This is a genomic window from Marinihelvus fidelis (genome assembly GCF_008725655.1).
GTDB lineage: Bacteria > Pseudomonadota > Gammaproteobacteria > Xanthomonadales > SZUA-36 > Marinihelvus > Marinihelvus fidelis.
This window is the reverse complement of sequence record NZ_VYXP01000005.1, coordinates 115,344-226,528: the sequence shown is the minus strand read 5'-3', so window position 1 is coordinate 226,528 and position 111,185 is coordinate 115,344. Positions and strand designations below refer to the sequence as shown.

106 protein-coding genes and 1 tRNA gene (2 of these 107 cut by a window edge) are annotated in these 111,185 nt (G+C 65.7%); 60 read left to right on the top strand and 47 right to left on the bottom strand.

What is annotated here, in order from left to right:
• Together F3N42_RS08995 and F3N42_RS08990 are read right to left on the bottom strand one after the other, a co-directional pair.
• Positions 1 to 300: the 5' portion of a sensor histidine kinase gene (locus F3N42_RS08995; RefSeq protein WP_191621323.1), read on the bottom strand. Its footprint begins 1,182 nt before the window's first position; 300 of the gene's 1,482 nt are visible here — the first part of the coding sequence; its start codon is at positions 298 to 300; its stop codon lies beyond the left edge, outside the window.
• A 13-nt stretch (positions 301 to 313) separates the two neighbouring features.
• Positions 314 to 1,084: a response regulator transcription factor gene (locus tag F3N42_RS08990; protein WP_150864093.1), complete on the bottom strand. Its 771-nt coding sequence runs from the start codon at positions 1,082 to 1,084 to the stop codon at positions 314 to 316.
• A 234-nt stretch (positions 1,085 to 1,318) separates the two neighbouring features.
• Between F3N42_RS08990 and F3N42_RS08985 the strand changes: the two genes are divergently transcribed.
• The 7 genes from F3N42_RS08985 (at position 1,319) to F3N42_RS08955 (ending at position 9,468) form a co-directional block, all read left to right on the top strand.
• The gene (locus F3N42_RS08985; RefSeq protein WP_150864092.1) at positions 1,319 to 1,963 is read left to right on the top strand and encodes a spondin domain-containing protein; all 645 of its coding nucleotides are present in this window, start codon (positions 1,319 to 1,321) and stop codon (positions 1,961 to 1,963) included.
• Positions 1,964 to 2,056: 93 nt separating this feature from the next.
• Entirely contained in the window at positions 2,057 to 3,277 is a 1,221-nt protein-coding gene (locus F3N42_RS08980; RefSeq protein ID WP_150864091.1) for an efflux RND transporter periplasmic adaptor subunit, read from the top strand.
• Positions 3,277 to 3,987, top strand: coding sequence for an ABC transporter ATP-binding protein (locus F3N42_RS08975; RefSeq protein WP_224784831.1), 711 nt, complete (start codon positions 3,277 to 3,279; stop codon positions 3,985 to 3,987). The genes F3N42_RS08980 and F3N42_RS08975 overlap by 1 nt, the downstream gene beginning before the upstream one ends.
• A 15-nt stretch (positions 3,988 to 4,002) precedes the next feature.
• Positions 4,003 to 5,151: an ABC transporter permease gene (locus F3N42_RS08970; RefSeq protein WP_150864090.1), complete on the top strand. Its 1,149-nt coding sequence runs from the start codon at positions 4,003 to 4,005 to the stop codon at positions 5,149 to 5,151.
• A gap of 13 nt (positions 5,152 to 5,164) precedes the next feature.
• A complete protein-coding gene (locus F3N42_RS08965; protein ID WP_150864089.1) occupies positions 5,165 to 6,355 on the top strand; it encodes an ABC transporter permease in 1,191 nt (396 codons plus the stop codon).
• Positions 6,356 to 6,798: 443 nt separating this feature from the next.
• Complete coding sequence (locus F3N42_RS08960) at positions 6,799 to 9,063, top strand: nitric-oxide reductase large subunit (RefSeq protein ID WP_150864088.1); 2,265 nt, start codon at positions 6,799 to 6,801, stop codon at positions 9,061 to 9,063.
• A 9-nt stretch (positions 9,064 to 9,072) separates the two neighbouring features.
• Positions 9,073 to 9,468 (top strand): SirB2 family protein, encoded by a 396-nt coding sequence (locus tag F3N42_RS08955; RefSeq protein ID WP_150864087.1) that lies wholly within the window; start codon positions 9,073 to 9,075, stop codon positions 9,466 to 9,468.
• A 9-nt stretch (positions 9,469 to 9,477) separates the two neighbouring features.
• On the opposite strand, the gene hemN is transcribed toward F3N42_RS08955, so the two are convergent.
• Positions 9,478 to 10,575 (bottom strand): oxygen-independent coproporphyrinogen III oxidase, encoded by a 1,098-nt coding sequence (hemN, locus tag F3N42_RS08950; RefSeq protein ID WP_224784830.1) that lies wholly within the window; start codon positions 10,573 to 10,575, stop codon positions 9,478 to 9,480.
• Positions 10,576 to 10,851: a hypothetical protein gene (locus F3N42_RS15755; protein ID WP_224784829.1), complete on the bottom strand. Its 276-nt coding sequence runs from the start codon at positions 10,849 to 10,851 to the stop codon at positions 10,576 to 10,578. It abuts the gene before it with no gap.
• Positions 10,852 to 10,987: 136 nt separating this feature from the next.
• On the opposite strand from F3N42_RS15755, the gene F3N42_RS08945 reads away from it, so the two are divergent.
• The 3 genes from F3N42_RS08945 (at position 10,988) to F3N42_RS08935 (ending at position 16,661) form a co-directional block, all read left to right on the top strand.
• Positions 10,988 to 13,183 (top strand): TonB-dependent receptor domain-containing protein, encoded by a 2,196-nt coding sequence (locus F3N42_RS08945; protein ID WP_191621322.1) that lies wholly within the window; start codon positions 10,988 to 10,990, stop codon positions 13,181 to 13,183.
• 109 nt (positions 13,184 to 13,292) lie between these two features.
• On the top strand, positions 13,293 to 15,422 hold the full coding sequence (locus F3N42_RS08940; protein ID WP_150864085.1) for a cytochrome D1 domain-containing protein: 2,130 nt from the start codon (positions 13,293 to 13,295) through the stop codon (positions 15,420 to 15,422).
• Between the two features lie 15 nt (positions 15,423 to 15,437).
• Positions 15,438 to 16,661 carry an alginate export family protein gene (locus tag F3N42_RS08935; protein WP_191621321.1) on the top strand — a complete coding sequence of 408 codons (1,224 nt, stop codon included), beginning with the start codon at positions 15,438 to 15,440 and terminating at the stop codon, positions 16,659 to 16,661.
• 9 nt (positions 16,662 to 16,670) lie between these two features.
• On the opposite strand, the gene F3N42_RS08930 is transcribed toward F3N42_RS08935, so the two are convergent.
• On the bottom strand, positions 16,671 to 17,354 hold the full coding sequence (locus F3N42_RS08930) for a Crp/Fnr family transcriptional regulator (protein WP_150864083.1): 684 nt from the start codon (positions 17,352 to 17,354) through the stop codon (positions 16,671 to 16,673).
• A 68-nt stretch (positions 17,355 to 17,422) separates the two neighbouring features.
• Between F3N42_RS08930 and F3N42_RS08925 the strand changes: the two genes are divergently transcribed.
• From F3N42_RS08925 to F3N42_RS08910, 4 genes are all read left to right on the top strand, one after another.
• Positions 17,423 to 17,767, top strand: coding sequence for a hypothetical protein (locus F3N42_RS08925; protein WP_150864082.1), 345 nt, complete (start codon positions 17,423 to 17,425; stop codon positions 17,765 to 17,767).
• On the top strand, positions 17,764 to 18,183 hold the full coding sequence (locus tag F3N42_RS08920; RefSeq protein ID WP_150864081.1) for a hypothetical protein: 420 nt from the start codon (positions 17,764 to 17,766) through the stop codon (positions 18,181 to 18,183). The genes F3N42_RS08925 and F3N42_RS08920 overlap by 4 nt, the downstream gene beginning before the upstream one ends.
• 389 nt (positions 18,184 to 18,572) lie before the next feature.
• Positions 18,573 to 23,072, top strand: a complete 4,500-nt coding sequence (gene gltB, locus F3N42_RS08915) for a glutamate synthase large subunit (protein ID WP_150864080.1) — start codon at positions 18,573 to 18,575, stop codon at positions 23,070 to 23,072.
• 1 nt (position 23,073) lies between these two features.
• Complete coding sequence (locus F3N42_RS08910; protein WP_150864079.1) at positions 23,074 to 24,537, top strand: FAD-dependent oxidoreductase; 1,464 nt, start codon at positions 23,074 to 23,076, stop codon at positions 24,535 to 24,537.
• Here F3N42_RS08910 and F3N42_RS08905 read toward each other — a convergent pair.
• The gene (locus F3N42_RS08905) at positions 24,515 to 25,213 is read right to left on the bottom strand and encodes a DUF2490 domain-containing protein (RefSeq protein ID WP_191621320.1); all 699 of its coding nucleotides are present in this window, start codon (positions 25,211 to 25,213) and stop codon (positions 24,515 to 24,517) included. The two genes, F3N42_RS08910 and F3N42_RS08905, sit on opposite strands and share 23 nt — an antisense overlap.
• 134 nt (positions 25,214 to 25,347) lie before the next feature.
• On the opposite strand from F3N42_RS08905, the gene F3N42_RS08900 reads away from it, so the two are divergent.
• The 4 genes from F3N42_RS08900 (at position 25,348) to F3N42_RS08885 (ending at position 31,112) form a co-directional block, all read left to right on the top strand.
• On the top strand, positions 25,348 to 26,184 hold the full coding sequence (locus F3N42_RS08900; RefSeq protein ID WP_191621319.1) for a DUF3014 domain-containing protein: 837 nt from the start codon (positions 25,348 to 25,350) through the stop codon (positions 26,182 to 26,184).
• 59 nt (positions 26,185 to 26,243) lie between these two features.
• Positions 26,244 to 28,034 (top strand): ABC transporter transmembrane domain-containing protein, encoded by a 1,791-nt coding sequence (locus tag F3N42_RS08895; protein ID WP_150864076.1) that lies wholly within the window; start codon positions 26,244 to 26,246, stop codon positions 28,032 to 28,034.
• Positions 28,035 to 28,689: 655 nt separating this feature from the next.
• Positions 28,690 to 29,331, top strand: a complete 642-nt coding sequence (locus F3N42_RS08890; RefSeq protein ID WP_150864075.1) for a winged helix-turn-helix domain-containing protein — start codon at positions 28,690 to 28,692, stop codon at positions 29,329 to 29,331.
• The gene (locus F3N42_RS08885) at positions 29,328 to 31,112 is read left to right on the top strand and encodes a KAP family P-loop NTPase fold protein (RefSeq protein WP_150864074.1); all 1,785 of its coding nucleotides are present in this window, start codon (positions 29,328 to 29,330) and stop codon (positions 31,110 to 31,112) included. The genes F3N42_RS08890 and F3N42_RS08885 overlap by 4 nt, the downstream gene beginning before the upstream one ends.
• Positions 31,113 to 31,115: 3 nt before the next feature.
• Here F3N42_RS08885 and F3N42_RS08880 read toward each other — a convergent pair whose 3' ends face one another.
• The 4 genes from F3N42_RS08880 to F3N42_RS08865 form a co-directional block, all read right to left on the bottom strand.
• Positions 31,116 to 31,991, bottom strand: coding sequence for a peptidylprolyl isomerase (locus tag F3N42_RS08880; protein ID WP_150864073.1), 876 nt, complete (start codon positions 31,989 to 31,991; stop codon positions 31,116 to 31,118).
• Positions 31,988 to 32,371, bottom strand: coding sequence for a hypothetical protein (locus tag F3N42_RS08875; RefSeq protein ID WP_150864072.1), 384 nt, complete (start codon positions 32,369 to 32,371; stop codon positions 31,988 to 31,990). Before F3N42_RS08875 ends, F3N42_RS08880 begins: the two co-directional genes overlap by 4 nt.
• 396 nt (positions 32,372 to 32,767) lie before the next feature.
• Positions 32,768 to 34,873, bottom strand: coding sequence for a prolyl oligopeptidase family serine peptidase (locus F3N42_RS08870; protein WP_224784828.1), 2,106 nt, complete (start codon positions 34,871 to 34,873; stop codon positions 32,768 to 32,770).
• Between the two features lie 9 nt (positions 34,874 to 34,882).
• A complete protein-coding gene (locus F3N42_RS08865; RefSeq protein WP_150864071.1) occupies positions 34,883 to 36,430 on the bottom strand; it encodes a phospholipase D family protein in 1,548 nt (515 codons plus the stop codon).
• A 102-nt stretch (positions 36,431 to 36,532) separates the two neighbouring features.
• Between F3N42_RS08865 and F3N42_RS08860 the strand changes: the two genes are divergently transcribed.
• Both F3N42_RS08860 and F3N42_RS08855 read left to right on the top strand, forming a co-directional pair.
• Positions 36,533 to 36,958 (top strand): VOC family protein, encoded by a 426-nt coding sequence (locus tag F3N42_RS08860; RefSeq protein WP_150864070.1) that lies wholly within the window; start codon positions 36,533 to 36,535, stop codon positions 36,956 to 36,958.
• 14 nt (positions 36,959 to 36,972) lie between these two features.
• A complete protein-coding gene (locus F3N42_RS08855) occupies positions 36,973 to 37,206 on the top strand; it encodes a SlyX family protein (protein ID WP_150864069.1) in 234 nt (77 codons plus the stop codon).
• A gap of 83 nt (positions 37,207 to 37,289) precedes the next feature.
• Here F3N42_RS08855 and F3N42_RS08850 read toward each other — a convergent pair whose 3' ends face one another.
• Positions 37,290 to 38,285, bottom strand: coding sequence for a serine/threonine protein kinase (locus F3N42_RS08850; protein ID WP_150864068.1), 996 nt, complete (start codon positions 38,283 to 38,285; stop codon positions 37,290 to 37,292).
• Between the two features lie 61 nt (positions 38,286 to 38,346).
• Here F3N42_RS08850 and F3N42_RS08845 point away from each other — a divergent pair, with 61 nt between their 5' ends.
• A complete protein-coding gene (locus F3N42_RS08845; RefSeq protein ID WP_150864067.1) occupies positions 38,347 to 39,183 on the top strand; it encodes an NYN domain-containing protein in 837 nt (278 codons plus the stop codon).
• Between the two features lie 9 nt (positions 39,184 to 39,192).
• A complete protein-coding gene (locus tag F3N42_RS08840) occupies positions 39,193 to 39,762 on the top strand; it encodes a hypothetical protein (RefSeq protein WP_150864066.1) in 570 nt (189 codons plus the stop codon).
• A gap of 674 nt (positions 39,763 to 40,436) precedes the next feature.
• On the opposite strand, the gene F3N42_RS08835 is transcribed toward F3N42_RS08840, so the two are convergent.
• Entirely contained in the window at positions 40,437 to 41,369 is a 933-nt protein-coding gene (locus F3N42_RS08835; RefSeq protein ID WP_150864065.1) for a branched-chain amino acid transaminase, read from the bottom strand.
• A gap of 116 nt (positions 41,370 to 41,485) precedes the next feature.
• Between F3N42_RS08835 and F3N42_RS08830 the strand changes: the two genes are divergently transcribed.
• From F3N42_RS08830 to egtD, 3 genes are read left to right on the top strand one after another with little or no spacing between them, the layout of a single operon-like run.
• A complete protein-coding gene (locus F3N42_RS08830) occupies positions 41,486 to 41,773 on the top strand; it encodes a TMEM165/GDT1 family protein (protein WP_150864064.1) in 288 nt (95 codons plus the stop codon).
• Positions 41,774 to 41,785: 12 nt separating this feature from the next.
• Complete coding sequence (locus tag F3N42_RS08825; protein ID WP_150864063.1) at positions 41,786 to 42,700, top strand: cation diffusion facilitator family transporter; 915 nt, start codon at positions 41,786 to 41,788, stop codon at positions 42,698 to 42,700.
• Positions 42,701 to 42,720: 20 nt separating this feature from the next.
• The gene (gene egtD / locus F3N42_RS08820; protein ID WP_191621318.1) at positions 42,721 to 43,728 is read left to right on the top strand and encodes an L-histidine N(alpha)-methyltransferase; all 1,008 of its coding nucleotides are present in this window, start codon (positions 42,721 to 42,723) and stop codon (positions 43,726 to 43,728) included.
• 13 nt (positions 43,729 to 43,741) lie between these two features.
• Here egtD and F3N42_RS08815 read toward each other — a convergent pair whose 3' ends face one another.
• Together F3N42_RS08815 and F3N42_RS08810 are read right to left on the bottom strand one after the other, a co-directional pair.
• Entirely contained in the window at positions 43,742 to 44,329 is a 588-nt protein-coding gene (locus F3N42_RS08815; protein WP_150864061.1) for an SRPBCC family protein, read from the bottom strand.
• Positions 44,329 to 45,753, bottom strand: coding sequence for a M20 family metallopeptidase (locus F3N42_RS08810; protein ID WP_150864060.1), 1,425 nt, complete (start codon positions 45,751 to 45,753; stop codon positions 44,329 to 44,331). Before F3N42_RS08810 ends, F3N42_RS08815 begins: the two co-directional genes overlap by 1 nt.
• A gap of 159 nt (positions 45,754 to 45,912) precedes the next feature.
• On the opposite strand from F3N42_RS08810, the gene F3N42_RS08805 reads away from it, so the two are divergent.
• Positions 45,913 to 47,427, top strand: coding sequence for a peptide MFS transporter (locus F3N42_RS08805; RefSeq protein ID WP_224784827.1), 1,515 nt, complete (start codon positions 45,913 to 45,915; stop codon positions 47,425 to 47,427).
• Here F3N42_RS08805 and F3N42_RS08800 read toward each other — a convergent pair.
• Complete coding sequence (locus F3N42_RS08800) at positions 47,420 to 48,349, bottom strand: chorismate transformation enzyme, FkbO/Hyg5 family (protein ID WP_150864059.1); 930 nt, start codon at positions 48,347 to 48,349, stop codon at positions 47,420 to 47,422. The genes F3N42_RS08805 and F3N42_RS08800 overlap by 8 nt on opposite strands.
• A gap of 128 nt (positions 48,350 to 48,477) precedes the next feature.
• Between F3N42_RS08800 and F3N42_RS08795 the strand changes: the two genes are divergently transcribed.
• The 5 genes from F3N42_RS08795 to F3N42_RS08775 are packed head-to-tail and all read left to right on the top strand — an operon-like array spanning position 48,478 to position 53,906.
• Positions 48,478 to 48,750 carry a phosphopantetheine-binding protein gene (locus tag F3N42_RS08795; protein WP_150864058.1) on the top strand — a complete coding sequence of 91 codons (273 nt, stop codon included), beginning with the start codon at positions 48,478 to 48,480 and terminating at the stop codon, positions 48,748 to 48,750.
• Positions 48,751 to 48,764: 14 nt separating this feature from the next.
• Positions 48,765 to 50,087 carry an AMP-binding protein gene (locus F3N42_RS08790; RefSeq protein WP_150864057.1) on the top strand — a complete coding sequence of 441 codons (1,323 nt, stop codon included), beginning with the start codon at positions 48,765 to 48,767 and terminating at the stop codon, positions 50,085 to 50,087.
• Positions 50,084 to 50,980, top strand: coding sequence for an LpxL/LpxP family acyltransferase (locus tag F3N42_RS08785; protein WP_150864056.1), 897 nt, complete (start codon positions 50,084 to 50,086; stop codon positions 50,978 to 50,980). The genes F3N42_RS08790 and F3N42_RS08785 overlap by 4 nt, the downstream gene beginning before the upstream one ends.
• Positions 50,977 to 51,633 (top strand): LolA-related protein, encoded by a 657-nt coding sequence (locus F3N42_RS08780; RefSeq protein WP_150864055.1) that lies wholly within the window; start codon positions 50,977 to 50,979, stop codon positions 51,631 to 51,633. Before F3N42_RS08785 ends, F3N42_RS08780 begins: the two co-directional genes overlap by 4 nt.
• On the top strand, positions 51,630 to 53,906 hold the full coding sequence (locus F3N42_RS08775) for an MMPL family transporter (protein WP_150864054.1): 2,277 nt from the start codon (positions 51,630 to 51,632) through the stop codon (positions 53,904 to 53,906). Before F3N42_RS08780 ends, F3N42_RS08775 begins: the two co-directional genes overlap by 4 nt.
• Here F3N42_RS08775 and F3N42_RS08770 read toward each other — a convergent pair.
• Genes F3N42_RS08770 through F3N42_RS08760 form a run of 3 tightly spaced genes read right to left on the bottom strand, consistent with a single transcriptional unit; the run spans position 53,897 to position 57,434 of the window.
• A complete protein-coding gene (locus F3N42_RS08770) occupies positions 53,897 to 55,459 on the bottom strand; it encodes an NAD(P)/FAD-dependent oxidoreductase (protein WP_150864053.1) in 1,563 nt (520 codons plus the stop codon). The genes F3N42_RS08775 and F3N42_RS08770 overlap by 10 nt on opposite strands.
• On the bottom strand, positions 55,456 to 56,241 hold the full coding sequence (locus F3N42_RS08765) for a beta-ketoacyl synthase chain length factor (RefSeq protein WP_150864052.1): 786 nt from the start codon (positions 56,239 to 56,241) through the stop codon (positions 55,456 to 55,458). The genes F3N42_RS08770 and F3N42_RS08765 overlap by 4 nt, the downstream gene beginning before the upstream one ends.
• Positions 56,238 to 57,434 (bottom strand): beta-ketoacyl-ACP synthase, encoded by a 1,197-nt coding sequence (locus F3N42_RS08760; RefSeq protein ID WP_224784826.1) that lies wholly within the window; start codon positions 57,432 to 57,434, stop codon positions 56,238 to 56,240. Before F3N42_RS08760 ends, F3N42_RS08765 begins: the two co-directional genes overlap by 4 nt.
• Positions 57,435 to 57,460: 26 nt before the next feature.
• Here F3N42_RS08760 and F3N42_RS08755 point away from each other — a divergent pair, with 26 nt between their 5' ends.
• The 8 genes from F3N42_RS08755 to F3N42_RS08720 are packed head-to-tail and all read left to right on the top strand — an operon-like array spanning position 57,461 to position 62,677.
• The gene (locus F3N42_RS08755) at positions 57,461 to 58,306 is read left to right on the top strand and encodes a lysophospholipid acyltransferase family protein (RefSeq protein WP_191621317.1); all 846 of its coding nucleotides are present in this window, start codon (positions 57,461 to 57,463) and stop codon (positions 58,304 to 58,306) included.
• Between the two features lie 26 nt (positions 58,307 to 58,332).
• On the top strand, positions 58,333 to 58,587 hold the full coding sequence (locus F3N42_RS08750) for an acyl carrier protein (RefSeq protein ID WP_150864050.1): 255 nt from the start codon (positions 58,333 to 58,335) through the stop codon (positions 58,585 to 58,587).
• A 16-nt stretch (positions 58,588 to 58,603) separates the two neighbouring features.
• Positions 58,604 to 59,176: a COG4648 family protein gene (locus F3N42_RS08745; RefSeq protein ID WP_150864049.1), complete on the top strand. Its 573-nt coding sequence runs from the start codon at positions 58,604 to 58,606 to the stop codon at positions 59,174 to 59,176.
• The gene (locus F3N42_RS08740; protein WP_150864048.1) at positions 59,169 to 59,561 is read left to right on the top strand and encodes a 3-hydroxyacyl-ACP dehydratase FabZ family protein; all 393 of its coding nucleotides are present in this window, start codon (positions 59,169 to 59,171) and stop codon (positions 59,559 to 59,561) included. The genes F3N42_RS08745 and F3N42_RS08740 overlap by 8 nt, the downstream gene beginning before the upstream one ends.
• Positions 59,558 to 60,301 (top strand): glycosyltransferase family 2 protein, encoded by a 744-nt coding sequence (locus tag F3N42_RS08735; protein WP_150864047.1) that lies wholly within the window; start codon positions 59,558 to 59,560, stop codon positions 60,299 to 60,301. The genes F3N42_RS08740 and F3N42_RS08735 overlap by 4 nt, the downstream gene beginning before the upstream one ends.
• Positions 60,298 to 60,720, top strand: coding sequence for an ApeP family dehydratase (locus F3N42_RS08730; protein ID WP_150864046.1), 423 nt, complete (start codon positions 60,298 to 60,300; stop codon positions 60,718 to 60,720). Before F3N42_RS08735 ends, F3N42_RS08730 begins: the two co-directional genes overlap by 4 nt.
• The gene (locus F3N42_RS08725) at positions 60,717 to 61,454 is read left to right on the top strand and encodes a 3-ketoacyl-ACP reductase FabG2 (protein ID WP_150864045.1); all 738 of its coding nucleotides are present in this window, start codon (positions 60,717 to 60,719) and stop codon (positions 61,452 to 61,454) included. Before F3N42_RS08730 ends, F3N42_RS08725 begins: the two co-directional genes overlap by 4 nt.
• Positions 61,454 to 62,677, top strand: a complete 1,224-nt coding sequence (locus F3N42_RS08720) for a beta-ketoacyl-ACP synthase (protein ID WP_150864044.1) — start codon at positions 61,454 to 61,456, stop codon at positions 62,675 to 62,677. The genes F3N42_RS08725 and F3N42_RS08720 overlap by 1 nt, the downstream gene beginning before the upstream one ends.
• Positions 62,678 to 62,683: 6 nt before the next feature.
• Here F3N42_RS08720 and F3N42_RS08715 read toward each other — a convergent pair whose 3' ends face one another.
• Positions 62,684 to 63,364: a 4'-phosphopantetheinyl transferase family protein gene (locus F3N42_RS08715; protein WP_191621316.1), complete on the bottom strand. Its 681-nt coding sequence runs from the start codon at positions 63,362 to 63,364 to the stop codon at positions 62,684 to 62,686.
• Positions 63,365 to 63,423: 59 nt separating this feature from the next.
• On the opposite strand from F3N42_RS08715, the gene F3N42_RS08710 reads away from it, so the two are divergent.
• Entirely contained in the window at positions 63,424 to 65,811 is a 2,388-nt protein-coding gene (locus tag F3N42_RS08710) for a DUF885 family protein (RefSeq protein WP_150864042.1), read from the top strand.
• A gap of 1 nt (position 65,812) precedes the next feature.
• On the opposite strand, the gene F3N42_RS08705 is transcribed toward F3N42_RS08710, so the two are convergent.
• Positions 65,813 to 66,331: a GNAT family N-acetyltransferase gene (locus tag F3N42_RS08705; protein WP_150864041.1), complete on the bottom strand. Its 519-nt coding sequence runs from the start codon at positions 66,329 to 66,331 to the stop codon at positions 65,813 to 65,815.
• Positions 66,332 to 66,438: 107 nt separating this feature from the next.
• Here F3N42_RS08705 and F3N42_RS08700 point away from each other — a divergent pair, with 107 nt between their 5' ends.
• Together F3N42_RS08700 and F3N42_RS08695 are read left to right on the top strand one after the other, a co-directional pair.
• Positions 66,439 to 66,885: a c-type cytochrome gene (locus F3N42_RS08700; protein ID WP_150864040.1), complete on the top strand. Its 447-nt coding sequence runs from the start codon at positions 66,439 to 66,441 to the stop codon at positions 66,883 to 66,885.
• Between the two features lie 15 nt (positions 66,886 to 66,900).
• Positions 66,901 to 67,791, top strand: coding sequence for a c-type cytochrome (locus tag F3N42_RS08695; protein ID WP_150864039.1), 891 nt, complete (start codon positions 66,901 to 66,903; stop codon positions 67,789 to 67,791).
• A 24-nt stretch (positions 67,792 to 67,815) separates the two neighbouring features.
• On the opposite strand, the gene hisIE is transcribed toward F3N42_RS08695, so the two are convergent.
• Genes hisIE through F3N42_RS08650 form a run of 9 tightly spaced genes read right to left on the bottom strand, consistent with a single transcriptional unit; the run spans position 67,816 to position 75,287 of the window.
• On the bottom strand, positions 67,816 to 68,442 hold the full coding sequence (gene hisIE / locus F3N42_RS08690) for a bifunctional phosphoribosyl-AMP cyclohydrolase/phosphoribosyl-ATP diphosphatase HisIE (protein WP_150864038.1): 627 nt from the start codon (positions 68,440 to 68,442) through the stop codon (positions 67,816 to 67,818).
• 8 nt (positions 68,443 to 68,450) lie between these two features.
• On the bottom strand, positions 68,451 to 69,230 hold the full coding sequence (gene hisF / locus F3N42_RS08685; protein ID WP_150864037.1) for an imidazole glycerol phosphate synthase subunit HisF: 780 nt from the start codon (positions 69,228 to 69,230) through the stop codon (positions 68,451 to 68,453).
• The gene (locus F3N42_RS08680) at positions 69,227 to 69,970 is read right to left on the bottom strand and encodes a 1-(5-phosphoribosyl)-5-[(5-phosphoribosylamino)methylideneamino]imidazole-4-carboxamide isomerase (protein ID WP_150864036.1); all 744 of its coding nucleotides are present in this window, start codon (positions 69,968 to 69,970) and stop codon (positions 69,227 to 69,229) included. Before F3N42_RS08680 ends, hisF begins: the two co-directional genes overlap by 4 nt.
• A 16-nt stretch (positions 69,971 to 69,986) precedes the next feature.
• The gene (hisH, locus tag F3N42_RS08675; protein WP_150864035.1) at positions 69,987 to 70,580 is read right to left on the bottom strand and encodes an imidazole glycerol phosphate synthase subunit HisH; all 594 of its coding nucleotides are present in this window, start codon (positions 70,578 to 70,580) and stop codon (positions 69,987 to 69,989) included.
• Complete coding sequence (hisB, locus tag F3N42_RS08670; RefSeq protein ID WP_150864034.1) at positions 70,577 to 71,659, bottom strand: bifunctional histidinol-phosphatase/imidazoleglycerol-phosphate dehydratase HisB; 1,083 nt, start codon at positions 71,657 to 71,659, stop codon at positions 70,577 to 70,579. The genes hisH and hisB overlap by 4 nt, the downstream gene beginning before the upstream one ends.
• Positions 71,656 to 72,777, bottom strand: a complete 1,122-nt coding sequence (gene hisC, locus F3N42_RS08665) for a histidinol-phosphate transaminase (RefSeq protein WP_150864033.1) — start codon at positions 72,775 to 72,777, stop codon at positions 71,656 to 71,658. Before hisC ends, hisB begins: the two co-directional genes overlap by 4 nt.
• Positions 72,774 to 74,084, bottom strand: coding sequence for a histidinol dehydrogenase (hisD, locus tag F3N42_RS08660; protein ID WP_224784825.1), 1,311 nt, complete (start codon positions 74,082 to 74,084; stop codon positions 72,774 to 72,776). Before hisD ends, hisC begins: the two co-directional genes overlap by 4 nt.
• A 4-nt stretch (positions 74,085 to 74,088) precedes the next feature.
• The gene (gene hisG, locus F3N42_RS08655) at positions 74,089 to 74,970 is read right to left on the bottom strand and encodes an ATP phosphoribosyltransferase (protein WP_150864032.1); all 882 of its coding nucleotides are present in this window, start codon (positions 74,968 to 74,970) and stop codon (positions 74,089 to 74,091) included.
• Positions 74,967 to 75,287 (bottom strand): YerC/YecD family TrpR-related protein, encoded by a 321-nt coding sequence (locus F3N42_RS08650; RefSeq protein ID WP_150864031.1) that lies wholly within the window; start codon positions 75,285 to 75,287, stop codon positions 74,967 to 74,969. Before F3N42_RS08650 ends, hisG begins: the two co-directional genes overlap by 4 nt.
• Before the next feature lie 168 nt (positions 75,288 to 75,455).
• Between F3N42_RS08650 and F3N42_RS08645 the strand changes: the two genes are divergently transcribed.
• The 6 genes from F3N42_RS08645 (at position 75,456) to F3N42_RS08620 (ending at position 81,987) form a co-directional block, all read left to right on the top strand.
• Positions 75,456 to 76,217 (top strand): DUF4097 family beta strand repeat-containing protein, encoded by a 762-nt coding sequence (locus F3N42_RS08645; protein ID WP_191621315.1) that lies wholly within the window; start codon positions 75,456 to 75,458, stop codon positions 76,215 to 76,217.
• A gap of 102 nt (positions 76,218 to 76,319) precedes the next feature.
• Positions 76,320 to 77,219 (top strand): dihydrodipicolinate synthase family protein, encoded by a 900-nt coding sequence (locus tag F3N42_RS08640; RefSeq protein WP_150864029.1) that lies wholly within the window; start codon positions 76,320 to 76,322, stop codon positions 77,217 to 77,219.
• A 5-nt stretch (positions 77,220 to 77,224) separates the two neighbouring features.
• Positions 77,225 to 77,869 carry a GntR family transcriptional regulator gene (locus F3N42_RS08635; RefSeq protein WP_191621314.1) on the top strand — a complete coding sequence of 215 codons (645 nt, stop codon included), beginning with the start codon at positions 77,225 to 77,227 and terminating at the stop codon, positions 77,867 to 77,869.
• 2 nt (positions 77,870 to 77,871) lie between these two features.
• Positions 77,872 to 79,122, top strand: a complete 1,251-nt coding sequence (locus F3N42_RS08630; RefSeq protein WP_150864027.1) for an NAD(P)/FAD-dependent oxidoreductase — start codon at positions 77,872 to 77,874, stop codon at positions 79,120 to 79,122.
• Entirely contained in the window at positions 79,119 to 80,147 is a 1,029-nt protein-coding gene (locus F3N42_RS08625) for a 4-hydroxyproline epimerase (RefSeq protein WP_150864026.1), read from the top strand. Before F3N42_RS08630 ends, F3N42_RS08625 begins: the two co-directional genes overlap by 4 nt.
• Before the next feature lie 40 nt (positions 80,148 to 80,187).
• A complete protein-coding gene (locus F3N42_RS08620) occupies positions 80,188 to 81,987 on the top strand; it encodes a DUF885 domain-containing protein (protein ID WP_150864025.1) in 1,800 nt (599 codons plus the stop codon).
• Between the two features lie 88 nt (positions 81,988 to 82,075).
• On the opposite strand, the gene F3N42_RS08615 is transcribed toward F3N42_RS08620, so the two are convergent.
• The 3 genes from F3N42_RS08615 to F3N42_RS08605 all read right to left on the bottom strand — a co-directional run bounded on the left by F3N42_RS08615 (position 82,076) and on the right by F3N42_RS08605 (position 85,025).
• Positions 82,076 to 83,275 (bottom strand): hypothetical protein, encoded by a 1,200-nt coding sequence (locus F3N42_RS08615; protein WP_150864024.1) that lies wholly within the window; start codon positions 83,273 to 83,275, stop codon positions 82,076 to 82,078.
• Between the two features lie 15 nt (positions 83,276 to 83,290).
• Entirely contained in the window at positions 83,291 to 84,670 is a 1,380-nt protein-coding gene (locus F3N42_RS08610) for an MBOAT family O-acyltransferase (protein WP_150864023.1), read from the bottom strand.
• A gap of 97 nt (positions 84,671 to 84,767) precedes the next feature.
• Positions 84,768 to 85,025 (bottom strand): hypothetical protein, encoded by a 258-nt coding sequence (locus tag F3N42_RS08605; RefSeq protein WP_150864022.1) that lies wholly within the window; start codon positions 85,023 to 85,025, stop codon positions 84,768 to 84,770.
• Between the two features lie 125 nt (positions 85,026 to 85,150).
• Here F3N42_RS08605 and F3N42_RS08600 point away from each other — a divergent pair, with 125 nt between their 5' ends.
• Positions 85,151 to 85,549, top strand: coding sequence for a DUF4399 domain-containing protein (locus tag F3N42_RS08600; protein WP_150864021.1), 399 nt, complete (start codon positions 85,151 to 85,153; stop codon positions 85,547 to 85,549).
• Between the two features lie 9 nt (positions 85,550 to 85,558).
• On the opposite strand, the gene F3N42_RS08595 is transcribed toward F3N42_RS08600, so the two are convergent.
• Positions 85,559 to 85,921 carry a VOC family protein gene (locus F3N42_RS08595; protein ID WP_150864020.1) on the bottom strand — a complete coding sequence of 121 codons (363 nt, stop codon included), beginning with the start codon at positions 85,919 to 85,921 and terminating at the stop codon, positions 85,559 to 85,561.
• A gap of 279 nt (positions 85,922 to 86,200) precedes the next feature.
• Positions 86,201 to 87,007 carry a TatD family hydrolase gene (locus tag F3N42_RS08590; RefSeq protein WP_150864019.1) on the bottom strand — a complete coding sequence of 269 codons (807 nt, stop codon included), beginning with the start codon at positions 87,005 to 87,007 and terminating at the stop codon, positions 86,201 to 86,203.
• Between the two features lie 90 nt (positions 87,008 to 87,097).
• On the opposite strand from F3N42_RS08590, the gene ubiA reads away from it, so the two are divergent.
• Entirely contained in the window at positions 87,098 to 87,979 is an 882-nt protein-coding gene (gene ubiA / locus F3N42_RS08585) for a 4-hydroxybenzoate octaprenyltransferase (protein WP_150864018.1), read from the top strand.
• Entirely contained in the window at positions 87,976 to 88,509 is a 534-nt protein-coding gene (locus F3N42_RS08580) for a GNAT family N-acetyltransferase (RefSeq protein WP_150864017.1), read from the top strand. The genes ubiA and F3N42_RS08580 overlap by 4 nt, the downstream gene beginning before the upstream one ends.
• Here F3N42_RS08580 and F3N42_RS08575 read toward each other — a convergent pair.
• A complete protein-coding gene (locus tag F3N42_RS08575) occupies positions 88,479 to 89,342 on the bottom strand; it encodes a ComF family protein (RefSeq protein ID WP_191621313.1) in 864 nt (287 codons plus the stop codon). The genes F3N42_RS08580 and F3N42_RS08575 overlap by 31 nt on opposite strands.
• Before the next feature lie 111 nt (positions 89,343 to 89,453).
• Here F3N42_RS08575 and bioH point away from each other — a divergent pair, with 111 nt between their 5' ends.
• Both bioH and bioC read left to right on the top strand, forming a co-directional pair.
• Positions 89,454 to 90,227 carry a pimeloyl-ACP methyl ester esterase BioH gene (bioH, locus tag F3N42_RS08570; protein ID WP_150864016.1) on the top strand — a complete coding sequence of 258 codons (774 nt, stop codon included), beginning with the start codon at positions 89,454 to 89,456 and terminating at the stop codon, positions 90,225 to 90,227.
• Between the two features lie 8 nt (positions 90,228 to 90,235).
• Positions 90,236 to 91,132, top strand: a complete 897-nt coding sequence (gene bioC, locus F3N42_RS08565) for a malonyl-ACP O-methyltransferase BioC (RefSeq protein ID WP_150864015.1) — start codon at positions 90,236 to 90,238, stop codon at positions 91,130 to 91,132.
• 248 nt (positions 91,133 to 91,380) lie between these two features.
• On the opposite strand, the gene zapE is transcribed toward bioC, so the two are convergent.
• Together zapE and F3N42_RS08555 are read right to left on the bottom strand one after the other, a co-directional pair.
• On the bottom strand, positions 91,381 to 92,469 hold the full coding sequence (gene zapE, locus F3N42_RS08560) for a cell division protein ZapE (protein ID WP_150864014.1): 1,089 nt from the start codon (positions 92,467 to 92,469) through the stop codon (positions 91,381 to 91,383).
• Positions 92,466 to 93,149, bottom strand: a complete 684-nt coding sequence (locus F3N42_RS08555) for an alpha/beta hydrolase (protein ID WP_150864013.1) — start codon at positions 93,147 to 93,149, stop codon at positions 92,466 to 92,468. The genes zapE and F3N42_RS08555 overlap by 4 nt, the downstream gene beginning before the upstream one ends.
• A 110-nt stretch (positions 93,150 to 93,259) precedes the next feature.
• Here F3N42_RS08555 and F3N42_RS08550 point away from each other — a divergent pair, with 110 nt between their 5' ends.
• A complete protein-coding gene (locus tag F3N42_RS08550; RefSeq protein ID WP_150864012.1) occupies positions 93,260 to 93,865 on the top strand; it encodes an acyl carrier protein phosphodiesterase in 606 nt (201 codons plus the stop codon).
• Here the strand turns inward: F3N42_RS08550 and F3N42_RS08545 are convergent.
• Both F3N42_RS08545 and F3N42_RS08540 read right to left on the bottom strand, forming a co-directional pair.
• Entirely contained in the window at positions 93,811 to 95,535 is a 1,725-nt protein-coding gene (locus F3N42_RS08545; RefSeq protein WP_191621312.1) for an ExeM/NucH family extracellular endonuclease, read from the bottom strand. The two genes, F3N42_RS08550 and F3N42_RS08545, sit on opposite strands and share 55 nt — an antisense overlap.
• Before the next feature lie 21 nt (positions 95,536 to 95,556).
• Positions 95,557 to 96,033, bottom strand: a complete 477-nt coding sequence (locus F3N42_RS08540) for a c-type cytochrome (protein ID WP_150864010.1) — start codon at positions 96,031 to 96,033, stop codon at positions 95,557 to 95,559.
• A gap of 146 nt (positions 96,034 to 96,179) precedes the next feature.
• Here F3N42_RS08540 and F3N42_RS08535 point away from each other — a divergent pair.
• Positions 96,180 to 96,256 (top strand) — tRNA-Arg (locus tag F3N42_RS08535).
• A gap of 37 nt (positions 96,257 to 96,293) precedes the next feature.
• On the opposite strand, the gene F3N42_RS08530 is transcribed toward F3N42_RS08535, so the two are convergent.
• Positions 96,294 to 97,460 (bottom strand): integrase core domain-containing protein, encoded by a 1,167-nt coding sequence (locus F3N42_RS08530; RefSeq protein WP_224784824.1) that lies wholly within the window; start codon positions 97,458 to 97,460, stop codon positions 96,294 to 96,296.
• Positions 97,461 to 97,518: 58 nt separating this feature from the next.
• Between F3N42_RS08530 and F3N42_RS08525 the strand changes: the two genes are divergently transcribed.
• The 4 genes from F3N42_RS08525 (at position 97,519) to F3N42_RS08510 (ending at position 100,691) form a co-directional block, all read left to right on the top strand.
• Positions 97,519 to 98,391, top strand: a complete 873-nt coding sequence (locus F3N42_RS08525) for a PHP domain-containing protein (protein WP_150864008.1) — start codon at positions 97,519 to 97,521, stop codon at positions 98,389 to 98,391.
• 71 nt (positions 98,392 to 98,462) lie between these two features.
• Positions 98,463 to 98,861: an energy transducer TonB gene (locus F3N42_RS08520; RefSeq protein WP_150864007.1), complete on the top strand. Its 399-nt coding sequence runs from the start codon at positions 98,463 to 98,465 to the stop codon at positions 98,859 to 98,861.
• Between the two features lie 214 nt (positions 98,862 to 99,075).
• Positions 99,076 to 99,414 (top strand): P-II family nitrogen regulator, encoded by a 339-nt coding sequence (locus F3N42_RS08515; RefSeq protein ID WP_150864006.1) that lies wholly within the window; start codon positions 99,076 to 99,078, stop codon positions 99,412 to 99,414.
• 17 nt (positions 99,415 to 99,431) lie between these two features.
• Positions 99,432 to 100,691, top strand: a complete 1,260-nt coding sequence (locus F3N42_RS08510; RefSeq protein WP_150864005.1) for an ammonium transporter — start codon at positions 99,432 to 99,434, stop codon at positions 100,689 to 100,691.
• A 199-nt stretch (positions 100,692 to 100,890) separates the two neighbouring features.
• Here the strand turns inward: F3N42_RS08510 and F3N42_RS08505 are convergent, their stop codons facing one another.
• The 4 genes from F3N42_RS08505 to F3N42_RS08490 all read right to left on the bottom strand — a co-directional run bounded on the left by F3N42_RS08505 (position 100,891) and on the right by F3N42_RS08490 (position 105,163).
• Positions 100,891 to 102,120 carry a type II toxin-antitoxin system HipA family toxin gene (locus F3N42_RS08505; protein ID WP_150864004.1) on the bottom strand — a complete coding sequence of 410 codons (1,230 nt, stop codon included), beginning with the start codon at positions 102,118 to 102,120 and terminating at the stop codon, positions 100,891 to 100,893.
• A complete protein-coding gene (locus F3N42_RS08500) occupies positions 102,110 to 102,445 on the bottom strand; it encodes a helix-turn-helix domain-containing protein (RefSeq protein ID WP_150864003.1) in 336 nt (111 codons plus the stop codon). The genes F3N42_RS08505 and F3N42_RS08500 overlap by 11 nt, the downstream gene beginning before the upstream one ends.
• A 78-nt stretch (positions 102,446 to 102,523) precedes the next feature.
• The gene (locus tag F3N42_RS08495) at positions 102,524 to 104,170 is read right to left on the bottom strand and encodes an SGNH/GDSL hydrolase family protein (RefSeq protein ID WP_150864002.1); all 1,647 of its coding nucleotides are present in this window, start codon (positions 104,168 to 104,170) and stop codon (positions 102,524 to 102,526) included.
• Positions 104,171 to 104,209: 39 nt separating this feature from the next.
• Positions 104,210 to 105,163 (bottom strand): LysR family transcriptional regulator, encoded by a 954-nt coding sequence (locus F3N42_RS08490; RefSeq protein ID WP_150864001.1) that lies wholly within the window; start codon positions 105,161 to 105,163, stop codon positions 104,210 to 104,212.
• A gap of 122 nt (positions 105,164 to 105,285) precedes the next feature.
• Here F3N42_RS08490 and aceB point away from each other — a divergent pair, with 122 nt between their 5' ends.
• Complete coding sequence (gene aceB / locus F3N42_RS08485; RefSeq protein WP_150864000.1) at positions 105,286 to 106,926, top strand: malate synthase A; 1,641 nt, start codon at positions 105,286 to 105,288, stop codon at positions 106,924 to 106,926.
• Between the two features lie 49 nt (positions 106,927 to 106,975).
• On the opposite strand, the gene F3N42_RS08480 is transcribed toward aceB, so the two are convergent.
• From F3N42_RS08480 to F3N42_RS08470, 3 genes are all read right to left on the bottom strand, one after another.
• Positions 106,976 to 107,377 (bottom strand): hypothetical protein, encoded by a 402-nt coding sequence (locus tag F3N42_RS08480; protein WP_150863999.1) that lies wholly within the window; start codon positions 107,375 to 107,377, stop codon positions 106,976 to 106,978.
• Positions 107,378 to 107,527: 150 nt separating this feature from the next.
• Entirely contained in the window at positions 107,528 to 109,411 is a 1,884-nt protein-coding gene (locus F3N42_RS08475) for a hypothetical protein (protein WP_150863998.1), read from the bottom strand.
• Positions 109,412 to 109,415: 4 nt separating this feature from the next.
• Positions 109,416 to 111,185, bottom strand: partial view of a hypothetical protein gene (locus F3N42_RS08470; protein ID WP_150863997.1) — the 3' portion only. 105 nt of this gene lie beyond the right edge of the window; the window shows 1,770 of its 1,875 coding nt (coding positions 106–1,875); the start codon falls outside the window, past its right edge — the gene reads right to left on this strand; its stop codon occupies positions 109,416 to 109,418.

Below are 111,185 nucleotides of genomic sequence, written 5' to 3'. Positions count from 1 at the left end.
CACCGCGTGATCGATGATGCGCCCGTCCAGGCCCAGCAGGTAGATCTCCACGGTCGGGTTGATCACCATGGCCTGCTGCGACAGCGTTTCCAGGGCCTGGCGGTTCACCTGGCCGTTCTCGATCAGCTGGCGTTCGCCGGTGACGTACATGGCGATCGCCGCGTTCAGTCGCTGGGTGATTTCCTCGTGGTAGTTACGCAGGCTGTACTGCTCGACAATAAAAAAGGCGCCGCCGGCCAGGGCGATGATGGCCAGCAGCGCCAGCGATAAGCGAAAGAACAGGGTGCGGAACGGGTTCATGGGCATCGACCGGTTAACGCGCGTGACCGTGCAGGCGCGTGACGTTACCGCTGGTCGCCGGTGCCGGGTTGGCGCGCGCGTCCAGTTTGTAGCCCACGCCCCAGACCGTCACGATCAGCTCCGGGCTGGACGGGTCGGGTTCGATCTTCGAGCGCAGACGGTTGATGTGCGAGTTGACGGTGTGCTCGTAACCCTCGTGGCCATAGCCCCAGACGCTGTCCAACAGCTGCGCCCTGGAAAATACCTGGCCGGGGTAGCGCGCGAAATGCGCCAGCAGGTCGAACTCGCGCGTGGTCAGCGCAACGGGCTCGCCGTCCAGCGTGACTTCGCGGCAGGGCATGTCGATCACCAGCGGCCCGGCGCTGACCAGCCCCCCGCCCGGCGCGCGCCGTTCCAGTGAGTCCACGCGGCGGAATATGGCCTTCACTCGCGCCATCAGTTCGGACACGCTGAAGGGCTTGGTGACGTAGTCGTCGGCCCCTAGCTCCAGGCCCAGTACACGGTCCAGCTCCGATGACTTGGAGGTGAGCATCAGGATGGGCACATAGCGCTCCTCGCGCCTCAACGCGCGACAGATGCTCAGGCCATCGGGCCCGGGCAGGCGCAGGTCAAGGATCACCAGGTCCCAGTCGCGGGCGAAGGCCTTGCTCAACCCTTCGTGGCCGTCGGCAGCCAGTTCGACGTCGCAGCCGGCATCGCGCAGGTGCAGTTCCAGCAGCCGGGCGATGTCGCCCTCGTCCTCCACCACCAGCACCCGGTGCTCCTTCAGGTCGTGCTCTCGCATATTCGCTCTCCGGCAGGTCTCCCGGAAAACTAGACCCGAAAAGTAACGAAAGTATCACGGCGATTCGGCCGGATATTTTAAAAGTTTCGTTATTTCAGTGTGTTGAGGAATCCCGCGCAGTGCAGATCCGGTTCTCCTGCCGTGACCGGCACGGGAAATCTGCTCACCACAATGGTCCTCGGTTCCGGCGCCTGATGTGCCGGCCGCAAGACACACCAAACTGGAGAACTCACGATGAAAACCCTTCTGAAGACCATGGCCGTGCTGGCCGCGTTCACCGCCGCCTCCGCGCATGCCGGGCCGTACGCGCATTACGAAGTGACGATCACCAACATCACCCCGGGGCAGTACTTCACGCCGGTGCTGGCGACCACGCACGAGGCCGGCCCGACCCTGTTCGAGCTGGGCTCGGCGCCGTCGCAGGCGCTGGCGGACATGGCCGAGGGCGGTGACACGTCCGGGATCGCCGCCGACCTGTACGACGCCGCGTTCGACATGGCGGCCACCGACAACGGGTTGATCGGCCCCGGCCAGTCACGCACGGTCTGGCTGGCGGCGCCGCGCCGCCCAGGCGCACGCCTGAGCCTGGCCGGCATGCTGTTGCCCACCAACGACAGCTTTGTTGCGCTCAACGCCGTCGAACTGCCGCGCACGCATGCCACGATGACCGCCGTCGCCTATGACGCCGGCAGCGAGGACAACGACGAGCTGTGCGCCAGCATTCCCGGCCCGATGTGCGGTGGCGAACCGTTTTCCGATGGCCTGGGCGAGGGTTTCGTGCATGTCAGCCGCGGCATCCAGGGCGCCGGGGACCTGGGCGCTGCCGACCACGACTGGCGCAACCCGGTCGCGCGCATCACCATCCGCAAGGTCGACTGACACCCGTTGAAAGGCGCCGCCCGGCAAGGGCTGGGCGGCGCACCCCGCTTGCGCTTATGATGGAGCCCGTTTCGGGGGAAGCGCCAAGGGTTAATGGAACCATCCAAGCTGGACCAGTTGAAGATTGAACGCGAGCCGGAGAAGCCGCCGGCCCGCGTTGGCTTATGGATCTTCGTGATATTACTGCTGCTGGTCCTGGCGGGCGGGGCGGCCTGGTATTTCCGCCCGCCGCCGCCGCCTGAAGTGCGTGTCGCCAACGTCCAGGCGGTGTCCCGTGCCGCCGCCGGCACAGTGCTGAACGCGTCCGGTTACGTTACCGCACGCCGCGCCGCCACCGTCTCATCCAAACTCACCGCCCAAGTGCTCGAGGTCAATATCGAGGAAGGCATGCGCGTCGAGCAGGGCCAGGTCCTGGCCCGGCTGGACGACGTCAATGTGCGCCGCAGTTTCGAGCTGGCGGAAGCGCAACTGGCCTCGGCCCAGACCCAGCGCGCGGAGACCCAGGCATTGCTCAGCGAAGCCAACGCCCGCTTCGAACGCACCCAAAGCCTGGTCGAGCGCCAGCTGGCCAGTGAGGCCGAGATGGACAGTGCCCGCGCTTCAGCCGAGTCACTGGCGGCAAGGCTCAAGCGTGTCGAAGCCGACATCAAGGTGGCCGAGCGGCAGCTCGATATCTACCGCCAACAACTCGACGACACCATCATCCGTGCGCCGTTCGACGGCGTGATCGTGGCCAAGAACGCGCAACCCGGCGAGATGATCTCGCCGGTCTCGGCCGGCGGCGGGTTCACCCGTACCGGCATCGGCACCCTGGTCGACATGTCCTCGCTGGAAATCGAGATCGACGTCAACGAGGCCTACATCAACCGTGTCCGGCCGGGGCAGGCGGTGGTCGCCACGCTGGATGCCTATCCGGACTGGTCGATTCCCTGCCACGTGATCGCCATCATCCCCACGGCCGACCGCCAGCGCGCGACCGTCGAGGTGCGGGTCGGCTTCGATGAGCTGGATCCGCGCATCCTGCCCGACATGGGCGTGAAGGTGGGCTTCAAGGATGACCAGGCCGGCGCGGCCGAAGATGCCGGCCCGGTGGCCGTGGCACGGGTGCCGGCCAATGCGCTGACCCGCGTGGGCGAACGTGACATTGCCTGGGTGGTGGGCGGTGACGGCGTGATCGAGCGTCGGGCCGTCGCGACTGGCGGGCGCCAGGACGACGAAATTCTAGTGGTATCAGGACTTTCGGGCGGCGAACGGGTTATCCTGAACGCGCCGGCCGGGCTCGAGGACGGTACACAAGTGAAGGTGAGAAACTGATGGCTGAGATGGAGAAAGTCGACGACCGACGGCTGGTCGATGTCCGTGGTGTCGACAAGGTCTTCAAGCGCGGCTCTGAAGAAGTCCACGTGCTGGGTGGCCTGGACCTGCAGATCCCGAAGGGCGAGTTCCTGGCGCTGATGGGGCCGTCCGGCTCCGGCAAATCGACACTGCTGAACCTGGTTGGCGGCCTGGACCGGCCCAGCCAGGGCTCGGTCACCGTGGCCGGGCAGCGCATCGACAACCTCTCCAACCGCCGCCTGGCCGGCTGGCGTGCCCGCCACATCGGCCTGGTGTTCCAGTTCTACAACCTGATGCCGGTGTTGAACGCACGCAAGAACGTCGAGTTGCCGTTGCTGTTGACCAAGCTGTCAGCCGCCGAGCGCAAGAAGCGCGCCCAGATTGCCCTGGAGGTCGTCGGGCTGGGCCACCGCATGGGCCATTTCCCGCGGCAGATGTCCGGTGGCGAACAGCAACGCACCGGCATCGCCCGCGCCATCGTCACCGACCCCACCGTGTTGCTCTGTGACGAACCCACCGGCGACCTGGACCGCAAGTCCGGCGACGAAATCCTGGACCTGCTGACGGCGCTGAACCAGCAGCAGGGCAAGACCATCATCATGGTGACCCATGACCCGCGCGCCGCCGAGCGCGCCAGCCGAACCCTGCACCTGGACAAGGGCCGGCTGGTCACGGACCCCGTGGACTGAGCCGGATATCCGCGCATGAAATTCCTCGGCCTCATCTTCGGCAACCTGAAGCGCAGCAAGACGCGAACGATCCTGACCGTCGGTTCGATTGCCGTGGCGTTCCTGCTGTTCGGTTACCTGGCTGCCATTCGCGTCGCCTTTACGGCGGGCATCGAGGTGGCCGGTGAAGATCGCCTGATCACCCGCGAGAAGGTGTCGTTGATCAACAGCCTGCCGAAGAGCTACGAAGCGGACATGGAGCGCCTCGACGGTGTCGATAACGCCGTGCACCAGTCCTGGTTTGGCGGCATTTACCAGGAACCGCGCAACTTTTTTCCCAGCGTCGCCATGGAGCCGGCGGAGCTCTTCGACATGTTCCCGGAGTTCGTGCTGGGCGACGCCGAAAAACAGGCGTTTATCAACACCCGTACGGGCGCCATCGTCGGCCGCAAGACGGCGGAGCGGTTTGGCTGGAACGTGGGTGACCGGGTGCCGCTGAATTCTCCCATCTGGCCCAACAAGAGTGGCGACAGCTGGGACTTCGAGATCGTCGGCATTTACGACGGCGCGGAAAAGGGCACGGATACCACGCAGCTGTTCTTTCAGTACGATTATCTCGACGAGGCCAGGCAGTACGGCCAGGGCCAGGTGGGCTGGTACACCGTGCGCGTGACCGACCCCGCACGCGCCGGCGAAATTGCCACCGCGGTGGACGCGCTGTTCGCCAACTCTTCTGCAGAGACAAAGACGGAGCCCGAGGGCGCATTTATCCAGGGCTTTGCCAACCAGATTGGCAATATCGGCTTCATCATCATGTGCATTGTCGCTGCGGTGTTCTTCACCATCCTGCTGGTGGCGGCCAACACCATGGCCTACACCGTGCGCGAGCGCACCAACGAACTGGCGGTGCTGAAAGCCATTGGTTTCACCGACGGCGCGGTGCTGGGGCTGGTGCTGGGCGAGGCGCTGGTGCTGACCGCCATCGGCGGCCTGCTGGGGCTGGGCCTGGCCGCGCTGCTGGTGGCTGGCGGTGACCCCACCGGCAATATGCTGCCGATGTTCTACCTGCCAGTGAAAGATGTGATTCTCGGCCTGGTACTGATTGTCGTGCTGGCCGTTGTGGCCGGCATCCTGCCGGCGCGTTCGGCACAGAAGCTGCGCGTCGCCGACGCCTTGAGACGATGAGCGGGGACGCCTGATGTTCAGCTGGTTCACACAGGTCTTCGCCGTCATCCGTTTCAGCCTGGCCTCGTTGCCGCAGCGCCTGGGCTCGTCACTGACGGCGCTGCTGGGCATTGCCGGCGTGGTCGCGGTGATGGTCGGCGTGTTGTCCATCGCCCAGGGCGTGTTGCAGACCATGCGCGCTTCGGCCGACGGGGCCAATGTCATCGTGTTGCGCGCCGGCGCCGACACCGAGATGACCAGCGGCCTGGGTGGCGACGAGGTCCGCGTCATCAAGGAAGGCCCCGGCCTGGCGCGCGACGCCGATGGCGTGGTGGCCTCGGCCGAACTGTTCGTCATCATCAACCTGCCGATGGCCTCCGCCGGCACCGACGCCAACGTGCCGTTGCGCGGCATCGAGATGGCGGCCACCAAGGTTCGCGACGGGTTTGAGATCGTCGACGGCCGCATGTACACGGAAGGCCTGAACGAAGTCGTGGTTGGCCTGGGTGCGGCCGAGGAATTCGCCGGCCTGGCCGTGGGTGACACGATCGAGGTTGGCCAGGAGGACTGGCCCGTGGTCGGCCACTTCAGCACCGGCGGCGGCATCGGCGAATCGGAAATCTGGGTTGACTCGCGGGTGCTGCAAAATGCCTACCGGCGCGGCAACTCCTACCAGGCGGTCTACGCCAGGCTGGCCTCGCCCGAGGCGTTCACGGAACTCAAGGACGAACTGACCACCGACGCGCGCCTGTCAGTACAGGTGCAGCGCGAGACCGAGTATTACGAGGCCCAGTCGACGGCGCTGTACAACATGATTACCGGCCTGGGCACCGTCATCGCCCTGATCATGGGCCTGGGCGCCATCTTCGGCGCGCTGAACACCATGTACACGGCGGTTTCCGCGCGCACACGCGAGATTGCCACGCTGCGCGCGCTGGGTTTTCGTTCCGGCCCGGTCGTGCTTTCGGTGCTTGCAGAATCGCTGCTGCTGGCCCTGGTCGGCGGGGCCATCGGCGGCAGCCTGGCCTGGCTGGCCTTTGACGGCTTCCGCGCAGCCACCCTGAACTGGGCCAGTTTCAGCGCGATTACTTTCTCCTTTGACGTGAACCTGCCACTACTGATCCAGGGCATCGTGTTCGCGGCGATCATCGGGCTCATTGGCGGGTTCTTCCCGGCGATCCGGGCGGCTCGCACGCCCGTGGCACTCGCGCTCCGGGAGCAGTAACGCTCACCAGCTACCGGGTGCGGCGGCGTGGTGGGCTTTGCTGCTAACGCCAGGGGCCGGTTGACGTGCCGGCTTCCCAGGGTGAATGGTTCAGCGGGTTGCACATGCGGCCTTCCCCTGCCCGGCATGGGCAGTGGGGGGCGCAGTCGCCTTTCAGGTCATGGGCCGGGTGTGCCTCGTCGTGGGCGTGGCATTGTTCCAGGCAGCGTTGCACCTGTGGGGCCGCTTTCCGGGTCACTGGCCTTTGGGTTGTCATGAATGTGAGCTCCTTTCTCCGTGTGTTCCAGGGAATACGACAGCTGCGGTAGTGAGAATCATTAACGATAATCATTCTGCGGGTTTCGTATTTGAGCCGACTTGACGAGGGTCAAGTCGAAGACGCCTGTTTTTGTCTACATTCCTCGCACAATCACTCACAAAACCGGACATTCAAGGAGAAAGCCATGTCGACGACCCGACGACTCTGGCTGGGGCTCAGCGCCCTTCTGATCGCATCTTTTGGCGTGTTGCTGTGGATGGGTGGTGAGATCCACCGCCAGGCGCCGCCAATTCCTGAGCGCGTGGTCACCCCGAGTGGCGAGACGGTACTGACCCGCGAGGACATCGAGTTCGGCCGCCGGGTCTGGCAGTCGATCGGCGGCATGCAGCTGGGAACAATCTGGGGACACGGCGCGCTGGTCGCGCCCGACTGGTCCGCGGACTGGTTGCACCGTGAGCTGGTCGAACGACTGCAGATCGAAGCCCGGTATGCGGGCCTGGGTGATTACGAGGATCTCGACGACGCGCAGAAAGCCGCGCTGCAACTGGAGATCCGGACTGATTACCGCGACAACACCTGGGACGCGGAAACGAAAACCATAACGGTCAGCGATAAGCGCGCGCACGCGATGGAGCGGGTCGCCGAACACTATGTCAGCCTGTTTGGCGATGACGCGGAAACGGCCGACCTGCGCGAATCCTACGCGATGCGGGAAGGCACCATCGAAGATCCGGAGCGGCGCAAGGCCGTCACGGCGTTCTTCTGGTGGACCGCCTGGGCCACGACGGCCGAGCGCCCGGAAAGCGATATCAGCTATACCCAAAACTGGCCGTATGAGCCCCTGGTCGGAAACGCACCGACTTCCGCCAGCTTCATGTGGACCATGTTCAGCATCGTGTTCATGCTCGGCGGTATCGGGCTGCTGGGCTGGCATTACGCGGTCTACCACGGCAAGGCGCCAAAGCTCGAGCCGCCGGCCACCGATCCGCTGGAGCAACTTGTCGTTACGCCGTCGATGAAGGCCACCGCCAAGTATTTCTGGGTAGTGGTGGCGCTGTTTTTGGTCCAGATCGTGCTCGGCGCCATCACTGCGCACTATCAGGTTGAAGGTCAGGAGGCGTACGGTTTTGCCCTGGCCGATATCCTGCCGTATTCGCTCACCCGAAGCTGGCATACGCAGCTCGCGGTGCTCTGGATCGCCACGGCGTGGCTCGGCACGGGCCTGTTCATCGCGCCGGCCGTGTCCGGGCATGAGCCCAGGTTCCAGCGCCTGGGTGTCAACATCCTTTTCGTCTGCCTGCTGATCATCGTCGTTGGCGCGTTCGCCGGACAATGGCTGGCTGTGATGAACAAGATGGGGCTTGAGTACAACTTCATGTTCGGTCACCAGGGCTGGGAATACACCGATATCGGACGTTTCTGGCAGGCCTTCCTGTTTATCGGGCTGATGCTCTGGCTGACGCTGGTGGGTCGCGGACTGTGGCCGGCGTTGAAACGTCGCGACGAGACCTCTTCCATCGTCGCCCTGCTGTTCCTGTCCACCATCGCGATTGGCCTGTTCTACGGCGCCGGTTTGCTGTGGCGCGAGAATTCGCATATCGCCATGGTCGAATACTGGCGCTGGTGGGTGGTCCACCTGTGGGTGGAAGGCTTCTTCGAGGTCTTCGCCACGGCGGTGATCAGCTTCCTGTTCGTCAAGCTGGGCCTGGTGCGGGCCAGGTTCGCCACCATCAACGTGCTGTTCGCCACGATGGTGTTCATGGCCGGAGGCGTACTGGGTGTATTCCACCACCTGTATTTCGCCGGTACGACGACGGCGGTGCTCGCCCTGGGCGCCAGCTTCTCGGCCCTGGAAGTGGTGCCGCTGGCACTGATCGGCCTGGAGGCCTATGACACCTGGAGCAAGCAGCGTGCGACCCCGTGGATGCCGCGCTACCGCTGGCCGATCATGTTTTTCGTGGCGGTCAGCTTCTGGAACCTGGTCGGTGCGGGCCTGTTCGGGTTCCTGATCAACACACCCATCGCGCTGTACTACATGCAAGGCCTGAACCTGACGCCGCTGCATGGCCACACGGCGCTGTTTGGCGTCTACGGCATGCTCGGCATCGGCCTGATGCTGTTCAGCCTGCGCGGACTGAGGCCCCAGGCGACGTGGAGCGAGAGCTGGCTGCGCGGTTCCTTCTGGAGCCTCAATGTCGGCCTCGCGCTGATGGCGCTCCTGACCCTGCTGCCGATGGGGGTGCTGCAGCTGCAGGCGGCTCTCGAGGAGGGCTACTGGTACGCGCGCTCCGCGGACTTCATGGGCCAGCCGCTGATCGAGTTGCTGGTGTGGATGCGGGTGCCGGGCGATACCATCTTCTCCGTCGGCGCACTGATGCTGTCGGTGTTCGTGGCCGGGTTGTGGTTCTCACGGCGACGTGAAGCCGGCGGTAGCCGGCGCCATGGGTAATTCGAAATCATGGCCGAGTTTTACCTCCAGATCCGCTGGGTTCACATCATCGCGGTGCTCGCCAGCGGATCACTTTTCTTCCTGCGCGGCATACTGGTGCTGGGTGGCAAGCCACGCCTGGCCATGACAGCGCCGGTACGCTACCTGAGTTACACCATTGATACGGCGCTGCTGACAGCGGCGCTGATGCTCATGACGATCCTCCGGCAATACCCTTTCGTGCAGGGCTGGCTGACGGTGAAGGTCCTGCTGCTGGTGGTCTACATCGTGCTGGGGAGCATCGCGTTGAAACGCGGCCAGAGCCGCAAGACCCGCGCCGTGGCGTTTGCCGTGGCGCTGGTTGTCTATGGTTTCATCATCAGCGTGGCCCGTGCCCACAACCCGGCGGGCTGGTTCATTTCATAACCGGCGAGATCAGAGTACGCGGCTGTACTTCGCGGGTTCGGTGGCCTGGATATGGGCGTCAAAGACCTGGACCAGCGCCCGGCTCACCAGTCGGCCCTGGTCCGTGATCTTCAGGCGTCGTCCTTCCCGATCGGCCAGGCCTTCCCGGTCGAAGTTGCGCCAGGCGGGCAGGGCATCGGCGAAATAGTCATCGAAATCCAGCTTCCACCGCGATTCGAAGGCACCGATATCCAGTTCCAGGTCGCACAGCAGGCGCATGATCAAATCGCGCCGGATCATGTCGTCGCGCTCCAGCCGGTAGCCCTTCCAGATGGGCAGCTGGTCATCGTGCAGGCGCGCTTTCCACTGGTCCAGGCCCTTTTCGTTCTGCAGGTAAAGGTCGCCGATGTCGCTGATTGCGCTGACGCCCAGGCCGACGAGGTCAGTGTCTCCGTGCAGGGTGTAGCCCTGGAAATTCCGGTGCAGTTTGCCGTCACGCTGGGCCCGCGCCATTTCATCATCCTCGAGGGCGAAATGGTCCATGCCGATAAAGCGATATCCATGGTCCTGTAGCAAGCTGCCGCCGCGCGAAACCATTCTTATTTTTTCCGCCGCGGGTGGCAGGGCCGATTCATCAATCTGCCGCTGCACCTTGAACCGCGCCGGCAGGTGCGCGTAGTTGTACATCGAAATACGGTCCGGCTTCAGAGGCAGCAAACGATCCAGGCTGTGCAGCAACGAGGTTTCGGTCTGCAGCGGCAAGCCGCAGATCAGGTCAACATTGATGGAATGAAAGCCGATTTCCCGGGCCCAGGCGATGGTGTCGCGAATCATTTCATAGGGCTGAACCCGGTTCACGGCTTTCTGCACCAGCGGATTGAGATCCTGGACGCCCAGGCTGATCCGGTTAAAGCCCAGCGACCTTAGTGTCACCAGCCGCTTGCGGTCGACCGTTCGCGGGTCAATTTCGATGGCGTAGTCCCCCCCGTCGTCATCGCGAAAACTGAAATGGCTGGACAGGGTGTCCATCAGCCTCGCGAGCTGCCCGTCATCAAGGAAAGTGGGGGTGCCCCCGCCAAAATGGATCTGGTTGACCGGCCGCTCGGCGTCGAATGCGCCGGAACGCATCTAGATTTCCCGTTCCAGGTCGTCCAGGTAGGCCGCGCCGCGCGCCTTGTTCGCGGTAATGATCCGGTTGCAGGCGCAGTAGTAGCACACGGTGTCGCAGAATGGCACATGCACATACAGCGACAGAGGACGACGCTCGGTGTTTCCGGCCTCGATTGACCTGGCGATTTCGTCTTCGCTGATCGCGTCGTGAAAGTTCGGCGCCGTGGGGTAGGAGGTGTACCGCGGGCCGGGGCCACCATATTGCTGGATGATCGCTTCGTTCCATTCAACCACGTTCAAGATCCTGTTGGTGGAGTGACGCACGCATTGTCCTATGCCAGCCACCCCGGCGAAATTGACATGGGTCAAGGCAGGTGCGAGTCAACGCGGGTTGAATCGTCGTCACCGATGGTCAACCAGGGCGTTTGCCGTGAACCCAACAGCCAGGCTACTGATTACGCTGTCAATCGCGTCGCTTCCGATGATCGGCGTACCCGGGGAAACTGGCGAGGATGTGCTGGAATTTGACCCGATTGTCGTCATCGGCCACCGCTATCCATTGCACCTGTCCGAGATCGCCGGGCAGATCAGCGTGATGGATCACGACGATATCGAAGAAGCCCTGGTGGAAAACCTGGCGCAGATGTTTCGCTACGAGCCCGGCGCGGGGACGGTTTCGGGCGACACCCGCTTTGGGACAGACAGCATCAACATCCGTGGCATAGGGGGCAACCGGATCGCCATCGAGCTGGACGGCGTACCGATACGCAACGGGTTTGCCATCGGCAGCTACTCAAGCGCGGGCCGGGCGCTCGTGGACACGGACCGGATAATGCGGGCCGAACTCCTGTACGGGCCGGCGTCGGTGCTGTACGGGTCCGACGCGCTTGGCGGCGTGCTTTCCATGACGACCTGGGATCCTCAGGACAGGGTGTCATCATCCGGAAAATCGTTCTGGGCCGGCGCCCGGGCGGGCTGGCAATCGGCCGACCGGGGCCGGGTGGGCAGTGGTTCGTTGGCCTGGGTGGATGGTGCGCATGGCGTGCTTGTCTCGGCCACGGCCAGACGGGGTCACGAAACGGAAAGCGCGGCGGTGAGCCGGGACTTGCTCGACCCGCAATCCTGGAGCGGCGAGGACTTCAGCGCTCGCTACACTTGGCATAGCTCAAACGGGAACCAGCTGCGCCTTGGTGTCGAGCAGTTCGAGCGCGACGTGGAGACCGAGGTGAAATCCCGGCTGGGATACGGGCGCCTGTCCCAGGTCACGCGGCTCACCGGCGACGACGAAGATCGAAGCACGCGTGCGCTGCTCGACTTCGACTTCAGCGGGGGCGGCTTCGATTCCGCCGTGGCCCGCGTTTTCATGGTCAGCGACCTGACCCGCCAGCACACGGACGAAGAGCGGGGAAACGCGGAACCGCCACTGCAACTGGAGCGCGATTTCGAGTTGCAGACGGACATGTGGGGCGCGGAGCTGACGGGTTTCAGGACGCTGCAGGTCGGCGCCAGCACGCACCGGTTCGGGCTGGGCGTGGAATTTCTGTCCACCCGGGTTGAAGAGCTTCGCGACGGGCTCCAGCAGGACCTGGAGACGGGCGCGATTTCGAAGACGATTCTGGGCGAATCACTGCCTGTCCGCGATTTTCCGAATTCGACGACCCGTGAGCTGGGCGTTTTCCTGGAGGACGTCATTACGCTGCCCGGTGGTCACTGGTCTCTGATGCCGGCACTCCGCCTGGAGCGCTACGACCTTGAGCCCCACCCCGACGAGCTGTACGAGCAGTCGTTCCCCGACCAGCAGCCCGTGGAACTGGACGAGACCGCCGTCACCCCCCGCCTGGGTATCCGCCGCGGGTTCGAGGGGGGATGGAGCCTCTACGGCCAGGTCTCGACCGGTTTTCGCGCGCCGCCCGTGGAAGACGCGAACATCGGCTTCGACCTGCCACTGTTTCGTTACCGGGCTATTCCAAACCCGGACCTGGTGTCCGAGACCTCGATCAGCTACGAGCTCGGCCTTCGGCAGCACGACGAAAACCGTCGTTTCGCCTTGACCCTGTTCGACAGCCATTTCGATGACCTGATCGAGTCGCGAGCCTTCAAGGGGTTTGACCCGGCGTCGGGTTACATCGAATTCCAGTCGCGGAACATCGGCAAGGCCCGCATTTATGGCGTCGACCTCCGCTGGGATCAGGGCCTGGGCGCATGGCATCCGTCGCTTGAAGACTGGACATGGCGGACCGCGGCATCGTGGACGCGGGGTGACAACAGGACGGACGCCCAGCCATTGAATGCCGTTTCGCCGCCACAGCTGGTTTCGGGGTTGAAATGGCAACCCGGTGGCGGCCGGGTCGACGCGGAGCTGATGGTCACCTGGACCGATACGGTGAGCCGCGTGGACGAGTCGGCCGGCCCCCGGTTCCTGCCACCTTCGGCCACGGTCATCGACCTGCTGGCCGGCTGGAGGGTGACACCGCTGGTGTCGTTGCGGCTCGGCCTGTTCAACCTGCTTGACGAAACCTGGTGGCGTTGGGGTGACGTCCAGAACCTGGAAGCGGGCGACCCGATGATTCCGTTACTGGCCCAGCCGGGCCGAAACGTGGGCCTGACCCTTCGCGTTGAAGGGTAACCGCGCGAACTTGACGCCCGTCAAGGCAGCGTGCCGGGAGTGTGGTTAGTTTTGGAAAGCGCATCCGGCGCGTGCCGGGTGTTCGGCATCAAAATGAACGAGGGACATCATGAACAGTCGTCGGTTTAAACTGAACACCCTGGCCATCCTGGGCGCCGGTATCCTTGGCGTCACTTTCGTCCAGGCCGACCAGGCCGCGGTCGCTACCCACCAGGCCGAAGTCGCCGGTGCGGCAAAGCTCAGCCAGGAGGAGCGCGTGGCCCGGGGCAAGACGCTCTACGAGACGCATTGCCTGGCCTGCCACCAGGCGGACGGCACGGGCCTGAAAGGCGCGTTCCCTCCACTGGCCGGATCTGACTATTTCGCCGAGGATCCCATGGCGATCGTGCACGCGGTAGTCAACGGGCTGTCCGGGCCGGTCACGGTCAACGGGGAGACATACAACGCGGTCATGCCGGCGCTGGGATACCTGGCGGACGAGGATGTCGCGGACATCGCGACTTTCATCCTCAATTCCTGGGATAACCAGGGCGGCGTGATTGAACCGGCCCAGGTGGCGGCGGCGCGCGGTGGTGAGGTCGTGAGCGAGGCCGCGACGCACCCGGGTGAAGGCGACAACCTGGTGGCTTACAAGGGCTCACCCAGCGCCATTAGTAGCGAAGAAGCCGTCGGTTACATCGATTCGGAAGGCCCGAAAATCACGCAGGAAGAGTTCGACCATTCCAAGAAGCTGTTTTTCGAGCGCTGTGCCGGCTGCCACGGCGTGCTCCGTAAAGGTGCCACGGGCAAGCCACTGACCACCGACATCACGCGCGAGAAAGGAACGCCATATCTGAAGGCCCTGATTACGTACGGATCACCCGCGGGCATGCCCAACTGGGGGACGTCCGGCGACTTCACCGAGGAAGAAATCGATGCCATGGCGCGGTTCCTGCAGCACGAGCCGCCGGCGCCGCCGGAATGGGGGCTGCAGGAGATGCAGTCGAGCTGGAAGGTGCTGGTGCCGCCGGAAGAGCGTCCCAGCGCGCCAGAGCATGACCGGAATATCGAAAACATCTTCTCGGTGACCCTGCGAGACGCCGGCGAAGTCGCCCTGATCGATGGCGACACCTACGAAGTCATCAACATCATCAAGACCGGTTATGCCGTGCATATTTCACGCATCTCCGCTTCCGGGCGCTATGTCTTTACCATCGGCCGTGACGCCAAGGTCGACATGATCGACCTGTGGATGAACCCGCCCGAGCGCGTCGCCGAGATCAAGGTGGGCCTGGAGGCGCGTTCGGTGGAAACGTCCAAGTACCACGGCTATGAAGACCGCCTGGCCATCGCCGGCGCTTACTGGCCACCGCAGTACGTGATCATGGATGGCGACACGCTGGAGCCGAAGAAGATCGTCTCCACGCGTGGCATGACGGTCGATACCCAGGAATACCACCCCGAGCCGCGCGTGGCGGCCATTGTGGCGTCCCACGAGCACCCGGAGTTCATCGTCAACGTCAAGGAGACGGGCAAGGTGCTGCTGGTCAACTACGAAGACATCGATAACCTCAGCGTGACGACCATTGGCACATCGCGCTACCTGCACGACGGTGGCTGGGACGCCAGCAAGCGCTATTTCCTGACCGCGGCCAACCAGTCCGACAAGATCGTGATTATCGATTCGAAAGAACGCAGGCTGGTGGGCATGCCGGACGTTCACAAGATCCCGCACCCCGGCCGTGGCGCCAACCTGGATGACCCGGAATTCGGCCCGGTATGGGTGACGAGCGCGCTCGGTGACGACAGCATTACTTTCCTTGGCACCGACCCGGAAGGTCACCCGGACAACGCCTGGAAAACGGTGCGCGTGCTCAAGGGCCAGGGCGGCGGATCGCTGTTCGTGAAGTCGCACCCGAACTCCACCAACCTGTGGGTGGATTCACCGCTGAACCCGGATGAAGGTATCTCCCAGTCGGTCGCGGTGTTCGATGTCGAAAACCTGGGCGCAGGCTACGAGGTGCTACCCATCGCCGAGTGGGCGGAGCTGGGAGAAGGGCCGAAACGCGTTGTTCAGCCGGAGTTCAACAGGGCGGGGACCGAGGTCTGGTTCTCGGTCTGGAGTGGGCAGGACCAGGAATCCGCGATCGTCGTGGTGGATGACAGGACGCGTACACTCAAGCACGTGATCAAGGGTGAGAACATCATCACGCCGACGGGCAAGTTCAACGTGTATAACACGGTCAACGACGTTTACTGAGCCATGATTACCGGGTTGCGAAGCACGTCAATCCTGCTGGCCGGCCTTTGGCTGGCCAGCATGGCCGGGCCTGCCCTGTCCTCTGATCGAATCGCCGAATTGACGGGCGTTGACGGTCTCTATGGTGAACTTCGCTGGCGTGCGGAGCACGTATCCCAGGACGGCTTCGATAACGACGCGTATGCCCTGCCATTGCGGCTTCGCGCCGGTTTCGCCAGCGGCGCTCTTCATGGCCTGTCTTTCAGGGTTGAATACGACTACGTGTTCGACCTTGGCGTCGAGGACTACAACGCCGGTGGTGGCAACACCCCCGACCGCGCAGGCTACCCCGTTATCGCCGACCCGCCGGGGGGCGACCTCAACCAGGCCTATGTCCAGTGGGTGTCGGCGCAGGGCAAAACGCTCCGCGCCGGCCGTCAGCGCATCATCTACGACAACGCGCGATTCATCGGCAACGTGGGCTGGCGCCAGAACGAGCAGACCTACGACGCGGCGACCCTGGCGTTCCCGGGCAATGGCAATTTCGGCGTTCGTGCCGGCTGGCTCGGCGCAGTGCATCGTATTTTCGGTGACGATGTTCCCGCCGGTGAAAATGACATGAACACCTGGATTGCCAACCTGGACTACACGTTCAAGGGCTTCGGCAAGCTGGTCGGGTATGTCTACGACATCGACAACGACGATGTCGCCGCGTTTTCGACCTCGACCTATGGCGCCAGTTGGCAGAGCGACAAGATCGCGTGGGCGAATGATGTCCATTTCGACTATCGCGTGGAATACGCCCACCAGGCCGATGCGGCGAACGCGCCGGTCGCGTTCAGCGCGGATTATTTCCGGGTCGACCTGGCACTGTCCCTGGCCGTGCCGACCATCAACGTCGGTTACGAATCACTGGGCGGTGACCAGGAACGTGCAGGCGCCGCGTTCCGTACGCCGCTCGCGACGTTGCACGCGTTCAATGGTTGGGCGGACATGTTCCTGACCACGCCCGATGCCGGGCTGACCGACCTGTATGGTGGTGTCAAATGGCCGGTCGGCCCGTGGACACTCAACGTGATCGGCCACGTATTCCAGGCCCAGTCGGGGGGTAAAGACCTGGGGCTCGAACTCGACACGTCCTTGTCCAGGTCGCTCGCGGATGATGTCGACCTGCTGATCAAGGCCGCGCGTTTTGACGGCGACCACCCGGCATACGCCGATACCACGAAGTGGTGGGTTCAGCTCCGCGCCGGTTTCTGACGCGACCGGTCAGCTGGTCCAGGTGAGCGCGCGAAGATCGTCCAGGCGAGGCAGGTAGAGCGTGTCGCCGTCCACGACCAGCAGGCCCTGCGACGTGAGCTTGGCGAAAACGCGGGACAGGGTTTCCGGCTGCAACGAAAGCCGGGCGGCAATCATTTTTTTGCTGAAAGGGAGCGCGATTTCACTGATATCCTGGCTGGCGGGCACCAGGCCCAGCAGAAAACCGACCACGCGCAGCGTCGCGTTCTGGAACGCCAGCGATTCGATATCGGCAATTCGCGCCCTCAATTTCATGCTCATGCCCGCCAAAAGCCGGATGGCGGTGTCCGGCGATTCCGAAAGGATGTCCATGAAGATCCCGGCATTGAGCGCCACAACCTGCGAATGCGTCAGCGCGGCGCAGTTGGCCGGGTACCTCGGGTTCTCCATGAACATGGCGGCTTCCGCGAACGTTCGTCCCGACTGCATCAGCTCGAGAACCTTCTCCTGGCCATTGGGCGACACGCGGAAAATCTTGACCTGCCCGGATTCGACCATGTAGAACCGGCTTGCCGTCTCACCCATGTTAAACAGGGTCTCGTTGGCGTCAATTTCGACACGCTCCGAACCCTTTAACAGGCGATCGAGCTGCTCGGCAGAGAGTGCCGATAACAGCGGATGGTCAGGCAGCTTATCGAGAGGTTGACGGCGCATCGGTGCCGAGCATAGCTGGCAACGTGTACGGCGGCAATCGCAAGAGGCCGGTGTGGTAGGGTTTTGGGATGGAGATGGGGTTTTCTGAGTATTTCGTGATCGCGCTGAATGTTTTCGGGGTGATTGCCCTGTTGCATGCGTGGCGCAAACCCGGTGGGGAGAATCGCTGGGTGGATCCCGTGCTGATGGAGGATCAGGTCGCCTCCCAAAGGCGGCAGCTAAAGCGCTTTCGATTGCTTCTGCTTTGCGGTGGTTTCTTCATGGCGGGGCTATTTGTCGGAGGTCAGGCGTTACCTGACCTGTTCATCATTGGCATGTGGGTCTTCCTCCTGGTTCAGTATGGGTATATGCGGATCACCCTGAACCGCCTGGAAGGCTTGCGGGTGAGGGCCACTACGAGGCCGCTGACATGATGGCCATGGGATACATCGAGTATTTCAGTATTGGCATCACCGTGCTGCTCCTGCTGTTGTTGGTGGGCCAGTGGCGTTCGCGGCCGCAGTTCCATCCGCACATGGAATTTGAGTATTACGAGCAGATCGCGCGGAGTCGGCGACGGGCGCTTTGGTTTTTCGTTCCCGCCTGCATATTCCTGGCCGGCTTCACAGCCGGCGGCATGGTGATCGGCGGTTTCACGCCGCCACTGGCCAACCTGGGTGGCTACGCAATGCCGTACTGCCTGACCGCCGGCTGGGCCATCGAACTGCACCGCATCAATCAACTCTTGGCCAACGAGCGCCAGAAGCTGGCCCAAAACCCGCCCCAACCACCCAAGGTGACCTACGCTACCCCCGGCCTTGCACCTTCACCCGGTTCCAAACCAACCTGACCCGTCACCCGTCACCCGTCACCCGTCACCCGTCACCCGTCACCCGTCACCCGTCACCCGTCACCCGTCACCCGTCACCAACGAAACCGTATTCATTGCCCAAAACCTTCCCAAGGAAAGGTTTTTCCTTAGTATGGNCCACCCAAGGTGACCTACGCTACCCCCGGCCTTGCACCTTCACCCGGTTCCAAACCAACCTGACCCGTCACCCGTCACCCGTCACCCGTCACCCGTCACCCGTCACCCGTCACCCGTCACCCGTCACCCGTCACCCGTCACCCGTCACCCGTCACCAACGAAACCGTATTCATTGCCCAAAACCTTCCCAAGGAAAGGTTTTTCCTTAGTATGGATCGTTCCCCCAGACCGAACGGGTACGGTGATACGCAATGCAATGGCCGGGTGAACACAAGGGCCTGTACCAGCCGCTGAATGCCAAGGACAGCTGTGGTTTTGGACTGATCGCGCATATTCATGGCGAGGCGAGTCATCGTCTGGTCGAAACGGCCTGCAAGGCGCTGGATCGCATGACCCATCGTGGTGCGGTGGCCGTTGACGGCAAGACCGGTGATGGTTGCGGCGTGCTGATGGCGCTGCCGCGGGCGTTTTTCCGCGAGGTCGCCAAAGAGGACGGTATCTGGCTGGGTGAGAATTTTGCCGTGGGCATGGTGTTCCTGGACCGAGATCCGGAGGTGGCGGCCCGTTCGCGCGCCATCGTCGAGAAACACATCACCGACGAGACCCTGGAAGTGGCCGGCTGGCGCGAAGTGCCGCTGGACACGTCCGTGCTGGGCCAGATGGCGGCGAACACGCTGCCGCGTATCGAGCAGGTTCTGGTCAACGCGCCGCCGGGCTGGGGGCCGCACGATATCGAGCGGCGGCTGTTTATCGCCCGCCGCCTGGCCTCGGCCGAAAATGCCGCTCTGGAGTCGCCGGACCCGCGTTTCCATGTCGCCACGCTGTCCAACCTGGTAACGGTGTACAAGGGCCTGGTCATGCCGGCCAACCTGCCGGAGTTTTTCCCGGACCTGAAAGATGAGCGGCTGAAGAGCAGCATCTGCGTCTTCCACCAGCGTTTTTCCACCAACACGTTGCCGAACTGGAAGTACGCGCAGCCGTTCCGCTTCCTGGCGCATAACGGCGAGATCAACACCATCGAGGGCAATCGCAGCTGGGCCGAGGCGCGCACGCCCAAGTTCCAGACGCCGCTGCTGCCGGACCTGCAGCGCATCCGCCCTCTGGTGAACCAGGAGGGTAGCGACAGTTCGTCGCTGGACAACATGCTGGAGCTGTTCCTGGCCGGCGGCATGGACGTGTTCCGTGCCATGCGTATCCTGGTGCCGCCCGCCTGGCAGGCCGAGCCGGACATGCCGGCGGACCTGAAGGCGTTTTACGAATTCAATTCCATGCACGTCGAGCCCTGGGACGGGCCGGCGGGCATCGTCATGACCAACGGCACCGTCGCGTCCTGCAACCTGGACCGTAACGGTTTGCGCCCGGCGCGCTACGTGATCACCCGCGACGACCTGGTCACGCTGGCCTCCGAGGTCGGTGTGTGGGATTACGCCGAGGCGGACGTGATCGAAAAGGGCCGCGTCGGCCCCGGCGAGATGTTCGCTATCGATACTTCGACCGGCAAGCTGTGGCGGTCGGACGAGATCGACAACCAGCTGAAGGCGCGGCGGCCGTATGCCGACTGGCTGGCCGAGAACATCATCCGCCTGGCCAACAACGACGACCAGGAAGCGGCCGCGGCCGAGCAGTTCATGGCCGATGGCCTGAAGCGCCTGCCGGTGTTCCAGAAGCTCTACGGCGTCAGCAACGAGGAACGCGAGCACGTCATTCGCGTGATGGCCGAGGACCAGGTGGAGGCCACCGGGTCCATGGGCGATGACACGCCGGTGGCGGTGATGTCGCGCCTGCCGCGCTCCATTTACGACTATTTCCGCCAGCAGTTCGCGCAGGTGACCAACCCGCCGATCGACCCGCTGCGGGAGAAGTCGGCGATGAGCCTGGAGACCATCTTTGGCCGCGAGCACAACATATTCCAGGAGACCAACACCCACGCGCACCGCGTGGTGATCCCCTGGCCGGTGCTGAACATCGTCAAGTTCCGCAAGCTGATGGAACTGGACCCGCGCTGGTACGCCAACGAGACCTTCAGCATCAATTACCCGGCCGACGAGGGCCTGGAAGCGGCCCTGCACCGGCTGTGTGACGAGGTCAGCGAGTCGGTTCGCGCCGGCACCGTCATCGTGGTGCTGACTGACCGCGACATCGACCCCGACACGCTGCCCATGCACGCGGCGCTGGCCACCGGGGCGGTGCACCAGCGGCTGATCCGTGATGGCCTGCGCTGTGACTGCAACATCATCGTCGAGACCGGCACGGCGCGCGATTCGCACCAGTTCGCGGTGCTGTTTGGCGTTGGTGCCACGGCCGTCTACCCGTACCTGGCGTTCCAGGTGATCAACGACCTGCACGCACAGGGCGCGATCAAAGGTGACCTGCTGCAGGCGCGCAAGTACTACCGGCGCGGCGTGCGCAAGGGCCTGCTGAAGGTGCTGTCCAAAATGGGCATTTCCTGCATTTCCAGCTACCGTGGCGCGCAGCTGTTCGAGACGGTGGGGCTTTCGAAGGACATCACCGACCTGTGCTTCCCGGGCGCGGCCGGCCAGGTGGGCGGCGTTGGTTTCGCCGAGCTGGAAGCGGAGGCGCGCCAGGTGGCCGCCGAGGCCTGGCAGGCGGGCAAGCCGCTGTCGCAGGGAGGCCTGCTGAAGTTCGCCTGGGGCGGCGAGTTCCACGCTTACAACCCGGATGTCGTCACCACGCTGCAGACGGCGGTGAAGTCGGGCGAGAAGGCCGATTACCAGGTCTACGCGGACCTGGTGAACCATCGCGCGCCGGCGGCGCTGCGCGACCTGCTGGGCCTGGACCCGGCGCGGCAGCCCATCGACATCGACCGTGTCGAAACCGCCCAGGACATCTTCCCGCGCTTCGATTCGGCCGGCATGTCCATCGGCGCGCTGTCGCCGGAAGCGCACGAGTCACTGGCGATTGCCATGAACACGCTGGGCGGCGCGTCCAACTCTGGTGAGGGCGGCGAGGACCCGGCGCGCTTCGGCACGCTGAAGAATTCCCGCATCAAGCAGGTGGCCTCGGGCCGCTTTGGCGTCACCGCGCATTACCTGGTCAACGCCGACGTGCTGCAAATCAAGATCGCCCAGGGCGCCAAGCCAGGCGAGGGCGGCCAGCTGCCGGGCCACAAGGTCTCGGTGGAGATTGCCGCGCTCCGCCATGCGGTGCCCGGCGTGACGCTGATTTCGCCGCCGCCGCATCATGATATCTACTCCATCGAGGACCTGGCGCAGCTAATCTTCGACCTGAAGCAGGTGAACCCGAAGGCGACCGTATCCGTAAAACTGGTGGCCGAGCGCGGTGTGGGCACCATCGCCGCGGGCGTGGCCAAGGCCTATGCCGACTTCATCACCATCGCCGGCCATGACGGCGGTACCGGCGCCAGCCCGCTGACCAGCGTCAAGTACGCCGGCTCGCCGTGGGAAACCGGCCTGCCCGAGGCGCACCAGGCACTGGTGGAGAACGGCCTGCGCGACCGCGTTCGCCTGCAGGTGGACGGCGGCTTCAAGACCGGGCTGGACGTCATCAAGGGCGCCATCCTGGGCGCGGACAGCTTCGGTTTCGGTACCGGGCCGATGGTGGCGCTGGGCTGCAAGTACCTGCGCATCTGTCACCTGAACAACTGCGCGACGGGTGTCGCCACGCAGGACAAAAAACTGCGTGACGAGCATTTCCTGGGCCTGCCGGAAATGGTCATGAACTACTTCCGTTTCGTGGCCGAAGAGGTACGCGAGCACCTGGCGAAGCTGGGCTTCGAGAAGCTCGAGGACATCATCGGCCGCAGCGACCTGCTGGTGAAACTGGAGCCGCAGACCGAGAAGCAACGCGCGCTGAACCTGGACCGGATCCTGGAAGCCGCGGCATCCGCCGGGCCGCAGGGCGCGGGTTACCAGGGCATCCGCAATGTGCCGCACGACAAGGGCCTGCTCAACGCGGCGATCCTGGACAGCCTGGCTGATGTCATTGAACAGGGTCTGCCGGCCCGGCGCAGCTTCGAGATCAAGAACTACGACCGTTCCGTCGGCGGCGCACTGGCCGGCGCGATCGCCATGAAACATGGCCGTGACGGCTACCCGGGCGATGGCATCAAGCTGACGTTCACCGGCACCGCGGGCCAGAGCTTCGGCGTGTGGAACACCCACGGGGTGCACCTGAAGTTGCATGGTGACGCCAATGATTACGTCGGCAAGGGCATGTCTGGCGGCAGCATTTCCATCGGCCCGCATTCCGATGCGGTGATCGTCGGCCAGCGCAGCGCCATTGTCGGCAACACCTGCCTGTACGGTGCCACCGGCGGCGCGCTGTTCGCGGCCGGCCAGGCGGGCGAGCGCTTCGCCGTGCGAAATTCGGGTGCGACCGCGGTGGTCGAGGGCGTGGGTCACCACGGCTGCGAGTACATGACCAGCGGTACGGTGCTCGTGCTCGGCCGCACCGGCTCCAACTTCGCTGCCGGCATGACCGGTGGGCGGGCCTATGTGCTGGATCTGCACGACCGCTTCCGTAAGCGCGTGAACCCGGAGTCCGTGAATGTCGAGGACCTGGACACGTCCGAGGGCAGCGCGGAGATGGAAGAGGTCCGCAACCTGCTGCAGTTGCACGTGGACATGACCGGCAGCCGCTGGGGTCGTCGCATCCTCGACGATTTCGAGCACTTCATATTCAATTTCCGCGTGGTTCGGCCCCGTGGTGACAAGGAAGCGCGCAAGCAGGGTGGAGAAACGCCGCGCGTGCCGCTGAAGGTGGTGGGCTGACATGAGCGAACACAACGTGAGACCCAAGTTCGAGTTCATCGATCGCGCCCGGACCGAGCCGGACAAGTACCCTATCGAGGTGCGCCGGCACGAGTTCCGCGAGATCTATGAGCCTTTTGACATCAATGCCGGTGCCAACCAGTCGGAACGCTGCATCGCCTGTGGCAACCCGTACTGCCAGTGGAAGTGCCCGGTTCACAACTACATCCCGGACTGGCTGAAGCTGGCCGCCGAGGGGCGCATCATCGAGGCGGCGGAACTGGCCCACCGGACCAACTCCCTGCCCGAAATCTGCGGCCGAATCTGCCCGCAGGACCGCCTGTGCGAGGGCGCCTGCACGCTGAACTTCGGTTACGGCGCGGTCACCATTGGCGCGGTCGAGCGGCATATCGTCGACACCGCGTTCGCCGAGGGCTGGCGCCCGGACCTGTCTGGCGTCACACCCACCGGCCGCAAGGTCGCCGTTATCGGCGCCGGCCCGGCGGGCCTGGCCTGCGCCGATATCCTGGCGCGTAATGGCATCGAGGCCGTTGTCTACGATCGTCATCCGGAGATTGGCGGCCTGCTGTCATTCGGCATCCCCGAGTTCAAGCTGGAGCAGCGCATTATCCAGACCCGCCGCGGGATCCTGGAAGGCATGGGCATCCGCTTCGTGCTGGATACCGAAGTCGGAAAGGATGTGTCATTTGAGTCGATCATCGACGAACATGACGCGATCTTCCTGGGCCTGGGTACCTATTCGGCGCTGGACGGGCGCCTGCCGGGCCTGGATACACCGGGCACCCACAAGGCGCTGGATTACCTGATCGGCAATACCCGTTCATTGCTGGAGATGCCGGCTGGCGACTACCCGTTTATCGACCTGTCCGGCAAGCGCGTGGTGGTGCTGGGCGGCGGCGACACCGCGATGGACTGCGTGCGCACGGCCATCCGCCAGGGCGCCAGCGAGGTCCACTGCCTGTACCGCCGCGATCGTGAAAACATGCCCGGCTCACCGTCGGAAGTGAAAAACGCGATTGAGGAAGGGGTGAGCTTCCACTTCAATATCCAGCCGCTGGCAATCGAGGCCAACAAGGACGGTTCACTGGCCGGTGTGCGACTGGTGGAAACCGAGCTGGGTGAGCCGGATGAGTCCGGTCGCCGGCGTCCGGAACCGGTGGAAGGTAGCGAGCGCGTGTTCGAGGCCGATGCCGTGGTTATTGCTTTCGGGTTCAATGCCTCGCCGGCGCCGTGGTTCGACGACTTCGACATCGAGGTCAACGACTGGGGGCTGGTGAAGGCGTCCGAGCAAGGGCCCTACCCGTTCCAGACTACGAACCCGAAGGTGTTTGCGGCCGGTGACATGGTGCGCGGCGCCGATCTCGTGGTCACGGCCATCGCCGATGCCCGCAAAGCGGCCCAGGGTATCGCCGACCTGCTGACGGCGGAGGCCGTTGCCGAGCCTATTGCGAAAATCGCAGGTTGACCTGCAGCATGTGGTTGATGATGTCGGCGCCGTCGCGCACCCGGCCGTACTGGTTGAGATAACCAACTTCCACGCTGGCGTGCTCGCCGGTGTCGATGTTCAGCCCGACAAAGCTGCGGACCTGGTTCATGCCGGCGTTGCTGCCATTGGGATTGTGTACCTGGAAGAAAGGCTCGACGCTGAGCACCCAGGCGAGGTTGTCGCGCGTGCTGAAGGGGATATCCAGCCCCAGCTTGGTCCTGAACCGCCAGTACGTTCCGTCGCGCTTGTCGAAATCCCGCTGCTCGATCCGCGCGCGTGCGGAGAAGCTCCAGTCGTTGTCGAACCGGTGCTTCCATTGCACGGCCTGCCACAGGCGAACCTCGGTCAGCGAGCCACCCGCGACCAGCCGTGAGTGATGGCGGTCCAGTCCGCCCAGCAGGCTGAACCCGTGGTCGAGCCGGTATCCGGCGCCCACCCGCATGACGCTGTAGCGCAAGCCGTCGAACGCGTCATAGGCACGGTACTCGCCGTGCAGCACGTAGTTCCAGCGCGTATCTTCTGAGCGGCCGATGGGCCCCTTGAGCCCGGCCGTCAGCCAGGCGCCATGGTTGTGCTCGCGCGCGAGCGCGGACGGCGTCGCGAACAGCGAGCCGAGTAGAGCCAGTCGGGCAATCCAGGGGGCCAAGGGTCTCATGACACGTAATGTTACAGTTTTATGACAGCGCGTTGGGCGGCGCATCTTGGGCGATTCCCCGGGTAGAATCAAGGAACCGTGTCGCCGTGGCGCGGTCAGAGCACACTGGGTTTCAACATACAGGGGCAGGCGTCATGGGCAAGGTCATCACTGGGGTCATTCTGGTCGCGATCGCGGTGGTGCTGGCGTGGTTCCTGTCCGCGCGCGAAGACCAGCGCGCGCTGGAGCAGGCACAGGTGCTGCCCTCGGCACCGCTACCCGAGCAGGCTACGCCACCGGAAGTTCGCCATCCCATTGAGCCCCCGGTGACCGACGAACAACCCACCGTACTGGATGAACCTGAGACCGTCGAAGCTGAACCGGAAGTACCGCTGCCGCCACTGGGCGCAAGTGATGACACGATGGTTGCCGAGGCCACCGCGCTCGGGGGCGAAGCGCTCACCGACTGGCTGGTGACCGACCAGCTCGTCAGCCGTATCGTCGCCACCGTCGATGCGCTCGACAGCGCGCGCGTGGCGCAGCCCATGCGGCCGGTGGAGCCGGTGCCCGGCCGCTTCAAGGTGCTGGGCGAAGGCGACCAGGCGGCGCTCAGCCCGCAGAACGCGGAGCGCTACCAGCCCTATGTCGACCTGTTGCTGGGGCTGGGCCCGGAGCAGGTGGCCGGCCTGTACCGGCGCTATTACCCCCTGTTCCAGCAGGCTTACCGCGACCAGGGCTATCCCGATGCCTACTTCAACGACCGCCTGGTGCAGGTTATCGATCACTTGGCCGGCGCGCCGGCGCTCTCGGGCGTCCCCGAGCTGCGCCAGAACGAGGCCGTCTACGAATTCGTGAGCGAAGACCTGGAGCGCCTGTCCGCCGGCCAGAAGATGATGATGCGGCTGGGCCCGGAGAACGAAGCGCAGGTCAAAGCCTGGCTCGCTGAGTTCAGGGCGCAGGTCGCGGTCGCGGAGAATGACGCCGGGCGCTGATGCGCTGAAATCCTGCCGCGGCGATTGACTCGGGCCGGTGTCGGCCCCATCTGCTTTCAATGCCCCCACCGACTGAAAACCACGATCGGCCGAAGGCCGATTCGCTGAGACCGCTGCGCGCCCTGGTGCCGTTTATCCGCCCCTACCGGGGCGTCCTGCTGGCCGCGTTGGCAGCGCTGCTGTTGGCATCGGTCGCAATGCTGGCGCTGCCCGTAGCCCTTCGATTCCTGATCGATAATGGCTTTGTCGCCAACAACGCCGCGCTCGTCAATCGCTATTTCGGCTGGTTTTTTGCCGCGGCCGTGGCCTTTGGCGGTTTCGCCGCGCTACGTTTCTACCTGGTGTCGTGGCTGGGTGAACGCGTGGTCGCCGATCTCCGCGACGCGGTGTACCGTCGCGTCGTGCGCATGGACCCGACGTTTTTCGAAGTCACGCGAACCGGTGAAGTGCTTTCCCGTCTGACCGCCGATACCACGCTGGTGCAGAGTATTTCCGGTGTCAGCCTGTCGATCGCGCTGCGCTCAATGCTGAACCTGGCCGGTGGCTTGATCATGTTGATGCTGACCAGCCTGCAGCTGACCTTGTACATCCTGGTGGGCATCCCCGCCGTGGTGCTGCCGCTGATCCTGGTCGGGCGGCGAATCCGCGGGTTGTCCAGGGACGCGCAGGACCGCGTTGCAGATACCAGCGGCATCGCCGGTGAGACGCTGAATGCGATCCAGACGGTCCAGGCCTTCACGCTGGAGGACAACCAGGAGCAACGGTTCGGCGCCGCGGTGGCGGACAGTTTTCGGGCCTCGGTGCGACGGATCCGGATGCGTGCGGGTTTAACGGCGCTGGGCTTTGTCCTGGTGTTCGGCGCCATCACTTTGATCCTGTGGATGGGTTCGCGCGCCGTGCTGGCCGATGAAATGACCGGGGGACAGCTGGCGCAATTCCTGATGTATTCCGTGTTCGTTGGCGCCTCCGCCGCCGCGCTCAGTGAGTTGTGGGGCGATATTCAGCGAGGGGCGGGCGCCATGGAGCGGCTGGCCGAACTCCTGGGTGCGCGGCCGGCGATCGCCGCGCCGGAGCAGCCGTTGGCCCTGCCTGGGCGTGTCGATGGCCGCATCCGCTTTGAACAGGTGTCTTTCAACTACCCATCCAGGCCCGATGACCCGGCGCTGTCCGACATTGACCTGGATATCCGCGCTGGCGAGAACGTTGCTTTCGTCGGCCCATCGGGCGCGGGCAAGAGCACGTGCTTCCAGTTGCTACTGCGTTTTTACGACCCGGCGGCCGGCCGCATCACCGTCGACGACGTCGACATCAGCCAACTCGACCCGGTGGCGCTACGCCAGCAAATGGGGCTGGTGCCCCAGGACACCGTGCTTTTCGGCGAATCAGCGCGGGAGAACATTCGCATGGGGCGTCCGGATGCCACCGATGCCGAAGTCGAGCAGGCAGCAATCGCGGCGGCGGCCCACGACTTCATTGTCGGCCTGCCGGATCAATATGACACGTTCCTGGGTGAGCGCGGCATGCGCCTTTCGGGCGGCCAGAGGCAGCGCATTGCGCTGGCCCGTGCGATCCTCCGCGACCCGCCGATCCTGCTGCTTGACGAGGCCACCAGTGCGCTGGACTCCGAGAGTGAACGCCTGGTGCAGGCGGCGCTGGGAGAACTGATGCGTACGCGCACCACGATCGTGATCGCGCACCGCCTGTCGACCGTACTGAGCGCAGACCGGATCGTGGTATTCGACGGCGGCAGGATCGTGGCCACGGGCCGGCATGACGAACTGATCCGGGACAACCCGCTTTATGCCCGCCTGGCGGCGCACCAGTTTGGAGACAAAGAAAAAGCCCGGTAAACCGGGCTTTTTCCCATCTTCACGCGGGTGGCGACGTATGGATAACACGGCCTGCAGAGCGGACCTGCAGGCATTCCACGTGAATCATTCAAATTCGGTTGTCTGTGAGCCATGTAGGCCCATCGGGTCTAACAACGAGGTTCGCCTTCAACCGGAGCGCAGGGAGCTCCCGTTGGCCTCGCCTGGGGAAGTCAGGACGCCAGTCGTATGAAATTCCCCCCATTCATCCTGCGGCGTTAACCGAGAACGAAATCAGTATAGCGCAAAATTGGCTATTTTCCACTTTTTTCGCCAATAAGATGGTGTAAATGGCTGAAAACTAAAATAAGTATAAGCTGCAGACAAAATGCCGCTTTATCTCAACATTCTTCCCGCGACAATCCGGCGAATGAAAATCATTATCAAATAGTTGATTTATAAATGAAAAGGGCCGACACCCAGGCGGTGCCGGCCCAATGTCCCCGTTCAGGCGGGGCTCTTGTTGTCATTGTCTTTCACCGTCCGGGATCTGTACTCGCTTCGTCGCAGATGACCGAGGGTGATGGGTTGCCGCAGGGCGCGCGGCTGTCGATTTTCGGATAAATCACAAAAGAAATCGGCTGTGACTTATTGAATATACGATGTAATACCCAATATAGGTATAATCATACCCTATATGGGAATTAATGATCAAGCCGAGTCAGCCTGGCAGGCGATGTTTTCGCGCACGCGCGGTCGTGTGCTGGCACTGTTGTTTCGTCAGCCGGAGCGTAGCTTCTATGCCACCGAGATCGTCAGGCTGGCGGGTGTCGGTACGGGCTCGGTTCAGCGTGAGCTGTCCCGCCTGGTCGATGCCGGGTTGCTGAACTCGCACCGGGTGGGCAACCAGGTTCACTACCGTGCCGCGAACGGTCACCCGTTTCACGAGGCCATCATGATGATGGTCGAGGCACGCGCCGGAGACGGCGTCAGTCCCCCGCCTTCGGTCAGGGTACTCGCCGCCGCGCTGGGTCGCCGTGCCCAGTGGGTTTACTGGATTTCAAGGGACTCATCAGAAGGGCCGAGCCTGGTAATCGTGGCACCGGAACTTGACCGCTCGGAGCTCGAAGAGCACTTCAGTCCCGCTGTCGCAGCGCTGGGTTCACCGCCGCGGCTGATCCTGTTAAGGCCTGACCGCTTTAAGCGTTTGCTTGAAGTCGGTGACGAACGCCTGCTGTCGTTGCTGCGGTCGTCGGGCCAGGTGCTGGTCGGCGATGATGTTCTGCGGCTATCCTTGGGGCAGCACTCCCCATCGCCACTACTCCCGGAGAAAACATGAACGAAGACCACCTGGGTACGGGTTCTGACAGCCTGGACCTGGCGCCTTATGCCAGGGCGCTGGCCGATGTCATCGAGTCATGCGAGACACCCATGACCATCGGCATCCAGGGCGAGTGGGGTGTCGGCAAGACGACATTGATGAACATGCTCAGCGGTACGCATGTGGGGTCTTCGCCCCTGCTCGACAGCGCCAAATCCAGGGTCGTCACCCTGGATACCTGGCCTTACGCCCGGTTCGCCGGCGGCAGCGATCAACTGGTGGACAGCATCCGGGCCCTGGTGCGCAAATCAGCCGCGGTGCTTCTCGAGGCCGGTGCTGACGAGGGTGAAATGAGCAAGGCGCTGGCAGCGGCGTTAGGTCACCTGGAAGTGATGCGTCATCGCGCCGACCGGAAAGCGCCAGAACCGGCTGGGCCGGTGCCTGATACCGTCCTCGCCGAGGATATCTGTGTATTGCTCGACGCCTTTCGTACGTCATTCCAGGCCATCGTCAGCGCCTGGACCGGGAGTGACGTGCAACGTCGACTGGTTGTTTTCATCGATGATCTCGACAGGATCGAGCCTGTTGAGGCCGTCAGGATGCTGGAGTCAATCCGCCACTTCACCGACGTGCCCGGCTGTGTGTTCGTGATTGCCCTGGACTACGAAGTCATCCGCCAGGGCCTGGCGGCGCAGACCAGCGGGGCCGACGGGCAGGTCAACGGCAAGGCGTTCTACGATCGCTATGTCCAGCTGCCGTTTGTCATGCCCACCGAGGCCTACCCGATCGGTCGGTATGTCACGGGGTTGCTGCAGGGCATCGATTATCCCTACGCCGATGAGCTGACGTCTGACGCCGAGGCCCGGGCGTTCTACCATGACATCACGGTATGTACGGTTCGCCGCAACCCCAGGAATATCAAGCGTGCCGTCAACGCGGCCCGGTTGATGGAGCGCATCCGCTTCCTCAAGACCGGTCAGCCGTTATCGCGAAGGGATGCCCGCGTGTTGTACGCGCTGACCTGCATGCAGGTTGCCTGGCCGGAGCTGTTTTCGCATTTCGTGGCCGATCCGACAGTCGATACCGTGACCAGCCTGCAGAACTGGGCCTACCTGGAGCAACTGCCACGTGCGCGGCGGCTGTTCGGCCAGGGGGTCGACCCTGAGCGTGTGCACATTGGCATTTCAACGTTCTTCGACACGCTGTTCAGGCTTCTGGATGACAACGACGATGGCCAGATTGATACCGCTGAACTCAGGCCGGTGCTGGAATTGATGCACATGGCGCCTCGCGACGTGGAGCCGGAGCGCGAACGGCCGCGCGACTGGTTCGTTCGCCGTGTGCGCGAGAACAATGTTGATGGCGATACCCTGGTGGAGACCTTCCTGGAGCGCGTGTTTACCCGTTCGGTGTGGTACCTGGGCAGTGAGTGCCGCTACCTGCGCTCGGGCGCACGTTTCGTCACGCTGACGCATGACGGCCGGCAGATCGCATCGCTGGTCAGCCTGCGCGGCCAACCGTTTATCTTCCGCCTTGCGATGGCGCCGGAGAAAGTGAAGGCCGGGCTGAAGTCTTACTGGCAGAGCAAGAAGGCGATGAAGGAAGACGCCATCACGCTGACGCGGTCGGCCTTTGGCAAGGAAGCGTCAATGACCGGCTTTGGCGATACCTTCGTCGACTACTCGAAGATGACCCACATGCGCTCGGCGGAAGCCATCGGCCTGCTGAACGCGTTATTCAGGGTGGCCATCGGTGACTCGCCCGCGCAATGGGAGCTGGAGTCGAACGGCAAAAAGTAGTCTTTACGGCTGCACGCGCCGGCTCAGCACGCTGACTTTTTCTGCGCGGCTGGGAATGGGCACCTGGCAGACGTCGAGCACCTTTGGCGGGCGGTGGTCGAAGAACTCGTGGCGCCGGTCACGCCGGCTCTCCACGTAATCCCTGAACGCCGCGTCCGCGGTGTTCATGACGTAGTATTCCAGCCGCTCGTCTTCTTCCAGCTGATACCCCATGCGCATGCGCCCGATCCGGCTGCGTGCGAGTTCATTGGTGATGATGCCGTTCTCGTCGCGGTCACCGCGCTGGATCTTCTGGACCACGTCCATGCCGTCGATGACCCGGGCAAAGATGGTCAGGTTGCGGTCGAGGTAGCGCGGTGCCTGGCCGATGACGATATAGAAATCGGTCTGGCCGGAGTTGGGCTCGTTACCGCGCGCCATGGCGACCGCGCCCGGACAATGCGACAGCCAGACCGTTTTGCCGTCCCGGCCCACGGCGAAACCATCGCTGAAGCCGGTTTCCGGCGCGAACAGGTCAGGCTTCTGGACCGGGGTCCAGGGCAGGTCCGGGTCGAACTCGCGTTCAAACTCGGGGGGCAGGCCCTTGTCAGGCGTCTCGCCGGAAATATCGCTCTCATCACCGGCCTGGGCGACGAAGCCATCGATCACGCGGTAGAAGCTGAGGCCACGGTAGAAATCACTTTCCACCAGGGTGCGGAACCGCGCCGTAGTCTCCGGCGCGAATGCCGGGTTGAGTTCCAGCACGACCTGGCCCTCGTTCATGCCGATGAACACCAGGTTGGCGGGGTCGACCCGGCGCCAGGTCGGCTCGTCCTGGGCCGCGGCCGGCATGACAGCCAGCGCGGCCAGGAACAGGGCCAGGGCGAGGCGGTGCCTCACGGCATCTGGATACCGCCGCCCGGGCCGCCGAAGCCGCCCGGCACTTCGCCGCCCTTGGGCACGACGATCTGAGAAGCTGCTTCGCGCTGCATTTCCTTCAGCTCCTCCATGGTGCGCTCAACCGCTTCGCGGGCGGCATCACCAAAACCCTCGATCGCGGACTGCAGCGAATCGCCGGGCAGCTCGAAGTTCAGCGGCAGCGCGCCCGCGGGGGTCATGATCTGGGTGCTGCCGAAATACTGCACCGGGCGCGAGGCGTCGTCATCGCCGTCGGCCGTTACCGGCGTCAGCCGGCGCACGCTGCCAACGCGGCTGTCGGTGAAAATGTCCTCGCGGCAAAGCTGCGCCAGGTCCATCTGGATGTCCTGCATCTGTTCCATGTCTCTAACCTTTACTGAATGGGCGAATGTTCACGATGTGGGGGCAAACGGCCGGCAAGGCAACATCTTCCCGGGGTGGTGCGTAGCCTGCGTGGCGGGCTGAGGGCTGCGGCGGGGCTTTGGGAGACACGCTGTGAATACGTCCTTGTACGCTTATCGCCGGCATCCCTGCCGGCGATAGTCTCCCAAAGCCCCGCCACAGCCCTCACCCCTCGCATGCCACGCGCCACCTCGCATGCCGCACGCCACGCGTCGCGATGACGCCGCTTGCCGGGCTGTATGTGGCCTGGACCAGGGCTATCGGCGACAAGGATGTCGCTGATAAGCGTACAGGGATGTATTCACAGCGTGCCCTGGTCCAGGCCACACACAGCCCGGCCCGAAGCGGCGTCACGTTCAGCGGAGCTCGTGGAGCAGGTAGGTGTAGATGAGCGCCTGTACCCGCGCCGACTGCCGGTTATTGGCCGCGCCGCCATGCCCGCCCTCGATGTTCTCGTAGTACAGGTTCGGCAGCCCCATGTCGTTCATCTTCGCGACCATCTTGCGCGCGTGCGCTGGGTGGACGCGGTCGTCGCGCGTCGAAGTCGTGAAGAAGACGCGCGGGTAGTCCTTGTCCGCGTCCAGGTTGTGGTACGGCGAATAGTTCTGCAGCCAGGCCCAGTCGTCCGGGTTGTCCGGGTCGCCGTATTCTTCCACCCAGCTGGCGCCGGCCAGCAGCTTGTCGAAGCGCCACATGTCGAGCAGCGGTACCTGGCAGACCACGGCGTTGAACAACTCGGGGCGCTGCGTGAACAGCATGCCCACCAGCAGGCCGCCGCCGCTGCCGCCGCGGATGCCCAGGTGGGCGGGGGATGTGACCTTCCTGGCGATCAGGTCTTCGGCCACGGCATAGAAGTCATCGTAGGACTTCTGCCGGTTCTCGCGCTGCGCGGCCTGGTGCCAGGCCGGGCCGTACTCGCCGCCGCCACGGATGTTGGCGACCACGTAGACACCACCCTGTTCGAGCCAGTCCATGCCGATGGTGGCCGAGTAGTTGGGCGTCTGTGACACTTCGAAGCCGCCGTAGGCCCAGATCAGGGTCGGGTTGCTGGCATTCAGGTCCAGGTCTTTGCGGGCCACCATGAAATACGGCACGCGCGTGCCGTCCGCGGACCGGGTGAAGTGCTGGCTGACCTCGAACGGGTCGGCATTGAAGAAGGCTGGCAGCTCTTTCAGCCTGACCGGCGCCTCCGCGGTGCCGGCCTCGAACAGCGACGTGGGGGTGAGGAAGTCCGTGTAACTGAAGAACCAGTGATTGCTGTCGTCGCTGGTGGACACGATGTTGATCTGGCCCATGGTGGGCGCGTCCACATCGCGTTCTTTCCACTGGCCGTCGACCAGGCGGTGCTCGGTGAGACGGCTGCGGACATCGGTCATGCGGTTCACCAGCACACGGTCGCGAATTCGTGCCACACCATCGATGGCAGAGCGTGCGTCTGGCAACACCACCGGCTGCACCGTGCCCTCGCCGGCCAGCAGGTCATCCAGGTCGATGGAGACCAGTGCGCCCTGGGACCAGGTCTTGCCGTCGCGGGTCCAGTCGGACTTCAGCGACACCAGCAGCTGGTTGCGGAAGATGGTCTCGATGTTCGCATCCGCCGGGATGGGGATTGCCTTGAGCCCGTCGTCGCCAAACAGGTAGGTCTTCTGGCTGAAGAAGGTGGGCGCCACCTGCACCATTGGGTAGACCCGTTCCGGGGTATGGACCTGGTAGGCCCAGACGCCAATGTCGCTCGCCTGGCCTTCGTGGATGACCTCGGCCTGCTCCAACGGCGTGCCGCGCCGCCACAGCTTGGCGATGCGCGGGTAGCCGGACTCGGTCATCGAGCCGGGCCCGAAGTCGGTGCTGACCATCACCGTGTCGCGATCCATGAAGCTGGCGAAGCCCTTGGCTTCTGGCAGCTGGAAGCCGTCGTCGACAAAGGTCTTGCTGGGGAGGTCGAACTCGCGGGTGACGGAGGCATCGGCGCCGCCGCGTGACAGCGAAACCAGGCAGCGCTCGTAGCCGGGCTGCAGGCAGCTGGAACCGGCCCAGACCCAGTTCTCCCCTTCAGCCTCGGCCAGCGCGTCCAGGTCGATCAGGATCTCCCACGCCGGCTCGGCCTTGCGGTATTCATCGAAGGTGGTGCGTCGCCACAGCCCGCGCTCGTGCTCGGCGTCGCGCCAGAAATTGTAGATGTGCTCGCCGCGGATGGACGGGCTCGGGTACCGGTCCTGGGAGTCGTAGACCGCCAGGTTCTTCTCAAACAGCGGCTGGAATTCCGGCCGGGCTTCGAGCTCGGCCAGACTTTTCTCATTCTGCGCGCGGGCCCAGTCCAGGGCCTTTTCGCCCTCGATGTCCTCGAGCCACAGGTACGGGTCGTCGGTGTTCACGGTGGAGGTGTCCATGGCGTGGTTGATGACGGGCAAGCTGCCCAGGGTCAGCGCCAGCAGGCTGGCCAGCGTGCGGGAAATGGAAGTCATGGTTCGGGCCTAGAGTTCGTTTTCAATGGGAATCCAGCCGGTGATGCGGGCCAGGAACCGGCGCCAGGCGGTCGAACCCGGATCCTTGTCCCAGGTCTGCTGGCCGTCCGGGGTGTCGATGGTCCACAGCAGGTCGCCGTCCTCGACGGTCAGGCGGTACGCGTTACCGGGCTCGAAGGTTCTGTTCATGATGTCCAGCACGGTGTCGGCGAAGGCCTCGCCTTCCACCACCAGGGCGATCTCCGAGTTCCAGACCCTTGAGCGCGGATCCATGTTGTAGGAGCCGATAACACTGGTTTGCCGGTCGACGACGAAGGCCTTGGTGTGCAGCCCGGCATGCGAACTGGCGATATCGTCCTCCGATTCCTTCAGGAATTCGAGCAGTTCACTGTCGGCGCGCAGTTCGTACAGTTCGACACCGGACTCGATAATCTCCTTGCGATATTTCATGTAGAACGCGTGCACGCTCAGGTGGTTATTGGATTGCATGGAGTTGGTCATCATGCGGATGCGGACACCGCGCGCGTGCATATCCCTGGCCATGGCGATGCCTTCGTCCGAAGGAATCAGGTAGGCCGTCTGTACCGTGACCTGCTCACTGGCCTGCTTGGAGAGTTCGGTGACCAGGTCGGCCAGCGCCGATGCGCCGCTGCCCTCGAACTTCGACACCGGGTCGACCACCACGCGCGCCGGCGCCCAGGTCAGCCTGGCAGACAGTTCGTCCAGGTGCAGGTACAGCTCATCGCCTTCGAGCGGTACCTGGTAGGGCATGGTGTCCAGGTGCCCGGCCTGGGCGGTTTCCAGCCGTTCCCGCAGTGCGTCCAGCGCGCCGGGTGCGATCGCGTCTTCTTCGTAGAGCACCCCGACGGGCACGGCGTGGTGGTTATTCCAGTACAGGTCAAAGGCATCGCCGGCCTGCCGGGCAACGGGGCCCACGGCCAGTGCATCCAGGTCGTTAAAGTTCAGCTTGGGGTCGACGCCGAAATAGTCATCGCCGATGTTTCGCCCGCCCAGGATCGCCGCGGCGTTGTCGACCAGGAAGATCTTGTTGTGCATGCGATGGTTCAGCTTCGACTTGTGCGCCGCGAAACCCAGGTTGCGGGCCAGGCCGCGGTTGGGAATCGGGTTGAACACGCGCACCTGCACATTGGGGTGCCGGTCGATCGTGGCATAAACCTGGTCACGGCCATGGTGGTAGATGTCATCGATCAGCAGGCGCACCTGGACACCGCGGTCCGCGGCGGCCAGGGCCTGCAGCAACAGCAGTTCACCGGCGGTATCGCCCTTCCACAGGTAGTACTGCATGTCCAGCGTGTGCTCGGCCTGCGCCGCCAGCGCGTAACGGGCCATGAAAGCATGCCGCGGGTGAGGCAGCGCCACCACGCCGGACTTGCCCTGGTCGGTGGGCCCGGCCTGGTCAAAATACCGGCCAAGGGCGGTATTTGCGGGCTGTGGCCAGGCCTGCGAAGGCACCTGCTTCAGGTCCTCCGGCAGGCTGGCGCAGGCGCCAAGCAGCAGGGCGAGAAGCGCAATGGGAAAACTTCGAAATGCATGCATGGGGATCAGGTTGCGAAACGGTCTCGGCCGGAGCGTAGCACACCGGCCCGCCTGGCCGGCTGCGGTATCATGTGCGCTTCGAATTCACGACAGGCGACAGGCATGGCGGACAACAACAAGGAAGGCCGGGCGATTGGCGTGGGCGGCGTGTTTTTCCGCTCGCCGGACCCGGCCAAACTGGGCGACTGGTACAAGACCGCGCTGGGCATCTCGGTGGAATCCTGGGGCGACACCCGCGGCACCAGCTTCGCGCCGGACGACATGCCCCCCAACTCGTTCACCGTCTGGAGCGTTTTCGCGGCCGACACCGAATATTTCGGCAATGCCTCGCAGGGCTTCATGTTCAACCTGGTCGTCGACGACCTGGACAAGGCCCTGCGCCGCGTGGCCCTGGCCGGCGGCGAAGTCCTGCCCGAGCGCGAAGAAGCCGACTTCGGCCGCTTCGGCTGGTTCGTCGACCCCGACGGCAACCGCGTCGAGCTCTGGGAGCCGCCGGCGGAACTGCCCGACGTGACCGACGGCGACTGAGCCGAGCCATCACGATGAGCCTGCCCGACCTCACCGCACTCACCGCCCGCGTCGAAGAACTGGAAAGCCAGCTCGCATTTGCCGAGGCCACCCACCAGCAACTCGACGACACGGTGGCCCGCCAGGACCGCGAAATTAGCGCCCTGAAACGCGCTGTTGAAGCGATGGCACGCCGACTGGACGACCTGCGTGATTCCGGCGCCGGTGGCGGCAGTGATCCGGCGGACGAGGTGCCACCGCATTATTGATGGTGACACGTGACGCGTGACGCGTGACAGGTGACGTTTAGGATCACCTCAATCCTTACTCCTCCCTCCTTACACCTCCCTCTTCACCACTCCCGAATCTCGAGGGGCGGTTCCGCCAGGCGGCCGAGTTGCTCGCGCAGGCCCAGCACCAGGTTTTCCCAGTAACGCGGGTCGTCGAACCAGGGGAAGGCGATGGGGAAGGCCGGGTCTTCCCAGCGCCGTGCGAGCCAGGCGGCGTGATGGAGCATGCGCAGGGTGCGCAGGGCCTCGACCAGGTTCAGTTCGCGCAGGTCGAAGTCGTGGAACTCGCGGTAGCCCTGAACCAGGTCTTTGAGCTGGGTTTCCATCTCGTCGCGTTCGCCGGACAGGAACATCCACAGGTCCTGCACGGCGGGGCCAGACTGGCAGTCGTCCAGGTCGACAAAAAACGGGCCGTCGCGCCACAGGATATTGCCAACGTGGCAGTCGCCGTGCAGGCGGATGCTGCGAAAGCTGCCGGCGCGTTCCCAGGCGGCCTCGATGCCGGTCATCAGGTCTTCGCCCAGGCTGGAGAAAGCGGTTTCCAGGTGCATTGGCAGCCACTGGCCGGACATCAGCGCGTCGAGAGAGTCGCGGCCAAAGCGCGCCGGGGTCAGCGCGGGGCGCTCGGCGAAGGGTTTCGACGCGCCGACGGCGTGGATACGCGCCATGAATCGGCCGAGCCAGATACGGGTTTCGCGATCATCGAGCTCGGGCGCGTGGCCGCCGCGACGCTCGAACAGGGCGAAGCGGAAGCCGTCGTGTCGGAACAGCGTTCCGCCGTCGATGACCATCGGCGGAACCATGGGGATATCGGCGTCGGCCAGTTCCAGCGCGAAGGCGTGTTCCTCCAGGATCTGCGCGTCGGTCCAGCGGCCGGGGCGGTAGAACTTGGCCACCAGCGGCGGGCCTTCTTCCATGCCCACCTGGTAAACGCGGTTCTCGTAGCTGTTCAGCGCCAGCAGGCGGCCGTCGCTGAAACGGCCGGTCGATTCCACGGCGTGGATAACCGTGTCCGGGCCCAGTTCGTAGTACGGCGCGTTGTCGCTGGCATTGTCCATGCCCGCATCCTATACCCATTTATCCCGTAGAATGAGGCCGAATCCCACCTGGCCCTACTTAATGAGCGACAGCACCAACAGCCTTGCCCTTTACTGCGACTTCGAAAACATTGCCTTGGGCGTCCGCGATGCCCGTTACGCCCGCTTCAACATTGACGAGGTGCTTGAGCGCTTGCTGGTGAAGGGCAACATCGTGGTCAAGAAGGCCTACTGCGACTGGGAGCGCTACAAGGACTTCAAGAACGACATGCACGAGGCGTCGTTCGAGTTGATCGACATCCCGCACCGGCGCATGTCGGGCAAGAATTCGGCCGATATCCGCATGGTCGTCGACGCGCTGGACCTGTGTTACACAAAGGAGCACGTCGATACCTTCGTGATCATTTCCGGCGACTCGGATTTCTCGCCGCTGGTCTCCAAGCTGCGCGAGAACAACAAGCTGGTCATCGGCATTGGCGTGAAGGGTTCGACGTCTGACCTGCTGATTTCCAATTGCGACGAGTTCATTTTCTACGAGGACATCGTCCGCAAGGCCGAGCGCCGCAAGCCGAAGAAGAAATCGGCATCGAAGAAGGACGCCGGCGAGGCCAGGGCCGCGGGCAACGGTGGCGGCAAGTCCGGTGGCGGCAAGCCCGCGGAGGAGCGCGCACAGGAAGCCTTCGACCAGGTGCTGGAGACCATCGATGACCTGGTCAGCGAGCGTGGCGAGGAGTCCAATGTCTGGGGCTCGATGGTCAAGCAGGCGCTGAAACGCCGTAAGCCTTCGTTCAGCGAGAGCTACCACGGCTTTCGTTCATTCAGCGACCTGCTGCAGGAAATGGAGAAGCGCAAGCTGCTGAAGATGGAGCACGACCCCAAATCCGGCGGTTACATCATCACCGACTACCAGGGTGACTGAGGACGGGTAATGAGCCTGTTCGAGTTCATCGTCGGGTTCTACGTGGTCATCGCCGGCCTGGGCGTGACCCTGCTGGTGCGCAGCGTGGGCCAGATGATCGAGTCACGTGACCACATCAAGCCGTACTGGATCCATTCATGCTGGCTGGCGTTCATTTTCGTCATGCACGTCAACAGCTGGTTCATGCTCTGGGCCTACCGCGACCAGCCCAGCTGGAGCGTGGCGCAGTTGCTGCTGTTGTTGTCGGTGCCGATCCTGCTGTACCTGGCCAGCCACGTCAGCGTGCCGGAGATCCCCGAGCGCTCGGACGAGCGATTCGATATGCGTTTCTACTATTACCGACGCCACAGCATCCTGTTCGGGCTCCTGGCGTTGTCGACGACACTGTCCCTGGTCAGTGAGTACCTGCTGCTGGAACACGCGCGCTACTCCTGGCTGAACCTGCTGCGCGGCCTGGGCCTGGTGCTGCTGGTGGCCGGCCTGGTCAGCCGCCGCCCCGCCGTGCACGTCACCATCACGGTCATCGCGCTTGGCATCCTCATCTGCGGCCTGACCTTCATCGGCCGCCCGATCTCCTGACCCCCAGGGCTCCGCAGCCAAGAAAATTTCGCGAAGTTCGCGCAATTGATCGACCACACCAGATAAGAGCGGCACGCTCCCAGCCAAAGAACGCCCCTGAACCCGCACTGAAGCCTTTCCTGCCCCCAAAAAAAGAAAAGACCCGGCATCCGCGGGTCTTTTCCAAATCGTGGAGTTACGACTGGCATCTCACTCCACGTTTCCCCTAGGCCGTGATCTACAGACGATCCCCTTACCGTCCGACCTCGACTTCCCCCAAGCTAAAACCAAAATTCGGGGCGACTGTCGGGTGGCTACCCCTTCTCTGCTTCCGCGTTACTGACTTGCGGATTCCTTTCCACAGACAAGATGTTTGTTTTATCCCGTGTGCCTGCAGACCAGCGGATAGCCTGCGTGGCGGGCTCAGCAACCAAGGAGCCGTGTTTACGGGAAACAGCCTCTTCCCTTCAGCTTTTAAGTACCGTTGCCTGTCGTTGGTCAGGCTTCGGTGCCTAGCGGATAGGTTTAAAGCAATAAGTGTGCCACAATGCGTGGTTAGGGCTAAAAACGTGCTAAAACAGGGCGATGCGCCATTTTGGGGCAGGGGCGGTTGGTGCGCGGAAAACCGGAAAGTTGCCGTTTTGTGTTGCCCCGGTGACAAAAATTGTCAGCCGGGGCGGGAATTGTCGCCGAATTCAGTCGGCGTTGCTGCCGACCGGCTCCAGCCAGCCCCACTCATCCTCGGTACGGCCGTCGAACAGGCCGAAGAAGGCGTCCTGTACCGCGGTCGTGACCGGGCCGCGGGTGCCGTCACCGATCAGCAGGTGGTCGACCTTGCGTACGGGGGTGATCTCCACGGCGGTGCCGGTAAAGAAAATCTCGTCGGCGGCGTACAGCTGCTCGCGGGAGATGGACTGCTCGACCAGCTCATAGCCCAGCTTGCGCGCCAGCTTGATGGCCGTGTCGCGGGTGATGCCGCCCAGGATCGAGGCGGATACCGGCGGCGTCAGGATTCGGCCGTCGTTGATGACAAACACGTTCTCGCCGGAACCCTCACTGACCAGGCCGTCGGCGCCCAGGGCGATGCCCTCGGTGAACCCGCGGTCCTTCGCCTCGGTGACGATCAGGAAGCTGGACAGGTAGTTGCCGCCCGCCTTGGCGCCGGCAGGGATGGTGTTGGGCGCCACGCGTTGCCACGAGCTGACGCAGACCTCGACGCCGCGCTCGAGCACACCTTCACCCAGGTATGTGCCCCATTCGGCGGGAATGATGGCGGTCTCGACCACGTTCATGTCACCCGGCATCACGCCCAGGCCGCAGTCGCCGCGAAACGCGACCGGCCGCAGGTATGCGGACTCGTAACCATTGGCGCGTACAGTGGCCATGCAGGCTTCGTGAATCGCCTCGAACGAATACTTCATGGGGATGCGATAGATGCTGGCCGACCAGAAGAAGCGTTTCAGGTGGTCGTTCAGGCGGAATGCGCAGGGGCCGCGATGGGTGCGATACACGCGGACGCCCTCGAACACGGAGGAGCCGTAATGCAGGGCGTGGGATCGAATGCTGACATTGCATTCTTCGAGGTCGCGCAGGGCGCCGTTAAACCAGACTTTCAGCGTATCGCTCATGGAACATTCCGCAGCGGGGAAGAAAGGTGAAGTATCGGCGCGCATGGCGGACGAATCAATCGGCGCGGGGCACGATTGCGTACAATGACGGCATCAATCGAGGGAGCTGCAACGAGATGGAATGGAAACTGCTCGCCACTGTTTTCGCCAGTGTCTTTATCGCCGAAATGGCGGACAAGACACAGCTGGTGACCATGCTGTTCGCGGCCGACCGTGATGTCAGCCGCTGGACGGTTTTCCTTGGCGCTGCGGCGGCACTGGTGCTGACCTCGGCGATCGGCGTGGCGGCGGGCGCGGTGCTGTCCGAGGTGATTAATCCGCGGATCATGTCCCTGCTGGCCGGCTCCGGATTTATCGTCATCGGCGCCTGGGTGCTGTGGCAGGCCATCCACGGCGGCGCCTGAGCCACGTCCGGCATGAATCGCGCCACCGCGCATCATCACCATCATCACGCGCCCGACTACAACCGGGCGTTTGCCATCGGCGTATCGCTGAACCTGGTATTTGTCGCCGTCGAGGCCTGGTTCGGCTGGAAGGCCGATTCGCTGGCGCTGCTCACCGACGCTGGGCACAACCTGGGTGACGTGCTCGGCCTGCTGCTGGCCTGGGGCGCGAATGCGCTGGCAGAGCGGACGCCCTCACTGCGGCGCACTTATGGGTACTCCCGCGCGACCATCCTGGCCAGCCTGGGCAGCGCCATGCTGCTGCTGGGCGCGGTGGGCGCGATCGCCTGGGAGGCGGTGCAGCGGATAATGGCCCCGGCGGCCCCCGCGGGCCTGACCATCGTGGTCGTGGCTGCAATTGGCGTCATCATCAACACGCTGACGGCGCTGATGTTCATTTCCGGCAATGATCACGACCTGAACATCCGGGGCGCGTTCCTGCACATGGCCGCGGACGCCGTGGTGTCGGTGGGCGTGGTGATTTCGGGTGGCCTGATCCTGGCCTTCAGCTGGCACTGGGTGGATCCGGTCATCAGCCTGGCCATCGCCGTGGTGATCTTCCTGTCGACCTGGGGCCTGCTGCGCGACTCGCTGAACCTGGCCGTGGACGGCGTGCCACGGGATATCGACCCCGGCGCCGTGCGTGACTGGTTGCGCGACCGGCCGGGCGTGGTCGACCTGCACGACCTGCATATCTGGGGCATGAGCACGACCGATACGGCCCTGACCGCGCACCTGGTCATGGACCCGGTGCCGCGGGATGACGGCTTTATCCACGAAGTGACCTCGGGCCTGGCCGAGCGCTTCGGAATTCATCACGCCACGCTGCAGGTGGAGCACGTCGCGCGGGTTGACGATTGTCACCAGGCGACACACTGCGCGGAATGAACCGGGTTCGGGGGGGCCTCTTGAACGATTCGGACGTATTGAATGACAGCGCATTCGCGCGTGACGTGCTGGCCGGGCTCTCGGCCACGCCAAAACGCCTGATGTCGCGCTATTTCTATGATGAACGTGGGGACGAACTGTTCCAGGCCATCATGGCGTCGCCGGAGTATTACCTGACCGACTGCGAGCTTGAGATCCTGCGCGAGCAGGGCGAGCCCATGGCCACCGCGATGGCGACCGATGAGCCGTTTGAGCTGGTTGAGTTGGGTTCCGGCGATGGCAGCAAGATCCGCTACTTGCTGGACGCCCTGCAGGCCAACGGCGCGGATTTTTCCTATCGCCCGGTCGATATTTCCGCGGCGGTGCTGGACCAGCTGGCCGGGCGCCTGCGGCCGGGCCGGCCGTGGCTGGAACTGCGCCCAATGGCGGTTAATTACATGGCCTGGCTTGAAGACCTGGTGCCGGGTGAGCAACGACGGGTGTTCGCGTTCATGGGCTCAAACCTGGGCAATTTTGGTGACGAGGGCGCGGTCGGCTTCCTGTCGCTTCTCCGCCGCGCCATGGGGCCGCGGGACGCCCTGTTGATCGGGCTGGACCTGAAGAAGGACCCGGCGATTATCCGCGCGGCCTACAATGACGCGGCCGGCGTGACGGCGGCGTTCAACCTGAACCTGCTTGCGCGCATCAACCACGAGCTTGGCGGCGAGTTTGACCCGGCGGGTTTTGAGCACGCGCCGGAATATGACCCGGCGACCGGGGCGGCGCGCAGCTGGCTGCGCAGCCTGCGTGACCAGCGCGTCCCGATCGCGGCATTGGAACGCGACTTCACATTCGCCCAGGGTGAACGCGTGTTCATGGAGATTTCCCAGAAGTATGACGACGCGATGATCGCCGACCTGTCAACGCGGTCCGGTTTTCGCGTGGCTGCGGATTTCCGCGACCGCCGCGGCTGGTTCACCGACCAGCTCTGGGTGCCCTTGACCGGTGACCGGGGGTCGACATTGAAGAACGGGCCGCCGGCAGGCTAAACCGTGGCTGCGCCTAGGGCTGGCTGGCCAGCGAGTCCGCCAGGCGGTCCAGTTGCTGGCCCAGCACGCCGTCGACTGCGGGCGCCAGGTCGGCAAAGCCTTCCGGCCGGTGGCCGCTGACGATGTAGCGCCATTCGACCAGGGTGCCGGCCGCGGTGTCACCCGAGGTTTCCCTGGCGCTGACGCGCCAGGTCATGGTGCCGCTCAACCCCAGCTCCATCAGCGGCCCAAGGCCACCGCGCAGGCGCAGGCTCTGGCCGGGTACCAGATAAACGACCCGCATGTGCTCGGCCCAGCCACCGTTGGGCAGCCACTCGCAGAAGCAGCCGTCGGGCTTGGCCTCGAGGTTCAGCTTCGACGCGTCACCGCTCCAGGTGTGGGATGGATCCCACCAGCTGCCCACGCGCCGGGTCATCGCGGCCCAGGCCTGCTGCGGCGTCACACCGGGCAGGTTGCGTTGCTGCACGATGCCAAAGCCGTTGGCATCCGTTGACGTGACCTCGGCGGCGGCCATGGCCGGGGCCAGCAGCATGGCGGCGAGCAGGCCGGCCAGCCGTGCCGGGCCAAGATGCGGTCGGATCGTTTTGCGACGGCTGGCCATCATTGGCCGCGGTTGGCGTGGTCCACCAGGACCCGCGCCACGCAGGTGGTCAGCTTCTTGACGAACGGCAGGTGCAGGAACTCGTTCGGGCCGTGGGCGTTGGACTTGGGCCCCAGCACGCCGGTGATCATGAACTGCGCCTCCGGGTAGGCATCGCCGAGCATAGCCATGAACGGAATCGTGCCACCCTCGCCCATGTACATCACGCCCTTGCCGTAAGCGGCCTGCGAGGCGCGTTCCAGCGACTCGTGCAGCCACGGGGCAACGTCCGGCGCGGTCCAGCCGGTGGCGGCCTGGTCGGCTTCGAACTCAACCTTCGCGTTGTGGGGCGGGTTTGCCTCCAGCGTCGTCTTCATCTGCCGCGTGGCCTCTTCGCCGTCCACGGTGGGCGGCAGGCGCATCGACAGTTTCAGGCTGGTGTGCGGGCGCAGCACGTTGCCGGCATTGGCCAGCGACGGCATGCCGTCGACACCCGTGTAGGACAGCGCCGGGCGCCAGGTGCGATTCAGAATCCGGTCAACGTTGTTGTCGGCCTGCGGCTCGACGCCCTTGACAAAGGGGTAGGCTTCCCAGACCGCATCGCCCAGGGCCTCGGCCATTTTCTCCGTCTGCTGAAGGCGCTCGGCGGGGATCTCGGTGTGCAGGTAGTCCGGCAACACCTGGCCGGTGTCCTCGTCTTCCAGGCGGGCGACCAGCTGGCGCAGCACACGGAAGCTGGACGGCACCACGCCCGAGGCATAGCCGGAGTGCACGCCTTCTTCCAGCACGTCGGCGCGCAGGGTGCCTGCGGCCATGCCGCGCAGCGACACGGTCAGCCAGAGTTGCTCGTAGTTGCCGGCGCCGGAATCCAGGCAGACCACCAGCGACGGCTGGCCGATGCGGTCTTCCAGGTGCTCGATGTAGTGCGGCAGGTCGTAGCTGCCCGACTCCTCGCAGGCCTCGATGATGACCACGCAGCGCGTATGCGGCAGCTGCTGGCGCTGCACCGCCAGGATCGCGGTCAGCGAGGCATAGGCGGAGTAACCGTCATCGGCGCCGCCGCGGCCGTAGAGCTTGTCGTCCTTGATGACCGGCTTCCATGGGCCCAGGTCATCGGCCCAGCCGGTCATTTCCGGCTGCTTGTCCAGGTGGCCGTAGAGCAGCACCGTGTCGTCGTTGCTGCCGCCGCCGGTTGCCGGGATATCCATGAAGATCAGCGGTGTGCGGCCCTCCAGGCGGACGATCTCGATGTGCATGCCGGGCAGGTCCTGCTTCGCGCACCAGTCATGGATCTGCTGCACAGCCTGCTCCATGTAGCCGTGCTCGGCCCAGTCGGGGTCAAAATGGGGCGACTTGTTGGGAATACGGATGTACTCGATCAGCTCGGGGGTGATCTCGTCGTTCCATTTTTCGTCGATAAACTGCTGGGCGACTTGCTGGTCCATGGGCGTACCGCTTCGATTGGATGGGATGCGCCATTATCGCATGCCGGCCGTGGCGCCGTCGGCATATGCCTTTCTGTTATGCTTGCCGCGATTTCGCTGTGGATAACTCCATAGCCAACACTGATAACGATTCCAAAAGACTTTCCAGGGAGAGCATTCGTGAGCCAACCCGAATCCACGACACCGCACCAGCCCGGCCTGCCCGCCGGCGAATTCCTGGGGCACCCGAAGGCCCTGTGGCAACTGTTTACCATCGAGATGTGGGAGCGCTTCGCCTTTTACGGCATGCGCGCCATCCTGGCCGTTTACGTGGCCACCACGTTCTTCGGCCACCTGGGCGACCAGGCCAACGCCGAGGCCAGCCTGGTCTACGGCGGCTACACCGCGCTGGTCTACGCTACCGGTATCGCCGGCGGCTACGTCGCCGACCGCGTGCTGGGTTACCAGCGTTCGATTTTGTTGGGTGCCATCATCATGGCCGCCGGCCTGTTCGTGCTGACCATCGAGGACCTGAACTGGTTCCTGATCGGCCTGGCGCTGGTGGTGGCCGGCAATGGCCTGTTCAAGCCGAATATCTCGGCCATGATCGGCAAGTTGTATGCACCGGGCGATGTGCGCCGTGATTCCGGTTTCACGATCTTCTACATGGGCATCAACCTGGGCGCCTTCATCGCGCCGTTCATCACCTCGGCGTGGATCGGCACCCAGTACGGCCTGAAGTGGGGCTTCTTCGCCGCCGGCATCGGCATGATCCTGTCGACGCTGTGGCTGGAATGGGCCAAGGGTTCGCTGGGTTCGGTCGGGCGGCCGGAGCCGGGCAAGGACAGCTGGACACGGTTTTTCGTGGTCGGCCTGGCGGCCCTGGGCCTGGCGGCGGTGTGCTACTTCCTGCTGTCAGCCAGCACCGTGCTGGGCTTCATCCTGGTCGGCATCATGGCCGGGCTGTGCGTGTACTTCGTCGTTTCCGGCGTTCGCCTGGGCAAGGTGCAGCTGCAGCGCTACATCGCCATGCTGCTGCTGTTCCTGGCCAACGCCTGTTTCTGGGCGCTGTTTGAGCAGGCCGGCAGCTCGCTGAACTTCTTCGCGCGCGAATTCTCCACGCCCATGTACGGGGACAGCGCGTCCTGGCAGGCCGGCGGTTTCGGCGTATTCCAGTCCGCCAACCCGCTGTATATCCTGCTGTTCGCGCCGGTGTTCGCAGCGATCTGGCCGCGGCTGGAGAAACTGGGCATGAACCCGTCGATCCCGCGCAAGTTCGCGCTCGGCCTGATCCAGGTCGCGTTGGGCTTCTTCGTGCTGGTCTGGGCCATCAACAACATGCAGAACCCGGCCGGCCTGGTGCCGTGGATTTTCCTGGCGATCTGTTACCTGCTGCACACCACCGGTGAGCTGTGCATTTCGCCGATTGGCCTGTCGATGGTGACCAAGCTGGCCGACGACAAGGACGTGGGGCTGGCCATGGGCGGCTGGTTCCTGTCGATCGCCATGGCGCAGTACGTGGCCGGCATCATCGCCGCCATCGCGTCCGGTGGCGGGCATGGCCCGGCCGAGGGCGCGGCCATCGCGCAGTATTCCGACACCTACATGCAGCTGTTCTGGCTGGGCCTGGTGTTCGGTATCGTCTACCTGGTCGCCGCACCGCTCATCAACAAGCTGATGCACGGGGTCAAGTAAGCGCGACCACCCCGTCGAGTTCAAACAACAGCTCCGGCCGGCAGATGTCGGCCCGGAGCACGGTTGTCTTTTCCAGTGGAACGCCGCCGCGCGCCAGCGCGGCCAGGCAATCGTCCAGGTCATCGGCATGGCGCAGGTAGACGCGGTAGGCGCCGCCTTGGTCGAAGCCCGCTTTCAGTCCCGTGGCCGTCGTGCAGGCCGCGAACAGGCTCTGCCAGTTGCGCAGGGTTTCCTCCACCTGTGAAACCAGGCAGTCGGCGTGCTTCGACTGGTGCCCGACAATCGCGGCGGTACCGGATACGAACAGCCGGTCCCGGCCCGGTCCGGCCACCACGGCGCGGCTGAAGGACGGGCTGCGCGGGCCATACTGGCGCGGGTATTCGAAGGCGCTCACCTGGCGCGGGTTCTCGATGTACAGCGGCGCCTCGCGGCTGGCCAGCGCCTGTACCTGCAGGCCGGCGTCGGCGCTGAACCCCACCCCGGTGCCGGCGGGCATTGGCCGGTCGGCGTAGGCGGCGTCGATGGCGCGGGCACGGCCCAGGCAAAAGCGCTTGTAAATCTCGTCGTCACCCTCGCCGTGGTTGATATCGGGGACGTGATTCCAGGCCTTGATGATGTGGCGGAAGCCGCGTTCGTCAAGGTGCCGGAACAGCTCCCGGTAGAGGCGCTCGGCGGCGGCCATGATGTCTTCCCCGGGTGCCGCGCGCAGTTCGACGAACAGCAGGTTGCCGGCATCAGCGCTGGTCCACGATTCGATGCGGGGCCCGGCCAGGTGCGCCATGTCGACGGTAAAGACGCCATCGCCAGGCCGCGCGCCGGGGCGAAAATCGAACCGCGCAAACTCGGTGCCGGGGCTGGCGTCATCGAGCGCAAACGACATCGCCGCGCCCGCGTGCTGCGGGAAGGGTTCAGGCGAGACCATGGGCGCTGTCGGTTCGGGCCAGGGGCATTTCTCTATCCGGTATCGTGGAGCGGGGGCAGAATAATATAAACTGCGCGGCTGATACACACCGAAATGGCACCCGCCATGGGCGCCCGAAGCAGATTGTCATGACTGAAACCTCACTGATGGAAAAGGAACTCGCCACGCTGATCGTCGAGGTGCTGAATCTCGAGGATGTCGAGGCGTCGGAAATCGAACCGGAAGAACCCCTTTTCGGCGAAGGGCTGGGCCTGGACTCCATTGACGCGCTGGAGCTCGCGCTCGCGCTGTCGAAGACCTATGGCGTCGAGGTAAAGGCCGAGGACGAGGCCACGCGCGAAGTCTTCCGTGACCTGCGCAGCCTGGCTCGCTTCGTCGAAGAGGAACGCACTTCCGGCTGAGCGCCGGCGGCGAGATGGCCGAACGTTCCACCTTACCCTTGCTCGACCGTCCGCTGGACGGGGTTTTCGCGGTTCGCGATGGCGAGCCGGTGACGGTTGCCCGGTTCCTGGGCGATGTTCACGCGCTGGCGGAGCGCATACCGCAGCGCGGCGCCGTCATCAACCTGGCCCGGGACCGCTACCGGTTCCAGGTGGCCTTCGCGGCGGCGCTCTGCCGTGGCCTGTGTACGCTGCTGCCACCAAACGACACCGTCGGTGCGCAGCTAAGCGTTTCCGAAGGGCACGACTCGCCCACGCTGCTGCACGATGGCGCCGAACTCGCCGCCGGGATGCCCGCGTACGACCTGCGCCAGGACCTGGGCACGAAGGTGTCCACGAAGGTGCCGCAGATCGAAGCCGATACGGTTGTCAGCCGGTCCTTTACGTCCGGCAGCACCGGTGCCGGCAGCGAGGTCGTGCGCCGGTGGCGGACTCATTTTCATGGCGTGGAACTGAACGCCACGACCTACCTGGCGGGGCTGGCCGAGACCAGTGGCATGGTCGCCACGGTGCCGGCACAGCACATGTATGGCATGGAGGTCACGGTCATGGCGCCGTTGCGGCTGCCGGTCGTCATCGCCTCGTCCCGCCCGCTGTACCCCGCCGACGTGGCCACCGCGCTGGCACAGGTGCCCACGCCCCGCGTGATGGTCAGCACACCGCTGCACCTGAAGGCGATGCTGGGCAGCCAGGCGCGCTTCCCGGCCATCCAACGCGTCATTTCCGCCACGGCGCCGCTGGATGCGGCGCTGGCTTCACAATTGGAAGAGCGATTCGGGGCCCAGCTCATCGATGTCTACGGCTGCAGCGAAACCGGCTGCCTGGCGACACGCCGGGTGGCCGTTGAGCCACGCTGGCGCGCCATTCCCGGGTTCCGCTTCCACACCCGTAACGGCGAGACGCGGGTCAGCGCCGACCACCTGCCCGGCCCCGTCATCGTCCAGGACCAGCTGCGCATGGATGACGACGGTCACCTGCATTTCGAAGGCCGCAGCGCCGACCTGGTCAACGTGGCCGGCAAGCGCGGCTCACTGGCGGCATTGACGGCGTTGCTGAAGCAGGCACCGGGCGTGGAGGACGGCGTGATCTTTTTGCCGCGCACCCGGGCCGGCGGGCGCCTGGCCGGCGCCTACAGTGGCGAAGCGGCGCCAGCGACCGTGCACGCGTACCTGGCCGGCCATGTCGATGCCGCCCTGCTGCCACGGCCCCTGCTCCGGGTTGGCGCGCTGCCGTACAACGACACCGGCAAGCTGCCCCTGGGTGCCCTGGAACAACTGCTGGAGCGCCGCGAAACATGACCACGGAATGGCAGTCGCGCCCGGAAGTGGCCTCTGCTGGCCTGGTCACCGCGTTTGCCCGCGTTTGCCTGTTCTGTGGGCCGCGCCTGGCGCGCCTGATGCTGGGCCCCGTCTGCGCGTGGTTCTGGCTGGCCCGCGGGGAAGAGCGCGCGCTGTCGCGTGACTACCTGCGGCGGGTCCTGGGGCGCGAACCGCGTTGGCGCGACACCTGGCGGCATTTCTGGAACTTCTCCAGCGTGACCCTCGACCGCCTGTTCATCCTGGGCGCCGATGGCCGAGGGATCGATGTCGAGCTGTCCGGCACCGCGGCCCTGGACGAGCCGCTCGACGCTGGCCAGGGCTGCTTCCTGCTGGGCTCCCACCTGGGCAGTTTCGAGGCCTCGCGGGTCGCTCGTCACCGGCGGCCGCAGCTGCCGCTGCGGTACGTGCAGGACCGCCGGCAGAACCCCGCGATCACGGCCCTGTTCGAATCGCTGAACCCGTCGCTCGCGGGCGAGGTGCTGGACCTTGGCGGCTCGCCCAACGTGGGCCTGAAGCTGTCGGAAACCCTGCGCGATGGCGCCCTGGTGGCGTTGCTGGGCGACCGCGTGCGTGGCCGCGAAGCCTCGGTGCCGGTGCAGTTCCTGGGCGGCACGGCCCACCTGCCGACCGCGCCGTGGCAGCTGGCGATGGTGCTGGGCGTGCCGGTCGTGCTGTTCTTCGGCCTGCGTGTGGGCGCCGGCCAGTACCGGGTCGTCTTCGAGCGTTTCGAAGTCCCTTCCGGCGTCGCCCGTGCCGAGCGAGCCGCGGCCTTGGCGGAATGCGCCCAGCGCTATGCCGACCGGCTCGCCGCCCGGGCAACGGAGGCCCCGTACAATTGGTTCAACTTCTTCGACTACTGGGCCGAACGATGAGCCACCGGGCAGGCGGGCGTAGACCAACGATTCCGGAAAGGGCGAAACGACTTTTGCTGTGCGTGGTGCTGGCCCTGGCGCCCAACGCCGGCGCGGTAGCGGCCGGCGCGGACGGCGATGTACTGCCCCCGGATCCCGCGATGGTGGCGCGCCTGTCCGGCCTGGCCGCCGACTCAAGCGACGTGCTGCACTATCGCGAAACCCGCGAGGGCGGGTTGTTCTCCGGGCCGGTCACCTACACCGGCCGCCTGCAATGGCTCCCGGACATCGGCGAGCTGGTGCAATGGGTCGACAGCCCGTCCAGGGCACGGCTTTCAGTGCTGGGTGATCGCGTGGAAATCCAGGGCGAGAACGGACGGGCGCGGTCATTGCCGCTGTCGGGCCGGCCTGGTCTGGGCGCGATGATGGCGGGCCTGAAGGCACTGCTGTCCGGCGATGTCGACGCCCTGGGCGCGGTGTTCCTGGCCGACTACCTGGAGGCTGGAGATGGCCAGTGGACCCTGCACCTGAAGCCGCGTGACGAGGCGCTGCGCGAGCACCTGGCGCTGCTGGAGGTTCGTGGGCAGGACAACCAGCTGGTCGCCATCGACCGCGTCGACGCCAGGGGCACCCGGCAGGCCATGATAATCACCGACGGGCCGGCGTCGCCGTGAACGCGGCCAGCCAGCATCGCCGGCGCGTCGTGGCCGCGTGGTTGCTGGCCCTGCTGGCCGGACTGGTCATCATCGCCACGCGGCTGGGTTTCAGTTACGACCTGGGGCTGTTCCTGCCACGCGCCGAGGGGCTGGACCAGCGCGTGCTGGTGGCCCGGGCCGGTGACACGCCCGGCGCGCGGTTCCTGCTGCTGGCGCTGCCGCCGGGGGTGGATGTGCCGGCGGGGGTGGTGGCGCGGCTGTCTGCTCATTCCGACATCGCGCGACTACCCGGCCAGGGCAACACCGATTCGCGCCCCCCGGAGCCGGCCTGGCGCTATCGTTACCTGCTGACCGATACCGACTGGAGCACCGAAGGCCTGGCCGCGACGCTGCGCGACCGGCTGGCCGAGCTGGGACTGGCCCCCGACCCAACGTACGAGGCGCTGCTCCGTCACGATCCGACGCTGGCGTCCTTCGATGCCCTGTCCGGGCTGGATGTGACGGTGTCGGGCGCGGCAGCAGGGTTGACCGGCCGCCAGGTCCTGGTGATTGAAACGGTCGCCGCGCCCTTTGACCTGGACGGGCAGGCCGGGGCCATCGCCGCGGTGCGCGACGCGCTGGCTGCGGAAGGGCTGGACCCCGGGGCTGCCGAGATCAGTGGCGCAGGCGTCTTCGGCGTTGAATTGCGGGACACGATCCGGGCCGAGGCGACCTGGCGCTCCCTGGCCGCGAGTATCGCGCTGGTGCTGGTCATCGGCCTGGCTTACCGGCGGTTCTCGGTGCTCTGGCTGGCGGCGGTACCGCTGGCGACTGGCATGGTGGCGGGGCTGGCGGCATTGACGCTGGCCTTTGAGCAGGTGCACGGCATCACGCTGGCCTTCGGCTTTACCCTGCTGGGTATCGCGATCGACTTTCCGCTGCACTACTTCAGTCATCGTCGACATTCACCGGGCGGCGACGCCATGCGGCGCGTCTGGCCGACGCTGCGCCTGGGCGCCGTGAGCACGGCGCTGGCCTATGGCGCACTGTTGCTGGGTGGCGCCGAGGGAATGGCGCAGCTGGGCCTGTTTTCCGCCGTCGGCGTGATCGCCGCGGCCGCGACCACGCGCTGGGTGCTACCGGTGCTGGCGGGTGATGCCGCTGGGGAGCCGCTGGACGTGGTGGAATCCGGCAACGCCGGCTCGCCCGGACTGGTGTTGCCGCTGGTCGTGCTGGTCGCCGCATTGATCGCGCTTGCGGCGATGCCGTTTGGCCTGGCGGGGTCGGTGCCGTTCTGGAACCGTGACCTGTCCGCCCTGAGCCCGGTGCCCGAAGCCCAGCTGCGGCGCGACGCGGCCCTGCGCCAGGCCGTGGGCGCGCCCAGCATGCGCTACCAGTTGGCGTTGGCTGACAGCGACCCGGATCAGCTGGCCCGGCGGCGCCAGGCCTTGCACGAGGCCCTGGTCGCGGCTGTGCGGGCGGAGCAGCTGGAGGGCTTTCGCGACCTGGCGCCATTGCTGCCGCCGGTTTCGTTGCAGCGCGAAAGGCAGAACCGGATTCCGTCCGAGGCCGTCCTGCGCGAGCGCCTGCGGGCCGCTACGGCCGAATTGCCGTTCGGCGAATCGGCCTTCGAGCCGTTTATTGACGACGCCATGGCAGCAAAGGATCTGGCGCCGGTATCCGCCGCAGACTACGCCGGCAGCCCGCTGGCGCCCCTGGTGGACGCGTCACTGTTGCGCCTGGCCGGGCCAGCTGGCGAGGTGCAGTGGGTCAGCCTTGTCGACCTGCCCGGCACGGTCAGCCGCGACGTGGTCGACGGTATCGCGGAACGGTTTGACGGTGAGGTCTTCGTGGTCGACTACCGCCAAGCGTCCGAATCGCTGGTGGCTGGCTACCAGCAACGCACCTGGCGGGTGCTGGGCATGGTGCTGGTGTTGATCGCGGCGCTGCTGTGCTGGCGGGTGCGCCCGGCGCGCGCGGCCTGGTCGCTGGCCTGTGTCGCCGCGGCGCTGGTGTCGTCGGCGCTGTTGTTGCGCCTCCTGACCGGTCCGCTGGACCTTTACCACATGGTCGGCCTGCTGCTGGTGGGCGGCCTGGGCCTGGATTACGCGCTGTTCCTGGGCCGCGGCGGCCGGGACTGGGCGGACACCCGGCATGCGGTGGCCACCTGCGCGGCGTCGACGGTGGTTGCCTTCGCCGTGCTCGCCGCCTCCGGAATCCCGGCACTGCGCTCGCTGGGCACGGCGGTGGCCCTGGGTGCGTTACTCAGCTACCTGGTGGCCAGGCTGGGGTCGCGCCGCACTCAGGCCTGAAGCCAGCGCGGCAACTCGCCCAGCTGCTCACGTTCCCAGTCCCCGGCCGGCGCGCTGGCGTCATCCAGCCGGCGGGCGATCAGCGGCGCGAGCCGTTCCAGTTCGGCGATATTGTCCTGCAGCTCGCGTTCCACGTTCTTGGCACCGCGGGCCAGGCTGGCGTTCAGCCGCTTCAGGATGGGAATCCGGTACTGGTCGATGAACACGCCGCGGCCGGGCTCCTGGCGCGCTTCAGAGGCGCGCGCGCGAAACCGCGCCTGTAGGCCCTGGTGAACCCCGACTACCGCGGCCAGTCGAGCGCGTTCATCGGCGGTCAGACCGGCCCGGGTGATGGCGTCATTCACGTATAGGAAGGCCAGCACGCCCCAGTAGTAGCAGTAGTCCCAGGTGGACTTCAGCGCCATCAGGTGACGGTCGCCGAAGCCGGGGTACTGACCCTGGTAGAGCGACAGTGAACTGTTGAAATACGAACGGTAGAGCTGCTCGAACAGCAGGCAGTCCCGGCGCGCGTCGCCGCTGCGGCGGTCGTTTTCGACCAGCGTGGTGACCATCGTGTTGGCGATGGCAATGAAGTCGGTGCCGGGCGAGTAGAACGGGTCCAGGAAGACGCCCGACTCGCCGGCCAGGGCCCATCGCTCGGGCGAGTACAGCGTCTGCGCATCGTGACTGAAGTGCCGCAGGAAACCGAAGTCCATGACCGGCTTGTCAGCCACGGCATCGGCCAGCACGGGTTCGTAGCGGCCCAGCCAGGCCAGCGCCCGGTCGAACGAATTGTAGTCCTCGAGCGGGTGCATGCCGCCGTCGGCGACGATGCCGATGCTGGTGGCGCCGCAGGCCAGCGGGATCAGCCAGCACCAGTAGCCGGGGCCCATCAGGTGGTTGGTGCTCTGGCGCCGTGGCAGGTCACGCGGGCGCGCCTGCCAGGTGGCGTCACCGGACCAGTCGCCCACGTCGATGTCGGCGTCGACGCGGAACCAGGCGGCATTGACGTCGTGCTCTACCGGCCGCGCCAGCGCCAGCGAGCGTCGCAGCGGACCCGCGCGACTGCCGGCGTCGACCAGCCAGCGTGGACGCAGCTCGAACTCGCCGTCATCGCCGCGGCACTGCAGGCGGTGCGCACCGGAATCGGTGGTCGCCTTCACCACCCGCGTGCCATCGACGAAGCGGCCGCCGGCGGCGCGCACGCGCTGGCCGAGCTCATTCTCGAGCACGCCGCGATCGACCTGGTAGCTGGGCACGGCGAGCAGGTGGCTGACGCCCAGTTCGTCGGCATGGTGCAACTCGCGGCCCTGCGCGCCGAAATGGAATCGCAGGCCGTTCTTGCGCACATGTGCCTTGTCCAGGTGATCCTGCAGGCCGACGGTGTGGGAAAGGTAGTGCGCGCCGATTTCCACCATCGATTCGCCGACCTTGTGCGCCGCGGTCGGCACCGGGTGGTGGTTGCGCTCGACCACGACCACGTCCAGGTCATCCATGCGCTCGCGCAACTGCAGCGCCAGCGTCAGGCCAGCCAGGCCACCACCGATGATGGCGACATCGGGTTGGGTGTTCATGGCAGCGATATCCTCAGGCCCTGTCCGGGAGCCAGCGGAAGGTCGACGGGCTCGCCAAACTGGTGCGCCTGGAGCAGGGCCAGGACCCGGGCCGACGGGTTGTCGTTGTACAACCCTGTGAGTGTCGGGTGTTCCAGCGGCGGCCATTCCGCCGGTTGACCGGTGCGTTCAAGGCGGGTCGCCGCTTCGTCCGCGCACGGCAACAGCAGCAGCGCGAAGGCGCAGGCGTGGTCGACCGGCCACAGCGGCTGGTAGGCCGCGGGCGCGGCGATATCCTGGGTGACCCACAGCACCGGGCGCTGCTCGACCTCGCACTGGATAAAGGCCTCCATCAACGATGCCGCCAGGCTGTAATCCGGCCCGGCCGCCACGGCGTTGCCGGCGTGGTGGTTGCCGGTGCTGATGGACCAGTAGCCCACCGGGGCATTGTGTACCGAGTTGTGGAATTTCGTTGGCGAGAGCTGTGGCGTGTCGCTGGCCAGGGTCCGGCACATGTAATCGGTGATGTCGAGGTCGCCCAGGGCCGAGACGAACACGCAGGCGGCTTCCGCAGGCTCCACTTCGGCGGCGGTGCAGGCCTGGCCGGCGGCCTCCACGGCCAGCTTGACCGACAGCGGCGCGCGTCTGCGCTCACGCGGCGGGATCACCGTCGCAGCGGGCCGTGTCGCCGCGGCTTCATCGCTCCCCACGGCGGGCTCGCCGCTGTCGATGATCGCCATCAGCGTGTCGGCGCTGTTGAAGCCCGGCCCCCAGGCGCCGATGCCGGCGATGCGCGCCTTCATGCTTCGGCCCCGCTGAGGCGGCGCCGGAACACCAGGCTGCAGTTGTTACCGCCGAAACCAAAGGAGTTGCTGAGCGCGGCCCCGATCGATGCCTCCAGGTTGTCCTGCAGGATCGGGAACGCCAGGCCCGGGTCGGGTTCCGACAGGTTCAGGGTGCCCGGAAGCAGCCCGGTGACCAGGGCCTGAAGGGCGATCACGGCCTCTACAATGCCGGCCGCGCCCAGGGTATGCCCGGTCCACCCCTTGGTCGACGACACTGGCACCGGCTCGCCGAATACGCGGGACAACGCGCGGGACTCCGCGATGTCATTGGCCTGGCTGGCGGTGCCATGCAGGTTCGCGTAGCCGATCTCGGCGGCATCAAGCCCGGCGCGGCCGATCGCCGCGCGCATGGCAGCTTCAGCGCCGGCGCCGTTTTCAGGCGGCTGCGACATGTGGAAAGCGTCGGAAGTCTCGCCGTAGCCGGCCAGCCACGGCGCGCTGGCCGGGGCGTCCTGCGGCCGGGTCAGCAGGGCGAAGCCGGCGGCCTCGCCCAGGCTGATACCGTCGCGGCGCGTATCGAACGGTCGACAGGGCTGGGTGGACGTCAGCTCCAGCGAGCTGAAGCCACCCAGCACGCTGTGGCACAGCGAGTCCACGCCGCCCACCACCACGGCATCGACGACACCCGATTGCAGCCAGCGCCAGCCGCTGGCAAACACCTTGGCGCTGGACGCGCAGGCGGTGCTGATGGTCAGAGCCGGGCCGGTGATGCCCAGCCGGTGCGCGACATACAGGCCGGGCGAGTGCGGCTGGTGCACGTCCGGCTGCAGGTACTCGGCGGGCCAGCGATCGTTATCCATGGCGCGGTAGGCGGCCTCGGTGCGGCCGATGCTGGAGGTGCTGGTGCCGATGATCACGCCCAGCCGGTCGGCGCCCAGTCGGTCGCGGGTATCCCGCACCCGGCCGATAAAGTCGTCCTGGGCCAGCCCCAGCTCGGCCAGCGCGTTGTTGCGGCTGCGCCAGCGCTCCGGCAGCGCCTCGCCATCGTCAAGGCCATCGACCCGGCCGATCCAGGTATCGATGCCCGAGCCGGGAAAATCATTGCGCCTGAGGCCGGACTCACGCGCTGCCAGTGCGGGCCCCAGGGTCGCCAGCCCGGCGCCCAGTGCCGATGTCAGGGTCCAGCCGTTGATCGCGCAGGTTTGCATCATGTCAACACGCGCCTAAGATGGGCGCCATGCCTGCTCCTGAACCCGCGCGCGACGACGCCGCAGCCAAGCCTTCATTCGGCCCCGAGTGGCTGGATCGCGCGGTGCGTTTCGCGTGGACGGCGATGAGTTTCACGCTGTTCGGCCTGGGTGGCCTGGCGGTCGGCATCGTGGTGTTTCCCCTGCTGGCGCTGGTGGTTCGGGACAAGGATCGGCGTGAGCGCATGACGCGTGGCATTGTGTCACAGCTGTTCCGCGCCTTCATCGCCATCATGGCGCAGGTCGGGCTCACTTACCGGGTGCGTGGCGCCGAGCCGGGTGACGATGGCGCGCCGGTCAATGCGCCCAATGCCAGCGGGGTTGGCACGCTGGTCGTGGCCAATCACCCGACACTGATCGACGTGGTCTTCCTGCTGGCCCTGTTTCCGGGCGCGGTCAGCGTGGTCAAGCGCGCGCACTGGTTCAACCCCTTCATGATGGCCACGGTGCGCATGGCCCGGTATATCCCCAACCACGACACCACGCAGCTGCTGGACTCGGCCGAGCAGCGCCTGCGCCAGGGCGAGTGCCTGATCCTGTTTCCGGAAGGTACGCGGACAGTACCGGGCCAGCCGGTGCGGTTTCGGCGCGGCGCCGCGCTCGCGGCCCTGCGCGCCGGCGCGGATATCCTGCCCATCCGGATCACCTGTGAGCCCTTGTTGCTGCACAAGCATTCGCCCTGGTACCACGTGCCTGTGACGCGGCCGCGATGGACTTTCGAGGTGCTGGACCGGCTACCCGCGGACGAATTCCAGGCGATGGGTGACAGTGAGCGCTCTCGCAGCCAGGCATTGACCGCTGAACTTCAATCCCGCCTCACCGGCGGTGTAAAATAACAGCCTTCTAAACGGAGAATCACTGCATGGGCTCGCCAAGCAGCAGGGAAGACATCTACCAGCACCTCCAACGCATGCTGGTGGAAGAATTCGAGATCGACGCTTCGGCCATTTCGCCCGAGGCCTTGCTGTACGAGGATCTGGGCATCGACAGCATTGATGCCGTCGACATGATCGTGCAGCTGCAGAACATCACCGGTGAGCGCATTCCCCCCGAGCGGTTCCGTTCCGTGCGCACCGTCCAGGACGTGGTCGACACGGTCCACGCGCTGGCGGCCTGACGCCGCCAGGCCAGGCGTGACCCCGGGCATCCCGCGTTTGCTGGTGGCGCTCCTGCTGGTCATCTACCCGTTGTTGGTCTGGCAAGGGCTCGACCGCCTGGGCGTAGCGCCCATGGTGGTGGTTCTTGGTGGGCTGCTCATTGCGCGATCACTGATGCTGGGGGAGCGACTCGGCCGCCTGCTGCCGCTGGCCATGGTCGCCATCGTCCTGTTCGTTGTTGCCGTGGTCCTCAGCGGTGATTCACGCGGGTTGCTGCTGTACCCCGTGCTGGTTAACGCGGCCCTCTGCGGAGCCTGCGCCTGGAGCCTGATGCGGCCGCCATCGCTGCTGGAGCGTGGCCTGCGGCTGGCCGGGCGCGAACTGCCGGATGAGGCGACGCCGTACCTGCGCGTCGTCACCGCGTGCTGGGCGGTCTTCTTCGCCGCCAATGGCGCCGTCGCGGCGTGGACCGCGCTGGCCGCCTCGCTGGATACCTGGGCCTTCTATAACGGTTTCCTGGCCTATGTGCTGATTGGCGCCATGATTGGCATCGAGTGCCTGGTCCGGCCTGTCTACCGGCGGCGGGTCGCGCGGGGGCGTAATGACTGATTCGACCCGAACGGTGAACCCGCTGTGGCCGCTCGGCGATGGCTGGCCCATTGTTTGCGGCGCCGAACCGGGTGGCGCGGATGATGTGGTGCTGGCACTGCGGGTCGACCCCGGAAACACGTGGTTCGAGGGCCATTTCCCGGGTAACCCGGTGCTGCCCGGCGTGGTCCAGCTGCACTGGGCGGTGGCGTTCGCACGCGCGGCCTGGCCCGTGCTGGGCGGCGCGCCGCGGGTGGATAACCTCAAGTTTCGCCAGCCCGTGCTGCCCGGCAGCGAGCTCACCCTGCGCCTGCAGCGTGTCGGTGGGGCCGGCGCGGTGGCCGTGCGGTTCGGTTTCGACGGCCCCGACGGCCCGTGTTCCAGTGGCAAGGTGGGTTTTTCATGACCTACCGCTACGCCATCGTCGTGCCGCACTACAACCACGCGGCGCTGTTTGAAAAGCTGGCGCCGCGCCTGCTGGACACTGGCCTGCCATTGATCGTTGTCGATGACGGTAGTGACGCTGAACAGCGCCAGGCGATTGTCGCCCTGGGCAAAAACCTGGGTTTTCACGTGGCGCTGCACGAAGAGAACCAGGGCAAGGGCGGGGCCGTGATGACCGGTCTGCGGGTCGCGCTGGACCGGGGCTACAGCCATGCACTGCAGGTCGATGCCGACGGCCAGCATGACCTGGGCGATATCGGCACGCTGCTGGCCACCAGCGCGGAGGCGCCGGAGGCGATGATCTGCGGCCGGCCGGTGTTTGGTGACGATATCCCGGCGTCCCGGCGCTGGGGCCGCAAGCTGACCAACGGCCTGGTGGTGCTGGAAACCTGGTCGCGCCAGGTGCCCGACGCCATGTGCGGCTTTCGCGTGTATCCGCTGGCCCGGGTGGTGCCGCTGCTGGACCGCCACCGGCCCGGCCGGCGCATGGACTTCGACGTCGAGGTACTGGTGCTGGCCAGCTGGGCGGGGCTGCCAATGCGCTTTGTGCCCACCCGCGTGGTCTATCCGGAAGACGGCGTCTCCCACTTCCATTACCTGCGTGACAACGTGGTCATGACGCTGGCCCACACCCGGCTGGTGATCGGCATGCTGCTGCGATCGCCGATGCTGGCCTGGCGGCGGCTGCGGGGACAGCCGTGAAGCCACGCGATTTCCTGCCGCTGCGCGGTCGCATCCTGATGATCGACGAGATCCTCGACGTGCGCCGGGGCTATGCCCGAACGCGGGTAACGGCCGACGGCGACAGGCCGTTCTATGACCCCGACCGGGGTTGGCCGGCCTGGGTGCTCATCGAGCTGTTCGCGCAGAGCGTGGGTATCGTTGCCGGCCATGACGCCCGGGTGGATGGTGATCCGGAGCCGCGCGGGCTGCTGCTGGGCACGCGTCGCTTCGAGGCCAGCCGGTCATGGATCGAAGCCGGCACGGTGCTGGAGATCGAGGTCGAGGAAGCCTTCATGGACCCCGGTGGCATGGCGGCGTACGATGGCCGCCTGCTCAACCACGATATCGAGGCCGGCTGCCGCGTCACCCTGTACCGGCAGCCCCCGGAGACCGCATGACCGAAGACAACCGCCAAGCCGTTCTGGTGACCGGCTCCAGCCGGGGCATTGGCCGCGCCATCGCGCTGGACCTGGCCGGCCATGGCTATGACCCGGTGGTGCACTGCCTGGGCAACCGCGACGCCGCCGATGCCGTGGCCGCCGACTGCGCCGCACTGGGTGCCTCCGCGCGGGTGCTGCAGTTTGACGTGGGTGACCGTGATGCCGCGCGCCAGGTGCTGGAAGCCGACATCGAGGCCCACGGCATGTACTACGGCGTGGTGCTGAATTCCGGCATCGCCCGCGACGGCGCCTTCCCCATGCTCAGCGGCGAGGACTGGGACGCCGTGGTCGATACCAACCTGGGTGGGTTCTACAACGTGCTGCATCCATTGATCATGCCCTTCGTGCGGACGCGCAAGCCGGGCCGTATCATCACGCTGTCGTCGGTTTCCGGGCTGATCGGCAACCGCGGCCAGGTGAACTACAGCGCCTCGAAGGCCGGCATCATCGGCGCTACCAAGGCGCTGGCCGTGGAACTGGCCAGCCGCCGCATCACCGTCAACTGCGTCGCGCCCGGCGTGATTGAAACCGATATGACCCGGGACGCGCCGATGGACGAAATCCTCAAGGCCTGCCCCGCGGGCCGCGCGGGTGCGCCCGAAGAAGTCGCCGAACTGGTGCGCTTCCTGCTCAGCCCCGGCGCCGCTTACATCACCCGCCAGGTGATTGGCGTGAACGGGGGGCTGTGCTGATGCGCCGGGTGGTAGTGACCGGCGCCGGCGGCATCACCGCGCTGGGTGACAACTGGCCATCGATTCGCGAGCGCCTGGCCGAGTGCCGGAACGCCGTGCGCTACATGGAAGCCTGGCGCGATATCGAGAGCCTGAACACCCGGTTGGGTGCACCCATCGAAGGTTTCGAGCTGCCCGATCATTACACCCGCGTGCGGACCCGCACCATGGGTCGCAACGCCAAGCTGGCGGTGCGGGCCACTGAGATGGCGCTGGACAGCGCCGGCCTGCTCGATGACCCGGTGGTTCGTTCAGGGCGCATGGGCGTGGCCTATGGCTCGTCGGCCGGCAGCCCGGACGCGGCGGCGGAGATGGTGCCGCTGGTACACGGCAAGAGCGCCCGCGGCGTCAACGCCACGACCTACGTGCGGCTGATGAGCCACACGGCGGCGGCGAATATCGGCATTTTCTTCGGCACCCGCGGCCGTGTTATCCCCACCACCAGCGCCTGCACGGCCGGCAGCCAGGGCATCGGCTACGCCTATGAAGCCATCAAGTACGGCCTGCAGGACCTGATGATTGCCGGCGGCAGCGAGGAGATCTGTGCGTCGCAGGCCGGCGTGTTCGACATTCTCTACGCCACCAGCACGCGCAACGACGAGCCGGAGCGCACGCCGCGGCCGTTCGACCGCGACCGCGATGGCCTGGTCATCGGCGAGGGCGCCACGACGCTGGTGCTGGAATCGCTGGAGCATGCCCAGGCGCGCGGCGCCCACATCCTGGCCGAGATCAAGGGCTTTGCGACCAATTCCGATGGCAACCACGTCACCCGCCCGACCAGCGAGACCATGGGTGATGTCATGGAAATGGCGCTCGCGGATGCCGGCATCGAAGCGGGAAGGGTCGGCTATGTCTGCGCCCACGGCACGGCCACCCGCCAGGGTGATATCGCCGAGAGCCAGGCCACGGAGCGGGTGTTCGGCAGCCAGGTCCCGGTGTCGTCGCTGAAGGGCTACGTGGGCCACACGCTGGGGGCCTGCGGGGCCATGGAGGCCTGGTGGTCGATCATGATGATGAATGACGGCTGGTTTGCCCCCAACCTGAACCTTGAAGACGTCGACACCGACTGCGGCCGGCTTGATTACATTCGTGGCGAGCCGCGCGAGCTGCGAACTGATGTCATCGTCAGCAACAACTTCGCCTTCGGTGGGATCAATACTTCCCTGGTGCTGGGTCAGGTCTGACCGCGGTCACCGCGTGGTTGGCCGGACGGCCAGGCAAAAGCGCGCGCCTTCCATTTCGCCGGCAACCCAGGCGTTCGCGTCGATCCAACGCGCCGTCATCCGCGACGGCGAACCCAGCTGGTCGATGACCCGCGCGTAGCCGGCGCCGGGTGGGTCGAGCACCGAGCCGCCGCGCAGCTTGCACCACGCCTCCCAGGCCGTCCAGCCATGCAGGCAGCCGCTTCGTGTCGCCGCCCATTCCCCCGGCCAGCCCAGCCGCTCGGCCACCGGCGCCACGGCCCGAGGCGCGCGGCACTCGATATCGAACCCCAGCGCGTCACCGGCACTGAGCGCCACGCCCACCCATTGGCGGCAATGGCTGATTCCGCGGCGCCAGGTGCCAGTGCGCGGAGGCAGTGAGCCGGCCATTGCGCGTAGCGACTGCGCCATGCGGCGGCTGATGATGTATTCCTGGCGCCGCCCGGGCGCGCCCAGGCTGGCGGCACGGGCCTGCTGTTCGTCATCCAGCCCGGCCAGGGCCTGTCGCAGCGGCCAGCCCTGGCGCAGCGAGAGCAGTACCAGCGCGAGCGGCAGGTTGCCGGCGTAAAGCCGCCATCCGAACGTGCCGCCAGGTGCGCCGGGCAACAGGTTTTCGGCTGGCATGGGTTCGACGCGAAGGGTGGCGGCAACCGGGTTCATGATCGCCATCGTCGCACAGCGAACAGCCTGTTAGAATCGTTGGCCTCGTTCAACGACTGGCATCCTGAATGACACATCGATCACGCCTGGTCGGCCTGCTGGCCGCCATCGCCCTTGCCGCCTGTGGCGGTGAACCCGAGACCACGAATAACCCGTCCGCTGCCACCCCGGCGGCGAAACCGGCACCGGCGACCCAGCCTCCAGCGGCTGACAGGGCCAACCCCAAGTGGGATACGTTCGTGGAGCAACAGATCGAGGCCCACATGGTCGCGCATCCCGCGTGGGCGGTGCTGCAGGGCCGGCATGAATTTGACGGCCAGCTGCCGGACTGGAGTCCGGAAGGCCTGCAGGCCGAAGCGGCGCGGCTGAAGACCGCGCGCGCCGACGCCCTGGCCTTCGCCGACAACAGCCTCAGTGATCGCCAGCAGTACCAGCGCGAGTATTTCGTGTCGCGCATCGATCACGACCTGTTCTGGCTGGAAAAGGCGCGCTGGCCGTACCGCAACCCGCAGTTCTACATCGGCTGGATGAACGATTCGCTGGACCCCAGTCCGTACATCACGCTGGATTACGCCCCGGCGGAAGAGCGCATGGCGGCCTTCACCACCTACCTGGAAAACCTGCCCGATGCGGTGCGCTACATCCGCATGAACCTGCGCCTGCCGATGCCGGCGCCGTGGCTGCAGTTGGGCATCGACGCCTTTGGCGGCTACGCGGACTATTTCGAGAACGATGTGCCCGACATCTGGATTGGTGTGGGCGACGACGCGCTGCGGGCCCGCTTCAAGGCGGCCAACGCCGAGGCGATCGAGGCCATGCGCGGCGTCGTGGACTGGCTCGAATACGGCCGCAACATCGCCGATGACCGCTATGCGCTGGGCCCTGACCTGTACCGCCAGATGCTGTGGGACACCGAGCGCGTCGACATCCCGCTGGACGAGCTGGAGGCCATCGGCCGCGCCGACATGGCCCGCAACCTGCGTGCGCTGGAACAGGCCTGTGCCGAGTTCGCGCCTGGCGAGGGTATTGCCGACTGCATGGCGCGTATGTCCGACCGCAAGCCCGAAGCCGGCCCCGTGGTGGCCGCCCGCGAGCAACTGGTCGAAACCCGCGCCTTCCTGGTGGAGCAGGACCTGGTGACCATCCCCGGCGAGGAAGAAGCGCTGGTGGCCGAGGCGCCGCCGTACGCGCGCTCGAACTCGGCCTACATCAATATTCCCGGGCCCTGGGAGGAGAACCAGCCCTCGGTCTACTACATCTCTCCGCCCAACCCGGCGTGGTCACAGCAGGTGCAGCATGACTACCTGCCGGGCGAGTCCGACCTGCTGTTCACCTCGGTGCACGAGGTCTGGCCGGGGCATTTCCTGAACTTCATGCACGCCAACCGCGCGGAATGGATTTTTGGCCGTGCCTTCGTCAGCTACGCCTTCGGCGAGGGCTGGGCCCACTACACCGAGGAGATGATGCTGGAAGCCGGCCTGCGCGGCGCCGACGCCGAAACCCGCATCGGCCAGCTCAGCAACGCGCTGTTGCGTGACGCCCGATTCCTGGCGTCCATCGGCCTGCACACGAAGGGCTGGTCGGTGGCCGAGGCGCAGCGCTTCTTCATGGACGAGGCCTACCAGTCCGAGGGCACGGCCATCCAGCAGGCGGCGCGCGGCACCTATGACCCGGCCTACCTGAACTACACGATGGGCAAGTTGCTGATCAAGCGACTGCGTGACGACTGGACCGCGGAGCGCGGCGGTCGCCAGGCCTGGCGCGAGTTCCACGATACCTTCCTGTCGTATGGTGGCCCGCCCATCCCGTTGGTGCGCCAGCAGATGATGGGCGAGTCGTCGCCGCGGGCGCTGTTCCCCGACCTGTCCGCGGCGCTGTTGCCGCCGGTCGACATCGAGGGTGACCGCCACAACTGGGCCTGGCTGTGCGAAGACGGCCGCCACGTGGTGACCAGCGAGCAGGACCCCGGCCTGTGGCTGATCCTGCCGGCGGCGTCCTACGAACTGGAGCGAGCGCGTTCCGCCTCGGGCGCACGCTACGAAGCCGAAGGCGTGGAATTCTGGAACAAGGGCCGCGAGGCCACGCTGACGATGCGCGGCGTAAGCACCCGGTGCGTTGTCGATCCGCAGGCCACGCTTTGGGAAGACGCGCGCCTGCGTGGGGTCACGATGCGCGCCCAGGGCAACGAGCCGCCGTGGACGCTGGAGCTGTTCGAGGATCGTCCTGCCGTGCTGACCACGGGCTACGAGTCCACCGAGCATCGTTTCAATGCCAGTTCGCCGGAAGATGTTGGCGGTTTCGAGCGCTACCGGGGTGAAGTCGATGGCCAGCCGGTCGAGGTGCGCGTCGGTGATGGCCCGTGCGCGGACACCATGGCGGATATCGAGTACCAACTGCGGGTCGAGGTCGAGCTGGGCAACGCGCTGCTGAAGGGCTGCGGCAACTCGCTCTGGTAACTCAGCCCAGCGGACGCGCCATGAAAGCGTTGCAGGCGCCGTGGCCGGTGCAGCCCAGCGGTCCGTCCAGCGGCTCGAAACCGTGGCGGGTGTACAGGGCCCGGGCGGCCTCCATCGACGCCAGCGTTTCCAGGTAGATGCGCCGGTAGCCGGCCGACGCGGCCGCATCCAGGACTATTTCCATCAGCGCGTGCCCGGCACCCAGGCCGCGCAGTTCCGGCATGAAGTACATCTTCCGCAGCTCGCAGGTGTCGGCATCGCCGCCCACCAGCGCGGCGAACCCACCGCAACCGGCGACCCTGCCATCGCGCTCGACCACCCAGAATCCGGCCGCGGGGGCGGGATAGGCCGAGTACATGTCATCGACTTCCGGGTCCTCGATCGAAAACCCGGTGCCGACGGCGCCGAATTCGGTCATAACCGAACGAATAATCGCGGCGACGGCGGAACTGTCGCCCGGGGTCATGGGTCGGATGTGAAAGGCCGTGCCCTGGGGCGCGGAGGCGGTCGCGGTGTTCATGGGGTCATGATGCCGCCGACACCGAATTTCGACAACAGTCTTTCAAGCCATTGCCGTATTGACTACAGTGGTGGCTTGCCACTTTCCATGACCGGAGACGTTTCCCGATGAAGAACGCCCTGATCGCCACGTTGGCGGCCACGACACTACTGGCCGCGGCCGCATTTGCCGATACCGAAGACCCGATCGAGCAGCGCCAGGAGCTGATGAAGCAGACGCGCGAAGCCCTGAAGCCGCTGATGGGCATGACCAAGGGCGAGATCGATTTCGATGTCGTGACCATGCGCAAGAGCCTGGCGGTCTTCGCGGAAACCGGCAAGCAGTTCGGCGACCTGTTCCCGCCGGGCAGCGAGACCGGCCACGACACCGAGGCCAAGTCCACCATCTGGAGCGACCCGGACGGGTTCCGCGACGCGCTGGGTGAGTACAATCACATGGTGTCCACGACCATCCAGGCGAACCCACACAGTGTTGAAGGACTGAAGTTTTCGCTGAACAACATTCTGAAAACCTGTAAGGGCTGCCACGACGACTACCGCGTCGAGAAGGACTGATCGCGGGCTGAGAGCATGCTTCGCTGGCTGATCCTGGGGCTGGCGCTGGCCGCGCTGGCGTTCTGGTGGCTGACGCGGCCGTTGCCGCTGTCGGCCGCCGACCTGCCTGAGCATCGCGCCAGTCTTGCCAATGGCGAGCGCGCCTTCCATGCCGGTGGGTGCGCTTCGTGCCATGGCACGGTGCGTGATGGCGGCAAGCCGGCGGCCCAGGAGCTGGGCGGCGGGCTGGTCATGGCTACCCCGGCCGGCACCTTTCATGTGCCGAATATCTCGTCTCACCCCGAGGATGGCATCGGCGCGTGGACGGACCTGGAGTTCGTCAACGCCATGCGCCGCGGCCTGTCACCGGACGGCCGTCATTACTACCCGGCGTTTCCCTACACCTCCTACGCACGCGCAGACACCATGGACCTGCTGGACCTGAAGGCCTGGCTCGACAGCCTGCCCGCGGTTGAGGGCCGGGCGCCGGCGCATGAACTGGATTTCCCTTACGGCTGGCGGCGACCCATCGGCGCCTGGAAGCGACTGTTCCTGGATGACCAGCCGGTGCGCGATGTCGCCGCCGACGAGGTCCAGATCGAGCTTGGGCGCAGCCTGGTGGAAGGACTGGGTCATTGCGGCGAGTGTCACACGCCGCGCAATGTCGCCATGGCCATGGATCCGGCCCGCTGGCTGCAGGGCGCGCCGTTGCCCGCCGGCGAGGGCCGGGCCCCGGATATCACCGGCACTTCTGACGGTATCGGCGGCTGGTCGGCCGGCGACCTGGCGTATTACCTGGAAACCGGCGTCGACCCCGACTACGACATCGTTGGCGGCGACATGGTCGCGGTGCAGGAGAACATGGCCAAGCTCAGTGAGGAAGACCGCCAGGCGATCGCGGCCTACCTCAAGTCGATCACCGACTGACCGCCAGGCAGTGACCCTGGCGCCTCAGCCGTGCCTGGCGGCAAGCCGGGTGACCACGTCCTGCAGGCTGGCGTCGCGGCAGCGCAGCAGCACCAGCAGGTGATAGAGCAGGTCGGCGGATTCATCCAGCAGTTCATCCCGGTCACCCGCGGCGGCGGCCAGCGCCGTCTCGACGCCTTCTTCGCCCACTTTCTGCGCCACACGCTTGGTGCCGGCCTCGAACAGGCGGGTGGTGTAGCTGCCTTCTGGCCGCTCGCGCTCGCGGGCTTCGACCAGGCGGTCCAGCGCGGCCAGGAAGCCCAGTCCGGGCCCAGTCGTTGCGGCGCCGGCCAGCGCGCGGCCGTCGAAACAGCTGTCGTCGCCAAGGTGACAGGTCGGGCCCTTCGGGCGCGCCCGCACCAGCAGCGTGTCGGCGTCACAATCAACGCTGATGTCAACCAGTTCGAGGACGTTGCCAGAGGTTTCGCCCTTGGTCCACGGCTTGCCCCGGCTCCGCGACCAGAAGCTGACCCGGCCGCTGTCGAGGGTCACGGCCAGGGACTCGCGGTTCATGTAGCCCAGCATCAGCACGCGGCCGTCGAAGGCGTGCTGCACCACGGCGGGCACCAGGCCGTCGCCCTTGTCCCAGTCAATGTCGTTAGCGTCAAACATGGTTTACCTCAGCAGGGCCGGACGCGGATGCCGGCATCGGCCAGCGTTGCCTTGAGTCCGGCGATGGGCAGCGCGCCGGAATGGAAGACCGTCGCCGCCAGTGCGCCGTCGACATCGGCGCCACGGAAGACGTCGGTGAAGTGCGCCGCGGTGCCGGCGCCGCCAGAGGCGATCAGCGGCACGTCGCAGACCGAGCGGGCGGCGGCGAGTTGCGTAATGTCGTAGCCGTCGCGGGTGCCGTCGCTGGACATGCAGTTGAGCACGATCTCGCCGGCGCCCCGCGCGGTGGCGGCGGCGATCCACTCCAGCGTGTCCAGCCCGGTGGCGCTCATGCGGTCCGGGTCGCCGGTCATCTGCCGCGTGGTCCAGCGCCCGTCCTGCTCGATGGAATCGATGCCGACCACCACGCACTGGCTGCCGAAGGCATCGGCCAGGCGGTCGATCAGGTCAGGGTCGTTGACGGCCGGCGTGTTGATCGAGATCTTGTCGGCGCCGCAGCGCAGCACGGCGCGCGCTTCGTCGACACTGCGGATGCCGCCGGCGACGCAGAACGGGATGTCGATGACCTCGGCCACACGCTCCACCCAGTCGCGGTCGACGCTGCGGCCTTCGGGGCTGGCGGTGATGTCGTAGAACACCAGCTCGTCGGCGCCCTCGGCGCTGTACCGGGTGGCCAGCTGGACGATGTCGCCCATGATCCGGTGGTCGCGGAACTGCACACCCTTGACCACCTGGCCGTCACGGACGTCCAGGCAGGGAATGATGCGTCGTGCCAGGCCGGTGGTCATGCCCGGTCGTCCAGCGCGTGCAGCGCCTCGGCCACGCTGAAGCGGCCGTCCAGCAAAGCCTTGCCGGTAATCGCGCCGGCGGCCCCGGTGGCAGCCAGCGCCCGAAGGTCATCGATGGTGGAAACACCGCCGGAGGCCTGCAATTGGAGTTGCGGATAACGTCGCACAATGTCTTTATACAGCGCGACGTTCGGGCCTTTCATGGCGCCATCGCGGCCGATATCGGTGACCAGCGCGTGTTTCAGGCCGCCGGCGACGAGTTGGTCCAGCAGCGTCCACAGGTCGACGCCGGCACCCTCGGTCCAGCCGTAAATGCGCGGCCACGGCAGGCCATTTTTGTCCAATCGCACATCGAGTGCAGCGACCAGGTAGTCGGCTCCGAATCGTTCAAGCCAGGTGACAAACCGATCCGGGTCACTGGCCGCCATGCTGCCCACGACCACGCGGCCCGCGCCGGCCGACAGGCGCTCGGCGATATCGCCTTCATCGCGCACACCGCCTCCGGTCTGCACCTTGATCTCAATCCGCTCGAGCAGTTCGAAAAGTGCCGAGGTATCGGCACCTTCGCCGTCGCGTGATGCCTCGAGATCGACCAGGTGCAACCATTCGGCGCCGGCCTCGCGATAGGTTTCGGCAATGTCTTCCGGTGTCGCCTCGTAGGCCTGTACCTGGCCGAAATCACCCTGGTACAGGCGCACGCACTGGCCGTCCAGCAGGTCAATGGCGGGGATCAGTTTCATGTGAGCCTCGGCGTTTTCACGTCATTTGCAGAAAGTTTTTCAACAGCTTAGACCCCGCCGCGGCACTTCGCTCGGGGTGAAACTGGGCTCCCCGAAAATTGCCACGGCGCGTGATCGCGGTAAATGCCGGCCCATGCTGGCCGGTGGCCACCGTGCAATCGTTCACCGGGGCCGCGTAGCTGTGTACGAAGTAGAACCAGGGCGCGGAGTCCAGGCCGGCGAGCAACCCGTCATTGTTGACCACCGTGGTGCGGCTCCAGCCCATGTGCGGCACGCGCCGGTCGGGGGCTGCGGGCAGGCGCTCCAGCCGGCCGGGCACCAGGCCCAGGCAGTCGGTGTCGCCTTCGCTTGATGATTCGTACAGCAGCTGCATGCCCAGGCAGATGCCCAGCACCGGCTGGGTCAGCGCGCGGATGGTGTCGACCAGGCCATGCTCACGCAGTCGCGCCATGGCAGCGCCGGCGGCGCCCACGCCGGGCAGGATCACGCGGTCGGCGCGACGGATGACCTCGGCATCCGCGGTGAACACCGGCTCGGCGCCCAGGCGCCGCAATGCGAACATCACCGAGGCGATATTCGCGCCGCCGGAGTCGATGATCGCCAGGCTCACAGCGCGCCCTTGGTGCTGGGCACGCCACCCGCGCCCCGGGCCAGTGCCGGCCGTAGCGCCCGGCCGGCGCCCTTGAACAGCGCCTCGACCATGTGATGGGTGTTCTCGCCGTCGACGCGCATGTTCAGCGCGCAGCGCAGTGACTGCGACAGCGAAGCGAAGAAGTGCCGCACCATTTCCGTCGACATCTGACCGACCGCGTCACGCGGAAAGTCGGCCTCGAACACGAATGCCGGCCGGCCGGAAAGATCCACGGCCACCTGCGCCAGCGACTCGTCCATCGGCAGCGTGAAGCCGTAGCGGCCGATGCCGCGGCGGTCGCCCAGGGCCTGGTCCAGCGCCGAGCCCAGCGCCAGCGCGCAGTCTTCGACGGTGTGGTGCTCGTCGATGTGCAGGTCACCGCGGCAGGCCAGTCGCAGCCGGAAGCCGCCGTGGCTGGCCACCTGGTCGAGCATGTGGTCGAAAAAGCCGATACCCGAATCGATGTCGTTACCGGCCGTGTCCGGGTCCGGATCCAGGTCGACGGTCGCCTCTATATCGGTCTCGTTGGTCTTGCGTGTGACCGTGGCGGTGCGCGGGCGACTGCACAGGAAGCGCGCGATCTCCGTCCAGCTGTCGCCGTCCGGGCCGCAGCGCAGGCCGCCGATGCCCATGTTCTGCGCCATCACCAGGTCGGTCTCGCGGTCGCCGATCACCCAGCTGTCGTCCAGGTCGAGCTCGCCGGACTTCAGGTAGTCGAGCACCATGCCGATGCCCGGTTTGCGGTTCGGCGAGTTCTCATGCTCGAAATGCGGGTCGATGTGCTCGGCGACGAAGTGGATGCCCTGGCTGTTGAACATCGACAGCATTTTTTCATGCGGGACGATGAAATCTTCTTCCGGGAAGGACTCGGTGCCACGGCCGTCCTGGTTGCTGACCATGACGAACGCGTAGCCGGCATCGCGCAGGCGCAGCAGCGCCGGAATGACGCCGTCCAGCAGTTCCAGTTTTTCCAGTGAATCGACCTGCTCGTCGGCCGGCTCGGCGATCAGGGTGCCGTCGCGGTCGATAAACAGGATGCGGCGTTTTGCCCCGCTCATGATGTTGCCCTCGTTTCGTTGCCTGAACCGTCACGCGCCTGCGGCCAGCCGTCCAGCGCGGTGGCCAGGGCCTGCATGTCCTCGCTCGTGCCGATGCTGATGCGAACGCAGTTGGCCAGCCCGGGTGTGGTGGAAAAATCTCGGATCCGCACGCCACTGGAAGCGCAGTGGGCCACGAGCCCGGGGCCATCGTCGACGCGGGCCAGCACGAAGTTTGCCTCGCCCGGCCAGGTCCGCTCCACCCAGTCGCGGCCGGCCAGGGTGCTGACCAGGCGGTCTTTCTGCGCGGCGATCGCGGCCAGCATCCGGGACTGGCGCGCGCGGCCGCCGGGGCCGGTGACCGCCAGTGCCGCGGCAATCGCCGGCGCCGTCAGCGGGTAGGGCGCCATCACGCGCCCCAGCAGTTCGATGATGGCCGGGTCGGCCAGCAGTGCGCCGCAGCGCAGTCCCGCCGCGCCCCAGGCTTTCGACAGCGTACGCAGGATCACCAGCTGCGGATAGTCGTCGAGCAGGTCGGTGGCCGAAGCGGCATCGCAGAACTCGATGTAGGCCTCGTCCAGCACCAGCAGGGCGCGGTCGCCGCAGGCCGCCAGCAGGCGCAGCAGTTCGCGCCGCGGCAGCAGGTCGCCGGTGGGGTTGTTGGGGCTGGTCAGGAAGACCAGCTTGATGTCCGGGCCGTCGGTGCCGGCAATGGTTCGCTCCAGCTGGGCCACGTCCAGGCGCAGGCCGTCGTCGCGCGGGACCGCGATCACCTCCGCGCCCTGGATGGCGGCCGCCACGCGGTACATGCCAAAGCACGGCGGGCACTCGACGATGGCGTCCTGTCCGGGCCGGCAGAACACGCGCGTGAGCAGGTCAATGCCCTCGTCGCTGCCGCGGGTGACCAGCACGCGCTCCGGCGCGACCTGGTAGACGGCGGCCAGCCGGCGGACCAGGTCGTCGGGCTGCGGTGCCGGGTAGCGGTGCAGCGCCATTTCCGCCCAGGCCGGGTCGTCGGACAGCGCGGCCGGGGCCTCGTTGGCGTTCAGCAGCACGCCGTCGGCGGCGGCCGTGCCGCGCGCGGAGGCGTAAGGACGCATCGCCAGGATCTCGGGGCGCGCCAGTGCGTGAACATTCATGGCAGCGACGCCAGGCGGTAGGCTACGGCCATGCGATGCGCGTCCAGCCCTTCGGCGGCGGCCAGCGTGACGGCGTCGGGCCCGGCCGTGCCCAGTCCCTGCGGCGTGGCGCGCTGTACGGTCATGCGGCGCATGAAATCGCGGACCGACAGGCCACTGAATGCCCGCGCGTGGCCATAGGTCGGCAGCACGTGGTTGGTGCCGGAGCAGTAGTCGCCCAGTGACTCGGGGGTCCATGGGCCCAGGAACACGGAGCCCGCGGCGGTCACGCCGTCAACCCGCTCGTTGGCATCACGGGTGTTGATGATCAGGTGCTCCGGCGCGTAGCGGTTGCTGAGGGTGATGGCCTGGTCCAGGTCGGCCACGAGCAGGAAGCGCGCGTGGGCCAGCGAGCGCGCCAGCACGTCCGCGCGCGGCAGCTGGCTGGCCAGTTCGGGCAGCACCTTGCGCACGGCGACGAGCAGGTCGCGGCTGTCGCTGAACAGCAGGGCCTGCGAGTCCGGGCCATGCTCGGCCTGTGACAGCAGGTCCCAGGCCACGGCCACCGGGTCGGCGCCGTCGTCGGCGATCACCAGGACCTCGGATGGCCCGGCCGGCATGTCCTGTGCCGCGCCGCCGGGGGTTGCCGCAGCCTGGCGCTTTGCCTCGGTGACCCAGGCGTTGCCGGGGCCGAACAGCTTGGCGCAGGCCGGGACCGACGCCGTGCCGAAGGCCATCGCGGCGATGGCTTGAGAGCCACCGGCGCGGATGACGGTATCGATGCCACAGCGGTGCGCCGTCGCCAGGATGGCGGCGTCAATCTCGCCATCCGGGCCGGGCGGCGTGCACAGCACCACCTGTGAGCATCCCGCCAACCGCGCCGGAATTCCAAGCATCATGACGGTGGAAATCAGCGGCGCGCTGCCGCCGGGGACATACAGACCCACGGGCTCGATGGGCGCGTAGCGCGCCTCGCAGCGGAGCCCGTCCTCAGTATCCATGGCCAGCGCGCGCGGCCGGCCGGCATCGTGGAATGCCGTGATCCGCGCCATGGCCCGGTCGATGGCCACGAGCAGGGACGGGCTGACCGCGTCCGCGGCGTTCGCCAGCGTTTCGGCGGGCACACGCAGCGCGGCCGGCCGGACGCCATCGAAGCGTTCGGTATAGTCCAGCAGGGCCTGGTCGCCGCCTTCGCGGACGCCGGCCAAGATCGACGCGACCTGGTCGGCCAGGCCGGACTGGTCCAGCGCCGGACGCGCCAGCGCGTCGGCGCGGGCGTCGGCGTCAAGGCCGGCCCAGTCCTGGATGTCGGGGATCACCATCGTCATGGGTTCAGGCCAGCATCTTCTCGACCGGCAACACCAGGATGGCCGTGGCGCCGGCGCCCTTCAGGGCTTCGAGGTGCTCCCAGAACAGGGTCTCGCGGCAGACCGCGTGCAGGGCCACGCGGCCTGGCGTGCCCTCGAGTTCCATCACCGAGGGGTGCTCGGCGCCGGGCAGCAGCGCGGTGATGGTGTCGACCTGGTCGCGCGGTGCGTGCAGCATCACGTACTTGCACTCCTGCGCCTGCAGCACGCCGTCCAGGCGCGCCAGCAGCCGGTCCAGCAGGGTCGAGGATTCTTCCGACATCGGCGCGGCCGAGCGGTACAGCGCCGCGGTGCTGCGGAACAGTTCCTGCAGTTCGCGCAGGTGGTTGGCGCGCAGCGTGGTGCCGGTCGACACCAGGTCGGAAATGGCGTCCGCGGTGCCCAGGCCCGGGGCGATCTCGACGGAGCCGGACAGCTCGACGATGCGGGCGCTGACGCCCTGTTCCTCGAGCAGCGCGCGGGTCAGTGCCGGGTAGGAGGTGGCGATGCGGGCGCCGTCCAGGTCCTTCGCGCTGCTGGCCGTGGAGGCTTCCGGCACGGCCAGCGACAGCCGGCAACCACCAAACTGCAGCGGCCGCAGTTCTTCCAGGCCGCTGCCACCGTTGCGCTCCAGCATCACTTCACGGGCGATGTTCTGGCCGACGATGCCCAGCTCGCACACGCCGTCCAGCAGCAGGCGCGGAATATCATCATCGCGGACCAGCAGCAGGTCGACCGGAAAGTCCTGGCCATACCAGAACAGCTTGTCCTTGCTCTTGGCAAAGCGCAGGCCGCAGCTCTGCAACAGCCCCAGCGATGATTCCGACAGGCGGCCGGACTTCTGGATGGCAACACGGATACGACTCATGACAGTTCCTCCCCGGCGCGGTCACGCCGCAGGGCCAGGCGGTAGCCGCCCTCGCCCATGTTCAGGTAGCGCGCAACGCGGCCGATGGTAGTGACGCTGACACCGGTGCGCTCGCTGATCTCGCGGTAGCTCAGGCCCTCGTTCAGCAACGACGCGGTCCACCAGCGGTCGACGATGGCTTCCAGTTCAGACGGCGTGCACAGGTCCAGCAGGAACTGGCGGACTTCGTCTTCGGATTCGAGGGTCAGGAACGCCTTGTACAGCGACAGCTGCTGGTCCTCGATCGACTTCTTCTGCGATTCGTTGTGATGTTTCATGGTGAGCCAATGTACTAGCGTGTTAATACAGTATGATGACAGTCTAACGTGGCATCACCGGTGCTGACAACCCGGGGGCCTGACTTTCTGCACACTTTTAAACCCCTTGCGACCTGTTAGCATCCAAGCATTCGTAAGGGACCGGTTGAATGTCCCGGGAGAACAATGATGAACAGGTTGATTCTGGCAGGAACCGCGGCACTGATGATGACCGCGTCGGCGGTGGCGGACGTCACCAGCGAGGAGCGCTTCACGTTTACCCTGGAGCAGGGCGGGCGTTTTGGCCTCGACAATATCAACGGTGATGTCACCGTGACCGGCGGTCCCGGCGACACCATCGAGGTGCTCGCGCGCAAGAAGGCCAATGACCAGGAAACCCTGGATGGCATCGAGATCCTGGTCGATGAGCAGTTCGATTCCGTGCGCATTGAGACCAAGCACCCGGAGAAGAAGGGTTTCTTCGGTTTCGGCAAGAGCAGCAATGGCGCCCAGGTGACCTACACCGTGACCGTGCCGTCGTGGGCGGAGCTGGATTCGATTGATTCGGTGAATGGTGGCATTCGCATCTCCGGTGTGGACGGGCCTATCGAGGCGGAGACCGTCAATGGCGGCATCGAGGTGGAGGGCGCCTCCAATGACCTCGACCTGGAAACCGTCAACGGCTCCATCGAGGCCCGCCTGACCGTGCTGACCGGGAGCCAGGACCTCGACGCCGAGTCCGTCAACGGCAAGATCACGCTGTACCTGCCGGAATCGATCGATGCGTACATCAAGGCGGAGACGGTCAACGGCGGTATTGATGCCGACGACTACGGCCTGAAAGCCGACAAGGGGTTCGTCGGCCATGACCTGGAAGGCGAGGTGGGCGATGGCAGCGCGCGCGTCAAGCTGAGCACGGTGAATGGCGGCATCAAGCTGCGTCGCGACTGACAACTGGTTTAACCCGGCGCCGCCACGATCCCGTGGCGGCGTCTTGCGTTCGCCGGGTTCCGTGATATATTTGGTGATATATCACATTGGAGACCTGCCCGGATGGCCCCTATCGAATGGCGTGGCGTATTCCCCGCCCTGACCACCAAGTTCACCGATAACGACGAACTCGATTTCGACGCAATGGCGCGTCACCTGGAGTTTCAGCTGGATGCCGGCGTTCACGGCATCATCATCCTGGGCTCGCTGGGCGAGAACTCGACCCTTTGCGGTGAAGAAAAGCGCGAGATGATTCGTTTCTTTGCCGAGCGGCTTGACGGCCGCGCGCCGCTGGTGCCGTGTATCGCCGAGTCCGGCACGCGCGAGGCCATTGCCCTGGCCCGTGACGGCGTGGCGGCCGGTGCCGATGGCTTCATGCTATTGCCGCCGATGCGTTATCACAGCGATCCGGCGGAAACCCGCGCCTACCTGCGTGCCGTGGCCACGGCCACCGACGCGCCCATCATGCTCTACAACAACCCGCTGGCTTACGGCATCGACCTGCTGCCCGAAGACTTCGCCGCGCTCGCGGACCTCGACAACGTCAAGGCCATCAAGGAGTCTTCCGCGGACACCCGCCGGCTGGCGGACATCCGTCGCGAGGTGGGTGACCGCTACGCGCTGTTTTGCGGCGTTGATGACCTGGCATTCGAATCCTTCGCCATGGGCGCGGTGGGCTGGGTCGCGGGCCTGGTGGTCGCCTTCCCGCGCGAAACCGTGGCGATCTGGGCACTCTGCCAGGCCGGTGAATGGGGCAAGGCCCGGGCCATCTACGAGTGGTTCCTGCCGTTGCTGCACCTGGATGTCGGCGCGCGTTTCGTGCAGCAGATCAAGTACGTGGAAGAATGTATTGGCGTGGGCTCCGCCCGGGTTCGTGCACCCAGGCTGGCCCTGCCTGCCGGGAGCGCGGCCGGGATCGACGCCATCGTCGAACAGGCCCTGGCCACGCGACCGGCGCTGTAACCGCCATGACCGCGCGTCGCGACCCCAGCCTGGCCGAGCAGGCCTACGACCGGCTTGAAGAGATGCTGGTGACCCTGGCCCTGCCGCCGGGCGAGTCGCTGCGCGAGCAGGTGCTGGCCGAGCGGCTGGGCATGGGCCGCACGCCGGTGCGCGAAGCGGTGCAGAAGCTTGCCAGTGAAGGCCTGCTGCGCATCATCCCGCGCAAGGGCCTGGAGGTCACGCCGGTAGACCGTGGTGACCTGGTGCGCGTGCTCGAAGTGCGCCGCGTGCTGGAACGGCTGATGGTCGTGAAGGCCGCCGAGCGTGCCACCCCCGACCAGCGCCGGGCACTGCACGCGGTGGCCTCCCACCTGGACGCGAATGCCGGCGACCTGGAAACCTTCTTCCGCCTCGACCGGCGGCTGAACGAGGTACTGGCCCGGGCCTGCCGCAACGCCTGGCTGGTCCAGTCCCTTTCGCCCCTGCATGCCCATTGCCGGCGGCTGTGGTACCTGCATCGCGGCCACCTGGACCTGGGCGCGGCCGCCGTCTCGCACGAGGCGCTGGCCCGCGCCGTGGGTGATGGCGACGGGGCTGGCGCGGTCCGGGCGCTGAATGGGATCATGTCGGAACTCGAACAACTGGTCAGCAACCTGGCCCTGCCGGATTGAACATGGACGCCTCTCCACTCCATTGCATCGTTATTGGCGCCGGCGCCGTGGGCGCCAGCTGTGCCCTGCAACTCGTCGATGAAGGCCATCGCGTCACCCTGGTTGACCGGCTCGACCCCGGCATGGGGACGAGTTACGGCAATGCAGCCTGTATCTCACCGTCGCAGGTGGGCCCCTATTCCTATCCCGGCGTCTGGAAGAACATCCCGCGCTGGCTGCTGACGCGCGAAGGCCCGATGACGATCCGCTGGGGCGACCTGCCGTGGACGACGAAATGGCTGTGGTCATTCTGGCGCCAGGGCACCGCCGCGGCGGTGGAATGCGGCGCGGCCGCGCAGGCCGCGTTGATGACCCGCGTGCACGACGACTACGAACACCTGTTACGGCGTTCCGGCCAGCTGGACATCCTTCGCGATGAAGGCCTGGTGGTGCTGTACGACACCGAGGCCGGCTTCGAGGCGGATCGCTGGCGCTATGAACTGGGTGCACGCTACGGTTTTGGTTATGAGCGACTGGACGTAGCGGGGCTGAAGCAGCGCCGCCCTGCCATCCGCCATGACGGCGTGGCGCTGTTCGTGCCCAGCTGGAAGCACACGCTGGACCCGGCAAGGATGACGGCCGGTTTCGCAAGCGCGGCGGTCGAGGCTGGCGCACGCCTGGTCAAGGATGCCGTGGAGCAGGTGTCCGCCGGCGAAGGCCAGGTCAGCGCCCGGCTGGCCAGTGGCGAAACCCTCAATGCTGACCGGCTGGTGATCGCCGCCGGACCATGGTCAAACCGGCTGGCGGAACAACTGGATTACCCGGTGCCGATGGGCCCCAAGCGCGGCTACCACACGATGATCGGCGAACCGGGCCTGGACCTGGTCGGGCCGGTCATGTCCGGCAACCGCGCCTTCGTCATGACGCCCCTGGCCGACGGCCTGCGCCTGGCCGGGACGGCCGAGTTCGCGCGCCTGGACGCGGCGCCCGACTACCGCCGCGCCCGGGTGCTGGTGGAGTCGGCACGGCGCTACCTGCCGGACCTGCAGACCGGGCGCAGCAGTGAGTGGATGGGCCAGCGGCCGATGATGGCCGATTCGGTGCCGGTGATTTCTCCGTCCCCGGCGCACCCCGGCGTCATCTACGCCTTTGGCCACGGCCACTACGGCCTGACCCAGGGCCCGACCACGGCGCGCATCGTCGCCGACCTGGTGGCCGGCCGGGACACGGGCATGGACCTTGCGCCCTATCGCTTCGACCGCTTCCGCCGATGAGCGCGCCGCCCAAGCCCGACCGCGCCTGGGTCTTCGACTGCATCGACGCGCACACCTGTGGCAACCCGGTGCGGCTGGTGACCGGCGAGAAGCCGCCCCTGCGCGGCGACAGCATGGCCGAGCGGCGGCGGCATTTCCTGGATGAATACGACTGGATCCGCACCGCGTTGATGTTCGAACCGCGCGGTCACGCGGTCATGTCCGGCAGCCTGCTGTACCCGCCTACCCGGGACGACTGCGATATCGGCGTGCTGTTTATCGAGACCTCGGGCTGCCTGCCGATGTGTGGCCACGGCACGATCGGCACGGTCACCATCGCCATTGAGAATGGCCTGGTGACGCCGCGCACGCCGGGCGAGCTGGCCCTGGATACACCCGCCGGCCGTGTACTGGCGCGTTATCAGCAGCAGGACGGCAAGGTGAAGTCCGTGCGCCTGACCAATGTGCCGTCGTTTCTGTACGCCGCCGGCCTGGCGGTCGACTGCCCGGAACTGGGCGGCGAGCTGCGTGTCGACGTGGCCTACGGCGGCAATTTCTACGCCATCGTCGAGCCCCAGTCGCATTACGGCGGCCTGGACGCCATCACCGCGCAGGACATCCTGGCCATCAGTCCCCGGCTCCGCCGACGGCTGAACGAGCGCTACACCTTCGAACACCCGGTTAACCCCGCAATCACGGGACTCAGCCACCTGCTCTGGACCGGCGCGCCCACCCAGGCGGATGCCCATGCACGCAATGCCGTGTTCTACGGTGACGCGGGTATCGATCGCTCACCGTGCGGGACCGGCACCTCGGCGCGGATGGCGCAGCTGGCCGCCCGCGGTGAACTGGCGGTGGGCGACGCGTTCGTGCACGAAAGCTGCATCGGCAGCCAGTTCACCGGCCGCGTGGAGGCAGCCGTGACCGTCGGTGACCGCCCGGCCATTGTCCCGTCCATCGAGGGCTGGGCGCGCGTCTTCGGCCGCAACCGAATCACCGTCGACCCCTTCGATGACCCCTACTGGCGTGGCTTCCTGGTGACCTGAGCCCATGCAAGCACCCGCGCGTTCCTGAGAGAATATCGCCATGAAACCAACACGCACTCCACGTATCCGCCGCGCACTGGACCTGCGCGCCATTGCCCCCGCCCTTGTCGCCAGCCTCTGCACCCTGGTCGCCGCCCCGGCCGCTAACGCTGCCGAAGACAGCGCCGCGTTCAAGGCCCTGTACGAGCGCGAGTGGGCCTTCCGCATCAACGAGTTCCCCGGCATGGACGAGGACCCGGATCGCGTCAACGACCGCCTGGTCAGCGTCGCCGAGGCCGACCAGCGCCGCCGCTACGATTTCTGGAAAGGCGTGCGCAACGACCTGGATGGCATCAGCTGCGAGCGGCTGGAGCGCGAGGAGTGCATCAACTACCGCATCTTCGAGCGCCAGGTGAACGGCTTTATCGACGACTACGAGACCCGTGCCTACCTGGTGCCGTTCAACAGCGACTGGGCGTTCTGGGTGGGCTGGTCACGCATGGCCGACCCGTCCAACTTCGCCGACGCCGATGACTATCAGGGCTACATCGCCCGGCTCGAGCAGCTGCCCACGGTCATGGACCAGTACATTGCGCTGATGCGCGAAGGACTGCGCATCGGCATGACCCAACCGCGCGCCGTGCTCGACGGCCGCGACGAGCCGATCCGCGCGCAGATTGTCGACGGCCACGAGGACAGCGGTTTCTACGCACCGTTCGAGCGCATGCCGGCCACCATGGACGACGAGGAAAAGGCCCGGCTGCGCGCGCAGGCGCAGGCCGCCATCGACAGCGGCGTGATCCCGGCCTACCGCAAGCTGCTGGCCTTCTTCAACGACGAGTACATCCCCGGCGCGCGCGACACCCTGGGCGCCACGGAACTGCCCGATGGTGATGCGTTCTACCAGGCGCAGATCCGCCAGTACGTCACCCTGGACTGGACGCCGAAGCAGATTCACGACATCGGCCTATCAGAAGTGGCGCGTATCCGTGCCGAAATGGACGCAATCATCGCCCAACTCGAGTTCCAGGGCACGTTTGCCGAGTTCCTGGATTTCCTCCGCACCGACCCGCAGTTCTACGCTGAAACCCCACGCGAGCTGCTGGCCGAGGCCAGCTACATCGCCAAGAAGGTCGACGGCCGACTGCCACAGCTGTTCAGCCATCTGCCACGCCAGCCCTACGGCGTGGCGCCCGTGCCGGACGACATCGCGCCGTTCTTCACCGCCGGTCGTTACGTGGGCGCACCCGCCGACGCCCGTCGCGGCGGCTACTACTGGGTCAACACCCACAAGCTCGAGAGCCGCACGCTCTACACCCTGCCGGCGCTGACCCTGCACGAGGCCGCGCCCGGCCACCACCTGCAGAACGCGCTGGCGTTGGAGCAGGCCGAGCAACCGCCGTTCCGCCGCAACGACTACATCAGCGCCTACGGCGAAGGATGGGCCCTGTACGCCGAGAAGCTGGGCGTGGAAATGGACATCTACGAGACCCCCTACGAGCACTTCGGCCGGCTCACCTACGAAATGTGGCGCGCCTGCCGCCTGGTCATCGACACCGGCGTCCACGCCTTCGGCTGGACCCGCCAGCAGGCCCTGGACTACCTGGCCGACAACACGGCGTTATCCCTGCACGAGGTCACCACCGAGGTCGACCGCTACATCTCCTGGCCGGCCCAGGCGCTCAGCTACAAGCTGGGTGAATACACGCTGTGGCAACTGCGCCGCGCCGCCGAGGCCGAGCTGGGTGAGGACTTCGACCTGCGGGCGTTCCACGATTTCGTGTTGTCGCTGGGGTCGGTGCCGCTGGATGTGCTGCGGGAGGAGGTGGAGCGCTGGGTGAGGGAGCAGGTCGTGGGGTGAGGGCTTTTTTACCGCAGATTTCGCGAATTCCGCAAAAGGCGCGAAAGGTATGGGGGCTGGGTTGTAAGGGGCTGTGATGTTGGTTTGGTTAGTGGGGCGGTGGGTTGGATAGGGCGGGGGCGATGCGATTGAGTTTGATGACGGGAAGGCCGCCGTCGTGGGCGAGCAGGACCAGGTCGTTGGGTTGCAGGCGGTCGATCATCTGCTTCACACCGGCGGTGATCTCGTCCGGTTGCATGTGGTTCATGTTGACCTGGTAGAGGCGCCGGAAGCCGGGCGCCAGGTCCCGCGACATGTAGTCTCCAAAGGAATTGCTCAGCACCAGGGCAACTCGCTCACTGGCCGGCCGCGCCGTCTCGTACATCCTGTACTGGTCAACGTTGGGAAACAGCTCTCCGACCCATGCCGGTTGCCGTAGTTGTTCTGTCACGTCGAACGCGGCATACGGGTAACGCCAGACCGTGACCTGGCGGTCGAATCCCAGGAAATGCATATCGTGGCTGATGGTCTCTGGCTGCGCGCCCGAGTCAAAAGCCTGTCCGGGTGGGATATCCATCGCCTCCAGCACCGCGCGGGCGAACACGTGGCTGCTCTGGCTGTTGGCGTGGAAGTTGCCGGGCGGGTAGAAATCGGGTTCATCCCGGCGTTCCATGATCGGCTGCAGCGGGAAGACATAGCGAAGGCCGGGCGTGTCCAGTTGGGCCATCGTCATTTCCGGCAACGAATCCTCCGCGGCCAGCTGCGCACAGGCCTGGCGGATGTCCGCCGGTACCGATGCCGGGATCCGGTCGGGATACAGCAGGACCTTGGACGGCATGGTGGCGACGGTCAGCTCAATGCCGGCCTGCCGCGACGCCTGCTCGATCCGCTTGAGCACCCCGGCAGTGTTCCGGGCGATGACCGTGTTGGGCCGGCAGACATAGTCATAACGGCCATGGGGCCGATCACGAAAATGCGAGTTCAGGAAAATGAACCCGTCGTCACCCCGGTCCACGTTGGCCACCGGGCTATCCCTGAAAACGTAGAACAGGCCCTTCCGATACAGCACGTTGAGCGGGCCGGCCAGGCCGATATGGTCGTCAATGAACGTCTCCCAGGCATCGAAGTACCCGGCCAGGCCAGGCCCCGTCTGCAGCATGGGCAGGGGTGCGAGCGTACGCTGCTCCGCCAGCGACCGCCCGGCGTGGTCGGTGAAGGCGCTGACCACGAGCGGAATGGCCAGTATCGCGGCGAGGGCCAGCAGTCCCGCCATGGCCGCCGGGCGGAACGTGCACCTGGGATTCGTCATGAACAGGGCCATGGCTCAGAACCTGAAATAGATGAACGGGTTGTAGCCGCCGGACATGACATAGACGCTGCAGACCAGCAGCGCCGCCAGGCTGGCGGCCAGGGCGGCAGGCCTGGCCAGCGCGGAATTGCCGGCCCCCGCGGAGAACGGCAACACCCGCCAGAACGGAACCGAGCAGGCCACGCCGACCAGCATGAAGAACGCGCTTTCATGGCTGACCAGCGCGGCCAGAGATTCAGGCCTGGAAGGGTTTGCGGGCACGAACAGGGTCGCCAGGAAGCGGCCGGCCTGGTGGATGTCCTCGGCCCTGAACAGCACCCAGCCGACCAGCACGGCCAGCAGTGTGTACGCATGGCGAAGCGGCGCCCAAAGCCGCAGCAGTAGCCGCTCCAGGCCAGCGCGCTCGGCCACCAGCAAGCCGCCGTGATACAGCCCCCAGGCCAGGAACACCCAGGCCGCGCCATGCCACAGCCCGCAGAGCACGAACACCACGAACAGGTTGGCGTAGGTCCGCGCCGGCCCCTTGCGGTTGCCGCCCAGCGGGATGTAAACGTAGTCGCGGAACCACGTCGATAGCGAGATATGCCAGCGGCGCCAGAAGTCGGTCACGCTGTGGGCCGCATAGGGGTGGTTGAAATTGCGCGGAAACCGGAAGCCCATGAAGCGGCCGATACCGATGGCCATCAGCGAGTAGCCGGCAAAGTCGAAGTAGATCTGCAGGCTGTAGGCTAGTGCGCCGGTCCACGCAGCGGCGCTGGACAGCTGTTCGGGTTCAAGAGCAAACACGGCGTCTGCCGTGACCGCGACGTTGTTGGCCACCAGCACCTTGGCGGCCAGCCCGGTCGCGAACAGGACGCAGCCGCGGTACACATCCCCGGCGCTGACCACGCGCCGGCGAATCGCTTCGGCCACCGACTGGTAACGCACGATCGGCCCGGCGATGAGCTGTGGAAACATCGAGATATACAGCGCCAGGTCAAACCATGATCGCGCCCGGGGCGCCGTGCCCCTGCGCACGTCCACCAGGTAGGAGATCGACTGGAAGATGAAGAACGAAAGGCCGATCGGCAGGTGCGGCGGCTCTGCCAGCGGTGGCAGTCGCAGGACGTCCACCATGATGAACACCAGGTACTTGTACCAGGCCAGGATCGCCAGGTTGACCGCCACTCCGGTCGCCAGCGCCAGGCGGCCCCATCGTGGGTCGCGCACCCAACGGCCGACCTGGTGGTTCAGCGTGATCGTCGCCAGCAACAGCAGCAGGTAAGTACCCTCGCCCCAGGCGAAGAACAGCAGGCTGAAGCTCAGCGCGACAAGGTTACGCCACGGCAGGATGACATAGCAGACCAGGAACAGCGGCAGGAAGACGAACAGAAAGGTGATTGATGAGAAAACCATGTGTTGCGCCCCACAGTCCCTGTGCCGGTGATGGCGGAACGTTAAGGGGCCGGGCCTGAACTCCGGCTGAACACGATGACAGATTCAGGGATTCTTTCTAGCGGCGGTGACTGAAGTAGCTCAGGACTTCGGTCCAGAAGCGTGACCAGAGTTCGGTCGAGCGGGAGGGCGCGAGGAATCCGTATAGCCCGAAACCGGCGGCCGAGAGCCAGGCCAGGCCGTAGTTGGAGCCGGTGATTTTCATCGAAAGCATGCCGAAGAAGCCGCCGATCCAGAAGCCCAGGAACGCGGCGATCACGGCCGCGATCAGGCGGTCGCCCAGTTTGGCGGTGTCGGTGTCGTCATTCAGGAACATCGATGATGCCGAAACCCTCTTTGCGCGTTGCTCACCTGGAATACCTTACAGGGTTGCAAAAGTTTGGGTTTGGGCATGCGGTTGTTGTACCTTCTGACGCATCGCCCCTAGTCCTGGAGAGTTGCATGAGAGCACTGCTGTTTCTGACGATGCTGGTCCTGTCCGCGCCTGCCGCACTGGCCGGCGAGGCCAGGGTTTACTTCATCACCCCTGCCGACGGTGATGTCATCGAGGGGCCGGTGACGGTGAAGTTCGGGCTGAAGGGCATGGGCGTGGCGCCGGCTGGCACCATGGCCGACAACACCGGCCACCATCACCTGCTCATCGACGGGCCGGACCTGCCGCCGCCTGGCGTGCCGCTGCCGGCCACGGACCAGGTGAAGCACTTCGGCGGTGGCCAGACCGAGACCGTGCTGGAGCTGTCACCGGGCACGCATACGCTGCAGTTGATCGTCGGCGATCACGCGCACATTCCGGCCAGCCCGCCGGTGGCCTCGGACGTGATCACCATCGAGGTTCGCTAGGGCGGTCGCTCAGTCCCGGTTGGGGCACTGCAATTCGACCCGGACGCCATCCGGGCCGATCACGAAAAGCTGCCGGTCGCCACGGTCGGGCACCACGGTGCTGTGATAGGTCATGCCGGCATCGTCCAGCCTGTCCTTGACGGCGTCGAATTCGGCGGCACTGAACTCCAGCGCGACATGGTCAAAGGCACCCGCCTGGCCCACCTCGTCTCGAACCACGATGTGGATCGCTGGCATGCCGTCGGCGTAGTACCACGCGCCCGGGAAGTCGAACGGCGGCCGATAGCCGGTGTCGAGGCCGATGATCTTTGTCCAGAAGTGTTCGGTGGCTTCGAGGTCCGTGGTGAGGACCTGAACGTGGTTTAGTTTCATGGTGGAAGGGGGTTCCGCGTAGGGTTTTTACCGCAAATTACGCGGATTGCGCAAAGGGCGCAAAATTTAGTGGGTGTGCCGCGGGCTCGAATGCCCCGCACGACCCCACCCGATACGCCGCCGGCAGCGCGTTATCAGTCCGCGTCGGGGCGCTCATCCGCGGGCAGGGTCCCAGCGGCGCACACCCGCCGGCTTGTCGCGGCGAGGCCCCAGCCCGCCACCCCAAAAAACTTTCGCGCCCTTTGCGTAATTCGCGAAATCTGCGGTAAACCCAACCGCTCAACCAAACGACCCAGCCACCGGCAAGCGGAAGAATCGCCGAGCATTGGCGGTGGTTGTTGCCGCAAGGTCCGCCGGGTGCTCCCCACGAACGGCCGCCAGCGTCCCCAGGATCCAGGGCAGCACCTTCGGCTCATTGCGATGCGACTTGATCTTCGGCCGCAGGTTGCGCGGCTTCAGGTAGGGCGCGTCGGTCTCGATCATCAGCCGGTCGGCGGGGATCTCGTGAAGATAGGCCTTCATATGCGTGCCGCGGCGCTCGTCGCAGATCCAGCCGGTGATGCCGATGTGGCAGTCCAGTGCGAGGTAGGCGTGCAGTTCCTTGCGCGAGCCGGTGAAGCAGTGCACGACAACGTCGGAGAGGCGGTCGCGCCATTCGCTGAGCACCGCGTGGAAATCCTCGTGCGCGTCGCGCAGGTGCAGGAACAGCGGCTTGCCAGTCTCGGCGCCCAGGGCCAGCTGGGCCTCGAAGGCGCGTAGCTGGTCTTCCCGCGGGGAGAAGTTGCGGAAGTAATCCAGGCCGGCTTCGCCCACGGCCACGACCTCGGGCGCGGTGGCCAGTTCGGCCATGCGGGTGGCGACATCAGTGGTCCAGTCCGAGGCGTGGTGCGGGTGCATGCCGGCGGTGGCGAAGTGCTCGCCGGGTCGCGCACGGGCAAGCGCCAGGGCCTTTTTGCTGCCGTCCAGGCTGGCTCCGGTGAGCACCATTTGCACCACGCCGGCGTCGCGCGCGGCCTCGATTACGGCGTTGCGGTCGGCGTCGAAGGAGTCGTGGGTCAGGTTGCAGCCGATGTCGATCAGTTCCATTTTGTTTCCGGGGCGCGTCGGGGCGCTGGGTCAGGCGCTTGAAAGCGCCGGATTGTAAGGTTTTTGACGCGACGGCGTTAGAATGCGCGCATGAGTGACGTGCGCGAACAAGCCGCCGCATCGCGCTGGAACGCCTGTTGGCGGCTCATGCGCTTTGACCGGCCCATCGGCATCCTGCTGTTGCTGTGGCCCACCTGGTGGGCGCTGTGGCTGGCCGGCGCCGGCGATCCGTCTTGGGCCAACATCGCCATCTTCACGGCCGGCGTGGTGCTGATGCGGGCCGCCGGCTGTGTCGCCAATGACCTGGCCGACCGTGATTTCGACCCGCATGTCGAGCGCACCCGCAACCGACCCCTGGCCGCCGGGGAGTTGCGGGTGCGTGACGCCGTGGTCCTGCTGGCCGTGCTGATGGCGCTGGCATTCGTGCTGGTGCTGTTCACCAACCGCATGACCGTGCTGCTGGCCTTCGCCGGCGCGGCGCTGGCGTTGACCTACCCGTTGTTCAAGCGTTTCACGCACCTGCCGCAGGTGGTGCTGGGTGTCGCCTTCGGCTGGGGGATCCCGATGGCGTTCACGGCCGAAACCCAGACGTTGCCGGCCGTCGCGTGGTGGCTGCTGACCATCAATACCGTGTGGGCGGTCATCTATGACACCGAGTACGCGATGGTCGATCGCGATGACGACCTGGCCATCGGCGTGAAATCCACCGCGATCCTGTTCGGGCGCGCCGACCGCCTGGTGATCGGGGTGCTCATGGCGCTGATGATCGCCATGCTGGTTGTGCTCGGAGTGGCCTACACGCTGTCCTGGCCGTGGTTCGCCGGCATCGGTGTGGTGGCGGCCATGTTCGCCCGCCAGCTGTGGTGGATCCGCGACCGTGAACGGCAGGCCTGCTTCCGCGCCTTCCTCGATAACAACCGCGTCGGGCTGGTCATCTATGCCGGCCTGGTGCTGCATTACACGCTGCCATGAGCGCGGCCATCACGCGATCGGAGCGTCAGCAGTTGCGGGTGCGCCTGGTGGTGCCGCGAATGGAAGACGCGCGCGAATTTATCGAGGTCATGGATGCCAGCCGGCACCTGCATCATCCGTGGGTCACGGCGCCGCGCACGCCGGATGCCTGGCGGCGCTACCTGGAACGGCTGAAGCGCGACAACGAGGCCGGCTTCCTGGTGCGCCGGCGCGCCGACGGCGCCCTGTGCGGGGTCATCAACCTGAACGTCATCACCTATGAAGCCCTGTGCAGCGCTTATGTCAGCTACTACGCGGCCGCGGCCACCGCGGGCATGGGCTACATGAAAGAGGGGCTGAGGCTGGTGATCGAGCGCGCCTTCGGCGAGCTGGGCCTGCACCGGCTGGAGGCGAACATCCAGCCCGGTAACGAGGCCTCGGTGCGACTGGTCGAGAGCGTCGGATTCGAGTGCGAGGGCTACTCGCCGCGGTTCCTGCATATCAACGGCAAGTGGCGCGATCACGAGCGCTGGGCGCTTCTGGCGGACTGAACGTCCACGCTGTCCGTTGCCCCCGTGGCGCTCGCGTTGCCCAGTGCCCGGGCGGCTACCCAGAGCATGACTGATTGTGCCCCGCCCCTGTAGGCGGTGCGGGCGCAGGCGTCCAGTGTCGAGCCCGTGGTCATGACGTCATCCACCAGCACCACCGTGGCCCGTGTGGGCATTGGGCCGCGCCAGTCAAAGGCGCCGTCCAGGTTGTGACGGCGTGCGCGTTTGCCCAGGCCGGACTGCGCGCGCGTGTGGCGTGTGCGGATCAACGACCCGGTGCGTAGCGGCCAGCCGGTGGCGCGGGCCAGGTGAAGTGACAGTTCCGCGGCCTGGTTGTAGCCGCGGCGCCAGCGGCGGAAGCCATGCATGGGCACCGGCACCAACAGTGGCCGCCCGGTGGCCGGCGGCGGGCCGGCGAACGCCATCGCCGCCGCCAGCGCCCGGCCCGACACCAGGTCGCGGGCGAACTTCAGCTGGCGCACCAGCCGGTCGACCGGAAAGTCGTAGCGTAGCGGCGCCATCACGTGGTCCCATGGCGGGGGCCGCAGCCGGCAGTCGCGGCAGCACCTGCTGTCGCCATCGTGTGGCAGGCCGCAGCCGAGGCAGGCGCCCGGGTTGCCGGGCAGGCCATGCAGGCATGGCCGGCACAGGGTGTGGTCACCGGGCCCCGGGTGGGCGCGGTCGCCGCAGAGCACGCAATGGGCCGGCAGCAGGGCATCGAGCAGGATAGCGCCGGCCCGACGCCAGCGCGCGGCCCGCGGTTGACAGCCCGGTGATGGGTCCAGATACTGCTCGCCCACGCTGATACCCCCCTTCCCCAGTAAGAACATTTTCATGCAACCTGCCGTGGTCAACCATCGCAATACCTGGACAAAAGCTGACATCTTTTGGCTCTTCATGCTGTCATTCAATAACCTGCTGTTCCGTGCGAATACGGCGAATCGGCCATGATCCGGGTGCGCGGCACGGGTCCGGACCTGGTGATGATCCACGGCTGGGGCATGCACGCGGGCGCCTGGGCGGCGCTGGCGGATGAACTGTCCGAGCGCCACACGCTACACCTGGTCGACCTGCCCGGGCACGGGGCCGACGGCCGCAACGCGCCGTGGACGCTGGGGGGGTTCGCCGACGAGGTGTTGAATGCTACGCCGGTGGCGGACTGGCTGGGCTGGTCGCTGGGTGGCCAGGTCGCGCTGGCCGCGGCCGCGCGGGCGCCTGGGCAGGTCCGACGGCTGGCGCTGATCGGCACCAACCCGCGTTTTGTGGTTGCGCCAGACTGGCCCCACGCCATGCCCTCTCGCGCGTTCGACGCGTTCCGGCAGGCCTGTGTGGATGATGGCGGCCGCATTCTCGAACGCTTTATCGGCCTGCAGGCCATGGGCGCCGCGGACCCCGCGGCGACACTGCGCGACCTGCGCCGGATGCTGGATGGTGCGCCGGAACCAGGCCACGCGGCCCTGGTTGCCGGGCTCGATATTCTCGAGACGGCCGACCTCCGCGATAGACTACCCTCGCTGCGGATGCCGGCCCTGTGGATCGGCGGTACCGCGGATCGTGTCTCGCCGGCGGCCGCAAGCCAGGCCGCCGCAGCGCTCATGCCCAACGGCCGTTACCGGCCGGTGGAAGACGCCGGGCACGCGCCCTTCGTGCGCCACGCCGCCGCGGTTCATGCGTTACTGGATGTGTTCCTGGCCGAAGGACGGCCACAAGAACTGGAGTGAACGACCCCATGACCCTGACCGACATCGACAAGGCCGCGGCGCGACGCGCGTTTGACCGGGCGGCGCCACATTACGATGCCCACGCGGCCCTGCAGCAGGAGGTCGAGTCGCGGCTGTTCGAGCGGCTGGACTATTTCCAGGTCTCCCCCGAGCGGGTCATTGACCTGGGCTGTGGAACGGGTGCTGGCGCCCACATCCTGGCGCGACGCCATCCGCAGGCCATGGTCCTGGCGCTGGACTGGGCCCCGGGCATGCTGGCCCAGCTGCACCGCCGCCCCCAGGGCAACAACCGGCCCGCGCCCGTGTGTGCCGACATGCAGGCCCTGCCGGTGGCCAGCCGCAGTGTCGACCTGGTGTTCTCGTCGCTGGCGGTGCAGTGGAGCAATCACGAGGTTGGGCTGTTTGCCGAGGTCCGCCGGGTGCTGCGCCCGGGCGGCCTGTTCCTGTTCAGCTCGCTGGGGCCGGACACGCTGATGGAGCTTCGGCAGGCCTGGGCCGAGGTTGATGAAGGCCGTCACGTTCATCGATTCGCCGACATGCACGACGTGGGTGACGCGCTGGTCTCCGCCGGCTTCCGCGATCCGGTTATGGATGCCGAGACGCTCATGCTGGAGTACGGTGACCCGATTGGCGTGATGCGCGACCTGAAGGGCACAGGCGCCGTCAACGCCGCCCGCGACCGGGCCGGCGGCCTGACGGCTCCTGGCAAGCTTCGGCGTGTAACTGACGCCTACCGCCGTTTCGGCCGGGATGGGCGTTTTCCGGCCAGCTACGAGGTCATCTACGGCGCCGCGTTCGGGCCGGCGGAAGGGCAGCCGGTGCGCCAGGGGGACATGGAGGTCGCGACCTTTTCGGTCGAGGCGCTCAAGCGCGGTTGCGATGGACCGTCCGGTAGGGAGCCCTAAATGCGTTAATTTGACTACAAAAATAAAAGTTATGAGGTAAAATTAAATAACGGCGTCCCACGGGAACTTAATACGGGGTTGCGACCGCTCGAGTGTTTCCATGAACAGTTTGTTCGGATTCGGCGCCCCCCTTGCGTCGTATCCGGCTCGAGGCCGGTGTTCCCCTTGCACCGGATCTCACGAAAGGACCGGTTGACCCCTTGCCGGTCCTTTCTTTTATCTCCCGTCCGCGATTCGTAACGTCTTCGTTATGCCAGGTGCGCGCGCGCCAGGTAGTCCCGGCTCTGCATTTCGGTCAGGCGGCTGCGTGTGCGGTCGAACTCGAAGGCCAGCCGCTGGCCATTGTAGAGCCCGTCAATCGGCGCCGCGGCCGAGGCCAGCAGCTTGACGTTGCGGTCATAGAATTCGTCCACCAGGTGAATGAAGCGCCGCGCCGCGTTGTTGCTGGTGTCATCCAGCACCGGGATGTTTGAGACCATTACCGTGTTGAACGCACGGGCGATCTCGATGTAGTCCCGGCTGCCACGCGGCTGTTCGCACAGCTCGTCGAACTCAAACCAGATGACGCCGTCACCGCGCCGCAGGGCCTGGAACTCGCGGCCATTGATGTTCAGCGTGGGCTGCAGTTCACAGTCGCTGGCCATTTCGCTGAAACTGCTCGCCAGGCCCGTCTCGGCGTACTCACCGGCCGGCGTGTGCCAGGTTTCCGAGCGCTCCAGCAGGCGCAGCCGGTGATCGGTGTCGCCACCCACGTGCATGACGTTCGTATGTGTTTCCAGCAGGTCGATGGCCGGCAGGAACCGGGCGCGCTGCAGGCCGTCGCGGTAGAGGTTGGCCGGCTCCACGTTGGAGGTCGCGACCAGGGTCACACCGGCGTCGAACAGGCCGCGCAACAGGCCGGCCAGCAACATCGCGTCGGCGATATCGGACACGAAAAACTCGTCGAAACACAATACGCGGCAGTCGCGCGCCCACTCGCGGGCGATGCCCGGTATCGGATCGCTTTCATGGCTGCGTTCCCGCAGCGCGTCGTGCACGCGGGCCATGAAGCGGTGAAAGTGAAAACGCTGCTTGTCCTCGAATGGCAGGGTCTCGAAGAACAGGTCCATCAGCCACGTTTTCCCGCGACCGACGCCGCCCCACAGGTACAGGCCGCGTGGCGCGGGCGCCGGCTTACCGGCCAGGCGCCTGACCAGCTGGCCCAGGCCGCCAGCGGGAGCAGCAACCAGCGCCGCGTGCAGGGCGTCCAGCGCATCGACGACGCGCGCCTGTTCCGGGTCGGGAGCGAACCGGCCGCTGTCCAGGCGCTGCTGGTAGCGCTCGGCGGGTGTGGTCATCCGGCCGAGGGCAGGTTCACGGTCACGCCGTTCTTGAGCAGGCCGCGCAGGTCCATCAGGCGGCGATGAAAGAAGTGACCGGCATGTTCCATGACGATGAATTCGGGCGGCGGCTCGACAGTCTCCACCCAGGCGCGGACGGCCTCGAAATCGACCACCTCGTCCTCGTCACCCTGCACCACCAGCCAGGGGCATTCCGGTCGCGCCAGCTGGGTGAAATCAAAACGGGTCACGGCCGGCGCGATGGACACCAGCTGGCCGATATCCAGGTTCTGTGCAGCGCGCAGGCAGACCCAGGTGCCGAAGCTGAAACCGGCCAGCCACAGGGCATCGTCGGGGCGGGTGCGGCGCACCCATTCGCAGACCGCGAACAGGTCATCGGTTTCGCCATAGCCGTCGTCGTACTCACCTTCGCTCTCGCCAACGCCACGGAAATTGAACCGCACCGTGCGCAGCCCGAGCTCGCGCATCGAGCGCTCGATGATGGTCACCACCTTGTTATGCATCGTGCCGCCGTGCAGGGGGTGCGGGTGGCAGATCACCACCGTCGCGGGGCGCTCGTCACCGGGCTCCGGCGCGTCGCTGATGCATTCCAGGGCACCCGCCGGCCCCGTCAGCGTCAGTTCGGCGCGCTCGGTGGGAAAATCTCCGGGGTTGTCGGGTGAATTGTCATTGGCCATGTTGGGTCACCGTTTGGGTGCAGCGGGCATGATAGCGCAGCGTCCGTGACACTCACCATCCGCCCCCGGTTTGTCATGGTTGCATTGCGCGGTTGTGCTAACGTTCCGGGATGAATTTTCTCGCCCACCTGTACCTTGTTCGCGACGATGAGCAGCTCATGCTGGGCGGGCTGTTCGGCGATTTCGTGCGCGGTCTGCGGGCCTTGCGCGCGTACCCGCCCGGGGTCCGGGAGGGCATCAGGCTGCACCGCTTCATCGACCGCGAGACGGATGCCGACCCGGCCGTGAAGCAACTGGTGCAGACATTTCCAAAGCCGTACCGGCGCTACGCGGGCATCATTGCCGATATCGCCTTTGATCACGTGCTGGCGCGCCAGTGGCCCGCCTGGTGCGACGAGCCGCTGGACGATTTCGACCGCCGCGTGCGGCGCATCCTGGCCACGAATGACGGCCCTGCACCGGAAAAGGCCCTGCGCTTCATGCGCTATGCCGACCTGCGCGGCCTGTTCGCCGCCTATGCCGATGAGCCGGAGTTCCTGCGCACGCTGACCGGGGTGGGACGACGCCTGAAGCGGGCCAATCCGCTGGGCCAGGTGGGGGCCATCTGGCCGGACATGAAGGGGGCCTGTGAGCAGGTCTTTGCCGAGGTGATGCCGCGGATTCAGTACGCCGTCGACGACTGGCGGAACCGCAAGTCGACGATCACCGGGTCGTGATCTGATGAGCGCAGCCAGGGCTGCGGCAGGTCCATGCCCGGGGGCCAGCTGGCGTTGATGTGCAGGATGCGCGCCTGGATCACCGAGCGCCGCAGTTCCGGCGTGGCCAGCGCGTAGTCCAGGGTGCCGGCTTCGCCATAGAACACGTAGCTGTACTCGTGTCCCAGCTCGCCACCGCCGGTCAGGTCCTCGAAGCCGGCCTTCACCAGTTCACGCACCGGGTCTTCAAGGCGATAGGCGTTCAGGTCGCCGACGATCAGCGCGCGGCCATCGGCCTGCTGCTGTGCCAGTTGCAAGACCCAGCCTGCCAGTGATGTGGCCGCCGCGGTACGCGCGGCATTCCAGCAGCCCTGGCCGTCACCCAGGTCGCGGTCGCGGCCCTGGTCGGGGCAGCTGCCCTTGGATTTGAAGTGGTTGACCACGATGATGAAGGCCGGCCCGCCGCCGGCCGGCCGGTAGGCGCGCGCCAGCGGTTGACGATTGAGCAGGTCAAAGGGCGGCGCATTCAGCGCGAGCGTCTGCACCGTGGCGGTGACCCGATCCGTGCGATGGAACAGGCCGACGGTGATCTCGTCGGTGCCCACCGGGCCGCCGTTCGGCGAGGCGACATCCCAGTCGGCCCCGGTCGCCTTCTCCAGGTCGGCAATGAAATCCCGGGCCGCGGAATGCTGGCCGAAACCGTCATTCTCGATCTCCATGACCGCGATGATGTCAGGCTGCAGTTCGCTCACGGTGGCGCGCAGGCGCTCGCGCTGATGCTCGAAAGCCCTGGCCGTTTCGGCGCCGCGTGGGGTGGGGAAGCCGCCGCCCCGGCCGTCGCCGTTGAAGTAGTTCTGAAGGTTCAGTGACAGCACGCGCAGGGCGTCACTCGCCGGCGGTGTCAGCGTGGGTGACAACGGCTTCGCCAGGTTGGCGCGGTCTTCCAGGTACAGCCGCGGCCCCTTGCCGTCGTGGCCCAGCACGCCCAGGTCGGAGACGACCTCGGTGCCGCCGGGGAAAACCGACCGGTCGCCTTCGGCCAGTTGCGCGAACAGGGTGGCGTCGCGGTTGCGGGCGCGCTGGCGGCGGGCATCGGTGCCGGGCCAGGCGACTTCCGTCGGGCTGGGCAGCATGCCGCCCGCGGCAACGCGAATCTCGCCGCGGTCCAGGCGGTAGACATCGGTGGCCACCGTCGCGGTGTCGATAGTGACGCGCATGTTCTCCAGCCGCTCGCGCTCGGCGGCGGGCATCGGCAGGCGCATGGGTGTCAGGGGCAGGGGTTCATGCTCGGCGCAGACCGACAGGCTGTCGAAGCCGGCCAGGGCGGTCTGCGTGTCCTTCTGCTCGCCAAGTTCGGTCACGGTCCCGTTGACGGCAACCCGCATGCCCGGCTCAAGCCGTGCGGCCACCGGTGCGGCCAGGAACAGGCCTTCGGCGGTCTGCGGGTCAGTATCGGGGGAAGTGGATTCGATGTAGGCACCGTCGTGCCGGGCCAGCGTGACGACACCCTGCACGGTCACCTGGGTGCCCGAGAGGGGGCTCTGGAAATCACTGCCCTGGACCTGGCCCAGGGGTGTGGACGGGCCCTCGCAGAGCGGGCCGCCCTGCAGGATGTCGCCGGCATGATCGGCGCAGCCGGCCACGAGCGCCGTGACCGCCAGGCTGGTCAGTATCCGCGGGGTCCGTCCCACGATGTCGGCGCCGGTGCAGTCTTACTGCGCCAGCATGTGCTCCACCGCGGCGATGACCTCGGCGTCGGAAAGGTCCGGCCGGCCACCCTTCGGCGGCATGGCGTTCAGGCCGTTGATGGCATGGTCGACCAGCGTATCGTGGCCCTGCTCAACGCGGGTGGCCCAGTCGTCGCTGCCCGGGATGGGCGCGCCAGCCACGCCGGCGTTGTGGCACACACCACACACCTGGGCGTAAACGGCTTCGCCGTCGATGGACGCCGGGTCAACCGGCGCGGGCGCCGCGGCCACGGCGTCACTGCCTTCGGGCAGCTCGGTGCGCACGGCACCGACGGGCGCGGTTCGCTCAACGGCCAGCGCCATGCGGCTGGGGTTGTCCGCCGGATCCACCTCGGGCCCATGGCGCGTGGCCATGAAAATAATCGCGAACGTAATCCCCACCAGGATGAGGATGATGATGCTGAACCGCTTCAGGAATACCTTGTCTTCGTGGTTGCCCATGTTGATTTCCGATTTCTGCTGGCCGTACCGGACCGTCACGGGCCCGCGAAAAGGCGCATAGTATAGCCTCCCGCGCGTCCATCAGGTAGGGCGCATGCGTTTACAGCACGGGGTGTGGGCATTAAACTAGCCGCCCACGATTTTCGGCGCCCGTAGCTCAGCTGGATAGAGTACTGCCCTCCGAAGGCAGGGGTCGCAGGTTCGAATCCTGCCGGGCGCGCCAATAATATTCGGTGTATTCCGGTCACATGGTTTACACCTTATTCCGGACACATGGTTAACACTTTGTCCGGCACGAACGGATTGGGGCCGGGTTCTACCCGGCCCCTTTCATTATCGAAGTATCCCAGATCGTAGTCCATGAAGCTGACCTGCCAGACCTGGTCGGCGACTTCGCGTATGCCCACCAGTTCGCCGGCAAACACGGTACTGAGGTTGATCTTTCGTTTGCCGATACAGATGCGCCCACAGCGCGTCACCCTGATGACCCGGTCGTGGAATGGGTAATCCGGCTCTGGTGGAGGGTGGTATTCGCGGCTTGAAGGTGTATACAGGTCGCCGGGATAGGCGCCCTTTAGCCCTTGATGCGGGCGTTCATTGTTGTAAACCTCTATGAACGTATCGAAGCGCTCTTGTTGCTGCAGGAAGTTGAACGATGGCGGCTTGGTGGCCTCAGTCTTCAGGGTCAGGTGCATGCGCTCGTGACGGCCGTTCTGTTGGGGGTTGCCGGGCTTGATGCGCTGGATGTCGATACCCAGGCGCAGCCACCACACGGATAACTTGCTCAGGCCGAACAGGGCGTTGGCCGACGCGAATGGAAGACCGTTGTCTGTGCGGATCGCAGCGGGCAGGCCAAAGTCCTGAAACGCACGCTCGAAGACGCTGAAGGCGAAGTCGGCCTGGGTGGACTGCAGCCCCTCGCAGGCCAGCAGGTAGCGGGAGCGGTAGTCCGTGATGGTCAGCGGGTAGCAATACTTCTTGTTGCCGAGCAGGAACTCACCCTTGTAGTCGGCGCACCAGAGTCCGTTGGGCCGGCGCGTGCCCTTGAGTGCGGTTCCCTGGGCCTTGTAGCGCCGCCGCTTGCGGCGCTTGACCAGGCCGTGGCGATCGAGCACCGCGTGAATGGTGCTGATCGCCGGTGGCTGAATCATCGGGTACTCGCGTACCAGCTTGTCGCGGATCTTCGGCGCACCCCATGAGCTGTGTTCCTTCTTGATGCCGAGAATCGTGCGCTCGACCTGGAAGGGCAATCGGTTAGCCTGCCGATACGGTGCCCGGCTACGGTCCTGAAGGGCGTCTAGCCCGACTTCCTTGTAGCGGTTGAAGATCTTGTAGCCCGTGACGCGTGAGATACCGAACTCCCGGCACAGCGGCGCCATTTTCTCACCTTCCAGCAGGCGGGCAATAAACTTCAGTCGTTCATCCATTGGCTTACACTCTTTCCAGGGCATCTGGGTACTCCCCAAATGCGTTAATGTGTAAACCATGTGTCCGGAATATTCTGTAAGCGATCTGTCGATAAGCTCAAACATCGACCTCCATTCCCATACGCACTGCTCCGACGGCGCACTGAGCCCGGCGGCACTGATGGCGCGCGCGGTGGACAACGGCGTGACCACGCTGGCCATCACCGACCACGACACCGTCGATGCGTTTGACGGCCTGCCCGCGGCGCCCGGCTCACTGCAACTGGTGCGCGGCATCGAGTTCTCCACCACGTGGGGGTCGGTCGGCATCCACGTCCTGGGGCTGGATATCGACCCCGGCAGCCCGGCAATCCTGGAAGGCGTCAGTCACCAGGCCGCTGCCCGCGAGCGGCGCGCCGAACGGATCGGCGCCAACCTGGCGAAGCTCGGCGTTGAGGGTGCCCTGGAAGGCGCCGCACACCACGCCGCCGGCAGCAACATCGGCCGCCCGCATTTCGCCCGCCACCTGGTCGATGCCGGTATCACGGACTCGATGGAAACGGCCTTCAAGAAATACCTGGGCGACGGCAAGGCCGGCGACGTGCGCGAATCCTGGGCTTCGATGTCGCAGGTGGTGGACTGGATCCGCGCCGCCGGCGGCATCGCCGTGCTGGCACATCCGCTGGCCTACAAGCTGACCCGCACGCGGCTGAAGCGCCTGCTGAACGACTTCATCGAGGCCGGCGGCGAAGGCATGGAAGTGGTCTCCGGACAGCAAAACGAGCAGCAAACCCGAAGCCTGGGCCAGTTGTGCCGCGACATGGGCCTGCTGGGCTCGCGCGGTTCGGACTTCCACGCACCCGGCCAGGGCTGGAAGGAACTTGGCGCCGTCGCGCCAATGCCGGAGCGTGTGTCCCCGGTCTGGGAGCGGTTCCGGCAACCGCCGGCCTGAAGGTGCAGGGGCGAGTGCGCTGCGCGCGCGTCTGTGGCAACCTCTTGTCAAAACCTGCTCACGGAGGCGTCATGTTTCGCCAATTTCTGCTGATTTCAATGGCCGCCGCGCTCACCGCGTCCTGTGCCACGCCACCGCGCGAGCCGGAGCTCACTTCGGACATCGTGGTCATCGAAGAAGCCCAGCGTGAGGACTACTGGGTCACCCGGCAGGATGGGGTGTACGTCAAGGTCAGTGGTCGGCGGATACCCAGCGGCTGTGGTCGGGTCGTGCTTCGGTACGTGATTGATTCCCGGGGCGATGTCTACAATGCCGAGGTGCTGGAATCGGAACCGCCGGGCGGTTTTGACAAGGCAGCGCTGGCGCAACTGGCCGAGTGGGATTATGTGCCTGCGGAGTCAAATCCCGGCCGGATACCTGTCCAGGTGACCAGCACCGTCAATTTCACGGACCAGAAGTCCGACTGTTAGCCCCACCCCCTGCCTGACACGCGCACCAAAACCGGGTGTGCGCACAATCTTGGTGCATGCCCGTGCACCAAGATCAATGCTCCAGGTCCCCATAACCCCGCTCCGGGGCGAAAACCCCTTTGAAAGTCATTGATTTCCTTGTTTTTGAAGTTGGCCCGAATCGTGCATGAACGAATAGCGGGCCACGAGCCTGAAAACAAACGAGGAGAGATAAATGCAACTGGTCACGGCGATCATCAAGCCATTCAAACTGGACGAGGTCCGGGAGTCACTCGCTGAAGTGGGTGTCACCGGCGTCACGGTGACCGAGGTCAAGGGTTTCGGGCGGCAGAAAGGCCACACCGAACTCTACCGCGGTGCCGAGTACGTGGTGGACCTCCTGCCGAAAATCAAACTGGAAACGGCCGTCGTCGACGAGATGGTCGAGTCGGTGGTGGAAGCCATCGTCAAGGCTGCGGAAACCGGCAAGATCGGTGACGGCAAGGTCTTCGTCCAGAAACTCGAAGAAGTCATCCGTATCCGTACCGGCGAGACCGGCGCGCAAGCGATTTAAGCGAAGGGAGAGCGACAATGGAAAACCAGATTTTCGAACTACAATACGCCCTCGACACCTTCATGTTCCTGATTTGCGGCGCCCTGGTCATGTGGATGGCCGCCGGCTTCACGCTGCTGGAATCCGGCCTGGTACGGGCCAAGAACACCGTTGAGATCCTGACCAAGAACGTGGCGCTGTATTCCATCGCCTGCATCATGTACATGGTCTGTGGTTACTACTTCATGTATGGCGGTGGGTTTTTCCTGTCCGGCATCGAGGCATTCAACCTTGAAGAAGTGCTGGCCGCGTCCGCGGAGAACGGCTTCGACGGCGACTCGGTGTACTCCGGCGCCTCCGACTTCTTCTTCCAGGTGGTGTTCGTGGCGACCGCCATGTCGATTGTCTCCGGCGCCGTCGCCGAGCGCATGAAGCTGTGGTCGTTCCTGATCTTCGCCGTGGTGCTGACCGGCTTCATCTACCCGATGGAAGGCGGCTGGACCTGGGGCGGCAACGACGTCTTCGGCATGTTCAACCTGGGCGACAAGGGCTTCAGTGACTTCGCCGGCTCCGGCATTGTCCACATGGCCGGTGCGGCCGCGGCGCTGTCAGGCGTGCTGCTGCTGGGCCCGCGCCTGGGCAAATACGGCAAGGACGGCAAGGCCAAGGCTATCCCTGGCGCCAACCTGCCGCTGGCTACCCTGGGCACCTTCGTGCTGTGGATGGGCTGGTTCGGCTTCAACGGCGGTTCCGTGCTGAAGCTGGGCGACGCCGCCAGCGCGCACTCCATGGCCATGGTGTTCCTGAACACCAACGGCGCTGCCGCCGGTGGCCTGATTGCTGCGCTGCTGACCTCGCACATCCTGTGGGGCCGCGCTGACCTGACCATGGCCCTGAACGGCGCCCTGGCCGGCCTGGTGGCCATCACCGCCGAGCCCTCCACCCCGACCGCCCTGCAGGCCACCCTGTTCGGCGCCGCCGGTGGTGTACTGGTGGTGTTCAGCATCCTTGCCCTGGACAAGTTGAAGATCGACGACCCGGTGGGCGCGATCTCCGTGCACGGCACTGTCGGCCTGCTGGGCCTGCTGCTGGTCCCGCTGACCAACGACGGCGCCAGCTACGGCGGCCAGCTGCTGGGTGCGTTCACCATCTTCACCTGGGTGTTTGTGACCAGCTTCATCGTCTGGTTCGTGCTCAAGCTGGTGATGGGCATCCGAGTCTCCGAGGAAGAGGAGTACGAAGGACTGGATGTCGGCGAGTGCGGCATCGAGGCCTACCCGGAGTTCAAGTCCGCGTAAGTTTCAGAAAAGTAAGTGTGTGTGGAAGACCCGGGTCGGTGACAGCCCGGGTTTTTCTTTTGTTGGGAGGTCGTCAAAACAGGACGCCAATTACGCTGATTTCGCGAAGGGCGCGAAAGTTTTTGGGGTGGCGAGTTGGTGGTGGATGGCGTGTCGCGGGGGGGGCGGTTTTACGGAGGGGTTGGGCGTTGCTTCTGGATTACCCGGCAATCGGCACTTTGCGCAGGTGCGCTTCGATGGCGCTGATCACCTCCCGTGACAACGGCAGGTTGTGCTTCTCCTGGTTCCAGGTTTCGTGGAAGAGCGCGGTGGTCTCGCGGGCGGCGTCGAGCACGATTTTCTGGGGCAGGCGTGAGCGGGCGGCCATGTGAGCGAGTTCGTCATACGTGAATTCGTCGAATCGCCGGGTGCGGCTTACGCGAAGGGCGGCCGATTCGTCTGCCATGTAGGGGATGGTCGAGACGAAATCGTAAGCTGGCGCCAGCGTAGCGGTGCGCGTGTCGTGGTAGATCATCGACCAGTTTTTCAGGTGCATGTCGGCGTTGCCGATCAGGGTGTTGAAGGTCAGGCGGCGGACGAACTCGGCGATGTCCTGGTGGTTGCCTTCTGCGCCGATGACCGTGGCGATGTTCATGGCGCTGGCCCGGGCGTATTTGTCGGCCGGGTAAACGCCGAAGATCTGGGCGAAATCCTCGAAGTGGACTTTACTGCCGTCGGGCAAGCGGTCGAACCGCTTGATGGCCAGGGCCTGGCCTTTGGGTGTTCCGGCGCCGGTGGGCAGGTTCGTGATGGTGTCGACATCAACCAGCCGGGTGGCCGGTACGTCCATTCCGATCAGCCGCGCGAGCGTCAGCATCGAAAATTCGTTCTCCGGGGCGCCGGTAAATTGGTGCGACGGCAACTTGACGATCCACGAGCCGCCGATGCCCCGGGCGGGAATGGTCAGTCCCTTGTTCTCGGTGTTCTCGACGGCGGAGAACTTGAGTTGCACGCCGGCGAGTGAGAATCGCAGGGCGGTTTGGCGTTCATCTCCTGTATGCGGCCCCGACGCGTTGTCGCGGGCTGGTGGCCACGCCTCACCGGTGGCGGATTCAACCGTCACGGCGCCGGGCAGATCCTCGCCAAGGGCCCATAGCAGGAAGAACTCCCGTTCCGGGCTGACACCGGACTGCTCGGCCAGGTAGCCGCGCATGGGGCCTTCCGGTAGCAGGTTGGACAGAAAGGGCTGGATGCGGGTCTGCACCGGCCTTAACGCCGTGATCAGCTCGCCGAGTCTGTCCTTGAAGCCCAGGCTCAGTGTCGGACGTTTTGGGTCGTTGATGTAGTGGTCGTAGAACGCGAACAGTGTGCGGTCGCCATCGACACGCGTCAGCGTGGCGACGGGTTCGCCGTGCAGCAGGACATTGAGGACGGAGACGCTAGTCGCCATCGCCGGTGTCATCGTCATCCAGGCTGTAAGCGGGGCGTGCCTCCATTGTCCCGGGCCGATAGCGCGGGTCATGCGTCGCGGTGCTTTGGGTCATGGCGCTGATGGCGGGCAAGGCTTCGCGTGGCACCAGTGCGAGTTCAAGGCCCAGTGTGCGGGCGAGTTCCACCAGGCTGGAGACGCGCAGGTCGACGTTGCCCTGCTCGATCCGGGAGATGTGGCTTTGGGGCACGCCGGTCAGTTCGCCCAGGGCGCGCTGGCTCAGGCCCCGGGCTTTGCGTGCGTTCCTGAGCGCTGTTGTGATCGACGCTGTGGTGTAGTTGGGCATATGTTATTACATATCATGTCTTCCATTTGATGCATAATAGCATATTAAACCACGCCGGCTGATGGCGGATGGTCTGGCCTAGTCCCCCACCAACCCGCTGACATCCGCCCCCGGCCCCAGGTTGAACACCCGCACTGGCCCCAGGTCGATGACACGGGCGGCGTTGCCCAGGTGGACACCCAGCCCCAGTTCGCTGGCGCTGAAGTTCTTGCCGGCGGTGCCGGTGGCGAAGAACTGTTGCCACTGGTGGGTCACGGTGGCCGAATTGCCGGCGATGCCGTCGTAGGGCGGGGAGGACAGGCTCAGGCCGAAGCTGGGGATCTCCGTGGTCTCGCCGTCGGCAAGGTGTGGCGCGCGCAGCCACAGGGCGACGACGATGACATCGTCTTTGGCGATGGGCTTTTCGATGCTGTTGACGGTGCCGATTTCCCAGGGGTTGGCGGCTTTCGACTGTACATCGACGCGGAACGCCGGGAAGCCCTGGGGGCCTTCGCCGGGAAGGACCTCGGTCACCTGGCCGGGGCCGTAAACGTTCCAGGGGGTGGCGGGATTGTTGGCCAGGCGCTGCTGTAGCTGAGCGGCTTTCGAGTCTTCGTTCCCCGAGCCGGCAGCGGCCAACTGGCGGGCAATGGCGCCATTCAGCGCCGTGGCCACGCGCTGGTTGTCGGCCTGGCCGGGGTGCCAGTGGCAGGCGGTCATTTCCAGGTCGCTGACGATGACCATCTCCACGCGGCGCTCGCCGCGCACCGCCAGCTTGTCGACTACGTGTTGCAGGGCGGTGCTGATCTCGCCCTCGGGGCGGTCGGCGATCCAGAGCACGAAGCCCGCGTCCGGATGACGCTCGCGCAGATCCAGCACGAAACGCATGTAGCGGTCCGCGTAGGCTTCGCGCAATGCCGCGCGGTCTTGCCAGGGTTCGCCATCGGTGAGCGGCGTTGAAAAATCATTGGTGCCCAGCGCGATGACGATGACCGCTGGTGACCAGGTGGCGTCGGTGTAGGCCCTGGTCTTGTCGAACAGCGTGTACGGGTACGCCTGCGGGAGGGTGTCGCCGTCACCGCCGCCGTAGTTCCTGACCACGCCGCGGCCGGAAATGGCGTTGACCTGGTAGTCGGCGTCGAATGCCGCGGCGGCCAGCGGGGCGATGCCGCGCGAGGTGGCGGTGGTGGCCCAGACCTCGTCGTTGTCGCACTCGCGCTGCCAGGAGCGGTTGGCGTAACCGACGGTGTGGGAGTCACCGATGAACTCGAGCTGGACCTCGCGGGCCGGTAGCGGCAACGCCCGGGTGCCTTCGCCCGCGAAGAAACCGCCAAAGATGGTCGTCCAGCCCTGGTTCTCCGAGGCGACATCGACGCGCAGCCGGTGGTCGCCGGGGGCCAGGCCGGTGAGTTGATACAGGCCGGGTTCCGGTTTGCCAAGAATGACGGGGGCATCGTCGTCCACACGCACGTCCAGGATCACATCGCCCGCGCCAATGCGGAAGGCCACGCGGTCGCCTGAGAACGCCGTTTCAAAATAAGTGCCCGGCCACTGGCGCAGCCATTCGCCGGTCTCGGCGTTCGTGACGGCGCGGCCGGTGGCCCGTGTTTCCAGCGTTTGCGGCCAGTTCGCGGATTCGGTTTCCGGTATCTTTTCGATGGTCCAGCCGAACGCCGTGCCGGTGGCGACGAGGTTCAGGGCCAGGGCAAGAGCGATGGCGAGCGCGAGCGCGTAGTTCCGGTTCATGGCATCCCTTTTTGTTGGTGTTTTCCAGATCTTAGCGTGCTAGCGCGAGGAGTGCCCCTCCTGCTCCCACGGTGAGCGCGGCGGCGCCGTGTCCTGGATGGCTTCCAGGAAGGCGCGGGCGGGTGCCGGCAGGTGGCGGCCGCGGCGGGTGACGATGCCGTAGTCGCGGCGGGGGAAGTGGGCGCTCATGTCGCGGGCGACCAGGTTGTCGTCGTCCAGCACGCACACGCCCGAGACGATGGACAGGCCCAGGCCGGCTTCCACCAGGCGCTTGATGACGCCCCAGCCGTTGACCTCCAGGGCCACGTTGAAGGGCACGCCCTGCTGCTGGAACACGCGGTCGACCAGGCGCCAGGTGGTCAGGCGCCGGGGTGGCAGGATCAGGTCGTGGGCGGCGATGTCGGCCAGCTGGATGTCGTCTTGCCCGGCCAGCGGGTGGCCGGCGGGCATGATCAGCATGGGTGCATGTGACCACATGGGCGTGTAGGCGATATCCGATGGCACGTCGAGCATAGAGCCAACGGCGAAATCGGCCTCGTCGTCGCGGATCAGGCCCAGGCCCTCGCTGATGCCGACGTTGCGCAGGCTGACCTGGATGCCGCGGTGGTCGTTCTGGAAGCGGCCCAGAAGGTCGGGCAGGATGTAGGTCATCGCCGATTCGCCGCCGGCGATCACCAGTTCGCCGGAATCCGCGCCGCCGCGGACCTCGTGTTCGAAGCGCTGCGGCAGGTCGTCGATGCCTTCCACCAGCGGCCGCGCCATGTCCATCAGCTTGCGGCCGTCCGGTGTCAGGCTGATGTTGGGGCCGCGGCGTTCGAACAGTTCCACGCCCATTTGTTGTTCCAGCGCCTTGACCTGCAGGCTCACGGCCGACTGGCTCAGGAACAGTTCGCGCGCCGCGTCGGTCATGCTGCCGGCGCGGGCGACGGCGCAGAAGGCGCGCAGTTGTTTCAGCGAATTGCCCTTGTAGTAGTGGCGGGTGGTGTCGGTCATGGGGTTTCGCGCCTTAGCTTTAACAAAACTCATTATAGTCATTCAAAGATTCATCTTTTCAATCATGGTCGCGCGCGCATAACCTGTTCGGCACATGCCAACGTCCCGATGAGGAAATGCCCATGAGCCTTGCCACTCATGAATTCGAAGCCCTGCAATCGCCGCGAGCCGAACTGGAGCCGGTCCGCGACGAGACGCTGGAACTGCTGCGCGCGCCCACGCCCGACCAACAACGCATCCTGACGCCGGAAGCGCTGGCCTTTGTCGGTGAGCTGGTCGAGCGTTTCACCCCGGACCTGAAGCGCCTGCTGGCCGAACGTGAGCGCCGCCAGGCGCGCTACGACGACGGCGAACTGCCCGGGTTCGCGCCGGCCACCGCGCTGGTGCGCGAAAACGACTGGTCGGTCGCGGCCATTCCCGAAGAAGTGCTGGATCGCCGCACCGAGATCACCGGTCCCGTCACCCGCAAGATGGTCGTCAACGCGTTGAACTCCGGCGCCCAGGTCTACATGGCGGATTTCGAGGATTCCACCGCGCCCACGTGGATCAACATCGTTGCCGGCCAGGTGAACCTGTTCGACGCCATTCGCCGGGAGATTGATTTCACCAGCGCCGAGGGCAAGCACTACGCGCTGAATGATGAAACCGCCGTGCTGATGGTGCGCCCGCGCGGCCTGCACCTGCCCGAGCGCCACCTGCGTTTCCGCGGCCGCCCGGTGCCGGCCGCGCTGGTCGATTTCGGCCTGTACCTGTTCCACAACCACGGTGAGCTGGCGCGCCGCGGCAGCCGGCCGTACTTCTACCTGCCGAAACTGCAGCACCACACCGAGGCCGAGTGGTGGAACGATGTGATCAGTTTCTCGGAACGTCGCTTAGGGTTAAAGCCCGCCACCATCCGCGTGACCATACTGGTCGAGACGCTGCCGGCGGTGTTCCAGATGCACGAGATCCTGCACGCACTGCGCGACCGCGCCCTGGGCCTGAACTGCGGCCGCTGGGACTACATCTTTTCCTGGATCAAGACGCTGCGGAAGCACCCGGACCACGTACTGCCTGATCGTGATGCGGTGAGCATGACAACGCCGTTCCTGCGCGCCTACTCGCAGCTGCTGATCGACACCTGCCACCGGCGCGGCGCCTTCGCCATGGGCGGCATGGCGGCGCAGGTGCCGATTCGCGAAGACGAGCAGGCCAATGCCGAAGCGCTGGCGCGCGTGTCAGCCGACAAGCAGCGCGAGGCCGCCGACGGCCACGACGGCACCTGGGTGGCCCATCCGGCGCTGGAGCCGCTGGCCCGCGAAGCCTTCGACGCGGTGATCCACGGCGACAACCAGCTGGGCTGGCGGCCGGCGATCGAGCCGATCAGCGAGGCCATGCTGCTGGCGCCCTGCAGCGGCGAGATCACCGAGGCCGGCGTGCGGCGCAACGTGGATGTGGCGGTGCGCTACCTGGCCGCCTGGCTGCGCGGCAACGGCTGTGTGGCCATTCACCACCTGATGGAAGACGCCGCCACGGCCGAAATCGCCCGCGCCCAGCTATGGCAGTGGGCACACCACGGCGTAACGCTGTCCAATGGACGAGCGGTCGACCACGACTGGCTGGATGAATGTTTCGATGACGCCCGGCGGCTGCTGTGCGCCGACGCGAACATCCTCGACATCCAGGCGATCAACTGCGCGACGGCATTGCTTAAGGGCATGACGCGCAGCTACGAACTGGGGGACTTCCTGACGTTGCCGGCGTACGCGCAGCTGGGGGACTAGGAGGATCGCCCGGCGGCCGGTGGCGACGGATGCCGCCGCCGGGCCAGGTTCAGGCGGCGACGTTCACCGCGCCGGCAAATGGCTGTTCACCGGCCGCCGCCCGAATGGCTTTCCGTCGGCTGCTGGCCGCAACGGAGCACTGGAACCTGAAATCGTCGTCCTTCAGCGCCCGGGCGTGCCAACGGTAGCCATCGAAACCAGGCTTCAGCCCGACGACCACGGACAGCGCCACCAGGATCATCACCTGGCTGACCGGGTGTCCGGCCCACTGGCCTAGCAACTCGGCGATATCGAATGCGAGAGAAGTGGCGATCACCAGGACCAGGGTGATGTAACCCAGCCCACGTCGTACCGCCCAGACCGACGGCAACAGGAACGCCTGCCACGAAAAACCGCGGCGTACGGCCTGGTAGCCGTAATCTGGGTGCCTGTAGATGTCGTAAATATGCATGGCTGGTCATGCCCTCTGTCTGGTCATCTTGCGCCGGGCCTGTGCTTTGCGACAGTGACGCAAGTCACGAGTCAGTTTCCGGCGACAGTGGCACTATGATCGCATCCACAAGCTGAAGCTTGCCTGAACGCGACATTCGTTTACCCCGGCTTACCATTGTTTAAGTGGAAAATTGATGATTTCCGCCGGTGGCCAGGGCAAGCCGCCTTCTGCGATCTCGGCCGCCAAATTGGGTGTGGCCTCCAGGTCAAACGGCGCACCACACATGCACCAGTTGATGATCAGGATCAGCGGCAGCGGACCGTAGGCGTCCTGGTCGATGCGGGCGGCAACCCGGTTGGCGGCCTCCCGGTCGCCGCTCATGGCGTGGAATTGCAGGTCGAAAAAGCCGGACCTGCTCCCGTCCTCGTAGGCCAACTCTACGAGTCGCGTCATGTTGTCGCGGTCCCCACTGGCGGCCGCGAGCATCAGCGCATTTTGTTTCCGCCAGAACGGGTCCATCGAGCGGGCCTGGTCAATCTCGGCCCGGGCTGATTCGAGTTGTCCATCGATGATGTAGGAGCGGACCTGGATCAGGTCCAGCCAAGGGTGGGAGGACTGTTCCCGGACCATGGCAATGATGTCCCGTGCGCGTTCCGTCTGCCCGTTCCAGAGTGCGGCGCGTGCCCTTGAAAACACCACGGTGCTCCACAGCGGATCGCAGGCGGTGACATGACCCAGCCGGTCGATCACCTGTTCCGCGAAGCCAAACACCGTCGCCACCGGATCAACCCACTGGGCATGGTCGCAACCTTCGCTGGCCAGGTAGGCTTCCAGGCGACGGCGAATGTCGTAGAAATCACCGGTGAGAATGGCCAGGTCGAGTTCGGCACCAGCCCGTTCATCCAGGCCGGTGGCGTGTTCCGCCGCCTTTGCCAGGTCATTGGCCGCCATCTGCAGCGCAGTGTTGACCATCGACTCAGGTACATCGTCGAGCGAACTTTCGCCGGTTGCACTGTCATTGAGGATGTGTCCGTAAGGGTCACTGTGCGCGACCCAGGCAGGCGCATAGTCGGGAGCATGTTCGAGGACTTCTTCAAAATGCGCGTTGGCCTCCAGCAGGCCCGGAATCTGGTCCACGGTGCCATGGGCGATCTGTGCGGCGAGTGTGCCTTTCTGCCAGGCGATGAAGGCCGCGGGATCGCGCAGTCCGACCCGGCGCATGGAGTCGCGCTTGCCCTCGTCCATGACCACATCAAGCGCCGCGGCGATCTGCTCGGCGATGTCCTCCTGGATTGCGATGGTGTCGCCGTAATCGCGGTCGTAGTTTTTGGACCAAAGGTGGAAACCGTCTTCGGCCTGCACCAGCTGCGCGGTCACCCGCAACCGCTCGCCGGCGCGGCGCACCGAGCCCTCGACGACATGGCCGACGCCCAGCGTTTCGCCGATCTCCTGGACCGGCAGATCCTGCCCCTTGAAGGCGAACGCGGACGTGCGCGCCGTGACCCGGAGCTCGGGCAGTTGCGCCAGCGAGTTGAGGATTTCCTCGGTCAGGCCGTCGGCGAAAAACTCGTCATCCGGGCCGTTGCTGAGCGCGACGAAAGGCAGGACGGCCAGGCTTTTCTTCGGCGGGGCGTTTGTCGGGGCTTCGGCAGAATCTGCGGTTGGTGACGTCGACCGGGCGCTTGCAACCGGCTCGTCGATTCTGGCGGGCTGACTGAATCGCTCCACCAGCAGCACGACCACCGCGATGGCAAGAAAGGCGATGATGACGCGATCAAGCTTGCGCCCGGTCTGGGGTGCGATGGACCGGTCCCGGTCGATGTCACGTTCCTTCTTCAACCCTTCCGGGGTCATTTCAAAGACCCAGGAAAAAATCAGCACCGACAAAAGGCCGATCGCCGCGGCGGCAAAGAAAATCTGCAGCACCCAGGCCGGCGCATCGATCAGGTCGACGAGAAAGTCGATGCCCTGGAGCACGATCCACGCGACCAGCACGTAGGCGATGCCCACGCGAAACACGTTGCGGCGCTTGAGTTCGGCGAAAAAGCTCATTCGGTCACCACTCCTTCATTGGAAAGTCGATGGCGGCCGGCAGTGGCCAGGGAAACTCGGCTTGGCGCCACATATCCGCGAAGCGGGGTGCGGCGTCCAGATCGAATGGAGCGCCGCATTGGCACCAGAGCATGCTGACCATCAGGGCCATGTGACCCAGGGGTTGCGCGTCGATTCGCCCAGCGATCGCGTTGGCGGTGTCGCGATCCCCGGTCCAGGCGGCCTGCAACAGGGCCAGGTATTCGTTCATGAGCTGCTCGCGTGCCAGGGCGTCGCCGCTGGCCAGTACGCCCTCAAGGTCGCCCCGGGCCGCGGCGATTTCCATCCGCGCCTTGTAGCGACTGCCCTCATTAGCCAGGTCGATGGCGGCCACCGATTCGGCGGTTTCGAACTCTCCCAGGGCCACCAAAGCGTTGATCCGGGACAGATTCAGAAATTCGTCACCGACGACGAATGCGGCATCGAGACGTTCGAGTGCGCGCGCAGGCTGTCCCTGGCTGATGAGATTGTCAGCCAGTTCGCCCCAGTTATCGGATGCCATCGGGTCGCACTGAATCAGGCGCTCGAGCAACGTGCCGAACTGGTCGGAAAATTCGGGCAGGTAGGCGATCAGGTGAGCCCAGATGAGCTCGATGCAGGTCTCGGAGGCGAGCGCTGTTTCGAGCAGCGGTCGCCAGTTGCCGGATTCGCCCCGGATGATGGCGAGATCCAGTTCCGCAGCGGCGCGTGCGCCGGGATTGGTGGCGTGGCGGGCGGCCTGCTGGAAGGCTCGTTGCGTCTCCGCGTATGCAGCTTGCAGTTCGTCGTCCGTCGGTTTCGGTGACAGCTCACCAATGGCGCTGTCGATCAGTACGTGGGTGTAATAGTCAGAGTAATCCTGCCAGGCCCGGGCGAAACCCGGCGCGGCTTCCACCGCGGCGGCCAGGTGCGTGTTGGCCTGCGCCAGCTCTTCCAGTTGGGCATCGCTGCCGTGCGCGGCGTGCTGCATCTTCACGCCGCGCGCGTACTCGATGAAAGCGTGGACGTCGCGAATGCCCGCCCGGCGCATTTGCGCCAGCGTATTCTCATCGAGAAATACGTTCAGGGTTTCGGCGATTCGTTGCGCGATGTCTTCCTGCACGGCGATGGCATCGGCGTCCGTGCGGTCGTAGGTATTCGACCACAGGTGGGTGTCGTCGTCGGCCCGAATGAGCTGTGCTGTGACGCGGAGGCGATCCCCGGAGCGGCGTACGGACCCCTCGACCACGTGTTTCACGTTGAGCCGCTCGGCAATATCCCGAATAGGCAGGTCCTTGTCCTTAAAGTAAAACGCCGAGGTACGCGATGTGACCGACAGGCCGGGCACCTGGGCCAGCGAGTTCAGGATCTCCTCGGTCAGCCCGTCGGCGAAATACTCGTCGTCCTCGCCGCTGGACATGGCGCGGAATGGCAGTACCGCGACCGAATTCCCCGGTGCCGCCGTGTCGGTCGAGATGTCCGGCGACACACTATCGGGCGATACCGAGGGTTTTCCAGTGATCGGTTGTTCAATCCGTGGTGCGCGGTATCGGTCGATCAAAAGCAGCGCCACCGCCAGTACCAGCAGCGCGATGATCATGCCGTTCAGCTTCTGGCCGGTCGCCGGCGCGATGGATTCATCGCGATTGACCTCGGCTTCGCGCTTGATGCCCTCCGGCGTCATTTCGAAGGCCCAGGAAAAGGCCAGTGCGAACGGCAGGCCGACCAGGGCGACAATTGCCAGCGCACGAATCACCCAGTCCGGCGCGCCGATCAG

What these genes read in the sequence shown, in the direction of transcription:
- F3N42_RS08990 (WP_150864093.1), bottom strand. Translation starts at nt 1,084, where the DNA reads ATGCGAGAGCACGACCTGAAGGAGCACCGGGTGCTGGTGGTGGAGGAC.
- F3N42_RS08985 (WP_150864092.1), top strand. Translation starts at nt 1,319, where the DNA reads ATGAAAACCCTTCTGAAGACCATGGCCGTGCTGGCCGCGTTCACCGCC.
- F3N42_RS08980 (WP_150864091.1), top strand. Translation starts at nt 2,057, where the DNA reads ATGGAACCATCCAAGCTGGACCAGTTGAAGATTGAACGCGAGCCGGAG.
- F3N42_RS08975 (WP_224784831.1), top strand. Translation starts at nt 3,277, where the DNA reads ATGGCTGAGATGGAGAAAGTCGACGACCGACGGCTGGTCGATGTCCGT.
- F3N42_RS08970 (WP_150864090.1), top strand. Translation starts at nt 4,003, where the DNA reads ATGAAATTCCTCGGCCTCATCTTCGGCAACCTGAAGCGCAGCAAGACG.
- F3N42_RS08965 (WP_150864089.1), top strand. Translation starts at nt 5,165, where the DNA reads ATGTTCAGCTGGTTCACACAGGTCTTCGCCGTCATCCGTTTCAGCCTG.
- F3N42_RS08960 (WP_150864088.1), top strand. Translation starts at nt 6,799, where the DNA reads ATGTCGACGACCCGACGACTCTGGCTGGGGCTCAGCGCCCTTCTGATC.
- F3N42_RS08955 (WP_150864087.1), top strand. Translation starts at nt 9,073, where the DNA reads ATGGCCGAGTTTTACCTCCAGATCCGCTGGGTTCACATCATCGCGGTG.
- hemN (WP_224784830.1), bottom strand. Translation starts at nt 10,575, where the DNA reads ATGCGTTCCGGCGCATTCGACGCCGAGCGGCCGGTCAACCAGATCCAT.
- F3N42_RS08940 (WP_150864085.1), top strand. Translation starts at nt 13,293, where the DNA reads ATGAACAGTCGTCGGTTTAAACTGAACACCCTGGCCATCCTGGGCGCC.
- F3N42_RS08930 (WP_150864083.1), bottom strand. Translation starts at nt 17,354, where the DNA reads ATGCGCCGTCAACCTCTCGATAAGCTGCCTGACCATCCGCTGTTATCG.
- F3N42_RS08925 (WP_150864082.1), top strand. Translation starts at nt 17,423, where the DNA reads ATGGAGATGGGGTTTTCTGAGTATTTCGTGATCGCGCTGAATGTTTTC.
- F3N42_RS08920 (WP_150864081.1), top strand. Translation starts at nt 17,764, where the DNA reads ATGATGGCCATGGGATACATCGAGTATTTCAGTATTGGCATCACCGTG.
- gltB (WP_150864080.1), top strand. Translation starts at nt 18,573, where the DNA reads ATGCAATGGCCGGGTGAACACAAGGGCCTGTACCAGCCGCTGAATGCC.
- F3N42_RS08910 (WP_150864079.1), top strand. Translation starts at nt 23,074, where the DNA reads ATGAGCGAACACAACGTGAGACCCAAGTTCGAGTTCATCGATCGCGCC.
- F3N42_RS08905 (WP_191621320.1), bottom strand. Translation starts at nt 25,213, where the DNA reads ATGAGACCCTTGGCCCCCTGGATTGCCCGACTGGCTCTACTCGGCTCG.
- F3N42_RS08900 (WP_191621319.1), top strand. Translation starts at nt 25,348, where the DNA reads ATGGGCAAGGTCATCACTGGGGTCATTCTGGTCGCGATCGCGGTGGTG.
- F3N42_RS08895 (WP_150864076.1), top strand. Translation starts at nt 26,244, where the DNA reads ATGCCCCCACCGACTGAAAACCACGATCGGCCGAAGGCCGATTCGCTG.
- F3N42_RS08890 (WP_150864075.1), top strand. Translation starts at nt 28,690, where the DNA reads ATGGGAATTAATGATCAAGCCGAGTCAGCCTGGCAGGCGATGTTTTCG.
- F3N42_RS08885 (WP_150864074.1), top strand. Translation starts at nt 29,328, where the DNA reads ATGAACGAAGACCACCTGGGTACGGGTTCTGACAGCCTGGACCTGGCG.
- F3N42_RS08875 (WP_150864072.1), bottom strand. Translation starts at nt 32,371, where the DNA reads ATGGAACAGATGCAGGACATCCAGATGGACCTGGCGCAGCTTTGCCGC.
- F3N42_RS08870 (WP_224784828.1), bottom strand. Translation starts at nt 34,873, where the DNA reads ATGACTTCCATTTCCCGCACGCTGGCCAGCCTGCTGGCGCTGACCCTG.
- F3N42_RS08865 (WP_150864071.1), bottom strand. Translation starts at nt 36,430, where the DNA reads ATGCATGCATTTCGAAGTTTTCCCATTGCGCTTCTCGCCCTGCTGCTT.
- F3N42_RS08860 (WP_150864070.1), top strand. Translation starts at nt 36,533, where the DNA reads ATGGCGGACAACAACAAGGAAGGCCGGGCGATTGGCGTGGGCGGCGTG.
- F3N42_RS08855 (WP_150864069.1), top strand. Translation starts at nt 36,973, where the DNA reads ATGAGCCTGCCCGACCTCACCGCACTCACCGCCCGCGTCGAAGAACTG.
- F3N42_RS08850 (WP_150864068.1), bottom strand. Translation starts at nt 38,285, where the DNA reads ATGGACAATGCCAGCGACAACGCGCCGTACTACGAACTGGGCCCGGAC.
- F3N42_RS08845 (WP_150864067.1), top strand. Translation starts at nt 38,347, where the DNA reads ATGAGCGACAGCACCAACAGCCTTGCCCTTTACTGCGACTTCGAAAAC.
- F3N42_RS08840 (WP_150864066.1), top strand. Translation starts at nt 39,193, where the DNA reads ATGAGCCTGTTCGAGTTCATCGTCGGGTTCTACGTGGTCATCGCCGGC.
- F3N42_RS08835 (WP_150864065.1), bottom strand. Translation starts at nt 41,369, where the DNA reads ATGAGCGATACGCTGAAAGTCTGGTTTAACGGCGCCCTGCGCGACCTC.
- F3N42_RS08830 (WP_150864064.1), top strand. Translation starts at nt 41,486, where the DNA reads ATGGAATGGAAACTGCTCGCCACTGTTTTCGCCAGTGTCTTTATCGCC.
- F3N42_RS08825 (WP_150864063.1), top strand. Translation starts at nt 41,786, where the DNA reads ATGAATCGCGCCACCGCGCATCATCACCATCATCACGCGCCCGACTAC.
- F3N42_RS08815 (WP_150864061.1), bottom strand. Translation starts at nt 44,329, where the DNA reads ATGGCCAGCCGTCGCAAAACGATCCGACCGCATCTTGGCCCGGCACGG.
- F3N42_RS08810 (WP_150864060.1), bottom strand. Translation starts at nt 45,753, where the DNA reads ATGGACCAGCAAGTCGCCCAGCAGTTTATCGACGAAAAATGGAACGAC.
- F3N42_RS08800 (WP_150864059.1), bottom strand. Translation starts at nt 48,349, where the DNA reads ATGGTCTCGCCTGAACCCTTCCCGCAGCACGCGGGCGCGGCGATGTCG.
- F3N42_RS08795 (WP_150864058.1), top strand. Translation starts at nt 48,478, where the DNA reads ATGACTGAAACCTCACTGATGGAAAAGGAACTCGCCACGCTGATCGTC.
- F3N42_RS08790 (WP_150864057.1), top strand. Translation starts at nt 48,765, where the DNA reads ATGGCCGAACGTTCCACCTTACCCTTGCTCGACCGTCCGCTGGACGGG.
- F3N42_RS08785 (WP_150864056.1), top strand. Translation starts at nt 50,084, where the DNA reads ATGACCACGGAATGGCAGTCGCGCCCGGAAGTGGCCTCTGCTGGCCTG.
- F3N42_RS08780 (WP_150864055.1), top strand. Translation starts at nt 50,977, where the DNA reads ATGAGCCACCGGGCAGGCGGGCGTAGACCAACGATTCCGGAAAGGGCG.
- F3N42_RS08770 (WP_150864053.1), bottom strand. Translation starts at nt 55,459, where the DNA reads ATGAACACCCAACCCGATGTCGCCATCATCGGTGGTGGCCTGGCTGGC.
- F3N42_RS08765 (WP_150864052.1), bottom strand. Translation starts at nt 56,241, where the DNA reads ATGAAGGCGCGCATCGCCGGCATCGGCGCCTGGGGGCCGGGCTTCAAC.
- F3N42_RS08760 (WP_224784826.1), bottom strand. Translation starts at nt 57,434, where the DNA reads ATGATGCAAACCTGCGCGATCAACGGCTGGACCCTGACATCGGCACTG.
- F3N42_RS08755 (WP_191621317.1), top strand. Translation starts at nt 57,461, where the DNA reads ATGCCTGCTCCTGAACCCGCGCGCGACGACGCCGCAGCCAAGCCTTCA.
- F3N42_RS08750 (WP_150864050.1), top strand. Translation starts at nt 58,333, where the DNA reads ATGGGCTCGCCAAGCAGCAGGGAAGACATCTACCAGCACCTCCAACGC.
- F3N42_RS08740 (WP_150864048.1), top strand. Translation starts at nt 59,169, where the DNA reads ATGACTGATTCGACCCGAACGGTGAACCCGCTGTGGCCGCTCGGCGAT.
- F3N42_RS08735 (WP_150864047.1), top strand. Translation starts at nt 59,558, where the DNA reads ATGACCTACCGCTACGCCATCGTCGTGCCGCACTACAACCACGCGGCG.
- F3N42_RS08725 (WP_150864045.1), top strand. Translation starts at nt 60,717, where the DNA reads ATGACCGAAGACAACCGCCAAGCCGTTCTGGTGACCGGCTCCAGCCGG.
- F3N42_RS08720 (WP_150864044.1), top strand. Translation starts at nt 61,454, where the DNA reads ATGCGCCGGGTGGTAGTGACCGGCGCCGGCGGCATCACCGCGCTGGGT.
- F3N42_RS08715 (WP_191621316.1), bottom strand. Translation starts at nt 63,364, where the DNA reads ATGGCGATCATGAACCCGGTTGCCGCCACCCTTCGCGTCGAACCCATG.
- F3N42_RS08710 (WP_150864042.1), top strand. Translation starts at nt 63,424, where the DNA reads ATGACACATCGATCACGCCTGGTCGGCCTGCTGGCCGCCATCGCCCTT.
- F3N42_RS08705 (WP_150864041.1), bottom strand. Translation starts at nt 66,331, where the DNA reads ATGAACACCGCGACCGCCTCCGCGCCCCAGGGCACGGCCTTTCACATC.
- F3N42_RS08700 (WP_150864040.1), top strand. Translation starts at nt 66,439, where the DNA reads ATGAAGAACGCCCTGATCGCCACGTTGGCGGCCACGACACTACTGGCC.
- F3N42_RS08695 (WP_150864039.1), top strand. Translation starts at nt 66,901, where the DNA reads ATGCTTCGCTGGCTGATCCTGGGGCTGGCGCTGGCCGCGCTGGCGTTC.
- hisIE (WP_150864038.1), bottom strand. Translation starts at nt 68,442, where the DNA reads ATGTTTGACGCTAACGACATTGACTGGGACAAGGGCGACGGCCTGGTG.
- hisF (WP_150864037.1), bottom strand. Translation starts at nt 69,230, where the DNA reads ATGACCACCGGCCTGGCACGACGCATCATTCCCTGCCTGGACGTCCGT.
- F3N42_RS08680 (WP_150864036.1), bottom strand. Translation starts at nt 69,970, where the DNA reads ATGAAACTGATCCCCGCCATTGACCTGCTGGACGGCCAGTGCGTGCGC.
- hisB (WP_150864034.1), bottom strand. Translation starts at nt 71,659, where the DNA reads ATGAGCGGGGCAAAACGCCGCATCCTGTTTATCGACCGCGACGGCACC.
- hisC (WP_150864033.1), bottom strand. Translation starts at nt 72,777, where the DNA reads ATGAATGTTCACGCACTGGCGCGCCCCGAGATCCTGGCGATGCGTCCT.
- hisD (WP_224784825.1), bottom strand. Translation starts at nt 74,084, where the DNA reads ATGACGATGGTGATCCCCGACATCCAGGACTGGGCCGGCCTTGACGCC.
- hisG (WP_150864032.1), bottom strand. Translation starts at nt 74,970, where the DNA reads ATGAGTCGTATCCGTGTTGCCATCCAGAAGTCCGGCCGCCTGTCGGAA.
- F3N42_RS08650 (WP_150864031.1), bottom strand. Translation starts at nt 75,287, where the DNA reads ATGAAACATCACAACGAATCGCAGAAGAAGTCGATCGAGGACCAGCAG.
- F3N42_RS08645 (WP_191621315.1), top strand. Translation starts at nt 75,456, where the DNA reads ATGAACAGGTTGATTCTGGCAGGAACCGCGGCACTGATGATGACCGCG.
- F3N42_RS08640 (WP_150864029.1), top strand. Translation starts at nt 76,320, where the DNA reads ATGGCCCCTATCGAATGGCGTGGCGTATTCCCCGCCCTGACCACCAAG.
- F3N42_RS08635 (WP_191621314.1), top strand. Translation starts at nt 77,225, where the DNA reads ATGACCGCGCGTCGCGACCCCAGCCTGGCCGAGCAGGCCTACGACCGG.
- F3N42_RS08630 (WP_150864027.1), top strand. Translation starts at nt 77,872, where the DNA reads ATGGACGCCTCTCCACTCCATTGCATCGTTATTGGCGCCGGCGCCGTG.
- F3N42_RS08625 (WP_150864026.1), top strand. Translation starts at nt 79,119, where the DNA reads ATGAGCGCGCCGCCCAAGCCCGACCGCGCCTGGGTCTTCGACTGCATC.
- F3N42_RS08620 (WP_150864025.1), top strand. Translation starts at nt 80,188, where the DNA reads ATGAAACCAACACGCACTCCACGTATCCGCCGCGCACTGGACCTGCGC.
- F3N42_RS08615 (WP_150864024.1), bottom strand. Translation starts at nt 83,275, where the DNA reads ATGACGAATCCCAGGTGCACGTTCCGCCCGGCGGCCATGGCGGGACTG.
- F3N42_RS08610 (WP_150864023.1), bottom strand. Translation starts at nt 84,670, where the DNA reads ATGGTTTTCTCATCAATCACCTTTCTGTTCGTCTTCCTGCCGCTGTTC.
- F3N42_RS08605 (WP_150864022.1), bottom strand. Translation starts at nt 85,025, where the DNA reads ATGTTCCTGAATGACGACACCGACACCGCCAAACTGGGCGACCGCCTG.
- F3N42_RS08600 (WP_150864021.1), top strand. Translation starts at nt 85,151, where the DNA reads ATGAGAGCACTGCTGTTTCTGACGATGCTGGTCCTGTCCGCGCCTGCC.
- F3N42_RS08595 (WP_150864020.1), bottom strand. Translation starts at nt 85,921, where the DNA reads ATGAAACTAAACCACGTTCAGGTCCTCACCACGGACCTCGAAGCCACC.
- F3N42_RS08590 (WP_150864019.1), bottom strand. Translation starts at nt 87,007, where the DNA reads ATGGAACTGATCGACATCGGCTGCAACCTGACCCACGACTCCTTCGAC.
- ubiA (WP_150864018.1), top strand. Translation starts at nt 87,098, where the DNA reads ATGAGTGACGTGCGCGAACAAGCCGCCGCATCGCGCTGGAACGCCTGT.
- F3N42_RS08580 (WP_150864017.1), top strand. Translation starts at nt 87,976, where the DNA reads ATGAGCGCGGCCATCACGCGATCGGAGCGTCAGCAGTTGCGGGTGCGC.
- F3N42_RS08575 (WP_191621313.1), bottom strand. Translation starts at nt 89,342, where the DNA reads ATGAAAATGTTCTTACTGGGGAAGGGGGGTATCAGCGTGGGCGAGCAG.
- bioH (WP_150864016.1), top strand. Translation starts at nt 89,454, where the DNA reads ATGATCCGGGTGCGCGGCACGGGTCCGGACCTGGTGATGATCCACGGC.
- bioC (WP_150864015.1), top strand. Translation starts at nt 90,236, where the DNA reads ATGACCCTGACCGACATCGACAAGGCCGCGGCGCGACGCGCGTTTGAC.
- zapE (WP_150864014.1), bottom strand. Translation starts at nt 92,469, where the DNA reads ATGACCACACCCGCCGAGCGCTACCAGCAGCGCCTGGACAGCGGCCGG.
- F3N42_RS08555 (WP_150864013.1), bottom strand. Translation starts at nt 93,149, where the DNA reads ATGGCCAATGACAATTCACCCGACAACCCCGGAGATTTTCCCACCGAG.
- F3N42_RS08550 (WP_150864012.1), top strand. Translation starts at nt 93,260, where the DNA reads ATGAATTTTCTCGCCCACCTGTACCTTGTTCGCGACGATGAGCAGCTC.
- F3N42_RS08540 (WP_150864010.1), bottom strand. Translation starts at nt 96,033, where the DNA reads ATGGGCAACCACGAAGACAAGGTATTCCTGAAGCGGTTCAGCATCATC.
- F3N42_RS08530 (WP_224784824.1), bottom strand. Translation starts at nt 97,460, where the DNA reads ATGGATGAACGACTGAAGTTTATTGCCCGCCTGCTGGAAGGTGAGAAA.
- F3N42_RS08525 (WP_150864008.1), top strand. Translation starts at nt 97,519, where the DNA reads ATGTGTCCGGAATATTCTGTAAGCGATCTGTCGATAAGCTCAAACATC.
- F3N42_RS08520 (WP_150864007.1), top strand. Translation starts at nt 98,463, where the DNA reads ATGTTTCGCCAATTTCTGCTGATTTCAATGGCCGCCGCGCTCACCGCG.
- F3N42_RS08515 (WP_150864006.1), top strand. Translation starts at nt 99,076, where the DNA reads ATGCAACTGGTCACGGCGATCATCAAGCCATTCAAACTGGACGAGGTC.
- F3N42_RS08510 (WP_150864005.1), top strand. Translation starts at nt 99,432, where the DNA reads ATGGAAAACCAGATTTTCGAACTACAATACGCCCTCGACACCTTCATG.
- F3N42_RS08505 (WP_150864004.1), bottom strand. Translation starts at nt 102,120, where the DNA reads ATGGCGACTAGCGTCTCCGTCCTCAATGTCCTGCTGCACGGCGAACCC.
- F3N42_RS08500 (WP_150864003.1), bottom strand. Translation starts at nt 102,445, where the DNA reads ATGCCCAACTACACCACAGCGTCGATCACAACAGCGCTCAGGAACGCA.
- F3N42_RS08495 (WP_150864002.1), bottom strand. Translation starts at nt 104,170, where the DNA reads ATGAACCGGAACTACGCGCTCGCGCTCGCCATCGCTCTTGCCCTGGCC.
- F3N42_RS08490 (WP_150864001.1), bottom strand. Translation starts at nt 105,163, where the DNA reads ATGACCGACACCACCCGCCACTACTACAAGGGCAATTCGCTGAAACAA.
- aceB (WP_150864000.1), top strand. Translation starts at nt 105,286, where the DNA reads ATGAGCCTTGCCACTCATGAATTCGAAGCCCTGCAATCGCCGCGAGCC.
- F3N42_RS08480 (WP_150863999.1), bottom strand. Translation starts at nt 107,377, where the DNA reads ATGCATATTTACGACATCTACAGGCACCCAGATTACGGCTACCAGGCC.
- F3N42_RS08475 (WP_150863998.1), bottom strand. Translation starts at nt 109,411, where the DNA reads ATGAGCTTTTTCGCCGAACTCAAGCGCCGCAACGTGTTTCGCGTGGGC.